This window comes from Pseudomonas sp. NPDC090752 (assembly GCF_055584805.1).
On record NZ_JBVJLI010000014.1, the window covers coordinates 57672 to 166556 of the forward strand.

Annotated in this window: 65 protein-coding genes (1 of these 65 cut by a window edge); 36 read left to right on the forward strand and 29 right to left on the reverse strand. The window is 62.2% G+C overall.

All coding sequences use genetic code 11. The features are described from left to right. From peaB to ACZ6YA_RS18765, 4 genes are all read left to right on the forward strand, one after another. A protein-coding gene (gene peaB / locus ACZ6YA_RS18750) for a quinohemoprotein amine dehydrogenase maturation protein (RefSeq protein ID WP_465898583.1) crosses the window boundary here: on the forward strand, nucleotides 1-181 show its end. The gene continues 1250 nt to the left of window position 1, outside the view; the window shows 181 of its 1431 coding nt (coding positions 1251-1431); its start codon lies off the left edge, out of view; it ends in the stop codon at nucleotides 179-181. Nucleotide 182: 1 nt separating this feature from the next. Next, on the forward strand, nucleotides 183-506 hold the full coding sequence (gene qhpC / locus ACZ6YA_RS18755) for a quinohemoprotein amine dehydrogenase subunit gamma (RefSeq protein WP_176517541.1): 324 nt from the start codon (nucleotides 183-185) through the stop codon (nucleotides 504-506). 32 nt (nucleotides 507-538) lie between these two features. Next, on the forward strand, nucleotides 539-1660 hold the full coding sequence (gene peaD, locus ACZ6YA_RS18760; RefSeq protein ID WP_465898584.1) for a quinohemoprotein amine dehydrogenase subunit beta: 1122 nt from the start codon (nucleotides 539-541) through the stop codon (nucleotides 1658-1660). A gap of 119 nt (nucleotides 1661-1779) precedes the next feature. Then, nucleotides 1780-3453: a fatty acid CoA ligase family protein gene (locus tag ACZ6YA_RS18765; protein ID WP_465898585.1), complete on the forward strand. Its 1674-nt coding sequence runs from the start codon at nucleotides 1780-1782 to the stop codon at nucleotides 3451-3453. A gap of 111 nt (nucleotides 3454-3564) precedes the next feature. Here ACZ6YA_RS18765 and mobA read toward each other — a convergent pair whose 3' ends face one another. The 3 genes from mobA to ACZ6YA_RS18780 all read right to left on the reverse strand — a co-directional run bounded on the left by mobA (nucleotide 3565) and on the right by ACZ6YA_RS18780 (nucleotide 8511). Then, nucleotides 3565-4140, reverse strand: a complete 576-nt coding sequence (mobA, locus tag ACZ6YA_RS18770) for a molybdenum cofactor guanylyltransferase MobA (RefSeq protein ID WP_465898586.1) — start codon at nucleotides 4138-4140, stop codon at nucleotides 3565-3567. Between the two features lie 61 nt (nucleotides 4141-4201). Continuing rightward, nucleotides 4202-7324: a multidrug efflux RND transporter permease subunit gene (locus ACZ6YA_RS18775; RefSeq protein ID WP_465898587.1), complete on the reverse strand. Its 3123-nt coding sequence runs from the start codon at nucleotides 7322-7324 to the stop codon at nucleotides 4202-4204. Nucleotides 7325-7335: 11 nt separating this feature from the next. Continuing rightward, nucleotides 7336-8511: an efflux RND transporter periplasmic adaptor subunit gene (locus ACZ6YA_RS18780; RefSeq protein ID WP_465898588.1), complete on the reverse strand. Its 1176-nt coding sequence runs from the start codon at nucleotides 8509-8511 to the stop codon at nucleotides 7336-7338. Nucleotides 8512-8668: 157 nt separating this feature from the next. On the opposite strand from ACZ6YA_RS18780, the gene ACZ6YA_RS18785 reads away from it, so the two are divergent. Both ACZ6YA_RS18785 and ACZ6YA_RS18790 read left to right on the forward strand, forming a co-directional pair. Beyond that, nucleotides 8669-9370 (forward strand): response regulator, encoded by a 702-nt coding sequence (locus ACZ6YA_RS18785; RefSeq protein WP_401081176.1) that lies wholly within the window; start codon nucleotides 8669-8671, stop codon nucleotides 9368-9370. Nucleotides 9371-9376: 6 nt separating this feature from the next. Further along, nucleotides 9377-10678, forward strand: coding sequence for an ATP-binding protein (locus ACZ6YA_RS18790; RefSeq protein ID WP_465898589.1), 1302 nt, complete (start codon nucleotides 9377-9379; stop codon nucleotides 10676-10678). 219 nt (nucleotides 10679-10897) lie between these two features. On the opposite strand, the gene ACZ6YA_RS18795 is transcribed toward ACZ6YA_RS18790, so the two are convergent. The 7 genes from ACZ6YA_RS18795 to wecB all read right to left on the reverse strand — a co-directional run bounded on the left by ACZ6YA_RS18795 (nucleotide 10898) and on the right by wecB (nucleotide 22005). After that, on the reverse strand, nucleotides 10898-11794 hold the full coding sequence (locus tag ACZ6YA_RS18795) for an HNH endonuclease (protein ID WP_465898590.1): 897 nt from the start codon (nucleotides 11792-11794) through the stop codon (nucleotides 10898-10900). Next, nucleotides 11791-13467 (reverse strand): AAA family ATPase, encoded by a 1677-nt coding sequence (locus tag ACZ6YA_RS18800; protein WP_465898591.1) that lies wholly within the window; start codon nucleotides 13465-13467, stop codon nucleotides 11791-11793. The genes ACZ6YA_RS18795 and ACZ6YA_RS18800 overlap by 4 nt, the downstream gene beginning before the upstream one ends. Nucleotides 13468-13628: 161 nt before the next feature. Beyond that, nucleotides 13629-14711, reverse strand: coding sequence for a GGDEF domain-containing protein (locus tag ACZ6YA_RS18805; protein ID WP_465898592.1), 1083 nt, complete (start codon nucleotides 14709-14711; stop codon nucleotides 13629-13631). 130 nt (nucleotides 14712-14841) lie between these two features. After that, on the reverse strand, nucleotides 14842-15681 hold the full coding sequence (locus ACZ6YA_RS18810; protein WP_465898593.1) for a DUF4434 family protein: 840 nt from the start codon (nucleotides 15679-15681) through the stop codon (nucleotides 14842-14844). Then, nucleotides 15681-18683 carry a phage receptor gene (locus ACZ6YA_RS18815; RefSeq protein ID WP_465898594.1) on the reverse strand — a complete coding sequence of 1001 codons (3003 nt, stop codon included), beginning with the start codon at nucleotides 18681-18683 and terminating at the stop codon, nucleotides 15681-15683. Before ACZ6YA_RS18815 ends, ACZ6YA_RS18810 begins: the two co-directional genes overlap by 1 nt. Continuing rightward, nucleotides 18680-20854 carry a cyclic di-3',5'-guanylate-activated glycosyltransferase NfrB gene (gene nfrB, locus ACZ6YA_RS18820; protein WP_465898595.1) on the reverse strand — a complete coding sequence of 725 codons (2175 nt, stop codon included), beginning with the start codon at nucleotides 20852-20854 and terminating at the stop codon, nucleotides 18680-18682. The genes ACZ6YA_RS18815 and nfrB overlap by 4 nt, the downstream gene beginning before the upstream one ends. After that, nucleotides 20851-22005 (reverse strand): non-hydrolyzing UDP-N-acetylglucosamine 2-epimerase, encoded by a 1155-nt coding sequence (gene wecB / locus ACZ6YA_RS18825; RefSeq protein ID WP_465898596.1) that lies wholly within the window; start codon nucleotides 22003-22005, stop codon nucleotides 20851-20853. The genes nfrB and wecB overlap by 4 nt, the downstream gene beginning before the upstream one ends. 145 nt (nucleotides 22006-22150) lie before the next feature. Here wecB and ACZ6YA_RS18830 point away from each other — a divergent pair, with 145 nt between their 5' ends. Together ACZ6YA_RS18830 and ilvA are read left to right on the forward strand one after the other, a co-directional pair. Further along, nucleotides 22151-22582, forward strand: a complete 432-nt coding sequence (locus ACZ6YA_RS18830; RefSeq protein WP_465898597.1) for a PACE efflux transporter — start codon at nucleotides 22151-22153, stop codon at nucleotides 22580-22582. Between the two features lie 184 nt (nucleotides 22583-22766). Beyond that, nucleotides 22767-24329, forward strand: a complete 1563-nt coding sequence (gene ilvA, locus ACZ6YA_RS18835) for a threonine ammonia-lyase, biosynthetic (protein ID WP_465898598.1) — start codon at nucleotides 22767-22769, stop codon at nucleotides 24327-24329. A 50-nt stretch (nucleotides 24330-24379) separates the two neighbouring features. Here ilvA and ACZ6YA_RS18840 read toward each other — a convergent pair whose 3' ends face one another. The 3 genes from ACZ6YA_RS18840 to ACZ6YA_RS18850 form a co-directional block, all read right to left on the reverse strand. After that, entirely contained in the window at nucleotides 24380-25567 is a 1188-nt protein-coding gene (locus ACZ6YA_RS18840) for a hypothetical protein (protein ID WP_465898599.1), read from the reverse strand. A 63-nt stretch (nucleotides 25568-25630) separates the two neighbouring features. Beyond that, nucleotides 25631-26098: a VOC family protein gene (locus ACZ6YA_RS18845; RefSeq protein ID WP_465898600.1), complete on the reverse strand. Its 468-nt coding sequence runs from the start codon at nucleotides 26096-26098 to the stop codon at nucleotides 25631-25633. A 107-nt stretch (nucleotides 26099-26205) separates the two neighbouring features. Further along, nucleotides 26206-27825: an NADP-dependent glyceraldehyde-3-phosphate dehydrogenase gene (locus ACZ6YA_RS18850; protein WP_465898601.1), complete on the reverse strand. Its 1620-nt coding sequence runs from the start codon at nucleotides 27823-27825 to the stop codon at nucleotides 26206-26208. Between the two features lie 138 nt (nucleotides 27826-27963). Between ACZ6YA_RS18850 and ACZ6YA_RS18855 the strand changes: the two genes are divergently transcribed. The 8 genes from ACZ6YA_RS18855 to ACZ6YA_RS18890 all read left to right on the forward strand — a co-directional run bounded on the left by ACZ6YA_RS18855 (nucleotide 27964) and on the right by ACZ6YA_RS18890 (nucleotide 37082). Then, a complete protein-coding gene (locus ACZ6YA_RS18855) occupies nucleotides 27964-29577 on the forward strand; it encodes a putative bifunctional diguanylate cyclase/phosphodiesterase (RefSeq protein ID WP_465898602.1) in 1614 nt (537 codons plus the stop codon). 253 nt (nucleotides 29578-29830) lie between these two features. Beyond that, nucleotides 29831-30982, forward strand: coding sequence for a hypothetical protein (locus ACZ6YA_RS18860; protein ID WP_465898603.1), 1152 nt, complete (start codon nucleotides 29831-29833; stop codon nucleotides 30980-30982). Nucleotides 30983-31033: 51 nt separating this feature from the next. Further along, nucleotides 31034-32152, forward strand: a complete 1119-nt coding sequence (locus ACZ6YA_RS18865) for a glycosyltransferase family 61 protein (protein WP_465898604.1) — start codon at nucleotides 31034-31036, stop codon at nucleotides 32150-32152. A 339-nt stretch (nucleotides 32153-32491) separates the two neighbouring features. Then, nucleotides 32492-32668, forward strand: coding sequence for an EPS-associated small membrane protein EppA (gene eppA, locus ACZ6YA_RS18870; RefSeq protein ID WP_167060926.1), 177 nt, complete (start codon nucleotides 32492-32494; stop codon nucleotides 32666-32668). A 307-nt stretch (nucleotides 32669-32975) separates the two neighbouring features. Beyond that, nucleotides 32976-33533, forward strand: coding sequence for a polysaccharide biosynthesis/export family protein (locus ACZ6YA_RS18875; protein ID WP_465898605.1), 558 nt, complete (start codon nucleotides 32976-32978; stop codon nucleotides 33531-33533). A gap of 70 nt (nucleotides 33534-33603) precedes the next feature. Further along, complete coding sequence (locus tag ACZ6YA_RS18880) at nucleotides 33604-34674, forward strand: hypothetical protein (protein ID WP_465898645.1); 1071 nt, start codon at nucleotides 33604-33606, stop codon at nucleotides 34672-34674. A gap of 20 nt (nucleotides 34675-34694) precedes the next feature. Further along, nucleotides 34695-36263 carry a GumC family protein gene (locus tag ACZ6YA_RS18885; RefSeq protein WP_465898606.1) on the forward strand — a complete coding sequence of 523 codons (1569 nt, stop codon included), beginning with the start codon at nucleotides 34695-34697 and terminating at the stop codon, nucleotides 36261-36263. A gap of 12 nt (nucleotides 36264-36275) precedes the next feature. After that, the gene (locus ACZ6YA_RS18890) at nucleotides 36276-37082 is read left to right on the forward strand and encodes a CpsD/CapB family tyrosine-protein kinase (RefSeq protein ID WP_465898607.1); all 807 of its coding nucleotides are present in this window, start codon (nucleotides 36276-36278) and stop codon (nucleotides 37080-37082) included. Between the two features lie 32 nt (nucleotides 37083-37114). Here the strand turns inward: ACZ6YA_RS18890 and ACZ6YA_RS18895 are convergent, their stop codons facing one another. From ACZ6YA_RS18895 to ACZ6YA_RS18915, 5 genes are all read right to left on the reverse strand, one after another. Next, nucleotides 37115-37882, reverse strand: a complete 768-nt coding sequence (locus ACZ6YA_RS18895; protein ID WP_465898608.1) for a DUF6708 domain-containing protein — start codon at nucleotides 37880-37882, stop codon at nucleotides 37115-37117. After that, nucleotides 37879-41067 carry a T6SS effector BTH_I2691 family protein gene (locus ACZ6YA_RS18900; protein ID WP_465898609.1) on the reverse strand — a complete coding sequence of 1063 codons (3189 nt, stop codon included), beginning with the start codon at nucleotides 41065-41067 and terminating at the stop codon, nucleotides 37879-37881. Before ACZ6YA_RS18900 ends, ACZ6YA_RS18895 begins: the two co-directional genes overlap by 4 nt. A 159-nt stretch (nucleotides 41068-41226) precedes the next feature. Then, nucleotides 41227-42222: a UDP-glucose 4-epimerase GalE gene (gene galE / locus ACZ6YA_RS18905; protein WP_465898610.1), complete on the reverse strand. Its 996-nt coding sequence runs from the start codon at nucleotides 42220-42222 to the stop codon at nucleotides 41227-41229. 75 nt (nucleotides 42223-42297) lie between these two features. Further along, nucleotides 42298-44898 carry a glycoside hydrolase 5 family protein gene (locus ACZ6YA_RS18910; RefSeq protein WP_465898611.1) on the reverse strand — a complete coding sequence of 867 codons (2601 nt, stop codon included), beginning with the start codon at nucleotides 44896-44898 and terminating at the stop codon, nucleotides 42298-42300. A gap of 4 nt (nucleotides 44899-44902) precedes the next feature. Next, nucleotides 44903-46429, reverse strand: coding sequence for an O-antigen ligase family protein (locus ACZ6YA_RS18915; RefSeq protein ID WP_465898612.1), 1527 nt, complete (start codon nucleotides 46427-46429; stop codon nucleotides 44903-44905). A 94-nt stretch (nucleotides 46430-46523) separates the two neighbouring features. Here ACZ6YA_RS18915 and ACZ6YA_RS18920 point away from each other — a divergent pair, with 94 nt between their 5' ends. The 12 genes from ACZ6YA_RS18920 to ACZ6YA_RS18975 all read left to right on the forward strand — a co-directional run bounded on the left by ACZ6YA_RS18920 (nucleotide 46524) and on the right by ACZ6YA_RS18975 (nucleotide 60364). Next, a complete protein-coding gene (locus tag ACZ6YA_RS18920) occupies nucleotides 46524-47900 on the forward strand; it encodes an oligosaccharide flippase family protein (protein ID WP_465898613.1) in 1377 nt (458 codons plus the stop codon). A 259-nt stretch (nucleotides 47901-48159) separates the two neighbouring features. Further along, the gene (locus ACZ6YA_RS18925) at nucleotides 48160-49626 is read left to right on the forward strand and encodes an FAD-dependent oxidoreductase (RefSeq protein ID WP_465898614.1); all 1467 of its coding nucleotides are present in this window, start codon (nucleotides 48160-48162) and stop codon (nucleotides 49624-49626) included. Between the two features lie 110 nt (nucleotides 49627-49736). After that, nucleotides 49737-50354, forward strand: coding sequence for an acyltransferase (locus ACZ6YA_RS18930; RefSeq protein ID WP_400800625.1), 618 nt, complete (start codon nucleotides 49737-49739; stop codon nucleotides 50352-50354). Then, nucleotides 50347-51303 carry a glycosyltransferase family 2 protein gene (locus ACZ6YA_RS18935; RefSeq protein WP_465898615.1) on the forward strand — a complete coding sequence of 319 codons (957 nt, stop codon included), beginning with the start codon at nucleotides 50347-50349 and terminating at the stop codon, nucleotides 51301-51303. The genes ACZ6YA_RS18930 and ACZ6YA_RS18935 overlap by 8 nt, the downstream gene beginning before the upstream one ends. A gap of 8 nt (nucleotides 51304-51311) precedes the next feature. After that, nucleotides 51312-51836 (forward strand): serine O-acetyltransferase, encoded by a 525-nt coding sequence (locus tag ACZ6YA_RS18940; protein ID WP_465898616.1) that lies wholly within the window; start codon nucleotides 51312-51314, stop codon nucleotides 51834-51836. A 61-nt stretch (nucleotides 51837-51897) separates the two neighbouring features. Further along, complete coding sequence (locus ACZ6YA_RS18945; RefSeq protein WP_465898617.1) at nucleotides 51898-52875, forward strand: glycosyltransferase family 2 protein; 978 nt, start codon at nucleotides 51898-51900, stop codon at nucleotides 52873-52875. 10 nt (nucleotides 52876-52885) lie between these two features. Continuing rightward, nucleotides 52886-53866, forward strand: coding sequence for a DUF535 family protein (locus ACZ6YA_RS18950; RefSeq protein WP_465898618.1), 981 nt, complete (start codon nucleotides 52886-52888; stop codon nucleotides 53864-53866). A 33-nt stretch (nucleotides 53867-53899) separates the two neighbouring features. Continuing rightward, nucleotides 53900-55102 (forward strand): glycosyltransferase, encoded by a 1203-nt coding sequence (locus ACZ6YA_RS18955; RefSeq protein ID WP_465898619.1) that lies wholly within the window; start codon nucleotides 53900-53902, stop codon nucleotides 55100-55102. Then, nucleotides 55099-56286 (forward strand): glycosyltransferase family 2 protein, encoded by a 1188-nt coding sequence (locus ACZ6YA_RS18960; RefSeq protein WP_465898620.1) that lies wholly within the window; start codon nucleotides 55099-55101, stop codon nucleotides 56284-56286. The genes ACZ6YA_RS18955 and ACZ6YA_RS18960 overlap by 4 nt, the downstream gene beginning before the upstream one ends. Further along, entirely contained in the window at nucleotides 56286-57056 is a 771-nt protein-coding gene (locus tag ACZ6YA_RS18965; RefSeq protein ID WP_465898621.1) for a WecB/TagA/CpsF family glycosyltransferase, read from the forward strand. Before ACZ6YA_RS18960 ends, ACZ6YA_RS18965 begins: the two co-directional genes overlap by 1 nt. A gap of 187 nt (nucleotides 57057-57243) precedes the next feature. Further along, complete coding sequence (locus ACZ6YA_RS18970) at nucleotides 57244-58659, forward strand: undecaprenyl-phosphate glucose phosphotransferase (protein WP_465898622.1); 1416 nt, start codon at nucleotides 57244-57246, stop codon at nucleotides 58657-58659. A 43-nt stretch (nucleotides 58660-58702) separates the two neighbouring features. Next, nucleotides 58703-60364: a phosphoethanolamine transferase gene (locus ACZ6YA_RS18975; protein ID WP_465898623.1), complete on the forward strand. Its 1662-nt coding sequence runs from the start codon at nucleotides 58703-58705 to the stop codon at nucleotides 60362-60364. Here the strand turns inward: ACZ6YA_RS18975 and ACZ6YA_RS18980 are convergent. Further along, on the reverse strand, nucleotides 60342-61313 hold the full coding sequence (locus ACZ6YA_RS18980) for a LysR substrate-binding domain-containing protein (protein ID WP_465898624.1): 972 nt from the start codon (nucleotides 61311-61313) through the stop codon (nucleotides 60342-60344). The two genes, ACZ6YA_RS18975 and ACZ6YA_RS18980, sit on opposite strands and share 23 nt — an antisense overlap. A 146-nt stretch (nucleotides 61314-61459) precedes the next feature. Between ACZ6YA_RS18980 and ACZ6YA_RS18985 the strand changes: the two genes are divergently transcribed. Continuing rightward, a complete protein-coding gene (locus ACZ6YA_RS18985; protein WP_465898625.1) occupies nucleotides 61460-62836 on the forward strand; it encodes an L-serine ammonia-lyase in 1377 nt (458 codons plus the stop codon). Nucleotides 62837-62878: 42 nt separating this feature from the next. Here the strand turns inward: ACZ6YA_RS18985 and ACZ6YA_RS18990 are convergent, their stop codons facing one another. The 5 genes from ACZ6YA_RS18990 to ACZ6YA_RS19010 all read right to left on the reverse strand — a co-directional run bounded on the left by ACZ6YA_RS18990 (nucleotide 62879) and on the right by ACZ6YA_RS19010 (nucleotide 68147). Then, a complete protein-coding gene (locus ACZ6YA_RS18990) occupies nucleotides 62879-63334 on the reverse strand; it encodes a DUF1842 domain-containing protein (protein ID WP_465898626.1) in 456 nt (151 codons plus the stop codon). A 19-nt stretch (nucleotides 63335-63353) separates the two neighbouring features. Then, nucleotides 63354-63947 carry a DUF1842 domain-containing protein gene (locus ACZ6YA_RS18995; protein ID WP_465898627.1) on the reverse strand — a complete coding sequence of 198 codons (594 nt, stop codon included), beginning with the start codon at nucleotides 63945-63947 and terminating at the stop codon, nucleotides 63354-63356. Nucleotides 63948-64322: 375 nt separating this feature from the next. After that, nucleotides 64323-65618, reverse strand: coding sequence for an NAD(P)/FAD-dependent oxidoreductase (locus ACZ6YA_RS19000; protein WP_465898628.1), 1296 nt, complete (start codon nucleotides 65616-65618; stop codon nucleotides 64323-64325). Between the two features lie 14 nt (nucleotides 65619-65632). Beyond that, nucleotides 65633-66721, reverse strand: coding sequence for a polyamine ABC transporter substrate-binding protein (locus ACZ6YA_RS19005; RefSeq protein ID WP_465898629.1), 1089 nt, complete (start codon nucleotides 66719-66721; stop codon nucleotides 65633-65635). A 67-nt stretch (nucleotides 66722-66788) separates the two neighbouring features. Continuing rightward, on the reverse strand, nucleotides 66789-68147 hold the full coding sequence (locus tag ACZ6YA_RS19010) for a glutamine synthetase family protein (protein WP_465898630.1): 1359 nt from the start codon (nucleotides 68145-68147) through the stop codon (nucleotides 66789-66791). A 182-nt stretch (nucleotides 68148-68329) separates the two neighbouring features. On the opposite strand from ACZ6YA_RS19010, the gene ACZ6YA_RS19015 reads away from it, so the two are divergent. After that, nucleotides 68330-69229 (forward strand): helix-turn-helix domain-containing protein, encoded by a 900-nt coding sequence (locus ACZ6YA_RS19015; RefSeq protein ID WP_465898631.1) that lies wholly within the window; start codon nucleotides 68330-68332, stop codon nucleotides 69227-69229. 40 nt (nucleotides 69230-69269) lie between these two features. Continuing rightward, complete coding sequence (locus ACZ6YA_RS19020; RefSeq protein WP_465898632.1) at nucleotides 69270-71177, forward strand: DEAD/DEAH box helicase; 1908 nt, start codon at nucleotides 69270-69272, stop codon at nucleotides 71175-71177. Between the two features lie 36 nt (nucleotides 71178-71213). On the opposite strand, the gene ACZ6YA_RS19025 is transcribed toward ACZ6YA_RS19020, so the two are convergent. Beyond that, the gene (locus tag ACZ6YA_RS19025) at nucleotides 71214-72599 is read right to left on the reverse strand and encodes an aldehyde dehydrogenase family protein (protein ID WP_465898633.1); all 1386 of its coding nucleotides are present in this window, start codon (nucleotides 72597-72599) and stop codon (nucleotides 71214-71216) included. Between the two features lie 105 nt (nucleotides 72600-72704). Here ACZ6YA_RS19025 and ptrR point away from each other — a divergent pair, with 105 nt between their 5' ends. From ptrR to ACZ6YA_RS19040, 3 genes are all read left to right on the forward strand, one after another. After that, a complete protein-coding gene (ptrR, locus tag ACZ6YA_RS19030; RefSeq protein ID WP_465898646.1) occupies nucleotides 72705-73571 on the forward strand; it encodes a putrescine utilization regulator PtrR in 867 nt (288 codons plus the stop codon). A 77-nt stretch (nucleotides 73572-73648) separates the two neighbouring features. Beyond that, entirely contained in the window at nucleotides 73649-74092 is a 444-nt protein-coding gene (locus ACZ6YA_RS19035; RefSeq protein WP_465898634.1) for a carboxypeptidase-like regulatory domain-containing protein, read from the forward strand. A gap of 259 nt (nucleotides 74093-74351) precedes the next feature. Continuing rightward, nucleotides 74352-74873, forward strand: a complete 522-nt coding sequence (locus ACZ6YA_RS19040; RefSeq protein ID WP_465898635.1) for an acyloxyacyl hydrolase — start codon at nucleotides 74352-74354, stop codon at nucleotides 74871-74873. Between the two features lie 31 nt (nucleotides 74874-74904). On the opposite strand, the gene ACZ6YA_RS19045 is transcribed toward ACZ6YA_RS19040, so the two are convergent. The 4 genes from ACZ6YA_RS19045 to ACZ6YA_RS19060 all read right to left on the reverse strand — a co-directional run bounded on the left by ACZ6YA_RS19045 (nucleotide 74905) and on the right by ACZ6YA_RS19060 (nucleotide 80438). Beyond that, nucleotides 74905-77040 carry a TonB-dependent siderophore receptor gene (locus ACZ6YA_RS19045; RefSeq protein WP_465898636.1) on the reverse strand — a complete coding sequence of 712 codons (2136 nt, stop codon included), beginning with the start codon at nucleotides 77038-77040 and terminating at the stop codon, nucleotides 74905-74907. Nucleotides 77041-77255: 215 nt separating this feature from the next. Next, a complete protein-coding gene (locus ACZ6YA_RS19050; protein ID WP_465898637.1) occupies nucleotides 77256-78146 on the reverse strand; it encodes a universal stress protein in 891 nt (296 codons plus the stop codon). A 91-nt stretch (nucleotides 78147-78237) separates the two neighbouring features. Continuing rightward, a complete protein-coding gene (locus ACZ6YA_RS19055; protein WP_465898638.1) occupies nucleotides 78238-79653 on the reverse strand; it encodes an efflux transporter outer membrane subunit in 1416 nt (471 codons plus the stop codon). Nucleotides 79654-79670: 17 nt separating this feature from the next. Further along, nucleotides 79671-80438 carry a helix-turn-helix transcriptional regulator gene (locus ACZ6YA_RS19060; protein WP_465898639.1) on the reverse strand — a complete coding sequence of 256 codons (768 nt, stop codon included), beginning with the start codon at nucleotides 80436-80438 and terminating at the stop codon, nucleotides 79671-79673. Between the two features lie 420 nt (nucleotides 80439-80858). Here ACZ6YA_RS19060 and ACZ6YA_RS19065 point away from each other — a divergent pair, with 420 nt between their 5' ends. Further along, complete coding sequence (locus ACZ6YA_RS19065; protein ID WP_465898640.1) at nucleotides 80859-87209, forward strand: amino acid adenylation domain-containing protein; 6351 nt, start codon at nucleotides 80859-80861, stop codon at nucleotides 87207-87209. 209 nt (nucleotides 87210-87418) lie between these two features. Continuing rightward, nucleotides 87419-108885 (forward strand): non-ribosomal peptide synthase/polyketide synthase (locus tag ACZ6YA_RS19070; protein ID WP_465898641.1); only part of this gene is annotated, 21467 nt, incomplete at its 3' end.

Sequence of the window (108885 nt, forward strand, 5' to 3'; positions counted from 1 at the left end):
GTGCTCCGGCGGCTGCTACCACGAGAGCTATGCGCGATACGGCGACCCCCAGCACCCGACCTACCACTACTGCGAGCTGATGCGTGACTGGGTCGACTTCGGCATCGAGGTCTACAGCCGCATCATGGCCGCCAACCCGGCCTTCATCGACCGCTACATCACCCCGCGGAAGGCGCATTGACATGAAGCACTTGAAGCCCCTGAACAACAAGGCGCGCATCCTTGAACAAGCCGCCGCCGAAGACCGTGTCGAGGAAGTCATGGCCATGAGCGCGGTGGCCGGCTGCACCGCCACCACCGACCCGGGTTGGGAAGTCGACGCCTTTGGCGGCGTCAGTTCGCTGTGCCAACCGATGGAAGCCGACCTGTACGGCTGCTCCGACCCTTGCTGGTGGCCGGCCCAGGTACCGGACATGATGAGCACCTACCAGGACTGGAACGCCCAGGCGACCAACTCCCAGGAAGACTGGCGCAACCTCGGCACCGTGTTCCCTAAAGACAAGTGACCGGCCCAACAAGAATGACAAGGGGAAACCGCATGAAACCTGGACTCTGCGCGCAACTCGCGCTCACCGTCGCCGCCACGGCATGCGCCTGGGCGGTACAGGCCGATGACACCGGGCCTGCGCTTACGGCCGGCAAGGAATACCTGATCGCCACCAACTACCCGAACAACCTGCACGTAGTGGATGTCGCCAGCGACACCCTGTACAAGAGCTGCCGCTTGCCCGACGCATTCGGCCCCGGCACTGCGATGATGGCGCCGGACAATCGCACGGCCTATGTGCTCAACAACCACTACGCCGATATCTACGGCATCGATCTGGACAGTTGCAAGACCACCTTCCACGCCAACCTGTCCAGCGTGCCGGGTGAGGTCGGCAAGTCGATGTACTCGTTCGCCATCAGCCCGGACGGCAAAGAGGTGTACGCCACGGTCAACCCCAGCCAACGCCTGAACGATCACTATGTGGTCAAGCCGCCGCGCCTGGAAGTGTTCCGCACGGCCGACGGTATCGATGCCAAGCCGGTACGCACCTTCCCGATGCCGCGTCAGGTCTACCTGATGCGCGCCGCTGATGACGGCAGCCTGTTCGTCGCAGGGCCGGATATCTACAAGATGGACGTCAACACCGGCAAGTACGCGGTGGCCTTGCCGCTGCGCAGTTGGAACCGCAAAGGCTACAGCGCGCCGGATGTGCTGTACTTCTGGCCGCACCAGAGCCCGCGCCATGAATTCTCGATGCTCTACACCATCGCCAAGTTCAAGGACGAGAAACAGGACCCCAACACCGCCGAGCTGCTGTACGGCTACCTGAGTGTCGACTTGAAAACCGGCAAGACCCATACCCAGGAGTTCGGCGACCTGACCGAGCTGTACTTCACCGGCCTGCGCTCGCCTAAAGACCCGAACCAGATCTACGGCGTGCTCAACCGTCTGGCCAAGTACGACATCAAGCAGCGTAAGCTGATCAAGGCGGCTAACCTTGAGCACACTTACTACTGCGTGACCTTCGACAAGAAGGGCGACAAGCTTTACCTGGGCGGCACCTTCAATGACCTGGCGGTGTTCGACCCGCAGACGCTGGAGAAGGTGAAGAACATCAAGTTGCCGGGTGGGGATATGTCGACCACTACGCCGCAGGTGTTTGTCAGGTAGTTCAGGGGTGGCCTTTTCGCGGGCAAGCCCGCTCCCACAGTGTCTTGCGCAAAGCCCTGTGGGAGCGGGCTTGCCCGCGAAAAGGCCGGTTCAATCGACACAAAAACAAGAGAACACCCATGCCCCAGCCAAGCTACTCCCAGGGCGACCAAGGCAAGCCCTTGCTCACCCACTGCATCGGCGACGCCTTCGACACCACCGTCGCCCGCTTCCCCGACCGTGAAGCGCTGGTCGTGCGCCACCAGGCACTGCGCTACACCTGGCGGCAACTGGCCGATGCCGTCGACCAGCACGCCCGCGCCCTCATGGCCCTCGGCGTGCAACCCGGCGATCGGCTGGGCATCTGGGCACCCAATTGCGCCGAGTGGTGCATCACCCAGTTCGCCAGCGCCAAGGTCGGCGCGATCCTGGTCAACATCAACCCCGCGTACCGCTCAAGCGAGCTGGATTACGCCCTGGGCCAGTCAGGCTGTCGCTGGGTCATCTGCGCCGACGCCTTCAAAACGTCGGATTACCACGCCATGCTGTTGAGCCTGATACCGGGCCTGGCGAAGGGCCAACCCGGCGCCTTGATCTGCGAGCGCTTCCCGGAGCTACGCGGGGTGGTGAGCCTTGCCGCAGCACCTCCCTCCGGTTTTTTGGCCTGGAACGATCTGCAAACCCGCGCCGCGGCGGTCAGCGTTGAAGCCTTGGCCGTGCGCCAGGCACAGTTGCAGCCCGGCGATCCGATCAACATCCAGTACACCTCCGGCACTACCGGTTTCCCCAAGGGCGCCACGCTCAGCCACAGCAATATCCTCAACAACGGCTACATGGTCGGCGAAAGCTTAGGCCTGACCGAGCACGACCGCCTGGTGGTACCGGTGCCGCTTTACCACTGTTTTGGTATGGTCATGGCCAACCTCGGGTGCATGACCCACGGCAGCACCCTGATCTACCCCAACGATGCCTTCGACCCGCTGGCCACCCTTCGCGCCGTGGCGCAGGAGAAAGCCACTGCGCTGTATGGCGTGCCCACCATGTTCATCGCCGAACTGGATCACCCGCAGCGCGGCGACTTCGACCTGTCGAGCCTGCGCACCGGGATCATGGCCGGTGCCACCTGCCCGATCGAAGTGATGCGCAGGGTGATCGACGAGATGCACATGGCCGAGGTACAGATCGCCTATGGCATGACCGAAACCAGCCCGGTGTCTTTGCAGACCGGGCCCGACGACGATCTGGAACGCCGGGTGACCAGCGTCGGTCGCACCCAGCCACGGCTGGAAAACAAAGTGATCGATGCCGACGGCAACACCCTGCCACGTGGCGAGATCGGCGAATTGTGCACCCGTGGCTACAGCGTCATGCTGGGCTACTGGAACAACCCCAAGGCCACTGCCGAAAGCATCGATGCCGAGGGCTGGATGCACACGGGTGACCTGGCGGTGATGGACGAGCAGGGGTATGTGCGCATCGTCGGGCGCAGCAAGGACATGATCATCCGCGGTGGTGAAAACATCTATCCAAGGGAGCTTGAGGAGTTCTTCTTCACCCACCCGGCCGTGGCCGATGTGCAGGTCATCGGCGTGCCGTGCAGCAAGTTCGGTGAGGAGATCGTCGCCTGGGTGCGGTTGCATCCGGGACATGTGGCCAGCGAGGAACAATTACGCGAGTGGGCGAGGGCGCGCATTGCGCACTTCAAGGTGCCCCGGTATTTCCGCTTCGTCGATGAATTCCCGATGACGGTGACCGGCAAGGTGCAGAAGTTCAGGATGCGCGAGATCAGTATCGAGGAACTGGCTATGGGTTAAGGTGATCAATGCGGGCCTCTTCGCGGGGCAAGCCCGCTCCCACATGGATCTGCGCCAGTATGGTGGGAGCGGGCTTGACCCGCGAAGAGGCCAGTGAACTCAACCACAAGCTCAGTGCTGCAGTAAATCCGGGCTATTGAAGTTGCTCAACCGAGGATCATCTTCGGCACATTCCAGCCCTTGCACCGGCTCCAGCAACAGCGCCTTCTGCAAACTCCGCTCACCCGCCGCCCAGGCCTGTTCCAGCACCGGCAGCAGCCTGCGCGGCAGCACGCTGAACATCGGTTGCCAATACCCGCACTGGCGCACCATGGCAGCACTGTCATGGCCCACCGCCAACCGCAGCAAATCGTCGATCAACCCCCGGTCGATCAGTGGCGCATCGCAGGCCAGCAGCACCACCCACTCGTGCCGCGCCGTCGCCAACCCGGCAATCACTCCAGCCAAAGGGCCTGGGAAGTCAGCTTCGTTGTCGGACACCAGCTGATCGGCAAATGGGCGGTAAAGGTCCTGGTTGCGATTGCAGGAAATCACCACATCGTCGCTGAGCGCCCGCACGGCCCGCTGCACATGCGCCACCAGCGGCTCACTCCGCCATTGCACCAGGCCTTTGTCACGCCCGCCCATGCGCTGGCCACGGCCACCGGCGAGGATGAGGATGGAGCAGGCGGGCAGGGGGGCAGTCATGAAAAAGGGTTCCGGGCAGTCGATGCCCGGAACCCTCTCATTCAACGCGATACTTGTCCAGTCAGGCTTCGCTGGCTTCGGTCTTATCGGTTCGAGCTTTCTTACGCGCTGCCAAACGCATCACCACCACAAAAAACACCGGCACAAACACCACCGCCAGCGTGGCGCTGAGCATCCCGCCAATCACCCCCGTGCCGATCGCCTGCTGGCTCGCCGAGCTGGCGCCGGTGGCGATGGCCAGCGGCACAACGCCAAGGATGAAGGCCAGCGAGGTCATGACGATCGGCCGCAAGCGCAGGCGCGCGGCCTGGATGGCAGCGTCGACGGCATCCACACCCTGGTCCACCAGGCTCTTGGCGAACTCGATGATGAGGATGGCATTCTTCGCTGACAGACCGATCAGGGTGATCAGGCCAACCTTGAAGAACACATCGTTGGGCATGCCGCGCAAGGTCACGGCCAGCACCGCGCCGAGCACACCGAGCGGCACCACCAGCAGCACGGCGGTGGGGATCGACCAACTTTCGTACAACGCCGCCAGGCACAGGAACACCACCAGCAGCGACAGCGCCATCAGCAGCGGTGCCTGGCTGCCGGACAGGCGCTCCTGCAGCGACAGACCGGTCCACTCCAGGCCGGCGCCTGCCGGCAATTTCGCGACCAGGCGCTCGACCTCGGCCATGGCTTCACCCGAGCTGTACCCTGCGGCCGGTTCGCCGGAGATCGACACCGCCGGGTAGCCGTTGTAGCGGGTCAGCTGCACCGGGCCGCTGACCCACTTGGCCTGGACGAAAGCACCCAGCGGGACCATCTTGCCGCTGCTGTTGCGTACGTGGATCTTCAACAGGTCTTCGACCTGGCTGCGCTGGTCGCCTTCGGCCTGCACCACCACCCGCTGCATGCGGCCCTGGTTGGGGAAGTCGTTGACGTAGTTGGAACCCACGGCGGTGTCCAGCACCGCGCCGATGTCAGCGAACGAGATACCCAGCGCGTTGGCCTGGCGACGGTCGATTTCCAGCTGCACCTGCGGGCTTTCGGCCAGCGACGCTTCGCGTACGTTGACCAGCACCTTGCTCGTATGGGCGCCGGCCAGCAGTTCGTCGCGGGCTGCCATCAGTGCCGCGTGGCCCATGCCGCCCCGGTCCTGCAAACGGAACTCGAAGCCCGTGGACTCGCCCAACCCGTCGATAGGTGGCGGCAGCACGGAGAACGCCACCGCATCCTTTATTTGCGAAAACGCCGCATTGGCCCGGTCGGCGATCGACTGGGCGCTGTCGTCGGCGCCGCGCTCGGACCAGTCCTTCAGGGTGGTAAAGGTCAGTGCCGCATTCTGCCCGCTGCCGGAGAAGCTGAACCCGAGAATCACCGTGGTGTTGCCCACGCCAGGTTCCTCGGCGTTGTGGGCCTCGATCTGCGCGGCGACCTGCTCGGTACGCATGCGGCTGGCACCCGGTGGCAGCTGGATGTCGGTGATCGTGTAGCCCTGGTCTTCGGTCGGCAAGAACGCCGTGGGCAGCTGACTGAAGCCGTAACCCAACACGGCCAGCAGCACGCCGTACACCAGCAGGTAGCGCCCGCTACGCTTCAGCGCCTGTACGACCCAGCGCTCATAGCCATTGCTCATGGATTCGAAACGGCGGTTGAACCAACCGAAGAAGCCCTTGCGTTCGTGATGCTCGCCTTTGGCTATCGGCTTGAGCAGGGTGGCGCACAGGGCCGGAGTCAGGCTCAGGGCGAGGAATGCCGAGAACAGGATCGATACGGCCATCGACAGCGAAAACTGCTGGTAGATGACGCCGACCGAACCTTTCATGAACGCCATCGGCAAGAACACCGCCACCAGTACCAGGGTAATGCCGATGATGGCCCCGCTGATCTGGCCCATGGCCTTGCGTGTGGCCGCCTTGGGTGGCAGGCCTTCCTCGGCCATGATCCGCTCGACGTTCTCCACCACGACGATGGCATCGTCGACCAGGATGCCGATGGCCAGCACCATGCCGAACAGGGTCAGCACGTTGACCGAGAAGCCCAGCGCCAGCATCACGGCGAAGGTGCCCATCAGCGCCACCGGCACCACCAGGGTCGGGATCAGCGTGTAGCGCAGGTTCTGCAGGAACAGGAACATCACCGCGAACACCAGCAGCATGGCCTCGAACAGGGTGCTGATGACCTGCTGGATCGAGACCTTGACGAATGGCGAGGTGTCATAGGGGATGTCGTATTTCACCCCCTCGGGGAAGTAGCCCGACAGCTCCTTCATCTTCGCCCGCACCAGGGTGGCGGTTTCCATGGCATTGGCGCCCGGCGCCAGCTGCACGCTGAAGGCGCTGGCGGGCTTGCCGTTCAAGCGTGTGCCGTACTGGTACTCCTGGGCACCGATCTCGACCCGGGCGACATCGCCGATGGTGACCGTCGAACCGTCCTGGTTCGCCCGCAGTACAATCGCGGTGAACTCTTCAGGAGTGCCCAGCTGACCTTTGACGACAACATTGGCGGTGATCTCCTGGGTACTGCGGGCGGGCAGGTCGCCGATGCTGCCGGGCGCTACCTGGGCGTTCTGCGCGGCGATGGCCTCGGCCACATCGTTGGGCGTGAGGTTGAAACCGATCAACTTGGCTGGGTCGATCCAGATCCGCATGGCCCGTTCGGAGCCGTACAGCTGAGCCTTGCCGACGCCCTTGAGGCGGCGGATTTCGTTCATCACGTTGCGCGCGAGTATGTCCGACAACGCGGTTTCATCCAGGCTGCCATCCTCTGACGTCAGGGTGCCGAGGAGCAGGAAACCGGTGGACACTTTTTCCACCTGTAGCCCCTGTTGGGTGACCGGGCGCGGCAGGCGCGACTCGACTACCTTCAAGCGGTTCTGCACATCGACCTGGGCCAGGTCCGGGTGGGTACCCGGCTCGAAGGTGGCGGTGATGGTGGCGCTGCCCAGGCTGCTCTGCGATTCGAAGTACAGCAGGTTGTCGGCGCCGTTGAGCTCCTGCTCGATCAGGCTGACCACGCTCTCGTCCATGGTCGCCGCCGAGGCGCCCGGGTACACGGCGTAGATCTCCACCTGCGGCGGCGCCACGTTGGGGTACTGGGCCACGGGCAACTGGGGGATGGCCAGGGCGCCTGCGAGCAGAATGAACAAGGCGACCACCCAGGCGAATACCGGGCGGTCGATGAAGAATTGCGGCATGGGTCAGGCCCTCATTGGCCGTTGTGCTGGGCGATGGGCTGAGTGTTCTGGCTGGTGTCGACTTGCACCTGGTCACCGGCCTTGACGTGCTGCAGGCCTTCGACCACCACGCGTTCGCCGGCCGCCAGGCCCTCGCTGACGATCCAGCGGTCACCCTGGGCGTTGCCGAGTACCACTTGGCGCTCGCTGATGCGCGCCTGGTCATCGACCACCAGCACCTTCGGCACCCCGGCGCTGTCGCGCAGGATGGCGCGCTGCGGCACGCTGATACCTTTGGGCTGCACGGCCTGCTCCAGGCGCACGCGCACGTAACTGCCAGGCAGCAGGTCGAGGTTCGGGTTGGGAAACTCGCTGCGCAGGGTGATCTGGTTGGTGCTCGGGTCGACGCTGATGTCGGAGAACAGCAGCTTGCCGGGCAACGGGTAGGCGCTGCCGTCGTCCTGGATCAGCGTGGCGCGCGCCTCACCGTTGTCTGCCTGCTGCAGCTCGCCGGCCCGCAACGCGCGGCGCAGGGCATTGAGCTCGCGGGTCGACTGGGTGACGTCGGCGTGGATCGGGTCCAGCTGCTGGATGGTGGCCAGTGGCGTGGTCTCGTTCTGCCCGACCAGCGCGCCCTCGGTGACCAGCGCGCGGCCGATGCGCCCGGAAATCGGTGCGGTGACGGTGGCATAGCCCAGGTTCAGGCGCGTGCGTTCCATCGCGGCCTTGGCCCCGGCAACCTCGGCATCGGCCTGCAGGTAAGTCGCTCGTGCGTTGTCGTACTCCTGGCGGCTGACCGCCTTGTCGTCCACCAGCTCGCGGTAGCGTTGTTCCTGCAGGCGCGCCTGGTACAGGTTGGCCTCGGCCTTGGCCAGGGTGGCGCGGGCGCTGTCGTGGTCGGCCTTGAACGGCGCCGGGTCGATCAGGAACAGCACGTCGCCTTGTTTGACATCGCTGCCTTCGCGGTAAACGCGCTTGAGCACCACGCCAGCTACCCGCGCACGCACTTCGGCGGTGCGCGGGGCGAGGATGCGCCCGCTCAGCTCGGTACTGATGGCCAGCGGCTGCAGCTGCAGGGTTTCTACCCGTACTTCGGGCGTGGGTGCCTGCTGGTCCAGCTCGGCGTTGTCGCCGCAACCGGCCAGGGACAGGCTCAGTAGTGCCAGAAGCGCCACAGGGCGCAGGCGAGGGGTGAAGATGTTAGGCATACGGATCTTCCGATGATGACCGTGCCTATGCTAAGGCAGTGGCTGCCTGAGCGCCTGTTAAGCTGTGTAGGGCGTGTGTGAAAAAGTGTGAAGAACGATCCTGCCTGCCGGCGGGATTCTATATCCTGCCGGTCTTTCCCCTAGTGTCCAAGCGCTTATGCCAAACCTTCTCCTGGTCGAAGACGACAGTGCACTGTCCGAGCTGATTGCCAGCTACCTGCAACGCAACGACTTCCATGTGCGGGTGATCGCCCGTGGCGACCATGTGCTGGAGGCGTTCCGCCAGGACAAGCCGGACCTGGTGATCCTCGACCTGATGCTGCCGGGCATCGATGGCCTGCAAGTCTGCCGCCTGCTGCGCCAGGAATCGCAGAGCCTGCCGATCCTGATGCTGACGGCACGTGACGACAGCCACGACCAGGTGCTGGGCCTTGAGATGGGCGCCGACGACTACGTGACCAAACCTTGCGAGCCACGGGTGTTGTTGGCCCGGGTACGCACCTTGCTGCGTCGCAGCAGCGTTCACGAGCCGCGCCTGGACAGCGAGCAGATTCTGGTCGGCGGCCTGCGCATCGACCTGGCCGAGCGCCTGGTCAGCTGGCGCGGTGAAGAGGTGGAGCTGTCCAGCGGCGAATACAACCTGCTGGTGGTCCTGGCGCGCAATGCTGGCGAAGTGCTCAGCCGCGACCGCATCCTCCAGCAATTGCGCGGCATCGAGTTCAATGGTACCGACCGTTCGGTGGACGTGGCCATTTCCAAGCTGCGCCGCAAGTTCGACGACAGCGCCGGCGAGGCGCGCAAGATCAAGACCGTGTGGGGCAAGGGTTACTTGTTCAGCCGTGTCGAGTGGGAGTGCTGACCGTTCATGCTCAAGATCCTGGTGCGCCTGTACCTGGTGATCATCGTCGCCTACGCCGGTGCGCTGCTGTTGATTCCCGACACCATCGTCGGCCTGTTCCATGAGCGCTTCATGGCCTACAACCTGGACCAGGCCAAAGGTGTGCAGTCGCTGATCGTCCGCCAGTTCCGCCAGGCGCCACGCGAGCAGTGGCCCGCGGTGGAGCAGGACCTGGCCAGGGCGTTCGCGCCGCTGGAAGTCAAGCTGCTGCGCAGCGACCAGGCCGGCCTGAGCCCGCAGGAGCAAGCCCGTCTGGAGCATGGCCTGTATGTGGTGCGCATCGGCGACTGGGGTTATTACCAGACGGCGCTGGCGCCGCTGGAAGAAGGTTGGTTAGTGAGCCTGCATGCGCCACCAGACCCGCTGGACATCAATGTGCTGTCCTGGGGTGTGACCGTACTGATCGGCGCCGCCATGCTCGGTTGCCTGCTGTTGTGGGTGTGGCCGCACTGGCGTGACCTGGAACGTCTCAAAGAGACCGCCCGGCGACTGGGCCAAGGGCAGATGGCCGAGCGAACGCATATCTCGCCGCACTCGAACATTGGTGAGCTGGCCGGAGTATTCGACACCATGGCCAGCGACCTGGAACGTCACGTCAACCAGCAACGCGAGCTGCTCAATGCCGTATCTCATGAGTTGCGCACGCCGCTCACCCGCCTGGATTTCGGCCTGGTGCTGCTGTTCGACGAAGTGCCGGCGAGCAGTCGCAAACGCTTGCTGGAGCTGGTCGGGCATGTGCGCGAGCTGGACGAGCTGGTGCTCGAACTGCTGTCCTACAGCCGGCTATACAACGCCGACCAGGCACGCGAGCGGGTCGAGGTGTCGTTGCTGGAGCTGGTCGACAGTGTGATTGGCGGCTTTGCCGAAGAGCTCGATACCCGGGGAATCACCTGGGAAGTCCGTGCCGAGGGCAACTTGCCGCGCTTCGTGCTCGACCCGCGGCTGACGGCGCGCGCCGTGCAGAACCTGGTGCGCAATGGCATGCGCTATTGCGATGAAAGCCTGTTGCTGCGCCTTCGCCTGGAAGAGGACGGCGCCTGCTTGCTGACCGTCGAGGACGACGGCATCGGCATCCCGGTCGAAGAACGCGAGCGGATCTTCCAGCCGTTCTACCGCCTGGACCGCAGCCGCGATCGCAATACCGGCGGGTTTGGCCTGGGGCTGGCGATCAGTCGGCGGGCCATCGAGGGGCAGGGCGGGACACTGACGGTGGCGCAGTCGGCGTTGGGTGGGGCGCAGTTCAGGATTCGTCTGCCCCAGATTTCGTGAAATACACAAAACTGAATCTCAGAAAGCCTGAGGGCAAAAAGGTTTTCGGTGTAGAGGCCCTTGTCCAAGGCTCTGTACGAAATCCCGAGAAACCGAATCGTTGCGTCTCCAGCGCTGAGATTATGCAGAGTCACGCGCCATCAACGGAAAGGAATTCTGTGATGGCAAAGCGTTACGAACTCACGGACGAGGCCTGGGATGCGGTCTCCGATCTCGATTCTAGTTTTCTAGTGGCTCTTTGATTTCATCCAGAATGTCCGGTTCTATTGGTAAGATCTGAGCAAAACCTCCACTGGTGAATTTTTCGCATAACGCTAACCCTCGCAATAAAGTCGGTCGCCAATGATTCAAATGAAATTCATTAGCTTCGTGTCTTGCTTGTAGCTTGAGAAACCGTTCTATCGCTCGCTTTCCGCCAGTCTCAAAGCCTGTGTGTAGTGCAACTGCATGTGCTGAAAGATACGTAATTATCTCGTCATCAAAGCGATCCTCGAGTTCGAGGGTTTCCATTTGGTAGCGCAGCCGATCCAGAAGATTATTTTCGAGTTTGTCGGTTTTGGTAAATGTGAACTTAACAGTCAAGCCGCCATCTTGAAGTCGAGGTGTGGCCACGAAAAATGGCTCGTTTGGAAGCGTATCGAAATAGGCATGGAAAAATCTGTTAGGGTCAGTGGAGTCATCATATTTGTCAAGTTTGGTGTTGTTGCAGGTGTGGCAAATAGGAATGAGATTTCGTTCATGGATTGAGAGTGGTTTAAATGCTGACTTTGGAAGATAGTGATCTAGTTCGCTGACGTTGTCTATGCCGCAACTTGGGCAAAGTTGGGTCGTCTTGAATAGCTCTTCGCGTATTGAGAATAGCATCCCGTTTTCGTAGGTTTTTTTATATGCCTTATGTATTTCGTTTGTTAGGGTCTTGGGGAGTGCGTCTCCTTTAAGGTCTGTATGCGCCACGCCTAATTGTTGGTCGTAGAGGTCATACAGCTTCAGTACTTGTGCTAGCTCCAGTGCCGTTAAAGCGTGGCCTTTGGTCTTTTTGTCGTGTTTATAGAGTCTAATCGCTTTGCTGAGGTTGCTGGCTGAATTAAGGCGAGAGGGCTTGTTGATTGTTTTCATGATGCTCTCTTCTTGTTCTTAGCTAGCTTGGATTGTACGTAAGCTCTCGCTTGCGCACTCAGCGCGGGATTAAAAAGATTCTCAATTTCTTCAATGCTCTCAAAGCCGTTTGCGAGCGTGTTTAAAGTATGGTGAAAGTCTGTGCTTGATGCCGTTAGGCCAAAGGTGCTATATGTCAGCGCGCCAATGCTTTCTCCAAAGGTTTCCATTTTGGGTTGCTCAATTATTGTGTTGTTGCCCACCCTGCGTACGTGCTTAACATGCTTGGATAGAGTTTCCTGAAGCAGTACTGGGGAGTGAGTGGCGGCTACGCAAAATGAATCGTATTCATTGAGTATCATCCGCGTAGCCTGCATGAGAGCGGCCATAAGTGGTGGATGGAGGTGTGCTTCTGGCTCATCGAAGAGTATCAAGGAGCGAGGCTGACAGTGCGCTATAAGTGATGTTACCGTGTGAAGGGCGATTTTATGGCCCGTGCTCCAGTTTAAAAAAAGACTCTTTGATTTTATAGGTTTTTCGCAAAGTACTTGTTTTTGTTCTTTCAAGTCTGCGAATGACGCCTCTGTCATTAGTATATCCAAAGCAGCCAATAACACGTCTGACCGCTGATTTTTGATGATCCGCCTAAGTGATCTCGAAAATTCCGTCGCGAGCTCAGTCAAAGGTTTTAGCTTTATTGATTGGCAACGATCGATGCTGTTAATTATAGGCGTGGACTCAGTAGGGTTCGATTCGAGCGCCTGTTCTACTTCTGATGCAATATCCCTCAATCCACAGAAAACGTAACGACCATCCCCTCGGCGTAGGTCGGTTGCTATTTGATCAGCGTCGAGGTTTTGTGTGGCAGGTAGAACGAAGTTATCAAATGCGCTGTAAGAAATGCTAACGACACGCATAAAACCGATGCCGGCTGGCTCTAGAGTTCCGAGCTTTTGCAGGGTGGGCGTCATTCGTTCTTCAGTAGAAGCAAAGGCGAGTCGTGAAAGAGAAGATAGAAGTGAGCTTTTACCCGCTCCGTTTCTTCCTATCAGCACAAATATTCTTTCAGGAAGTAATGTTGTTTTCTTGCTGGGTCCTAAAGTTCTGTAGTCGCCGCTAAAGCCTTTGGGGTTGGGTGAGCTAAAGTCAAAGGTGATTGTGGAGCTACTGCTCGCTGGTTTAAAAGAAAATATCTGTCTGGATTCGGCAAGCTCAGAATAATTGCCTGAATAAAGAGCTCCAGCATCCCGAAGGAAATCACTCCAATTGGTGTTTTCCCGAAAGATCGAGGTCTGCCATCCTTCTTCACTGCAAAATTTCTTTACGAGTTTTGGATAGGCAACTACGTCATTGAGGGCGCGAGTAATTCTAGTCCTGTCCCGTTGTGGAATTTCGTTTAACCTTTTATAAAAGTCGAGACTTATACCTGCTGAACAAAATTCACTGGAGAGCCTGTCAAAGTCGCTGGTGACTTGCAGTCCATCGCTCGATTTTTGCCCAGTCTTTAGGATTTTCACAGTTCCTATGTATGTTACGTCGCTTTCTTTTTTTCCGTGGTTGTAATAAAGATGATATTGTGTCTGAAAATTATGGTCGTTCCAGTTATCAAGCTGTAGCGCAAATTTGGAACTAATTTTTCTTAGTTTCTTTGGGGAGGCTTCGTGGATTTTTATCGTTCGCAAGCTACTGTCCATGTAGAGTGTCTCCTGTTTGTGCCTGTTCAATCATGGCAATTTCGATGTTGGGGTGACAGAGTAAGAAAAAGGAAGGATTCTCAAAGTTCAAAGGGTGTAGGCTGCAACTAATTGTGATGATGCCACTATGGCATCTTGCGCCTTAGTACTCAATAAGGTTGTTATGCGCCTTTATGACCCCATAGCACAAACCGGTCTTTGCCACGTTGCTTCGCCTCATACAAGGCCTGGTCAGCCTTGACCAGCGCCAAGGTTAGCGAATCCGAATCGTCTACTCGGGCCAAGCCAATGCTGATCGTAACAGGATGCTCCGACAAGTCTTCTCGCACACGCTTGCACAATGCTTCGACCAGGCCCTCTGCGGTTGGCTGATCCAGGCCCTGGAAGAAGATCGCGAACTCCTCGCCGCCGAGCCTTGCAAACTCGTAAGCCGCCATCGACTCCTTGATGTGCACGGCCACCCGCTTGAGCACTTCGTCGCCGATGTCGTGCCCGAAACGGTCGTTGACCTTCTTGAAGTTGTCGATATCGACCATCGCCAGGTATTGCCCCAGCGGGGCCTGGTGCAGTTGGCGCTCGGCCTTGGCCATGAACGAGCGGCGGTTGGGGATTTCGGTGAGCACGTCGACGTAGGCCTGTTCGAGCAGCAGCTTGGACATGTAGAAGTTGTGCAGCTTGGCCTGGCGGATGCGCAGGTAGCTGTAGATCACCAGGCCGCTGAGGAACACGGCATAACTCAGCAGCATGGCGGCTTCGAGGTCGTCGAGGTCGATGTTGGTGCCGTAGAACGGATTGAGCATGGTCCAGGTGATGGCCATGGCACAGAAGAACGACCAGCGCCGTACCGGTAGCACCGACACGCTGTACAGCACGGTGGAGGTGCCGAGCACCAGCCAGACCGGGCGCAGGGCTGTGGGGATGCCTTCGAGTACCAGACGCATGCCCAGGGTGATGACGGTGATGAACAGCAGGTTGAGCACGTCGAAATGGTGGGTCTTGCGGGTGAAGCCGAGCACCACCGTGAGGCTGCACATCAGCGCGATGAACAGGCCGGAAAGCCAGGTGAAACCCTGGCTGCCGAGGTAGCTGACAATCAGGTCGAAGACCAGCCAGACGGCGATGCTGATGCAGAAGATCAACTGGCAGAAGCGCCGCGCGTTTTCGAACTCATGCTGACGGAACTCGGCGCGCAGGGCGGCAGGGGCGACCTGCTGGCGGACGTATTCCTCGATGGTCTTGAACATGGGTGTATTCCTGCTGAGGAATGCATGGCTGTTCCGGCCTCTTCGCGGGCAAGCCCGCTCCCACAAGCTCTGCGGCGTTCGCAGAACCTGTGGGAGCGGGCTTGCCCGCGAAGAGGCCGGAGCAGACGACTCAATTCTGCGACAAAATCCCACGAGCCCAAGGCCGATAACGCAGGGCAAACACCGCTTCGGCATGGCATCCACCCGCCAGACTCGGCTCAATCGCCTCGGCCTGAAATGCCTGCCCTGGTGTACTCACCTGGCGAAACGCCTCACGCACCACACCCACCCGACACGGCAAGGCCTGCTCGTAACCCTGGCGCACCATCGCTGGCAACCGCCCAGTCCCGGCACCGTCCTGCCACCACACAGTCAAGCCCAGCCCCGCCAGTTGATCCAGCCACGCGGCATTGACCCGTGGCGCCAGCTTGCCGGCACTGAAGGCGCTGATGTGCAGCGGTTTGTCCAGGTGCCGGTTGAAGGCCTGCAACTGGGTGTACAACGCCTCACGGCGGGCAGTGTCACGAAAGTGCAGGTCGTCCAGCTCCATCGGCAAGTACCACCCCACCACCTCGATGCTCCACGCCTTGCGCAGCTGCTGGTATTGGCTCAGCGAGCGTCCCAGCTGGGCCTTCCAGTAACTGTTCAGGCCGTCGCCATCAAGTTCCTCGATGCGTTTGTAGTAGGCCGGGTCCATGTAAAGCCCGAGCACCAGCTCAAGCCCCTGGGCGCGCGCTTCGCGCAGGCTGTTGGCCAGCCAGCCCTGGGCGCCGCCGAAATCGCCGTCGCCATAGGCGCTCCATTGCACGATCAGGGTTCTGCCGCCCTGTGCCGCAGTGGCGCGCCACAGCTGCTGCCACTGAGCGGGGCTGATAGCGGCATCGCGGTTCAGCGGCTGATAGAACAGGCGTTGGTCTGCCAGCGCCGGCAGGCACAGGGCAAGCATGCAGATGGCCAGGAAGGTACGCATCAGAAGGTCATCTCCGCGCCAACCAGCACGCCGTTGGCGCGCTCATAAAGGTTGCCACCCAGCGACTGCTGGTACTCGGCCCGCACTTTCAGCGTGCCGCGGTAGGCGTTGTAGCGATCGTCGTCGAACCACCATTGCCAGCGCACACCGATACCTGCGCGGGCATCCTGACGCCAGTCGTTGCTTGGGTCCTGGCTGGAAAATTCGAGGAAACCGTAAGGCATCAGTGTCTGCGGTGAGTTGCCCGGGAGCTTCCAGGCATGGCCTTGCTGGTAACGCGAGAGCCAGGCATGGTCGCCGGCACGGGTCCACCAGGCGGCGTCGAGGTACAGGAAGCGCTCGTTCCAGTCGTCTTCGTCGACCCGCCAGTCATTGCGCCAGGCACCCTGGTCGAGGAACGAGGCGGTGGCGCGCAGCAGCAGATCATTGCTCGACTCGGCGTTGTTGCGCAGGTCGCCCCAGTTGCCGCCGACCTTGCCCGGGCTCAGCAATTCGCCCAGGCTCAGGCCGCTGTAGTGCTCGGTGTCGATCTGCCGTTGGTGGTACAGCTCGGCATACAAGTTGAGGTTGGCCTGGCCGAGCGGTTTGTAGCGCAGGCCGACACCGGTGCCCATGCTTTGCGCATAATCCGTGCGGCTCTGACCGCCGAACAGCACGCGCCCATACACCGACAGGGTACTGCTGTTGCGGCTGGGTTCCTCACCTAGCGCATGGTCCCACATGGCCAGTTGCACGTTCTGCGACTGCGCCCGGCGGGAACTGCCGCTGCGCTCGCCATTGTCGAGGAAGTTGTCGTTGGTCGAGGTGCCCGCAGGCGACCAGGTGCTGGCCAGGGTGATGCTATCGCGGCGTGACAAGGTTTCGTGGGCACGGCGCTGGCGGTACTTGCGCGCTTCGAGGCTACCGTATTCGTCGTCGGCGTCGACCAGGTTCTCTTCAACATCGAGGATCCGGCGCAGTTCGCGGCGGGCCGAGGCGCTGTCTTCGGCTTCGTCGTAACGCAGGGCGAGGGTTTCGCCGAGGCGATAGTCTTCAGGGAACTCTCGGCTAGCCTGCTCCAGGTAGGGAATCGACTGGCGTCGCTGGGCTTGGTCCGGCGAGCCGGCCAGGCGCATGCCGTAGTCGGCGCGGTAGCGTGGTTGGTTGGGGGCCAGGTGTACCGCTTCGGCCAGCCAGGCGGTGCTCTGGGCGCTATCGCCGGCCAGCTGCGCGGTGCTGGCAGCCGCGTAGTAGCGGTCGGCACGCGGTTTGTGCACCAACGCTTGGCGTTGAAAGCCCAAGGCCGCTTGCGGATCGCCCTGGCGTTGGGCAATCGCGGCGCCGAGCGCCCAGTCGTCGGCGCTGTTGTGCGCGGCAGTATCCCAGTATCGTCGAGCGGTTTGCGGCTCGCCTGCGTTCAATGCACCCGCGGCGGCGGTCAGGCGGGCGTTGTCGGTCCAGGCGCTGCCCGGCAAATTGCGCCAGATGGGCAGGGCCGTTACGGAATCACCGGCGGCTTCCAGGGCGTAGGCCAATGGCAGGCGATTGCCGCTGTCGCCAAGGCGTTCGGCGGCCTGGTAATAGACCACCGCTTCACCGGGTTGGTCAGGCATGGCGCAGCGGCCCAAGGCGCGGTACTGCCCGGCCTCGGTGGGGTTTGCTGGAATGGCCTGGCGCACGGCGTCGCACTGACCGGCCTCGGCCAGGCGGCCGAGCAATTGGGCGCGTGTGTTGGCATCGACCCTGGGGATCAGGCTGAGCATGCGCCGGCTTTCCAATGGGCCGTCGCTACGTGCATAGAGATTGCTTAGACGCTGCAGCAGCGAGGGCGTCAGGCGCCCCTGGCGGCGGTCATAGGCCTGCTCCAGCAGGGCTCGGGCGCGGTCGCTGTGGCCTTGCTGCAACAGCAGGAAGGTGGCTTGTTCGAGGGCCGCCAGATTACCGCTCTGACGGTATCGCTGTTCCCATTCGGCCGCGGTGCGCGGTTGTGGCGCTGGCGCGGGGTCGCCATACAGGCGCTGCTTGAGGATCGCATAGGCGCGGACGTCTGAGCTGGCCTGGCAGTCCTTGAGCTGCTCGCGGGCGACCTCCGGGTCGTGGCGTGACAGCCAGTCGACCGTGTCCAGGCACGGGCGCTGCAGGTCGTTGCTCAGGCGCCGGACCAAGGGCGCATCGTCGCCTTCACGGGCCAGTTCCCAAAGCTGCTGGCGCAGTGCTGGATCTTGCAGCTGTTCGGCTGGCAGGGTTTGCAGCCAGCGTTGGGCCTGCTCGTTATGGCCAACGGCGATGGCTCGGTTGGCCATGGCCAGCCGGGCCTGGTTGGCGATCTCGGGCGAGGGGGCGCTTCGCAAAAGCTTGGCCAAGCCTTTTTCATCGACATGCTGGATGTAGGCATTGGCCAGGCGTCGCCAGTCTTGCGTCGGCAACTGGCCTTTGTCGGCCAAGGGTTGCAGCTGTTCAATGGTTTCCTTCCAGTTGCGCAGTCGCTCGGCGAAGTTGGCCCGCGCCAGGCGCAGCACTTGGCCATCGTCACGCGGCGGCAGCTGGTTGAGCCACTCCAGGGCCTTGGCGGCCCCGCCGAACTTGGCCAGGCTCAAGCTATAGGCCTGCCACAGGCGTACCCGGTGCATGCTGTCGGCAGTGGCCATCCAACCCTCTACCTGGCTGGCGGGTGGTGGGTCTTGTTCGATCCAGGTCAGACGCAGTTCAAGCAGGGCATTGGCGTACTCTGGGCCGCCACCGAGTTTCTCGGCCAGGGCTTCGGCGTCCTTGTAGCGGCGCTGGTGGGCCAGCGCCTCGACCAGCAGTGCGCGCGCTTCGTCATTGTTTGGTACGCGTCCCAGTACATGGCGGGTCAGACGCTCGACCTCGGCCCAGTTGTCCTTTTTCGCTTCGCGGTAACTGCGCTCCATGAACGGATAGCTGGTGAAGCGCTGAAAGTCTGTCATGGGTGCGGCCAAGGCAGGCAGGGCGCTGGAGCACAGCAGCAGGCCGGTGAACGTGAGGGTAAAACGCGGCTTCATGCCACCTCCCTGATCAGGTCAAAGGCGGCCTGCTGTTCGCTGGCCTGTTCGGCGAGCGCCTGCTGCAGCACGTGCTCGGTGATGATGCCGCGTGCGATCAGGTGTTCGCCCAGGCTCTGCTGCTCCGGGTCGAAGTCGATCAGTGCCTGGTTGAACAGGGTCACCGGAACCATGCCGCGTACCTGCAGCAAGGCCCCGAGCATGACCTGATGGGTGCTGACCTGCTCGATCAGTTCGGCGTTGTCCTGGTGTTTTTCCAGCACCTCCAGCATCTGCCGGGTTTCCTCGTGCTGCCAGGGGCTGGGGTAGTGATGGCGCAGGCCCAGGGTGACCCGACCCTGTGGCGCCAGTCGGCATTTCACCGGTCGCTTGAGCTGGCGGCTGATCACCCCCAGCGAGACCTGGCTGACCGGGCTTTCGCTGGCCAGCACCAGGGTGTCGCCGTCTTCGGCCACTGGCAGTACGCCATAGTGCGTCGCCAAGCGGCGCGGCAGTTGCGCGATCAGGTGTGCGTCGAGCTTGAACGGGTTGAGTGGTGCCCAGGGCATGTCGAGCTGCTCGGCCAGGGTCTGCACCAGCTGTTCGCTGGTCAGCCAGCCGCGCAACAGCAGCTCGCGGCCCAGGCGCCGGCGCACCGGGCTGGTGATCGCCTGCTCCAGCTGTTCTTCGGTGATGTAGCCTTTTTCCACCAGCCGGTGGCCCAGCGGTGTGCGGGCAGGTGAGGCCAGGGCGGGGAACTCGTGGGTGGTCTTGTCCCAGGCCACACGGCGCGAATCACCCATCTCCATGACCTGGCGCAAGGCGCGCAGATTGGCGAAGAAGTTGACGAAGTTGCTCCACATCATCCGCGGCGCCGACAGCAACCCTTCGCCGATGCCGTAGTAGCGGGTCACAAACCAGCCGCGCTGGAACAGGCGATTGATCAGCATCAGGCCATTGAGCCAAAGCAGCGTGGTAAGCAACCCGCTGTCGCTGAGAATCGACATGAAGCGCCAGGACTCCGGCGCGACCACCGTCACCAGCCACATCGCCAGCAATACCAGGAACAACAGGTTGACCAGGAAACTGAGCAGGTAGGCGAACAAACCTCGCCGATCACGCCAGAGGAAGTAGTTGAGCGCGCCCGTGCGGCTCCAGCCAAGGTTGCTGGTGCCTTGGAACACGATGCCGACGATCCACCGCGACTTCTGCCGGATAGCATGCTGCCAGTCACGCGGGAAATGCTCGCGCACGCAAATGACCTGGGAGAATTCGCGGCTCATCCCAGGGCGCCATTCGTGCTTGAGCGCCAAGGCCGGGTCGGTGACGGAGTAGCGGGCGAAGATGCACTTCATGCCCTTCTGTTTGAGGCGAAAACCGATGTCATAGTCTTCGGTGAGACTCTGTACATCGAAGGCGATGCCGTCGCCGTCTTCGAGCAGGGCGCTGATGGCACGGCGGCTGAAGCAGGTGCCGACCCCCGCACTGGGCACCTGGCCGGTCAAGGCCTCGCGCACGATCACGTCCTTGCCGTGGTTTTCCGCAAATTCGTCCACGTAGTGCCCGGCGGTGAAACCCTTCCATTCCGGCGCATAGGGGTAGACCGGGATCTGGATCATGTCCTTGGCCGGCAACAGGTAGTTGAACAGGCGCAGCTCCATGGGCGAGATCACGTCTTCGGCGTCATGCAGGATGAAGCCGGCGAACTCGATGCGGGCATCGTCCTGGAAACGCAGGATGGCATCGATGATGTTGTTCAGGCAGTCGGCCTTGCTGGTCGGGCCGGGGCGGGCGCAAACCACCTTGTGTACGTTGGGGTAGTGCAGGCACACCGCGTCGACGTCGGCTTGGGTCTGCGGGTCGTTGGGGTAGGTGCCGACAAAGATCTGGTAGTATTCGTAGTCGATGGTCGAGGCTGCCAGGCGCGCCATTTCGCCGACCACGCCCACCTCGTTCCAGGCTGGGACCATGATCGCCAAGGGTTTTTCCGGTACTTCGAACAGGCGTTTCTCGTCGGCCCGCTCGTATTTGTCGTAGATGCGAAAGCGTCGAACCAGCTTGCGGCACCAGTAGCACAGGTCGATGAACAGGTCATCAAGGCCGAGCAGAAACATCAATGTGGCAAGGATTATGGCCAGGATCTTGAGGCCGAACAGCACATATGTCAGGAAATCGATGAAAGCCAGGCTCATGCGTCATCCCGTTGACTGGTGGTTTCCTCGAACCAGCGGCTCAGGCGTTCGGCGATGATCTCGCTGGCGTGGCCGTCACCGAATGGCGTAAAGACGCGGGCCATGCGCTGGTAGGCGGCCTCGTCGTCCAGCAGTTGGCTGGTTTCCTTGACGATGCGCTCGGCCTGGGTGCCGACCAGCTTGACCGTGCCGCCCTCCAGCACCGATGGGCGCTCGGTGACCTTGCGCAGCACCAGTACCGGCTTGCCTAGCGCCGGGGCTTCTTCCTGTACGCCACCGGAGTCGGTGAGGATGATGTGGGCGCGGTTCATCAGCCAGACGAAGTGCTGGTAGTCCTGCGGCGCCACCAGGTGGATGTTGTCGCGCCCGGACAGCAGGCCGTAGACCGCTTTTTGCACCTGGGGGTTGAGGTGCACGGGGTAGACGAACTGCACCTCGGGGTAACGCAGGGCCAGTTCGGCCAGCGCCAGGCAGATGCGCTCGAAACCGGCGCCGAAGTTTTCCCGGCGGTGGCCGGTGATCAGCACCATGCGTTGGTCATCGCGCAGGTTGTGCAGCGAGGAATCAGCGGCGGGGTGCCAGGCGGTGGTGCCGAGGTATTCGCGCATCCACAGCAAGGCGTCGATGACGGTGTTGCCCGTGACCTCGATGTGTTCCAGCGGCACGCCCTCGCGCAGCAAGTTGTCGCGGGACTTGGTAGTGGGGGCAAAATGCAGGTCGGCGATCACCCCGGTCAGGCGCCGGTTGGCTTCTTCGGGCCAGGGTTGCTGCAGGTTGCCGGTGCGCAGGCCGGCTTCGACGTGGCCGATGGGGATATGCCGATGGAACGCGGCAAGGGCGGCGATGAAGCTAGTGGTGGTGTCGCCATGGACCAGCACAATATCCGGTTTGACCTGTTCATAGGCTTTGTCGATCTTGTCCAGCAGGTCACGGGCCAGCCCGTTGAGGGTCTGGTTCTGAGTCATCACCTTGAGGTCCTGGTCGACGCTCAGGCCGAACGCGGTGAGCACCTGCCCGAGCATTTCGCGGTGCTGGCCAGTGGAGCAGATGTGCAGGTCGATGTCGGGCCACTCGCGCAGGACCCTGGCCAGAGGGGCCATCTTGATCGCTTCTGGGCGGGTACCGAATACCATCATGACGGTGTTGGCCATCTTGCTGTTCCTCGTACGATTCCCTGGGCGTAGGTGTACGACTGCGTGCTGCTAGCAATGGATAGATACAAGCAGTCAGCTGCGGGGTTGTCCAATGCACGGTAGGTCGCGTAATTTGGTAGGCCTTTTCGATCTGGAGCTGAACATGCAAGGCAAGGCACGCAAGATCGTCCAGGCCATTCTCTACGAAGCCATTGCCGTGGCCTGCGTGGCACCGGCACTGGAGCTGGCGTTTGGGGCCGGCATGGCGCAATCGACCGTGCTGTCGGTCCTGATGTCGGGCATTGCCATGAGCTGGAACATGGGCTTCAACTGGGTGTTCGAGCGCTGGGAAGCGCGCCAGCCCAAACGTGAGCGCACCTTCATGCGCCGGCTGTTGCACGCGCTCGGCTTCGAAGGTGGATTGGTGGTGATCTTGCTGCCGCTGGTGGCGTACTGGCTGGATGTCAGCCTGTGGGCGGCGCTGCTCACCAATTTGGCACTGTTCGTATTTTTCTTCGTGTATGCCTTCGTGTTCCAGTGGGGCTTCGACAAGGTCTTCGACGTGCCGCTCTCGGCGCAGCAGGCCAAGTGTTGACAGGCCTGCGCGCGGCGGGATAAGTTCCAACCCCATGAACACCTTCCCGCACGTGAACGCCATTATTATTACCGCCATTATCAGTTTGGCGGGCTAGCGCGTACGTGCACCTAACCCGCCCTGGAGGCGGGTTTTTACTCATCGACTCCTGGGCAACGTGAAAACAGCCAAGGAGTTGCATTCGATGACCAGTCTCAACGTTACCCCACGTACCCCGCTCAGCCCGCAGCAACTGCTGTCGGAGCAAGTGCGGCGCATCTTGTCCGCGCCGGTGTACGACCTGGCCATCGAGACGCCGCTGCAAGCGGCACCTGCACTGTCCGCCAGCCTGGGGAATCAGGTGCTGCTCAAGCGCGAAGACCTGCAGCCCACTTTCTCGTTCAAGATCCGCGGTGCTTACACTCGGCTGTCGCGCTTGACCACGGCCCAGCGCGAGCGTGGGGTGATCACTGCCTCAGCGGGCAACCACGCTCAGGGTGTCGCCCTGGCGGCTTCGCACCTCGGGTTGAAAGCAACCATCGTCATGCCGACCACCACGCCCTCGCTCAAGGTCGAAGGTGTGCGCTCGCGTGGCGGCCACGTGGTGCTGCATGGCGAAAGCTTCCCGCATGCCTTGGCCCATGCGCTCAAACTTGCTGACAGCGAGGGGGCAACGTTCGTGCCGCCCTACGATGACCAGGACGTGATCGCTGGGCAGGGCACCGTGGGTATGGAAATCCTCCGCCAGCAGCCGGGGGCGCTCGACGCGATCTTCGTGCCAGTCGGTGGCGGCGGACTGGTGGCGGGCATCGCCGCGTATGTGAAGTACCTACGCCCTGAGGTGAAGGTGATCGGTGTCGAACCGGAAGACTCCAATTGCCTGCAGGCCGCCATGGCCGCCGGTGAACGGGTGATCCTGCCGCAGGTGGGTACCTTCGCCGACGGCGTTGCGGTGGCCCAGGTTGGTGCCCATTGCTTTGAGCTGTGCCGGCACTTCGTCGATGAAGTGATAACTGTCAGCAGCGACGAACTGTGTGCGGCGATCAAGGACATCTACGACGATACCCGTTCGATCACCGAGCCTTCCGGCGCGCTGGCCGTGGCCGGGATCAAGAAATACGTAGCCCGTGAAGGCGTGCAGGGCCAGACCCTGGTGGCCATTGATTCCGGTGCCAACGTCAACTTCGACCGCCTGCGCCATGTAGCCGAGCGCGCCGAGCTGGGTGAGCAGCGCGAGGCGATCATCGCCGTGACCATCCCCGAGCAGCCCGGTAGCTTCCGCGCCTTCTGCCAGGCGCTGGGCAAGCGGCAGATCACCGAGTTCAACTACCGCTATTTCCCGGGCAAGGAGGCGCGGTTGTTTGTCGGTGTGCAGACGCATCCGCTGCATGATCCGCGCGAACAGCTATTGGCCAACCTCGCCGAGCAGGGGTACAGCGTCCTTGACCTGACCGACAACGAACTGGCCAAGCTGCATGTGCGCCACACGGTGGGCGGGCATGCGGCACCGGGGGCGGATGAGCGAGTGCTACGTTTCGAGTTCCCGGAGCGGCCCGGGGCGTTGCTGGGCTTCCTTGAGCGGTTGGGCAAGCGCTGGAACATCAGCCTGTTCCATTACCGCAACCACGGTGCGGCGGACGCACGGGTGTTTGCGGCGTTGGAGGTGCCGGGTGAGGAACAGGCAGGGTTGGGCCAGGCGCTGGATGAGATGGGGTATCGGTATTGGGATGAGACTGACAACCCGGCTTACAGGCTGTTTTTGGGGTGATCTGACCGGCCTCTTCGCGGGGCAGGCCCGCGAAGAAGGCAACACGGTGTTCAGCGCTCGCGCATGAAGAATCCTGCCACAAACTTGCGAAACGTCTCCAGGCTCTTGAAGTCGGCATATCGCTTGAAATTCTCGGCATCCGGCTCCGGACCCACCGGTTGTTCCAGCAACGACACCGACAGCACCCGGTCCTGGTCCGACGTCAGCACCAGCTCATCCATCACCTGGCCACCGATCACCGGCCTGCGCATCTGCACCTTAACGCCCTTGCTGGCCATCCAGTCGATCAACGAGACCAGTGCCTTGAGCGGCTCACGCTCTTCGTCGCGGTACACGGGGAACAGGTGCGAACGCGACAACACCGGCACGCTGGCCACATGGATCAGCTCATAGAAATGGCTGCCTGCCGTGGTTGGCGAGTACAGGACCAGTGCCAGCAACGGGCCGGACGCCCGGCTGCCGCCCCAGTACAGGTGATGCCCTTGGAAATCGAAGCCATCTTCGCTGCGGTTGTTGAACAGCTTGCGGCCCTTGATCTGGTCCACGCAGTCCAGCAGCAGGCCATGGCGGCGGTGGTTGCCGAACACCGTGGCCTCGCGCAGGCGGGCCTTGAGCATCATCATGTGCTTCATGTCGAGCCGGGTTTCCAGGTAGTTGCTGGCCGGCACACGCTCCAGCAGCGGGTAACGGCTGGCGACGCTGCGCAGCTCGGCGAACTGGCTGGTGAGGTCTTTTTTCAGGTGCGTGGCGTAGAGGTTCAGGCCACTGGTTTCGATCCAGGTCAGCAGCAGTGACAGCAAGCGTTGCTGATCGCGGCGGTCACTGCCATCACTGGCGCCGCTCTTGCCGTCGCTGCCCTTGCGAAAATCCCCGAGCAGGCGCAGTGCAGTGTCGGGCGCCAGCCAGGCGGCAGGTGGGGCAGGGTCTTCCTCACGTTCGGCGGCCTCGCGTTCGTCCTTGGTGAACGGGCAACCTGGCGCATGCTCGGCGGTGCCGGGATTATTCTTTAGAAACAGTGTGCCGGTGCTGCCGTTGAGGGTGACATTGAGCACTGGCAGGGCATCCTTGCGGCAGTCGCAGGCCAGCCACTGGTTGGCGCTGCGCACCTTCATCAGCAGCTGGTTGGCCTGCAGCAGGCGCGGGCCGACGAGGCTGCCGTTGGCGAATGCCTGCAGCAGTTCCTCTTCGGCCGGGGTCAGGCTGCGCACCTGCGCGGCGGTTTTGTCGATGATTCGCATTGAGCAGCTCCAAGCTACGAGCCCCAAGCTTCAAGCAAAGCCGCGTCGCTTTCAATGTGTCGCTCAGCTGCCACCGAACATTTTAGCGGCACGGGCGCGAATTTCTTCGGGGCTGAGGTCTTCCTTGTGGGTGGAGATAAACCACATATTGCCAAACGGATCTTTCAGCGTGCCACTGCGGTCGCCGTAGAACTGATCCTGCACTTCCCGCAACTGAATGGCACCGGCGGCAAGGGCGTGGGCATAGACTTTGTCGCAATCCTCGACGTAGAGGTGCAAACCGACCGCTGCGCCGTTGAGTTTCTGCGCAGCGGTCAGACCGCCTTCCATGTCGCAAGGGTCGGCAAGCATCAATGATGAATCGCCAATCTTCAGCTCGGCATGGCCGACTCGGCCGTCCGGACCTTCCAGGCGGAACATTTCGATAGCGCCGAAGGCCTGCTTGTAAAACTCGATAGCCTTGTCGGCATTCTGCATGGCCAGGTAGGGAGTGATGCTGTGCTGGCCTTCGGGGATGGGTTTGACCGCCATGTTCGAATCTCCTTTGACGAGGATGCAAAGGGGCTCGATTGGGCCCCTGTTGCATAGAGTCGTTTAGCAAAGGAGAAGATCGACACGCCTGCTAGATCGATTGGCGATCAGAAAATGTAATCGGTCGTCAGGAAACTCGATTGGCGATTGCGGATGATCTCGCTGATCAGTTCCTTGTTGGCTTCCTGGAACCGCGTCGCCACCAGGGTGCGTATGGAGAACACGCGCAGGGCGTCATGCACCGACAGCGTACCTTCGGCGCTGTTCTTGCGGCCATTGAACGGGTAGGTGTCCGGGCCGCGCTGGCACTGGGCGTTGAGATTGATGCGGCCGACCTGGTTGGCGAAGATGTCGACCAGGCTGCCGATGGTCTGCGGGTCGTTGCCGAACAGGCTCAGTTGCTGGCCATAGTCGGAGTCGAGCACGTAGTCGATTACGGTCTGCAGGTCACGGTAAGACACCACCGGCACCACGGGGCCGAACTGTTCCTCGTGGTACACGCGCATGTCGCTGCTGACGGGATAGAGCAGGGCGGGGTAGAAGAATGAGCCGCGGTTCTGGCCGCCACCTTCGTTGAGCACGCGCGCGCCCTTTGCCGTGGCATCGGCCACCAGGCCGCCGAGGTAGTCGACCTTGCCCTGTTCCGGCAGCGGCGTCAGGGCTACGCCCGGCTCCCACGGCATGCCCGGCTTCAGCGCAGCGAGCTTGCGCTTGAACTTGTCGAGGAATGGCTCGACCACGTCCTCATGGACGAAGAGGATCTTCAGCGCAGTGCAGCGCTGGCCGTTGAACGACAGTGCACCGGTCACCGCCTCTTCGACAGCGTTGTCCAGGTCGACCTGGGGTAGCACGATGCCAGGGTTCTTGGCGTCCAGCCCCAGCGCGGCACGCAGGCGGTGCGGGCGAGGGTGCAGTTTTTTCAGGTCGCTGGCGGCCTTGTGCGTGCCGATGAAGGCGAACACATCGACCTTGCCGCTGGCCATCAGGGCGCTGACCGTCTCACGGCCACGGCCATAGATGACGTTGATCACTCCCGCCGGGAAGCTGTCGCGGAACGCTTCGAGCAGCGGGCGGATCAGCAGCACGCCGAATTTGGCCGGCTTGAACACCACGGTGTTGCCCATGATCAGCGCCGGGATCAGCGTGGTGAAGGTTTCGTTGAGCGGGTAGTTGTACGGTCCCATGCACAGCGCCACGCCCAATGGCGCGCGACGGATCTGGCCCAGCGTGCCTTGCTCAAGCTCGAAGCGGCTGGAGCGGCGGTCGAGGTCCTTGAGCGCGTTGATGGTATCGACGATGTAGTCGCAGGTGCGGTCGAACTCCTTTTCCGAGTCCTTGAGGTTCTTGCCGATTTCCCACATCAGCAGCTTGACCACGGCCTGGCGCTGCTCGCGCATGCGCGCCAGGAAAGTTTCGACATGCTGGATGCGTTCGGCCACGCGCATGTTCGGCCACACGCCGCGGCCCTTGTCATAGGCCTGCACGGCGGCATCGAGAGCGGTCAAGGCGGTGTCGGCATCGAGCAGCGGGGCGCTGCCGAGAATGACCTGACGCTCGCTGCCGCCTTCCTTGAGCCACACCGGGCTGCGGACCGTGGCCAGAGGGCCGTCCCAGCGTCGCAGTTGACCATTCACCAGGTAATCGCGTTGCTCAAGGGGTTCACCCAGGCGCCAGGCCTCGGGGATGTTCTCAGCGGCAGGAAACAGCGAATCGAGCAAAGGGTCCATGGGTACTGCACCTCACATATTGGGCTAGGTGAAACGCTTCAGCTGCGAGCATGCACCGCCCTGAAGAAAAACACCAGTCTGGCTCAACATTGCCGAAGCTGCGCCGATACAGAAGCAATCGAGTGCGTCCGCAGGCTTATGATCCCGACCAATTCCCCGTATTCCGAAGAGCAGAAGCCGGCCACCGGCACCCTTCGCCAAACCCTCCAGCGCTTGCTACCGGTGGCTTTTGCCGTGGCCGGCATTGGCTTGTCGGTGGCGCTTGGGCAGTTGGACGTGCAGCGTCAGCAGGCGCATCAGGCGGCGGGGCTGTTCGCCTCGCCGTTGTTCTGGTTTGCGCTGATCTGCACCGGCCTGATCAGCCTGTTCGTGGCTCAGATCAACCGCAAACAGCGCCAGCTGGCGCAGCGCAATCGCGAGCTGCAGCGCTCGCAAGCGCAGCTCGAACGCCTGGCGCACTATGACACCATCACGGGGTTGCCAAACCGGGTGCTGTTTCAGCAGCAGTTGGCCGAGTCGACCAGCAAAGGGCACGGCCTGGCAGTGCTCATGCTGGATATCGACGGCTTCAAGCAGGTCAATGACAGCCTGGGGCACGCCATGGGTGACTTGCTGCTGCAGCAGGCTACCGCGCGCTTTCTGCAGGAGCTGGACGCTTCGGACCGGTTGTGTCGCCTGAGCGGTGACGAATTCGTCTTCATGCTGCAGGGCACCCAAGGCCAGATCAACCATCAGGTGCGCCACCTGCTGCGCTGCCTGCAGCGGCCTTTCGACCTCAACGGCAATGCTGCGCTGGTGACCGGCAGCATCGGCTTGGCCTGGTGCCCGCAACATGGCGAAGACGTTGGCAGCCTGCTGCGCCACGCCGACACCGCGATGTATGCGGCCAAGGAGGGTGGGCGCAACACATGGCGGCCCTACCACCCGGACATGACGGCACGCCTTCATCAGCGCCTGGAACTTGAGCGCAACCTGCGGCGAGCCCTGCAGAACAACGAGTTCGAGTTGTGGTACCAGCCCAAGATTGATTTGTTCAGTGGCCACCTGGAAGGGGTGGAGGCGTTGCTGCGTTGGCGTGATCCTGAGCATGGCCTGGTTTCGCCAGGCGAGTTCATTCCGCTGGCGGAGCGCACCGGGATGATCATCCCGTTGGGCGAGCGAGTGCTGGAACTGGCTTGCGCGCAACTGGCGGTCTGGCGTGCCGACAATTGCCTGCCGGGTCCGCTGGCCATCAATGTTGCAGCGTTGCAGATCGAGCGCAGCGACTATGTCTCGAGCCTGGCCGTGGCACTTGAGCGGCACGACCTGTCGCCGAGCCTGCTGGAAGTGGAAATCACCGAGAGCCTGCTGATGGAAAGCCAGCAACAGGCCTGCGCCGCGTTGGCACAGTTGCAGGCCATGGGGGTGGCGACGGCCGTAGACGACTTCGGTACGGGTTATTCGTCCCTGGCCTACCTGCGCGCCTTGCCGATCGATCACCTGAAGATCGACCGGGCGTTCATCAAGGACTTGCCGGATGACGACGACGCCGTGGCCATCGCCCGCGCGATCATCGACCTGGGCCATGCGCTGGGTTACCGGATTACGGCTGAAGGGATCGAAACCCAGGCGCAGTACGACTTCCTGCGCAATGCAGGCTGCGACCAGGGGCAGGGCTACCTGATGGGGCGGCCAATGCCGGCACCTGAACTGGCGCGCTGGCTGGCCAGCCAACCGGCCCGGGCCAAGGCTGGCGGCAACGTCGAGAGCTAGTCACTTCTCGATAGATGCCAGTCGTGCTGTTGCGTGGTAATTACACATTCTTTGGCGCCATGAAATAGAAGGGTGTGATATCAATTGGCCGCTTGCCAATTCGCGCCCTTGCATCTTAAATTGTTACTGAATATTTGAATGCCATAACAGTAAGATATTTATACATATCAATGCGTTAAGTGGGTTGTCTGCGCTTTACCGATACTCTTTCCGATCAAGCCAATGGGCAACATCCAAGGACGTCGAAGAAGACATGAAACAGCACCTGGCAGCGATAGCCCGAAAATTCATCTCCCCCTCCATGCGCTACGAGCTGCGAAACGTTTCAAACGTGTTACGCGATGGCCTGGGGCGCGCCTGTTTCTGGCGGTGGGAAGTCGCCAGGTTCAAGCTGCAGCAGGAAAGCCCCTACGAGATTCTGTACATTGGCAGAAAACAGCAGCGGGAAATGGCCAAGCTGCTGATTGGCGGCAAAGGGCAACAGCCAGGCACGGAATCTGAGGCCGAAGCAGGGCGCAGCACTGCGAACCGGGTAGTGGTCAGTGAACTGCCCACTCCGGGAACGCTGTCCGTCCCTCATTACCTGAGCGCGGTGGTGCCATTGGGGCGCTCGCTGGACGACATTACAGCACGCTACGACAGTGAACTGCGCCGCAGTATCCGCAAGAACCGTCCGCTGTACGAAATGCGTCAAACGCTGTCGGATGACGAAATCGCCATGGCTGACCGCGACCTGCTACGCCCCTACGCCACGGCCAGGCAGGGCATCCACGCGGCGCAATTTCCCACTGAAGACGTTTTCCGCCTGGCCAAGGGGGTAGGGCGACTGGATCTGATCACCCTCAACGGCGAGGTGGTCGCTTGTCACCTTGGCTGCGAAATCACCCGCGCGGGCAAACGCTATTGGAGCACGCTGCGTTTCGGCTACTGCGAAGCGGTGTTCTCCGACGCCAAGAAGTTGCGTGAAGTGAACTCGATCACCACCTTCATGGCGCTGGAGTGGGCATTGGCCAATGGCTACGACTATTACGACATTGGCTTGTGCCTGGCGCGCCCCGATGACGGGTTGCTGAAGTGGAAGCGGCGGCGTGGGGGCGACGTCGATTCGCTGGGTAACCACGCCTATATGTTCATTCGCTTGCCCAGGGCAGGGGTTGCGCAGTTTCTCTGGGACACGCCGCTTTTTGCGGTGGAAGGCAACAAGTTGACGCTGCACCTCGGTTTGCCGGAAGGCTCCAGTGATGAAGAACTTGCCACTCGTTATCACGAGATGGTTTTCGGCGGCCTGCACAAGATTTACCTGTATGGTGCCAAAAGTTCGGGTGAATTGTTTTTGGAAAACTTGCGCGAGCGTTATGCCAGCTTGAAATCCCCACCCACGATGGAACGGGTGTTGTCCAGTTAAGTAACAGTCATTTGCCATGTTATCGACAGTGTCTTTAATAGGGGCCTTCTGATGGGAAGCGATATCTCCAAGTTCAGCGCATCATTGATCGCCAACGAGCATACCTGGACGCTGGCCGCCTATAGAAACATGCTTAGAAAGCGGCTCATGCGTAAAGCCGATATCGATATAAAAAGCTTTGCGGTTAAAACCTGGGACATCGCCCCCGGTGAACAGACCCTTTCTCCGCCGGCCTTTTTCCTGCCCGGTCAACTGGAGCGGGTCACTGGCTGGGAGGCCAAGCGCTTCTATCCATACGTGCACCCTGCGCGGACCATGGAAGGCGGCATCAGCGCACAACAGGGCCCGACGCGCGGCTACCTGATCAAGGATGTGTGGATGATCGACGGGGCGCTCTACAAAGGCAATGCCAGCCATTGGCTGTCGTTGAAACCGAGCAGGTTTCCACGGGTAAAGGTGGAGTACGAAATCGAGCGAGGGGCTGCCTATTGCACGCAAAATGGCAACACCTGGTTCGGCACCTGGTTGATGGAGGATTGCCCGACTTATGCGTTGGCCTGCAACGAAGGTGTCCCGATAACGACTGCGCCATCCGCCCGGTATCCGCTGTTTACCCAGGGGCCGGCTTATGAAGATTGGTTAGGGATGCAACCTCTACGTGTGCGAAGTGCTTATTTCAAGGAACTGGTGTTGTTCGATGACGTGAGCAACAACCGCAGCCGGCACCAGCGCTACCGGGGCATGGGCGACAAGTTGCTGTCGCATGTGCAGCACAGCGAGCACCCAGGCGTATTCATCCTGCGTGGCGGTGATGGCGACCTGCGTCTGATGCGTAATGAGCTGGAGGTTGCCGAGCATCTGCGCAAGCAGCGTGGCTTTCGTGTCATCAATCCGCTCAAGTGCGACGTGCCGACCATCGTTGCGGCCTGCGCAGGCGCGAAGACGGTCATTGGCGTTGAAGGCAGTCAACTGGTCCATGGTGTCAATGTGCTTCGCTCAGGAGGCGCTGTGTTGGCCCTGCAGCCACCGAACCGCTTCGTCAGCTATTACAAATACCTGACCGATCGTGATCATCAGCATTTTGGCTTTCTCGTCGGCATGCCGGAGGGTGATGGCTTTACTATCGATATCGATGAAGTCGAACGCACCCTCGACCTTTTCCCGTCATAAGCGTGACGCTAAGCGCAATGATTCTCAGCTTTTCTCGCCGATGAAACACTTTCTTGCTGCCGTGAACCCTCGTTTGTATAAAAACGCAGGGTTGCACGGCGTTGAGTGAAAAACCTATTTCTCAGTAATATCAAGTGTTTGCAAGGTAATCTTAAGTGCTATATGACCCCGCATATTCTGCATGTCGAAATATTGACGAGAAAGGCACCGGTCGATTGATATTTATTATGGTGCCGGATCGTTGACGTAATGGCACCGTGCCCATAAGCTCCATTCAACAGCGATACATTCTTCTGCCCAAACACCTTTTTCACACTTTCCTCTTCGTAGGAGGGGACCATGCGCTCGACACTGTTCATCAAATCGATTTTCCTGTTGGTGCTGTTGAGTGGTGCGGCGCGTGCGGCTGATTCTTATATGAGTCAGACCAACATTGTTCCTTTGGCGACTGCCGGTTGGTTGTTTGCATTTGCAGTGATCGGTTTTGTCGCAGTGGCCAACAGAAAGAAAATCTAGTTTTCTGGCGGGGGCCAATAAAAGTTTGAACGTATTTACCGCTCTGCCAGTGATTTGACGCTTAATAAGGGATATTTGCGTCGAAGGGGGCGCAGTCGCTTGTCAATTTTCCAGCTATTGCTATATTCCAGTGGCTGGCGCCAAGGCTCAAATTGACCGTGACAGGCGAAGCGGCATCGCGGTAAAGGCCTCCAGGATGCTCGAGGCCAGCGCAGCAGGTGTAACAGCTGCGAAGCGGAGCGAGAGGTTTAGTGTTGTTCTCATTCAGTGCTCTTGAACCTGGGCCGCAAGGCCGGAGGGACCCCTCATGGCGCGTTTGCTGATTTCCATTCTCTGCGTACTCGTAGCGTGGTCCGGTGTTAGTGTCGCCGACCAATCCAATTCGTCGTACCTGCTCAGCCCCGGTGACAAGGTAATGGTCTCGGTCTGGCAGGAAGACACACTTCGCCAGGAAACCGTTGTCCTTCCTGACGGCAGTATCACTTTCCCTCTGGCTGGCCGTATCGAGGTGGCTGGTCTTAATGTTACGGACGTTGGCAAGAAGGTCACTGCCGGCCTCAAGCCCTATCTCGCCGAGCCCAATGTCAGCGTCGTCGTCACCAGCACGGCTGGTAACCAGGTGTATGTTCAGGGCAAGGTAGTCAAGCCGGGTCCAGTACCCATGACAGGCCCTACGGCGGTGCTTCAGGCGCTGAGCATGTCGGGCGGAATGGACAAATTCGCCGACGAAAGTGCCATCAAAGTGATCCGTGGAAGCGGCACATCACAAAAGGTCATGCCGGTGCGCTACAAGGATCTGGTTTCTGGGCGCGACATGTCCACTAACTTCCAACTCCAGGCTGGCGACACGCTGGTCGTACCTTGACCCATCCAATAAATAAGAATTCCTAGTGCCTATTTTTCGACCAACACATGTTGCGACGGCGATCATGATGATGCCGTTCGCGGGGGTGGTTCACGCCGCCATTTGGCAGTCTTCAGTCGTGGTGCCCACGTCTGTCGAGTACGACAGCAACCCATTGCTCCTGACGTCCGAGGAGAAAGGTGTGACGCGTACCATCATTGCGCCCGACTACACCCTCACCGGTCAGTTCGACCGCGACCAGTTGCGCTTCGGCGTGGGCATGAACCTGTTGCGCTCTTCCGACCGTTCGATCGTCGATGACCGTGAAGACCCCAAGGTAAGCCTGGGCTGGCAGCGTGAGACCGAGACCGGCGGCTTTGGCCTGCTGGCACGCTACGAAGAAAGCTCCACGCTGTCCGGGGCTGTGCAGGACACCGGTGTGGTCACCACTGACGGCACCCAGAAGATGACCACGCTTGAGGGCAACTGGACCAGCGCGGTCACCGAGCGCAGCACCTTGGCGAACGTTCTCACTTACTCGCATGCGCGCTATGACATCGATTCGCTGACCGGCTATGACGAGCTTTTCAACAAATCGACCTGGACCTACGCCTGGAACGAGCGCACCGACGTCATTACCGGTTTCAACGCCAGGCGCTACGAGCCGCAGGACGACACCACCGCTGTGGCCTCCAACAGCTACAGCCCGAACATTGGCGTGCGTTACCGGTTCTCCGAACGCTTCGAAGGCGAGGCGCACATTGGCGTCAACAAGACCACCGGCTCTGGCGGTGGGCGTCGCGGTGAAGGCGGCATGTCGCTGTTCTACCGTGGCGTGCGGGCCGATGCCAGCCTGAGCGCCGAGCGCAGTACCGTCGCCAGCGCCGAGGGTGGCTTTGCCGAACTCGACATGGTCCGCGGCAGCTGGAGCTACCTGGTCACCGAAGTCGACCGCGTCGGCGTCGACGCCTCCTGGCAGGACAGCAAAGGCGTGTCACCGAATACCTTGCAGACCTATGGCTTCTGGGCCAGCCGCGCATTCTCGCCGGCCTGGGACCTGCGCCTGTCTTTGATGTACAAGCAGCGTGAGCAAGATGGCTTGCCCGATGCTGAAGCGACCATTGCTGGATTGACACTGACCTACCGATACCCCGACATCTGACTCTCGCACGGGTGGCCACCATGAAATCCGAGTACGAGCTTTCCCTCAAAGATTACATCGCCATCATCAAGGACCGCGCCTTGTTGCTGGGGGTGAGCATCGTGGTCGTGATTGCTGCAACGGTGGGGGTCGCCGTTACGGTGCCGCCCTTGTATCAGTCGACCGGTACCATCTTGGTGGAGTCGCAGCAGATCTCCCCGGAGCTGGTGTCGGCCAACAACAACAGCTTTGCCGATGAGCGCATCGAGGTCATCCGCCAACGCGTGATGACCCGCGAGAACCTGCTGAAGATCATCGACAAGTACAACCTGTTCGCCGACAAGGGCCGGCAGTTCAGCGAAACCGACAAGATCGACCAGATGCGTAACGCGATCGTCGTGGCCACCCTCAGCACCTATGTGAAAGGGCGCGGCGAAGCGACGGTGGCGTTCACGGTTTCCTATGAAGACAAGCGCGCCGAAGTCGCCAAGGAAGTGGCCGACGAACTGGTGACGCTGTTCCTCAACGAAAACATGAAGCAGCGCACCGAGCGTGCGACCGAAACCACCGAATTTCTCACCCAGGAAGCGAACAAGCTGGGCGCTGAACTGGCCGATCTGGAAAACAAGCTGGCGGACTTCAAGCAGGCGCATGCCAATGCCTTGCCCGAGAACCAGCAACTGCGCATGAGCATGCTGTCGCGTTCGGAGCTGGAGTTCCGCGAGGTCGATCGCGATTACAAGTCTGCCCAGGAAGAGCTGCGCTACCTTGAACTCGAACTGTCGGCAGCCAATGCTGGAGTGTCCAGCCCGGCCGCTGGCGGCAAGCCTGCTTCGGTAGACCAGCCGCAAGACCTGGCCAGTCTCAAGGCCGAGTATGCCCGCCTATTGACCAAGTACACCCCGGCGCACCCCGATGTGGTGGCGGTCAAACGCAAGATCGACCTGCTCAAGGCGTCGGGCGAGAAGGGCATCGCTGCTGCAGCGGCCATGAACCTCGATGCCGCCCGGGTGCGCACCAAGATGGCGGCAGCCCAGTCGCGCATTGCCTCGCTGGCTGAACAGAAACGCCAGCTGACCACCAAGATGGAAGGCTACGAGGCCGACATCCTCGAAGCCCCGCAAGTCGAGCGCGGCCTGGTCACCCTGATGCGCGACCACGACAACGCCCGCAAGAAGTACGAAGAAATCCGCAACAAGGAAATGGGCGCCAAGATCACCGAAAGCCTGGAGCAGGAAAACAAGGCTGAGCGCTTCGTGCTGCTGGAGCCGCCGTTGATGCCGGAAAAACCCGTCAAACCCAACCGCAAGAAAATCGTCGCCCTGGGCCTGGTGCTGGCACCGGCCATTGGCGGAGGCCTGGTGATGTTGCTGGAAATGCTCAACCAGCGGGTACGCGGCGTGGGTGCGCTGGAAAGCGTGCTGGGCAAACGCGTGCTGGTGGCGGTGCCCTACATCACCACCCAGGCGGATGTCGCCAGGCGCCGCAAGTGGCGCAGCTGGCTGGTGATCGCCGGGTTGGTACTGGTTGCTATGCTGATGGTGGTCGTCCACGTGTTCTACATGCCACTGGACCTCCTGCTGTTTAAAGCTATGGCTCGGTTTGAATAGGGAAGCGCAGCGATGGACAGAATTACGCCGGCTATTGGAAAGAACATTCACCAGGTTTCTCCCACCCCTGCTGAAACGCCCAAGGCCCCGCTGGTGGCGGACAAGCCTGATGCGTTGGGGCAGTTCGATTACGTGCAGACCAAGGTCGTGCCGCTGAGCGCCGAGCACCTGGAACGCAACCGGATCGTTTCCTACAACAAGAACTCCAACATGAGCGGCGCCATCGACCTGCTGCGTACGCAAGTGCTGCAGACGATGGAAGAAAACGGCTGGCGTACGCTGGCGATCACCTCGCCGACACCCGAGGCGGGCAAGACGGTGCTGGCCGTGAACCTGGCCATGAGTATCGCCCACCACACCACCAAGACCGCCTTGCTGGTCGACTTCGACCTGCGCCGGCCGAGGGTGGGCAGCAGCCTAGGCTTGCCGATGGGCAAAGCCCTCAACGAACTGCTCAAGGGCGAAGCGTGGCTGGAAGAGGTGATGGTCAACCCGACCTTGCCGCGCTTTGTCGTGCTGCCGACGCGTGAGCCTGTGCCCATGTCCACCGAAGTGCTGTCATCGCCCAAGGTCAGCAGCCTGATCAGCGATTTGCGTGATCGGTATGACTCGCGTATCTGTATTTTCGACTTGCCGCCATTGTTGAGTTCCGACGATGCGCTGACGGTGTTGCCGAAGTTTGATTGTGTGCTGTTGGTGGTGGCAAATGGGATGAACAGCAAGAAGGATATTGAGGATTGCTTGCATCATTTGGCGACGGCGAATTTGATTGGGGCGGTGTTGAACAAGGCGGATGAGAAGCCGCGGGCTTATTACTGAGGCTCTCCGGGTTATGCACGCCATGAACGAGGTCATGGCGCTGTTGTGGATTCAAGATCCATCTCTGGAGGCCAGGTGACTTTGGGAGCCAGGCGTAAGGCAACCTCGCACCAGAGGACGTTGTTATGGTCTTTAGGTGGGCCAGGCGGGGGGAGTGCGGATGGGCCTTCCTGCATATAGGTGCACACGTAGGCCCAGATATGTTCGTCAGCGCACATTGTGCTGAGGCGGAAGCGGTCGATGACATTATTAGTGCCTGGCTCAATGATGGAGAGCATGACCCCCCATTTGAATATTACTCCGCCATTGAGTGCGCCGACTTGTGACCAGCGTTCGGCGCGTACTTGGGACCAGTCATAGCTTACAGGTACCACTTCCCATTTTTCGAAGGGGTTCCACCATCGATGTTTGAAGTTGTAGGCGTAGATTTTTTGGCGGGCACGGTTGAAACGGATAGGTTCATCTCTGGGTGGGGAAATGTCGACACGGAGAGCTAAAGCAATTCCCCATATGCAAAGGAATAGTATGATTGGGCCGCTGATCAGTGATGAAATATCATTGTCGTTATAACTATCTAAAATCGTTCCTGGTATAGGTAAGGTCAATAGGCCCATGGGTAATGAGAGAAATGACATAAGCCCTCTTACTGATGTAATGGGTCGCGATATTTCAAGATAAATAGTGTCTTGGTGGTTTGGCGTCTTATTGCCCAATGACGCTTCAATGGCTGGAACGTCATAAGGCGTGGGAAGGTCTTGTTTCCACCCAACACAAGGAGGATTAAGCAGTGGGCACGTCATGAAAGATTGTTCCTGGATGAATTAATTTTGTCTTCAATTACCACAAGCTTCGCGGCGGCTGAATGGTCATGCTTGTCGGGCCAATAGGTGACTGTGAATACAAGGGCGTTTATGTAGTGGTCGTCTTTCAAAGGATGCGAGTTGTAGATTTTGAGCGCACCATTTTTGGTGTCGTGACTTACTTCAGGGCTTTTTAGGTTGGGGGCCGCGAATGCTGAGGAAAACTCGCCTGTAGTGATAAGGTTCGCGGTTTGAGTGCTATCGCCAGAAAGGACTATTTGCTTACCACTTGAGCCTGGTTCGAAAAGGCTGAGGCTCCACTGGTAATGAGAGTTTTCGCTGCTAAAGCTGGGAAGGTATAGGTGGTAGTTGAGTACGAAGCGTGCGGGGATCGCAGTGCCGTCACTGATTATTATTCCGCCAGTTTCTGAAGTCGGAATGTGGTGTGAGTTGTCGAATTTTATGTCTATTGAGACGCTGGCGCTCACGCCGAGAACTGCTGCGTTGAGTGCACCGATCGCAGCATCCAGTTCGCTAGGCTCGCTCCATTGCCTGTAACTGTCCGGCAACCCCCACTTACAATGGCGTGCCCAGAGTTCCGTTGCAGTCGATTCGGCGCGCTTTGCATGAGTAGCATAAGCATAGGCAGCCAATCCTAATACGACAGCGATCCCTAGCGGCCCGAATAGCGTGCTCGTGAATGCAGCGGCGTAGAGTCCAGATAATGTTGAAAGCCCAGCGAGTGCGGTGGCATAACGATAGTTACTAGCAGAAACCGAATCCCCGCTGTCACCAACTCTGATCGCCGCATGCGCATACTGAAAAGTGTCCATCGTTCCCGAAAGCGCAGCGATCACTCCGCCAAATTTGGCAAGGGCGCTTCCCAGTGAAAGGGTGGAAGATATTCCAGCGAAGGTTTTCTCGGGCCTGAGCACCTGTACTGCAAGCCCCGATGCCTCCATACCTGCTCCTAACAACCCTAGCGTCGAAGACCAAATCGCGGCCAGCGCCTCAGGGTCATTGGGGGAGGTCTTTTGCAGCGCCCCGAAGTTCCTGCTCAAGCTATCCTGATGAAACCACATACTCCCCAATGCCAGCAGAAGCCCGGGGCTGCTGGGACTGTCTGCGGCCTCGCGCATTCCACGAAACGCATCTCTCGCCACGCTCCGCGCCGCCGTTGCACTCACCTTCAACCCCTCAACCGCCTGCGCGGCACCGCGTTGCATGGTTTGCCCTCCCACCGCAACACTGCGCACCAACTCACCCACGCCCCCAGCCGCCCCGTCGCGCATCTTCAGCAACCGCGCCTGCAGGCTCTCGGCACTCTCCAGCGTCCACACCATCACCTCGACCAGCTGACTACGATTACCCGCCGCCGCGATGTGAATCGCCCCGCTGAGCACCATCGCCCGCACCTTGCGTCCGGCGGGTTTGCGGAATTGTTTGTCGAGTTGGCCGAGAAACGCGTCGGTGCGCTCTTGCATGGCTTCGTTGAGCAGGCTGAGGTACTCACCCACGGTGAGCGACAGCCTGACCTGCGTCATGTGTTGCCCGGCATACAGCAGAAACGCGGCGCTGTGCACATGGCCGACCAGTGTGCGGGTCTGCGCGGAGGCCTGCTGGCCGAGGGCATTGCTGGCGCTGGCGGTCGCGGCGAGCAGTTGGCCGATGGCATCCTGCACCGGCTTGATCATCAACAGCTTGCCTTCCTCGCTGCCGCTGATGGCCTTGACGGCGTCGTAGACCTTGCCCAAGTCATCGCCGGACAGGGCCTTGGCCAGTTGCTGCAGCAGGCCCTGGTTTTTCGCCAGCAAGGCCTGATACAGCAGGCTCTGGCGGTCTTCGAGCAGCTGGTACCAGATGGATTGCGTTGCTCCGAGGGCTGTGTCGGTGGACGACAGCACCTCGGTTGGCCCGCCCGCCAGGCAGGCGGCCATCATGATGATGAAGTCTTCCACGGAAGCCGGGTTGGTGGCGCTGTAGTCGAAGTAAGCGACCCGCTGGAACGCCCGGCTGGCGTATTGGTCGGCGTAGAGCTCGGCGACCTCATCGATCTTCGCCTGAAAGTGCTGGACCTCCCGGTCATAGGCGGCCTGGAACGCGGCGCGGGCGTTTTCGTCGTAGCGTTCCTCCAGGCGCTCACGTGCCTCTTCCTGCTTGTGTTTAGTCGTACGCCTTGCCTGGGCTTCGATGTCCACCGCCGGCAAGTAGGCCTTGGCGGCGATGGGGCTGTCGTTCCACTGCTCGACCTGCCTGGCGTGCTGCTCGGTTTCTTCGGTCGCCTGGGCTTGGGCCTGGGCGTCGTGCAGTTCGCGGATGCCTAGCAGCGCCTGGGAGGTGAAATAGTCGAAGTGGCGCTGGGGTTCGGCGCGCCATTCCTGCAGGGCCTGGAACCAGGCCGTGCGTTGGGCATTGCACTCCATGACCAGGCCGGCCGGGTCCGGCAGGGTCAGGGCGAGTACGCCATTGGGCAACTGCTCCTGGGCGATGATGGCGCGCACATGCGTGTGGGTGACAAACAGGCGGCTGATGCGCGGATAGAAGCCGTGCACGCTGGAATACTTGCCGGGGTAATGGCTGGCATATTCGAGGACGTCGTCGAGGCCCAGTTCAGCATCGGTCATGGCAATGCCGACGCTGGCGGGATCGTGGCGGGCGACGTTCAGGTCCAGCTCGACGAAACGGCCGGTGCAGTCTGGTGTATTGCTGGCAATCCCGTCGCGGTAGAAGTCCAGCACCTGACGGGGCCAAGGGTCGTTGGCGAACGCGATCCAGGCCTTGCTGTAGAGCAGGGTGTTGATGTTGATGAAGGCGGCGATCACGTCGTGGCACTGCGTGGCGCAATGCTCGGGCAGCGATTTGCCCGGTGCCAGCGGCGGTTGCAGCGGCGAGAATTGGCGCAGTGCGCCTTCCGGCGTGACCTGGTAAGCGTGCCAGACCCGCTGGTCGAGCAGAACGTAGACATAGCCCTGTCGCAGGGTGCGCAACTGGTCGGTGCGCATGGGCAGGTGAGTGATTTCGCTGTCGGCGGCCAGGCGGTAGGACTGAGTCTTGCGCGGGTGCGGCGCGTAGGCGGTGCGCAACAGCAGAATGGGCAGGCCGGAGCGTCGGCAGGTGTTGCAGGTCAGCTGTGGATTGGGGATGGCCTGGCTCGTGGCGAGGTCGATGGCGCTGCTGATGCTCATGTGTGAGTATCCTCGCTACCCGCTGGCGCTTTCAGGCCAGCGAGTGGTTCTAGTTGTCAGATACACAGTCAGCTACTTGCTTCGGCTGTAGTCCTGAACACTAGCGAGGAACCAATTCTCAGGGGAGGTTGCAGCTTCCTAAAACAACGTGGGAATTTTCTACTGTCGTTCAATTTGAAGCGCTTTAACGATTTGAAGCCAGGGATACTTCAGCTCCCACTCCCAAGCATGCCGCACAATCTGCTCCAATGAATCAAACTGCGGCTGCCACCCCAACACCAACCTGGCTCTGGCAGCATCCGCCACCAACCTGGCCGGATCACCATCGCGTCGGGTTGCTTCGATTACTTCAATCTTCCGCCCCGTCACAACGCGCGCGGTATCGATCACTTCCTGCACCGAAAACCCCAGCCCATTACCCAGGTTGAACGCCGTGGTGGCGCCCCCCTTCATCAAATACTCCACCGCCAACTCATGCGCCGACGCCAGGTCGGCAACATGCACGTAGTCCCGAATACAACTGCCATCCGGCGTGTCGTAATCGTGGCCAAAGACAGTTATGGCTTCACGTCTCCCGGAAGCGGCCTGCAGGATCAACGGAATCAAGTGAGTTTCTGGCTCATGACATTCCCCCAACAAACCTTCAGGGTCGGCGCCCGCCGCATTGAAGTAACGCAGGCACACTGACTTCAACCCATACGCTCGGTCAAAGTCCTGAAGAATCTGTTCGACCATCCACTTGCTACGTCCATAGGGATTGATCGGCACCTTAGGATGCTGCTCATCGATAGGCACGTATTGCGGATCGCCATAAACGGCAGCGGTAGAGGAGAAGATCAGATGCCTGATCCCCGCCCGCACCATGGCGTTCAGCAGGGTCAGCGTAGCCGCGACGTTGTTCTGGTAGTACTTGCCAGGGTCGGTGACCGACTCAGCCACCTGAATGAAAGAGGCAAAATGAAAGACTGCATCGAAGTGGCATTCGCTGAACAACGTATCCAGCGCGTGGCCGTTGGCGATATCCAACTCGACCCATTCGATCTCCGGCCCAGCAGCCTCAGTATCCGCCACCACCACCTCATGCCCGGCGCGTATCAGGTGCTTGACCATGTGCGAACCGATATACCCTGAACCCCCGACCACCAAGTACTTCATCCAATCCTCCTGGAACAGACGCAGCGTCGAATGCCTGGAATTCAGGTCTGAATTGACTCTAGATGGCGATATGCCCTATTTCAAGAAAAGCCAGTTGGTCATGGTCTGGCCGTCGAATGTGATCTGGTAGCGGCCATCCTTGTAGCTCGAAGCCAGCGTCTTTTCCTGGCCTTCGCTGCTGCGGCTGTAGAGCTTCAACCCAGCAGGCGCCTTGATGCTCAACGTGCCTTCGAGCGGTTCGACGTGGAAGGGCGTCATGTCGTCGGGCCGTGGCACGGCGCGAGTGCCCAATGAGATCAGCAGGCTGCGCGACTGGTTGAGCGGCTTGGCATCAAGGCTTTGCACTGCGACGCTGGCATACGCGGTTTTCAGTTGCAGCTTCAAGTCACCCATCTCCAGTGACTGGCCTCCCAGCCAGCCGGTCGCGGCCTGGGTCAATGGCGTGTCGATGGTGTAAACGCCTTGTTGCCAGTTGCGGCGCAGTTCACCGGTATCGGTGGTCGATTCGCTGGCGTTGGCATCCAGCAATGATTGATCGGGGTCGTGCAGCACCTGTGCATCGGCAGGCATGGCGCTGGCTTGCAGCCAGGGCAGCTGCGGCGTCTGGGGGAGGGCAATCTGCAGCCTGCCTTTTTCCATGGCGGTGCGCAGCAACACCGAGGTGTTGGGTGTGATCTGTTTGTTGAACAAGGTGTCAGGCGTAGGCGCGAACACGTAGCGGGTTTTGGCCAGTTGCACATCTTCACGGCGGTAGAGCAAGGCGGCAGCGGGCATCGTGGCCATCAACCCGGGGTCGTTGTAGGCATTCCAGTTATCGGCACGGCGCCATTGGCTGAGGAACGCCTGCTGGCTGTAGGCGTATTGCATGATCGCGTCCCAGCCCTGGTGGCTGGCGGTGGCCGCCACATACAGCGGTAACGAGTGGCGATCGGGCAGGGGGAAGGGCTCGGCGTTCCACTCGGTGACGGTCATCGGCAAACCCAGCACCTGGGCAGCGCCCAGCCAGTTGATCATGCCGTCGCTGGTCAGCGGGTTCTTCTCCAGCTGGGCGATGCCGCCATAGCTATGGGCGTCGATTACGTCACCCGTGGTCAGCGACGGCAGTGAGGACAAGCCATTGCCCCCCCAGGTGCTGGTGGTGGCGATGGGCACCTTGACCCCGAGGTCGCGCAGGTCCTTGATCATGTCAACAAAGATGCGATGCTCCAGGTCGTTGAGAAACAGTTTCGAAGGGCCTTGCTCCCAGGCGCGCCAGGTCTTGTCCGCCGGCAGGTCCTGGCGGGCGGCAAACGCCTTGGCTTCGTCCATGTAGAGCTTGCTGTGTTTGGGCACGCCTTTGTCCGGCAACAAGGCATTACCGAAGTGGTGGGTGATATCGTTTTCGTTGGTGATCAGGATGGCCGCGATGGCCGGGTCGTCCTTGTAAGCCAGCCCGGTGTAGGTGTTGACGTGGCTCATGTACTGCTTGGCGAACCGCTTCATGGCCTGCTGCAGGGTGACGTTGACGTAGGCATAGCCCTTGAGGCCGGCGACATCATGTTCCTTGGGCAGCTCATCGAAGCCATAAATGTTGTCATTGGCGGTCAGTACCCGCGACACGTTCATGTCGAGCCACACATAGATGCCTTCGTCCTTGAGGCACTTGATCCACCAGTCGATCTTCTTCAGCGCTTCGGCGTCGAGCCGCTGGGTATCTTTCAACTGCGTCAGGTCGCCGAAGACATTAGGGCTCACCCAGGGCGAGTCATGGTGGTGCAGCCGGACCAGGTTGAAGCCCAGCGCGGAAAGCCGCTTGGCCTGCGCTCTGATGTCTTCGTCGGGGGTTTTGAACAGCGCGTAGGCCGACAGGTTGGTGCCCCAGAAGCGTGCTGGGGTGTTGTCGGCGAACACCAGCTGTTCACCGGCAGCCTTGACGAAGCCGCGTTTGCCCGCGGGCTTTTCCGCCGTATTGAGGAACGACAGGTCCACCGGCGACGTGCGCCAGTCGAGTTGGTCATCCGGCCATTGCATGGGGTCGGCCAGGCCGAAACGTTCGCTCGGGGTTGGACCTAGTGTGATGTCGCCGGTGACGTTCAGCACTGCCTTGATCTGTTGGCGACCAGGGCGAATCGGGTCGGTATAGAAGAACGTCCGGATCTGGCGGGTGTCGCCCCGTTCGAAATAGACCTTGGCCAACGGCGGATCGAAACGCATTTCCACGCGTGGCCCTTGCGCGTTCTTGCCCCAGGTCCAGCCGCGATTGTCTGGCAGCAGCACCGGGTCACCCATCTCCCCGGCGATCAACGCAGGGTCGAAGTCCCAGACGATGCCGCCACCCATCACATCGGCCTGCTTGCTGTGCGCTTGCAGGTCGAAGGTCCAGGTCAAGGTTTGCGCCTGCTCCTTGTTGATGTCTGCATTGAGATCGAAGTCCAGGTCCTTGTTCTGGCCTGTCAGGGTGTAGTTGTAAGGGCCTTGGACCTTGAGCGTCGGGTAAAAGCCGGTCCAGCTCCAGTTATCCCCCCAGAAGTTGAAACTGGAAGCCATCGCCTGGCCGCCGCCGCGGGTCAGGCCCGGCAGGCCATTCTGTTCGTTGACGCTGACTACCCATTCCGAGGCCCAACCAGCCAGCGGCAAGACCAGCAGGCCAACGAGCGCCGTTGCCCGGGTGAAGGGGCTGAGGACTTTACGGAGCATCGGATTACCTCGGTTGCAGGCTGGCGTTGGCGGGTTGTGTGGCATCGGCATGGGCGAGCCTGCGGACCATCTGTATGTAGGCAATGCCCAGCCCGCCGATCGACCAGTAGATCACCGGGATCACCGTGATGCTGCTGACCGTGAAGATGGTCACCAGGATGCCGATCAAGGTCGCTAGCAGTACCCGGCCCAGCTCGCGATAGGGGTCATCTCTATCGTTAAAGGTGCGCAGGGTCCTTCGAATACCCAGCACGACGCAGGCAAAGAACCCGACGAACAGCGACAGGCCGACCAGGCCGACCCGCAGCGCCAGGTTGATGTAGGTGTTGACGATATCGATGATGCCTTCACCCTGAATCATCGATTGCATTTCCGGGGTGTTGCGGAAGTCGAACGAACCGAATAGGGGGTAGCGTTGAATGACGATCCAGGAATTGTCCAGCAAGCGCTCGCGATAAGTGATGTTCTCGTTGTCGACGCTGCCGATGAATGGCAGCAAGTCGAGCACTTTTTCGCCACCGGGCATGATGCTCAGCAACGGAATGCTCAGCAACCCGGCCAGGCCCAGCAAGGCCAGCCGGCTGACCGCGCGCCTGCCCATGGCGATGTACACGACGATCAGCACCACCGCGCCCACCCAGGGGCCACGGGACAGCGGCGCGAACAGCCCGGCGGCCAGCAGCAGGGCGCCGAGATAGCGCTGCATCTTGTTGCGCACGAAGCCCTGGACGAACAGGAACAGCCCGATGGCCACTGTGATGACATAGCCCAGGGCAATGGCCTGGCCGGTGGTGACACTGGCGCGCAGCGCGCCGCCGCGGCTCAGGTAGCTTTTCATGCTCCATTCCACGCCCAGGGCATCGAGCAGAGCGTTGTACAACAGCCAATGCCGCACATACTCGGCCACCGCCAGCAGCGACAGGACGAACGCGGCGATGACAAACGCCAGCATGACATCCTTGAAATCGCTGATTTCCCGTATTCCCCGGCTGGCGACGTAATACGGCAGGAACACGTCGACATACAGATAAACCCCCTGGCGCAGGGTGTCAGTGACGGTGGTTTCGCGCAGATACAGCAAGGCCATCAATACCAGGCTGGCGGCCAGCAGCTTGTCGGCCAGGAGGCGGCCGAAACGCAACGTGTCGGCTTGCTTGCTCAGCACCAGCGCTGCGGGCAGCAGCACGCACAGGGCCAGAATGCGCTGATGATTCAATTCGATCAGGTAATTGACCACACCAAACCCGGGCACTTCGATCGATGCCGGCGGGATGACGAACAACAGCATGAAGAACAAGGCCATGGGATTGCGCTCGCGGCGCCTGGCCGTGAGCAGGATGACGGCGGCGACTGCGGTGTAGATCCAGTAACTGTGGGCAAAGAACGCTACGAGGGTCAGGGCGAACCACAAATTGCGCCGGCGCTTGTAGTCACCCTCGGGAATCAAGTCGGTTGCCGGGCTGCGGACCATGAAAAAGACCACGCAGGCCACAAACAGAATGACGATCAGCGCACGAATATGTTCTGGCATCTAAGAGGTCACCTGTCCCTGTGTGGGTGGGCACTAGCATCATGGCTAATTGAAACTATAGTGACTTCTAGCCAATCAGTCAGAGATTGAAGTCATGCCGTCGATTGATGTGCAAGCCTCTTCCAGTCTGCGCAAGCGCGCCTTGGGCGCCGGGGCATGGAACCTGGTCTCGCTGGTCGCCTCGCAGGTGCTGCGCCTTGGCGGCAACCTGATCATGGCCCGATTACTACTGCCGGAAATGTTCGGGGTGATGGTCATTGCCACCACCGTTTCGGTCCTGCTGCACCTGCTGTCCGATGTCGGCTTGCGCCAGAACATCATCCAGAGCCACCGTGGCGACGATCCGCTGTTTCTCAATACCGCCTGGACTGTGCAGATCGTGCGCGGTTTCACGCTGTTCGCCTTGACGCTGTTGTTGGCCTTTGGCGCCTGGGTCGCGCAAGTGGCTGATCTGTGGCCCGCGCATTCCACTTACGCAGCGCCCGAGCTGCCGCTGGTGCTGGCGGTGACCGGCTTGTCGGCAATTATCTGGGGCTTCCAATCGACCAAGATAGACGTCGCGGTACGAACTTTCCAACAGAAGCGCGTGGTTTTGGTGGACATTGCCTCGCAGGTCGTCGGTTTGATCACGATGTTGCTGATCGGCTATTTCACCCGGTCCATCTGGTCACTGGTGATCGCCGGGCTGACCTCGGCCCTGGCCGGTACGCTGCTGGGTCACCTGGCGTTGCAAGGGCCGCGCAACCGCCTGCAATGGGACCGCGAGGCGCTGACCGAACTGATCGTCTTTGGCCGCTGGATCCTGCTGTCTTCGATGGTCGGTGTGTTGGCCATGTACGGCGACCGTATCTGGTTCGGCGGCACCATGACGGTGGCACAACTGGGCGTGTATTCGATAGCTGTGCTGATTCTGAGCTCGCTGCAGACCGGCCTGCTGAAACTGTTCGGCTCGGTGGCGCTGCCGGCGTTCAGTGAAGCGGCGAGGAGTGGTGACAAGGCGCGCCTGCAAAGGCTTTACTTTCACTTCAAGCTGATTGTGGACCTGGTGATGCTGTTCCTGTGTGGCGGATTCCTCACCGGCAGCCCGCTGTTGATCGGCTGGTTGTACGACGCGCGTTATGCCGACGCGGGCCCAATGTTGGCTATCCTGTCGTTATCGTTCTTCACCCTGCGCTACACCCTGTCGCACCAGCTGTGGATCGCTTTGGGCCATACCAAGTACCAGGCGATGGACAACATTATCCGGCTCATCTCGCTGTGGAGCCTGATCCCACTGCTGCTGGCCATAGGCGGGGTGAAGTATGCGATCTGGGGCGCGGCACTGCATACGTTCCCAACGCTGATCCTGATCATTTACGTCAATTGCAAGCTAGACATATTCAGTGTGAAACGTGAACTTGTGGTCCTGCCGATGATGGCGGTCGGCGCGCTGTGCGGGTATTTGCTCACGCGTTTGTTCGACTGGCTTTGAAGCCCGCTCGGTAGGTGGCACATAACAATAACGGGCTCAATGAAATCAATGGCATAGGTCTTGTGATCATGGGGAAGCTGCAGTTTCTTGTTCGGCAGTCAGGTCGTAGGGGCTTTCTTCGCAATTGTGTCTTGTTGGGTGCTGGCGTTGCCGTATTCCGGGGGGCTCCTACGCTAGCGCGCAACGTTGCGCCGAGCGGCGAATTCGTCGTGATCAATGGTTGGGTATTGCCTTCCGAGTACTTCAGGGACGGGCGAGCATGATCAAGGACTATGAGTCTGAGAAATCGCTACGAAAGGCTTACGACGTCTGCATCGTAGGCGCTGGCCCGGCCGGGATCACCCTGGCCTTGCGCCTGGCCGAGGCGGGCTGGAGCGTGGCGTTGCTCGAAGCCGGCGGTCATGAATATACGCCACGCTCTCAAGCACTCTACAAATGCACCTCGACCGGTCTTGAGTTGTATGCCGAAGAAACGCGGCTTCGATACCTGGGGGGCACTTCCAATCACTGGGCGGGTCGCTGCCGCCCATTCACGGCATCCGATTTCTCGGTTGCGCCACCTGTGGACTTGCCCGGCTGGCCCATTCCCTATGCCGAAGTCGAGCATTACCTGCCGGCGGCCATGGAAATCGTCGATTTGCCGCAGGGCGCCGACTTCAGGGCAATGAACACAGGGCTCGGCGGTGGCGATTTCGATGCTGACTGTTTTCTGCTTAGCCCGCCTACGCGCTTTGCGCAGAAGTATGCAGCCGCGCTCAAGGACACGGCCGGGCTTGAGGTCTTTATCAACTGCAACTGTGTCGACTTGGAGTTCGATCAGGCTTCTGGTCAGTTGAAGGGCGTGGTGGTGTCCGACTACGAACACCACCGTGATCGCGTCAAGGCCAAACAGTACATATTGGCAACCGGCGCCATCGAGAATGCCCGGCAGTTGCTCAACAGCACCTCACTGGTAGCGGCGGGGGTGGTGAAGAAGGATGGCCTGACCGGGCGTTGCCTGATGGAACACCTGAATATCGACATGGGCACGTTCATCCTGAAAGATGGGCAAGGTATCGAACCACGCCAGTACTACACCACCGATGCCTTCGTCGCCGATTACCGAGCCGGCAAAGGCAATGTCTCTGCGACCGTGCTTTCCGATGTCCAGACTTACGGCAGGACGGCCGAGGTCAAGCACTTTCTGGAAAACCTCGCCTGCGACATGGGATGGGCCAGCAAGATTGATTTCGTAGCCAAATTCAGTTGCCCGGGAGATGGCGTCATCAGCACGATGATCGAGCAGTTTCCCAATGCACAAAGCCGCATTTCATTGATCGATGAAAAGGATGAGCTCGGCGTTGCCAAAGTCAACGTCAATTGGGCGCTGACGGCCACTGACCGGCATACCATCAAGTGCATCGGTGCTGAACTGGCGAAGCAGTTTGCCGAGTCGGGGCTTGGTTTCGTCAAATTGAACGATTACGTCTACGACAGCGAACTGCCCTTGAAGATGTCGCCTCATGCGCATCATATGGGCACCACGCGGATGGCGGCGTCAGCCGAGTTCGGTGTGGTCGATGTCGATTGCAAGGTTTTTGGCACGGACAACTTGTTCGTCGCCGGCAGCAGCATCTTTGCCACAGGAGGCGCCTCGAATCCAACGATGCCGCTGTTGCAGTTCGCGCTCCGGCTGGCCGACCACCTCGACACAAAGTTGAAGGCGGCCAGTGGTGCGCGGGTTTGAAGGAATGAACCAACGAATAAAGGGTTGAGAGCGTTGCGGTCAGCACATAGAAGAACGAGACCGGTTCGCCTCAGGGACAGTCCAGGAGTTTGACGTGCGAGGCTAGCAGTATGAAGGGATGGATACGGAACGCCATGACGCAGTACTTTCACTCGACGGGGCGAGGCAGCTCGGCCTACAAGAAATTTTGCAATCCAACGCCTTTGGAGTGGGGCACCTACCTGGCGCGGTGGGGCAAGTTTCATTCGGTGGGTAGCAATGTCTACATCAATTGTGGCTGCAATGTGACCGACCCGACCTTGGTGCGCATCGGCAGCAACGTAGGCCTGTCTGACTGCACACTGATTGGCCACGATGGTGTGGTGGCGCTGATCGAGATCTGTTACGGAAAGCACCTGGATTCGGTCGGCTACATTGATATCAAGGACAACAGCTTTGTCGGGCATGGCGCGATCGTCATGCCGCGGGTGACCATCGGGCCGGATTCGATCGTCGCTGCCGGCGCTGTGGTTACCAAGGATGTGCCACCCGGCACAGTGGTCGGCGGCAACCCGGCCAAATTCATCTGCACCACCGAAGATTTGATCAAACGGGTCGAGGAGCGCTGCAACGCCTATCCTTGGATCGAGACGGTGAAAAACCGCAAGGGCGCTTACGACCCAACGGTTGAGCCGGCGCTGGCGCGTCAGCGCAGCGAGTACTTTTTCGGGGACGGTAGCCATGGATAGAAAACCCGTCGATGTGATGGTCGTCAATTTCAATACCGCATCGCTATTGCAGCCGATGTTCGATGCGCTGCGCCAGGCCGGAAGTGAGCGGCTGGCCAGCTACCTGGTAGTGGATAACGCCTCCGTCGACGATTCGGTGCAGCGGATGGCCGAGGTCTGCCCCGAAGCGGTGTTGCTCAGCAACAAGCTCAACGTCGGCTTTGGCCGTGCCAACAACCAGCTGCTGGCGCATCTGCAGGGCAAATATGCACTGCTGCTCAATACCGACGCCTTCGTCGCCGAGGACAGCCTGCAGAAAACCGTCGAATACATGGACGCGCACCCGGAATGCGGCATTCTCGGCGTGCGCCTGGTGGGGCGCGATGGGGACCTGCAACCCAGTTGCCGGTACTTTCCGACACCCTTGAACGTATTTGTCGCACGTACCGGGCTTGGGCGCTTTTTCCCTGGGTTGAAAATGGTCGACGAAATGGAATGGGACCACGGCTCTGTGCGTGAATGCGACTGGTTACCCGGCTGCTTCTACCTGGTGCGCCGGGAAGTGCTCGACCAGGTGGGGCTGTTCGATCCGCGCTACTTCCTTTATTACGAGGAGGTCGACCATTGCAAACGGGTCAAGGAGGCCGGCTGGAAAGTGGTGTTCTACCCACACACCACGGTGGTGCACATCGGGGGTGAAAGCTCCAAGTCGGTCGCCGAACTGGAAGCAGCGAGCCGGCAGATCTCCAGCTACCAGATCGAAAGCGAACTACTGTACTTTCGCAAGCATCACGGTGTGCCGGGGTTGATCCTGCATATGCTGCTGGTGAGCCTGGGTGATCTGGTGCTGGCACTCAAGGCGCTGCTCAAGGGGCGCGGCTGGGATGCGATCAAGGCCTGCTGGCGGCACACCCAGGCCACCTGGTCGCTGCTGTTCAATACCCAGTTCGCAAGCCAACCCACACGTTAGGTGAAGCCATGTTCGATAACATTCGCGCGGACTTGCGTGCACACGGCGATGATTGGGGCGCCCAGGGTTTCTGGGTACTGGTGGTGTACCGCTTTGGCCGTTGGCGCTATGGCGTGCGGCCGGCGTTTTTGCGCAAGATCCTGTCTTTTGTCTACAAAGTGCTCTTCAAGTTCGTGCAGATCATTACCGGGGTCGAGTTGCCCTGCGAAGTGGTGATCGGTCGCAACTTCGTCATCGATCATTTCGGTGGGATCGTCATCAGCGGCTATGCTCGATTCGGCGATGATTGCCGTATTCGCAACGGCGTGGTGGTTGGCTTGAAGAACGTCGACGAGCCAATTGCGCCGGTGTTTGGCAACAACGTTGATATTGGCGCGGGCGCCAAAGTGCTGGGCAACATCCGCATTGGCAACAATGTCGCCATTGGCTCCAACGCCGTGGTATTGATCGATGTGCCGGACAATTCACTTGCCGTCGGCGTGCCTGCGACCATCAAAGCCAGAAAGCACAGCGAAGCGATGGAGTGCACGTGATCTAGCCAATGAGTGGCCGCGGATAAAAGAGGTTCCGTTCAGCGCTGTCGAGTGAGGCCCCATGGTGACAGGCATTGGAGTGGTGGTTATCGGCCGTAATGAGGGCCATCGCCTTGAGCGTTGCCTGGCGTCGTTGGCCGGGCGTGCGGACAAGGTGGTCTACGTCGATTCGGGCTCCACCGACGGTTCGCTGGCGCGTGCCGCAGCGCTTGGTGTCGAAGTGCTGGCCCTGGATATGACCATTCCGTTCACGGCAGCGCGCGCCCGCAACGAAGGGTTTGCTTGCCTGCAGAAACACCTGCCATCGATCCGTCACGTGCAGTTCGTCGATGGCGACTGTGAGGTGGATGCCGACTGGCTGGCCAAGGCGCAAGTGTTTCTCGATGCGCACCCGCAGGTGGCGGTGGTCTGCGGTCGACGCCGCGAGCGTTTCCCCGGGCACTCGGTCTACAACTTGCTGTGTGACCTGGAATGGGACACGCCGCTGGGCGAAGCCAAGGCCTGTGGCGGGGATGCGCTGATGCGGGTCGACGCCTTCGTGGCGGTGGCGGGTTATCGCCCTGAACTCATTGCCGGCGAGGAGCCTGAACTGTGTGTTCGGCTGCGGGCGGCTGGCTGGAAAATTTGGCGCCTGGGCGCTGAAATGACCCTGCACGATGCCGCCATGACGCGCTTTGGCCAGTGGTGGCGGCGTAGCCTGCGCGCAGGCTATGCCTATGCCGAGGGCGCGTCCTTGCACGGGGCTCCACCGGAACGGCATTGGCTGCGCGAGTCGCGGCGTGCCTGGTTATGGGGCCTGGGCATACCGCTGTCAATCGCGCTGACGAGCGTGGTGCTGGGCCCATGGTGGCTGCTGTTGCTGTTGCTCTATCCGCTGCAGGCCGTGCGTCTGGCGCGGCGCGGCGGCAGGTCGGCGCGCGAGAACCGGTTGCAGGCGGTATTTCTGGTGCTTGGCAAATTCCCTGAAATGCTCGGCCAGGTGAAATTCCTGCTGAACAAATTCGTGGCCGGCAAGCCGGTGCTGATCGAGTACAAATGAGATGCCTACGATGTTCGGATCATTAGCGAGAAGTGTGCTCATCCTGCAACCCGGCTACTCGTTGCGCGCACTGAACAACAAGCGCAAGTTGGCGGTTGCGATGTACACGCAGTGGCCGGACTTGCGCGCGTTCATGCAGCGCATGTCGGGTGCCTTGGGCGAGGAACGCTTTGCCAGACTGGGGGTGGACTGCATCGGCATGGTGCAGTGGCCCTACCTCAGCAAAGGCTGGGATACCCGTGAGCGGTTCGAGGTGGTGGCGTCGCACTACGAAGTGGTCGCCAGGGATTACCCCGCGCTGTTGCTGTTGGGGCGCGACGAAAGCCGAGTGGTGTGTGACCTGTCCACGTATTCCAAAGGATGCACCCTGGTGCTGGATCGGCCTATCTGGTTCAAGCGCGAAGGGGAGTTGGTGCTCAACCTGTTCCAGGGCGACCTGCGCGTGGCCTCCATTGCATTCACGCTGGGTCGCAGCAACGGCGCGCTGGAGCTGTTCATCGGGGCGGTGCAGGGCATCCATAAAGGCATCGACAGCGAGACGTCGTTGAACATCTATCGCGAGCTGACCAAGGATTTCGAAGGGCTACGCCCAAGAAGCTTGCTGGTCGAGGCACTCAAATGCCTTGCCAGAGCGATCGGCGCAGCACGGATCTATGCTGTCAGTGACACGTGTCGGCACCACCGCCACCCGTATTTTGGCGTCGACAAGGCCCAGGACCTGGCCGCCAACTATGATGTGATATGGCAGGAGAATGGCGCCGAAGCCTCGCCGCGCGAAGATTTCTTCTCGCTTGGGCTGACGCCAGCGAAGCGGGCCCTGGAGGAGGTCGCGCCGAAGAAGCGTGCCATGTACCGCAGGCGTAATGAGCTGCTGGACGCTGTGTTTGCCCGTATAGAAGCAGCATTGCCTGGTACCACTGGGCAACAAGAGCTGCCGCCGCAGCCAGTGACGAACAGCATGAAGGGTCAGGGCATCGCGGAGTCGACTTGACCATTGAGTAAACGGACTTCGATTTGGGGGCGTATGCGCATTGCTTATTTCATCAATCAGTATCCCAAGGTCAGTCACAGCTTCATACGGCGTGAAATCCTTGCGCTGGAACGCCAGGGCATCGAGGTTCAGCGCATCGCCCTGCGCGGTTGGGATGCCGAGCTGCAGGATGGCGACGATCTGACAGAACGGGATAGAACGCGATATGTGCTGCAAGACGGGGTGAAGGGGCTGCTCAAGCCGATGTTGCAAGTACTGCGCGCCCAGCCGAGAAGGTTTTTCTCCGCGCTGAGCCTGGCGCTGCGCATGGGCCTGCGGGCCGATCGCGCCTGGCCTTATCACCTGGTCTATCTGGCCGAGGCGTGCCGTGTCGTGCAGTGGCTGGAAGCCTTTGCTGCCGAACACGTCCACGCACATTTCGGCACCAACTCCACCGAGGTGGTGATGCTGGCCAACGCGCTCGGCGGGCCGAGCTACAGCTTCACCGTTCATGGGCCGGAAGAGTTCGACAAACCACAGTTCCTGCACATGGGGGAAAAGGTCCGCCGCGCCGCGTTCGTCGCGGCGGTCAGCTCGTACGGGCGAAGCCAGTTGTTTCGCTGGGTGGCGCATGAACATTGGATGAAGGTCAAGGTGGTGCACTGTGGCTTGGAGCGCAGTTTCCACGAGGGTGCAGCCGTTGCGCCGCCGACTGCGCCGCGTTTGGTTTGCGTGGGTCGCCTGTGTGAACAGAAGGGGCAGCTGTTATTGCTTGAAGCGGCACGGATCCTGGTGGCCCAAGGCGTGGCGTTCGAAATGGTGCTGGCCGGCGACGGGGAGATGCGCGAGCAGATCGACGCGCTGATCGCCCGACACGGCTTGCAAGCGCAGGTACGCGTCACTGGCTGGATCAGCAGTGCCCAGGTGCGCGAAGAAATCCTGGCCGCCCGCGCACTGGTCTTGCCGAGCTTCGCCGAAGGATTGCCGGTGGTGATCATGGAGGCGATGGCCCTGCGCCGTCCGGTGCTGACCACCTATGTCGCCGGTATCCCCGAGCTGGTTCGCCAGGGTGAAAACGGCTGGCTGTTCCCGGCAGGCGCGGTAGAGGAGCTGGCGGCGGCAATGGCCGACTGCCTGGCGCAACCTGCCGATGCCCTGCAGCGAATGGGCGATGCCGCTTATGAACGCGTGCTGCAGCGCCATGATATCGACACCGAAGCGGCCAGGCTGGTCGGCTATTTCAAGGCAATTGCATGATGACATTACTGAGTTGGCTACTGGGCACCTTGGCACTGCTGGTGCTGTTACCGGTATTGGTGCTGTTGATCCAGGTGCTGCTGGCGTGCTTGCCGGCGCGGCCCACGCCGGTGCTCAACGGCGCGAGGCCCCGAGTGGCGGTGTTGGTACCCGCGCATAACGAGGCGTCGGTGATTGCCTCGGCGCTTGCCACCATCCGGCCGCAGTTGGTCGAGGGCGATCGGCTGTTGGTGGTGGCGGACAATTGCAGCGACGACACCGCTGTATTGGCGCGTGCCGCCGGTGCAGAGGTGATCGAGCGGCAAGATGCGCGCCTGCGCGGCAAGGGCTATGCGCTGGATTATGGCGTAAGGCATCTGGCCGAAGACCCGCCCCAGGTGGTGCTGATCATCGACGCGGATTGCCAGGTGGCAGCGGGCGCGGTCGAACGCCTGGCGCATTGCTGTATCGAGTCTGGGCGGCCTGTACAGTCGCTTTATCTGATGCACGCGCCGGCAGGTGCGGGGCTGAAGGTACAGGTCGCCGAATTTGCCTGGCGCGTGAAGAATCTGGTCCGTCCACGCGGCTGGGCGAGGGCAGGGCTGCCATGCCAGTTGATGGGTGCGGGCATGGCCTTCAGTTGGCAGGATGTGACCGCCGCCAACTTGGCGACTGGCCACCTGGTCGAAGACATCAAGCTTGGCCTGGAGCTCTGCCGCGACGGCAAGCCGCCGTTGTTCTGCCCGGCAGCGCAGGTCACCAGCCAGTTTCCGACCAGCCAGGAAGGCCTGAGCAGCCAGCGTAAACGTTGGGAGCACGGGCATCTGGGCTTGGTGCTGGCAGAAGGACCAGGCTTGATCGGCCGTTCGCTGAAACAGGGAAACTGGCCCTTGCTGGCCATGACCATCGACCTGCTGGTGCCCCCCCTGGCGTTGTTGTCGTTGGCCATGATGGTGGTCTTCACCCTGGCTTGGTTGGCATTTCTGGTTCTCGGCGCTCTCACGCCCGCGTTGATCGCTACAGCCAACCTGGCCCTGTTGGGCACTGCAGTGCTGCTGGCCTGGTGGCGCTTTTCGCGCGAGCTGATCCCGTTTTCCGTATTGCTTTATGCCCCATTCTACGCGGCGAAGAAGATTCCCCTGTACCTCGGTTTTCTGCTCAAGCGCCAAGTGGAATGGGTGCGTTCGAAACGGGATGACAACTAATGGACGACTGGGCTTGGCTGAAACGCTGGAAGAGGATCATCGGCAAACTGCGTGTGGTCAGTGACCCTGCTGACGAGCACAAAGTGCTACAGGCACTCTGCGCACCGCAAGCGGCAACCGTGCTGGGTTTCGTCAATGCCCATGCCATGAACCTGGTGGCTGCCAACGCTCGATACTGCGAGGCGCTGGCCGCCGCTGACGTCTTGCTGCGTGATGGTTCGGGTATCGCGATACTGTACCGCCGCCTCGGGCTGGCACCTGGTCTGAACATGAATGGCACCGACTTCATTCCCGAACTGCTAGCTGCCTTCAGCGGCAGGCGGGTGGCATTCTGGGGCACCCAGGAGCCGTTTCTGAGCCAGGCAGCGCAGCGCAGCGAAGCCCTTTACGGGGTGCAGGTCGTGTCGGTGCACGATGGTTTTGCTGATGTCGACACCTACATCGAGCTTGCTCGGCAATTGCAGCCAGAACTGATCGTACTCGGCATGGGCATGCCCAAGCAGGAAAGCGTCGCGGCAAGATTGGCCGAGATTGGCAGGCCCTGTCTGATCGTCTGCGGTGGGGCGATTCTGGACTTCATGGGCGGCAAGGTCACCCGCGCGCCGAACTGGTTACGTCGGCTGGGGGGGGAGTGGGTATATCGACTGCTGAGGGAACCCAAGCGGTTGTTCGTGCGCTATGTGGTGGGCAACCCACTGTTCCTGCTGCGCGCCATGCTGTGCACGAAAGCGACACTTGCGCCGGCTTCGAGCAAGCGGCCGGCAGGGTAGAACCGCCAGAACGAACGGCAGGACGGAATCGCTCCCGCACTGCTGGCCGGGTGCTGCTACAGTAAAAGCTAACGGCGTGGGGTGCCGGGGTCGAAATTTAATGATTTTGTATTAAATCTAAGGTTGGTTTTATCGCGTTGGTGTAATGGACATGCGTTTGTCGCGCACTTATAAATGAGGCCTCATAATGGTATTCGAGCCTAGAAGCAGCCGTTCCTTGCTCCAGCGCAGAAGTAGCGTGAGTAACGCCATTCAAGCAGGGCTGGACGGGGTGGCTGTCACCGGTGTTGCGTGGTACCTGATTTACGACCGGTTTGGTTATATTACCTCAGACTATGTAATCATGCTGTTGTTGCTGATTGGTGCATTGGCTGTCATTTACGATCATTATGCAATCTATCGAAGTAACGTTGGGCTTTCCGTAAAGGCTTTCAGGTTATTCAAGGCGTGGTCGGCGACGTTCTGTTTTCTCGTGGTCATCGCCTTTGTGACCAAGCAAAGTGAAACTTACTCGCGCTTGCTGGTCGGGCAGTTATTTGTCATTGGCTATATTGTTCAGTTAACGCTGCACATCGTCGTGCGTGAACTGCAAAAGCGTTTTACCGCCCGCGCTCGATTGGACAATGCCTTGATTATTGGTGGGGGCGACCTGGCCAATTTCCTTTATCAGAAGATAAGCAGCAACCCCTGGTTCGGTGAACGGGTGGTGGGGTGCGTGCTCATCGACGAAGCGGAGGGCCCGGATGCGGCAGGGGCGAAACTTCGCCTGCCTGTTCTGGGACGTATTGGCGACCTTGATGAGATCATCGCCAAGCAGGCTATCCGCACGGTATACATCGTGACGCCACTCGGTGGCTCGGAACTGATCAACGATGTCTACCTGAGGCTGCTGGACAAATGTATCGCGGTCAACTGGGTGCCGGACATCTTCTCCCTGCGTCTGATCAACCACAGCGTTCGTGAAATTGCCGGTATTCCGGTCCTGACCTTATCCGAAACACCGCTGACGGGCATGAGCCTGTTCCTGAAAAACCTCGAGGACCGCGTGCTGGCAGCGTTCATCCTGCTGTGCGCCTCTCCGGTATTGCTGGTGGTTGCTGCAGTCATCAAGTTCGACAGCCCAGGGCCGGTGTTCTTCCGTCAGGAACGCACGGGCTGGACCGGTGAGTCGTTCCGCATCTGGAAGTTTCGCAGCATGCGCGTGCACCAGCCTGAAAGTGGCGTCGTGCAACAAGCGCAGAAGAATGACCCAAGGCTGACCCGGGTCGGCGCTTTCATTCGCCGCACCAGCCTTGATGAATTGCCGCAGCTGTTCAATGTGCTGACGGGCGAGATGTCCTTGGTGGGCCCGCGCCCGCACGCACTGCAGCACGACACGCTGTATTCCCAGGACATTGTCGATTACTTCGCTCGCCATAATATCAAGCCAGGCATGACCGGCTTGGCACAAGTGCGCGGACACCGCGGTGAAACCAAGGACATCGAACAGATGATTCAGCGGGTGAACTCGGACATCGAGTACATCAACAACTGGTCACTCTGGCTCGACTTCGTGATCCTGGTGCGGACCCTCAATGCCTTCACCGGCAAGCAGGCCTACTAGCGGATCGCGTTCAACCTGGCACTCCGAAGAGAGACATCGAACAATGAGAACCCTGTCCTGGCTGGGTGAAGGTGCGTCCAAAGTGGCAAAAGCAGAGTGGCCGACCCTGCTGTTGTGGTCATTTCTGTTGTCGCCGTTGTTGCTCAGGCTGTTCGCCGACTGCAGGTGTTCGAAAACGGACTTGCTGGTTTTTTATACACTCGCCATCTCACTGCTATGGCTGCTGGCAATACGGTTCGTGTCCACCAATCAGTTCAAGGTTCATGTGTTTTTGTTACCCTTTTATCTGGCGGCCAGCGTTGATCTGTTTCTGGTCTTTAATTTCGGCTCACGGCTGACGGCGGCCTATCTTTTTATTGGTTTGACCAACTACAAAGAAGCCGGTGATTTTCTGGTGACCTACTGGCATTCAATCGGAATGGTGCTGTTGGTGTTTGCGGTGTGTTATGGCGTCGGCTTGGCCGGCCTTTACCGGCGCAGGCTGTACACCAACAAAGCGGTGCTCTGTTTTGCCGTGGCGGCCTTGCTGTTGGGGTATGGGGCGTACTTCTACAAGACCGTCAAACTTAATTCGTTTGGCAAGAGCGCGGTGCTCGATCTTGTGGCCAAAGATCAAAGCACGCCGATGGGTTATCTGTCACAACTCGGCCTGACGGTGAGCTTGTACACAGAATCGAAAACTTACATAAAGCAGCGCCTGGAATCGGAAGTCAAGATAACCGCAATATCGAAAGATGCCGATGTAGAAACCCTGGTGTTCGTGATTGGTGAGTCATCGCGCCCGCATAATTGGTCGCTGTTCGGTTACCACAACGCAACCACGCCTAATCTTGACAAGACGTCCGGTGTGTTCAAATTCAACAGCATGTGCACGACTGCGCCTTATACGTCGGTTGCGGTGCCCTCACTGCTCAGCCTCGAGCCCATCAGGAATTGGGACCTGATCGCCTCGACCAAGTCACTGGTGGGGATTTATCGCGCTGCCGGCTACAAGACTTACTGGTTGTCATCACAGGAGGTGGACAGCTTTGGCGGGATCATTCCGCAAATTGCTGCGGAGGCGCAAAACCGCCAGTACTTCGAGCGCAGCTACGACGGCGCGCTGATTTCGGAGTACGAAAACATCATCCAGCAAGGCGGTGCACAGAAACAGGCGATCTTCATCCATATCAAAGGCAGCCATTTTGACTATGCCCGCCGCTACCCGCGTGAGTTCGCCAAGTTCAAGCCACCAACACATAGCGCGAAGGACAGGATTACCGCCGATTACGATAACTCTGTGCTGTACACCGACTGGCTGCTGGGGATTCTCATCGATCAGCTGAAGGCGAGCCAGCGCAAGTCGCTGCTGGTGTATTCATCAGATCATGGAGAGAACTTGCTGGACGACAGCCGCAACCTGCTGGGCCATGGTATGGGCAACGAGTATGACCTTTCGGTCGCAGCGTTTATCTGGGCGTCCGATAACTGGTCCGAGCCACAGTCACAAAAGCTGCAGAAGCTGAAGGACAGGGAAGGGCAGCGCGCCAGTATCTCTTCGTTACCGCATACGCTGCTGAATATCACCGGCATTTCGATGCCGGGATATGACAGTACCCAAGACCTGTTGAGCAACGATTTCGTCTCGTCGAAGTGCCCGCACCAGCTCGCCACCGGCTATGTGCCATCGTTCGATTTCGATGTCAAACGGGTTGTGGCGCAGTGATCACGGCAGTGCTGGTTTGAAGGGGATGCTGCATAAGGAAACTCCTCGCTTCTTCCACCAGCCAGTCATGCACCGCTCGCGCCCCCGGTTGGTTCAGCCCGCCCGGAGGGTAATGCACCACATAGCGCTTGTGGTTGGCGATAGGTACCCCGAACGGCACGATCAACGCGCCGCGCTCCAGCTCATCGTTGAGCAAGGTGCGCCGGGCAATCGCCACGCCGACGCCGGCAATCGCCGCCTCGATGGTCAGGTGGTTGCGGTTGAACGTGTGTCCGCGCCGCACATCCAGCCCTGATGCGCCAATGCCTTCCAGATAGAACTCCCATTCGGCAAAGTCGGAACTGCCGCGCCAGGCGGTGATGTCATGCAGCAACGGATAGTACGCCAGGTCCGCCGGGCCGTGCAGCGGCGGCCGGCCACGCAGCAGGGCAGGCGAGCAGACCGGGAAGATCTGTTCGTCCAGTAACGGTGTGGAGAGCATGCCCGGGTAGCTGCCATCGTTCAGGTCGATAGCCAGGTCGAAGTCACCGGGGTGCAGCGCGTGGGCGCTGTCTTCGGCCACCAGGCGCAACTCGATATCCGGGTAACGCTGCTGAAACCGTGGCAACCGAGGCGTCAACCACTTGGCCAGGAAGGATGGAATCGAGCGTAGACGCAGAGTGCCGCGTATTTCGCCAGCATCCAGGCGCAGCAGCTCGGCTTCGATGCTGCCATAGGCTTCGGCCACCGTCTGCGCCAGACGCTGGCCTTCGGCGCTCAACTCCACGCCGCGGGCCCGGCGTTGGAACAGGCGATAGCCAAGGCGCTCTTCGAGTTGGCGCATCTGCTGGCTGACCGCACCGGGGGTGATGTGCAGCTCCTCGGCGCAGCGGGTGAACGACAAGTGCCGGGCCGCACAGGAGAAAACATGCAGCCAGACGAACATCTGGCCATTGAGTTGTCGTCGCATCGTTTAGTACCACTAAAGCCTTGCTTAGGAATTTTCGTTGGTCATCAACGCTTGAGCAGCGCAGTATCGCGCCAATCCGCAGTTGCGTTCAATTTCTTCCGATAACCGCGTGTCGGCATTTGAGCCGAGCGTGGTCAGGCATTAGCATGGCTATCAGTGTTTTCGACCTTTTCAAAATAGGCATTGGCCCCTCCAGCTCCCACACGGTAGGCCCGATGCGGGCAGCGGCGACCTTTGCCCAGGCTTTGCATACCCAGGGTTTGCTGGGGCAGGTGAGCCGAGTCGAGGTGCGGCTGTATGGTTCGCTATCGGCCACTGGCGTGGGCCATGCCACCGACCGCGCCTGCTTGCTTGGCCTGATGGGGCAGTGGCCGGACCGTATCGACCCGGCTACCATCGAGTCGCGTATCGGCCAGGTGATGCAGGAGCAGTGTTTGATGCTCGATGGCAGCCAACCGCTGAACTTCGTCTACAGCCGCGACATGCTGCTGCTGGACGAGAACCTGCCCTATCACCCGAACGCCATGAGCCTGGAAGCCTTTGATGGGCAGGGCAGCCTGTTTAACCAGACCTACTATTCCGTCGGCGGCGGTTTTATCGTCGAGCAAGGTGAAATCGATGCGCCTGCGAGCGAGGCGAATGCGGTCACTTTGCCTTATGAGTTCTCCAGCGGCGCTCAGTTGCTGGCCCTGTGCAAGGCTCACCAGCTGAGCGTGGCCCAGTTGATGATGGCCAACGAATGCGCCTGGCGCCCTGAAACCGAAGTGCGTGAAGGTTTGCTGCGCATCTGGGCGGCGATGCGCGAGTGCGTGGTCAACGGCTTGCGCAATGAAGGCATCCTCCCAGGCGGGCTGGGCGTCAAGCGCCGCGCCGCGCGCCTGCACCGCAGCCTGCAGGAGCTGGGCAAGCCGAACGTGATCGGCTCGACCTTGAGCGCCATGGAGTGGGTCAACCTGTTCGCCCTGGCGGTCAACGAAGAGAACGCCGCCGGCGGGCGCATGGTGACCGCGCCTACCAACGGCGCGGCGGGCATCATCCCCGCAGTGCTGCACTACTACATGAAGTTCAACCCAGAGACGTGCGACGACGACGTGGTGGCATTTATGCTAGCGGCCGCCGCTGTCGGCATCCTGTGCAAGAAAAACGCCTCTATCTCCGGTGCCGAAGTGGGCTGCCAAGGCGAGGTGGGCTCCGCCTGCTCGATGGCCGCTGCCGGCCTCGCGCAAGTACTGGGCGCGACGCCTCCGCAGCTGGAAAATGCTGCCGAAATTGCCCTGGAACACAACCTGGGCCTGACCTGCGACCCGGTCGGAGGGCTGGTTCAGGTGCCGTGCATCGAGCGCAACGCGATTGCCGCAGTCAAGGCTATCAATGCCGTGCAGATGGCGCTGCGAGGGGATGGCGAACACTTCATATCGCTGGATCGAGTGATCCGTACCATGCGCGATACCGGTGCGGACATGCATGCCAATTACAAGGAAACTTCGCGCGGCGGCCTGGCTGTCGCGTTCGTCGAGTGCTGATCAGATGTTCGCCGGCAAGGTAGCTTGCCGGCGAACATTAGGTTATGCGCCCTGCAGCTGGCTGATCGCTGCCTTCAAGCGCTGCGCCAATTGCGGCCGGTCCTGGTGGGTGATATCCGGCGCCTTGCGTACCCGACCGTGCTGGTCGATCCAGTGGCCGTTGCTCAGGTAACGGTAACTGGCCGAACCTGTGTTCCACTCGGCATCCAGCAGGCCGTGCAGGTGGAACGTCTGCGCAATCTGGCTGAGCGGGCCACTGGGGCTGCCGTCCAGGCTCAGCACGATCGAAGGCGCGCCGGCCGGGGCAAACTGCAGCTCGCTGTAGTCACCCCAGACATTTGCCTGGAACACCTGTGGCGGGTAGGTGGTCTGGGAGGCCCGCGCCTTGCCGGTGACTTTCTTGGTCACGGTGTTCACCAGCAGGTCAAGGGTCAAGACCGGCGCCCCAAGCAGACCGTTGCTGACGTTCAAGCGGGTGTGAAACAGTCCGATAGCCATGTTGTCGCTCCTTGCCTGCTCAGGCTTTCTTGGCGGCCTTGGTGGCCGGGCTGGTGGTCGATTCAATCGCCTGGTGCAGGGCCTTGCCGACGGCGCTGCCGGCCAGTCCTTTCAGCTGCGCACCATCACCGGTGGCGATGACTGCCTCCAGCGTTGCGTTGTGCAACTCGGTTTGCAGGTCGACGTTGGCCAACTGCTTGATACGCTGACCTTCCAGCACCACCGGCACATTGTCCACGTTCACCCAGCGCTGGCCATTGAAGTACTGATAGTTGGCCACGCCGCGCTGCCAGTCATGTTCGAGCAGCACCTGCAGCTTGAGCAACAGCGGTGAATTGGCATGCGCGCCACCGTGGTTGCCTTGGACCGTGAGCAGGATCTTGCCTTCGCTTGGTGGCTGCACGGTCAGGTAGCTGTAGCTACCCCAGGTGTCCAGCTGCAGGTCCAGTGGCGGGTTGGTGGTCTGGGTGACTTGCGCGTGGCCGTTCAAGCTGCGGTCCGGGGTGTAGACCAGCAAGTCCAGCTGCAGGCGCTGGGCGCCGGGCGCGTTGTTACCGATCTGGTAGGAGACCGGGAACAGTCCGGCCGAAGGTGCGAGCAGTGATTCAGACATGATTGCCTCCATTGCATTCGATGAATGACAGACTCATACATGACTGCGCAGGCGGGCGATAAGGCGAGGAAAGAGGAAGGTGGGCGCGGGTGACTAACGGCCCGGTGCGAGCGGCTGTTATCAGCCGTCTTGTGCAGCCATCCCTGCTGTACGGTGCCGCCTGCCTGGCAGCCCGCTTGAGTAAAGCAGGGCGGCCAAACCGTGATGGCCTTTTTGCACTATCTCCGACAAGTGGTCTGACGTAATGCTTTGAGTACTTAATGTTGTTTCGAGATTAGCTCTAAATCCTCCTAGTTATCAATTGATTGCATTTTTAAGTTCAGGCGTTTTATCTGGTGCCAAGGGCTCGACTCGCGCCCCTGGCGACTGGCAGGATCAGCTCAGCACCTCCCGCAACCGATACCACAACATCCCCAGCGCTAGCAGCGGTGAGCGCAGCGCCTTGCCGCCCGGGAAGGTCAGGTGCGGCACGGCACTGAATACATCCAACCCCTGGCTATGCCCGGCTGCAATTCCTTCGGCCAGCAGTTTCGCCGTCCAGTGCGTGACGTTCAGGCCGTGCCCGGAATAGCCCTGGGCGTAATATACGTTGGGATACTGGCTCAGCCGTCCGACCTGGGGAAAGCGGTTGGCGGTGATGCCGATCATGCCGCCCCACTGGTAGTCGATGCGCACCTCGGCCAGTTGCGGGAATACCTTGAGTACCTTGGGCCGCATGTACGCGGCGATGTCCTTGGGGTCGCGTCCTGAATAGTGGCAGGCGCCGCCGAACAGCAAGCGACGGTCGGCGGTCAGTCGGTAGTAGTCCAGCCCGACTTTCTGGTCGCACATGGCCATGTTCAGCGGAATGAGTGCCTTGGCCACGGCCTCGGGCAGGGGCTCAGTGGCGACCACATAACTGCCCGCTGGCAGCACTTTGCCACTCAGGCGTGGTTCCAGCTCATCAAGGTGGGCGTTGCAGCCGAGGACAAGGCTCTGTGCCCTGACCTTGCCGCGTGAGGTATGCAGGGTCACTGTGGGACCATGCTCAATGCGCACTACCGGGCTTTGCTCAAAGATGCACACGCCCAGGCTGTGGGCAGCGCGCGCTTCGCCCTGAACCAGGTCGAGCGGGTGCAGGTGGCCTGATCCTGTGTCCACCAGGCCACCGGCGTACTGGTCGCTGGCGACGATTTCGTGCAGGCGATCAGGGCCGACCAGTCGCGTTTCGTGGCGATAGCCGAGCTCGGCCAACTCCGCCTGTTCGTCTTCGAAGGCGGCGAACTGGGCCGGCGTATTGGCCAGCTCGCAGAAGCCCCAGCGCAGGTCGCAAGCAATGTCGTATTGCTCGATGCGTTTTGCCACCAGCGCTACTGAGTCGATGCCGGCCTGTTTGAGGTAGCGCACGCCGTCCTGGCCGACGTAGCGGGCAAAACCGCTGACGTCATGGCCAATGCCGCGGATCAGCTGGCCACCGTTGCGCCCGCTGGCGCCCCAGCCGATGCGCCGGCCTTCCAGCAGAATCACCGACAAGCCGCGCTCGGCCAGCTCCAGCGCGGTGTTGACGCCAGTGAGGCCACCGCCGACCACGCACACGTCGGCAGTCAGTTCGCCGTCGAGGCTGGGGTAGGGCGCGGTATCACGCGCGGTGGCGGCGTAGTACGACGCAGTGTGTTGGATATCGAAAGGCATGGCGCGTTCTCGGCTCAGCGGTTGGACTTGATCTTGCTCCAGGAGCGGGTCATGACGCGCATGATCTTCGGGCTCGGGGTACTGGAGATGTACAGCTTGTCCAGCACTGCCTGGGGTGGGTAGATCTCGGGATTGTCGACCAGCGATGTATCCATGAAGGCCTTGGCGTCGGGGTTGGCGTTGGCGTAGCCGACCGTGGCGCTGACCTTGGCGATCACTTGGGGCTCGAGCAGGTAGTTAATGAATGCCAGGGCTTGTTCGGGGTTGTTGGCGTCTTTTGGGATAGCCAGCAAATCGAACCACAGGTTGCTGCCCTCTTTGGGAATGCTGTAGGCGATCTTCACGCCGTTTTTCGCCTCGACCGCACGGTTGGCGGCCTGAAACACGTCGCCGGAGTAGCCGAACGCCACGCAGATGTCGCCGTTGGCCAGGTCCGAAACGTATTTGGAGGAGTGGAAGTAGGTAATGTAGGGACGCAGCTCCAGCAGGCGCGCTTCAGCCTTGGCATAGTCACCAGGCTTTTCGCTGCGCGGGTCCATGCCCAGGTAATTGAGCATGGCCGGGAACAGCTCGTCAGGCGAGTCCATGAAGGCGACCCCGCATTGCTTGAGCTTTTTCAGATTCTGGGGCTCGAACAGCACCGCCCAGGAATCGATGCGCTCGATGCCCAGCACCGCCTTGACCTTCTCGACGTTGTAGCCGATGCCGTTGGTGCCCCACAGGTACGGCACCGCGTACTGGTTGCCGGGGTCGTTCTGTTCAAGCTGCTTGAGCAGCTTCGGGTCCAGGTGTTTCCAATTCGGTAGCTTGCTGCGGTCCAGTGGCAAAAAGGCGCCGGCCTGGGCCTGGCGGGCGAGGAAATGGTTCGACGGCACGACCACGTCGTAGCCGGTGCGGCCGGCGAGCAGCTTGCCTTCCAGGGTTTCGTTGGAGTCGAACACGTCATACACGACCTTGATCCCGCTGCCGGCCTGGAAGTCGGCCAGCGTCGTGTCGCCGATATAATCGGTCCAGTTGTATACGCTGACGCTAGGCTGGGCCTGGGCGGCTGAACCGAACAGCAGGCTGAATGCTGCGGGAATCAGGGCTTGCAGATGACGCATGTCGACACCTCTTTGGTCTTGTTCTTCGAGTTCGGTGTAGGAGGGGGCGCAAATGCGCCCCAGGCGATCAGACGCTGAGCAGCAGGAATTCACGCTCCCACGAGCTGATCACACGCTTGAAGTTTTCATGCTCGGCACGCTTGACCGCCACGTAGCCCTGGACGAACTGTTTGCCCAGGTACTGCTGCACGGTCTCGCAGTCTTCCATGTGCTGCAGGGCGTCCTCGATGGTGATCGGCAGGCGCAAGTTGCGCCGTTCGTAGGCGCGGCCCTGCACCGGCGCACTCGGGTCGATCTTCTCGACCATGCCCAGGTAGCCACACAGCAGGCTCGCGGCGATCGCAAGGTAAGGATTGGCGTCGGCGCCCGGTAGGCGGTTTTCCACACGCATCGCCTCGGGACTGGAGGTCGGTACCCGCAAGCCGGCGGTGCGGTTTTCCTCACCCCACTCGACGTTGACCGGCGCCGAGGTGTCCGGCAGGAAGCGGCGGAACGAGTTGACGTTGGGCGCGAACATCGGCAGCAGCTTGGGGATGTACTTCTGCAGGCCACCGATATGGTGCAGGAACAGCTCACTCATGCTGCCATCGTCGTTGGCGAACACCGGCTTGCCGGTGGCGATGTCGACCACGCTCTGGTGCAGGTGCATGGCGCTGCCCGGCTCATCGGTAATCGGCTTGGCCATGAAGGTGGCGGTAACGTTGTGCTTGAGCGCTGCCTCACGCATCGTGCGCTTGAACACCGTGATCTGGTCGGCCAGGTCCAACGCGTCGCCATGGCGGAAGTTGATCTCCATCTGCGCCGGGCCGTCTTCATGGATCAGGGTGTCGAGGTCCAGGCCTTGCAGTTCGCACCAGTCGTAGACGTCTTCGAACAGCGGGTCGAATTCGTTGGCAGCGTCGATCGAAAACGACTGACGCCCGCTTTCAGCCCGGCCCGAGCGGCCCAGCGGCACTTGCAGGGGCAAGTCCGGGTCTTCGCAGCGCTTGGTCAGGTAAAACTCCATCTCCGGCGCGACGATCGGCTGCCAGCCCTTGTCGGCATACAGCTTGAGCACTTTCTTCAGCACGTTGCGCGGCGACAGTTCGATCGGGTTGCCCTGCTTGTCGAAGGTGTCGTGGATCACGATCGCGGTGGGTTCGATGGCCCAGGGGATTTGATACACCGCCGTCGGGTCGGGGCGGCAGACCATGTCGATGTCGGCGGCATCGAGCAGGCTGTAGTAGATATCGTCGTCGACGTAGTCGCCGGTAACGGTCTGCAGCAGCACGCTTTCAGGCAGGCGCATGCCACGCTCGTGGAGGAACTTGGCAGTCGGCGCGATCTTGCCGCGGGCGATGCCGGTCAGGTCGCTGATCACGCATTCGACTTCGGTGATCCGGTGTTCTTTCAGCCAGGTGGAGAGCTGATCGAAGGGGGCGTTCATACAGACCTCTTGGTTGGGTTTTATTGTGGGAGCGGGCTTGCCCGCGAAGGCCGTTACTGGCTTTCGAATAGTCAGCCCTTCCCAGGTGAAGCACTGACGACTATCTTGGTCGCAGCCCCCGTGGCGATCTATCCACTTTCTCCGGTAATCAATGCACCAAAAGAGTGCAACTAGGACAACGCGTGACAACGCCCAATGCCCTGCAGGTTCAGGCCTTCCACACCACTGATGTGACCGAGCAAGTGCGTGCCACGCCCGGTTGGCAGCAGCAGTACCGGCAGATGTCGCCAGGGCATTTCAGTGGCGAGCTGCGTTGTTTGGGGCTGGATGGCGTGGACGTATACGAAGAGCGCCTGAACACTCGGGTCGAGCAGTTCTTTCGTGCTCCGAGCGGTTCGCTGGCCTTCTGCTTCGACCGCAGCGAGAACAGCTTGTACCTGCTCAACGAGCAGAGCCGGAATATCTGGATCACACCGGAGCATTACCAGGAAGTCGCGGTGGTATTCGACCAGGCGTTCCTGGCGCGGCATGGGCTTGACCCGCAGCGCCTCGAGGGCTTGTTCATGGTGCCGCTGGGCAGTGGGCAGAACGCGTTGTTCGGCAGTTGGCTCAGTGCCACACTCACCCGTCTTGGCGAAGCGGATTGTCCGCTTGAAGGGCAGGCGCTGGCCGAGCAGTTGCTGGAAGATTGCCTGTTTATCCTCGACAACGCTTGCCAACGGCTGCAAGGTGGCGCGCTGGGGCGTCGCGGTGAGGAGCGGGCGATCATGCAGCGCGTCAGCGACTGGGCTGCTGACTGCCCGGAAGAAACCTTGAATTTGATGGAGTTGGCTGATGTTGCGGGCGTTTCGTTGCGTCAACTGCAGCAGGCTTTCAAGGCCTTTACCGGTATGCCGCCGGCGCAGTGGTTGCGATTACGCCGGCTCAATGGCGCCAGACGTGACCTGCTGCGCGGCGGCGAGATGACTGTGGCGGAGATCGCCATGCGTTGGTCGTTCTGGCATTTAGGCAGGTTTTCAGAGAGTTACAGGCAATTATTCAAGGAGTTTCCGAGCGAGACGCTGCGGCGCAGGCGGGCCTGAAACCTGCTATCGTGCCAGGCAGTTTCCACCCGAGGTTCCGATGTTCTACCTGCCATTGCCCAGCGACCAGGCCGACCGCCTGGCCAGCGAGCCTACTGACTTCTTTCACACCGCCAGCCTGGTCGAGGCTGCCGCCGTACTGTTCGTGCAGAACCTGCCACGCCAACCTGCCAACCTCTGCGCCGATGCCCAAGAGCGGCGTTTTGCAGAAATCGTGCGCATTGCCAATGAAGTGGAAGCGGCTGCCCCAGGGCGTTTCCAAGGCCAGGTGGCACAGCATTTCGACCGCGAAGCATTCGCCATGGGGCTCGGCATGCTGGGTGAGAATGGCATAGCGCTGGTCTCGGCAGAGGTTCAATACACGCCAGATGAATTTCAGGATGCCGAAGGCCAATGGAACTTCCAGTTCGCCGACAGCTACCGCCAGCGGGTAACGCCCTTGCACCCGGTGTACCTGCCGTCACTCGCCAGCGACCTGCTGCTCAGTGATCAGCAGAATCGCCTGTTGCGCGAGTTCCTATCTGGCGTGGACGATTCGGTGGCGGTGCAGGGCTTTGCCGGCACCGGCAAGACATTCCTGATCCACCAGTTCGCACGCCTGCTCGACCCGCAACGCACGTTGCTCCTGGCCCTTACCGAAGGCCAGCTGCGCGCCTTGCAGGCACGGGTCAAGGATGCCGCGGCCTACAAGGCGATGACCTTCGGCCAATTGGCCGACGAGATCCTCAACCGCGACCTCACCAGCAACGGCTGGCGCCTGCGCGACCCTTACCGCACCAAGCTGTCGTGGCGCCCGCAGGAAGCACAGGTGGTGAAATGGCTGGCCATCCCCGATATCGGCCCACTGGCCGCGCGCGATGTGGTGGCCCTGTGCATCAAGGCGGTACGCAGCTTCTGCCGCAGCGGCGACAGCCAATTGCAGTTGCACCACCTGCCCTGGGCCGGCCCCGGTACCTCGCCGCTGGATCAGGAAGTTCTGCTGGAGAAGGCCCGTCTGTATTGGCAGGAGCTGATCCGCCCTTCATCGCGTGAGGTCCAGCTGCCCGTGCGCGATTACCATCGGGTCAAGCTGCTGTCGCTGACGGCCGAACTGATCGACAGCCGCTTTACCCACGTGATTGTCGACGAGGCCCATGAGCTGTCTGCGCCGATGCTCAGTGTGCTCGACCGCAGCCCGCAGTCGGTCATCGCCCTGGGTGACGAACTGCAAAACCTCAACGGCCTGAGCCCACACCATGGGGGGTTCATCCGCCAGCGCTACATCGACCATTCGCTGCGTGCCGGGCCGGCCATGGATAACGTGCTGAACCCCTTGATCCAGGCACACCCGGCGGCTATCCAGGCCGCATTCAGCGGCAGTGCCGAGCATTACACGCGGGTCAGCTTCTTCGACACCGTGACCGTGCCTGCGCACCCCACCGCGTTGATCGTCGATGATGAATGGGGCCTGTTCGGTTGGTTCCAGCGCCTGACCCACCAGGGCGTGCCGTTCGTACTGCTGAAAAGCGCGCGCAAGGACTTCGAGCTGTTCGTCGAGGATTGCATCGAGTTGTACCGCCACGGCACGCGACCACGCCACCCGATGCTGTTCCGTTACCCCAGTTGGCAGGCACTGGAGCAGGACAAGGGCGACGACAAGGCCTTTGTTGCCGTGGCCAACATGCTGCGCAAGGGCTACACCCCGGAGCACTTTGCCAAGGCCAAGAGCCGTTACCGCTGGGACAAGGCCCCCAAGCTGTTCCTGGGGCGCGTACGGGATGTGAAGAACATGGAGTTCGCGCGGGTGATGGTGTCGCCGGAGCTGATGGTCGCACCGGTAGTGGCGGGTAATCGCAATGAGCGCGCGCGGATGCTGGCGGGGTTGTACACCGCGTGTTCGCGGGCGCGGCATGAGTTGATCGTGCCGGGTGGGATGCTGGACTGGGTCAAGGACCAGATCCGCGATTGAAATTGACGGGGGCCGCGAGGCGGCCCCGTCATCGGATCAGTTACGATCCAGCCAAACCGTCTGCGCATTGGTGAACTCACGCACCCCAAAATGCGACAGTTCGCGCCCAAAGCCACTCTTCTTCACCCCACCGAATGCCACGCGGGGGTCGGAGGCGCAGTAACCGTTGATGAACACGCCACCAGTATCCAGCGCTGCGGTCATGCGCTCAGCCAGGGCGTAGTCCGCGGTGTAGATGGTCGACGCCAGGCCGAATTCACTGTCGTTGGCCAGTTCCACGGCATGTTCGGCATCGCGGGCGGTGATGATTGCCGCTACCGGGCCGAACAGCTCCTGCTTGAATGCGGTCATGTCCGGAGTGACGTTGGCAAACACGGTCGGTGCGTAGAAGTTGCCCACGCCCTCGATCTTGTTGCCGCCCAGCAGCAGCGTGGCACCTTCGGCCAAGGTCGCCTGGACCTGGCCATCGAGCTCGTCGCGCAGGTCGTAACGTGCCATCGGACCGATGTAGGTGTCATCTTCCAGCGGGTTGCCGACTTTCAGCTGGCGCGTCGCTTCGACGAATTTACGGGTGAATTCCTCGGCGATGCCTTCTTCGACAATCAACCGTTTGGCCGCGGCGCAGACCTGCCCGGTATTCTGGTAGCGCCCAATAACGGCAGCCTTGACCGCTGCATCCAGGTCGGCGTCGGCCAGCACGATGAATGGGTCGGAGCCACCGAGTTCGAGCACGCACTTCTTCAGCGCTGCGCCGGCCTGGGCACCGATGGCCATGCCGGCGCGCACGCTGCCGGTGAGGGTCACAGCGGCGATACGTGGATCGTTGATGGCACGGGTGACGCCTTCCGGAGTGACGTTGAGTACCTCGAACACACCTTCTGGCAGCCCGGCATCCTTGAACAGTTCGCCCAGCAGGTAGGCGCTGCCCATCACGTTTGGCGCGTGCTTGAGCACATAGGTGTTGCCGGCGAGGATCGCCGGCACGGCGCCGCGCAGCACTTGCCAGATTGGGAAGTTCCACGGCATCACCGCCAGGATCGGGCCCAGCGGGCGGTATTCGATACGGGCCTTTTCCACCTGAGTCGGCTCGGCGGCGAGCATCGCCGGGCCGTGCTCTGCATACCACTGGCACAGGCCGACACACTTGGCCACTTCGCCACGGGCCTGGCTGATCGGCTTGCCGATCTCGCGGCTGATCATCTGCGCGAAGGCTTCGGCTTTAGCCTGCAGGGTATCGGCCAGGGCCAGCAGGTATTCGCTGCGCTGACCCAGCGACACCTGGCGCCACTGACGATAGCCAGCCTTGGCACGATACAGCGCCGCTTCCAGTGCGGCGTCGGTGTCGAACGGGTAGCTGCCGATCTGCTCGCCGCTATGCGGATCGAGGGAGATGGCGTGGGTCAGGCTGCTGATCTGGCTCATGGCTGGACACTCGTTGTTGTTAATCAGTTAGGCCAGACTAGAGGGCTAGGGGTTTAATGAAAACTGAATAATAATGAGCGAAACATTCACGTTTGGAGAATGACTGTGGATCTGGTGCAACTGGAGATCTTCAAGGCCGTGGCCGAACAGGGCAGCATCAGCGCCGCCGCCCAGCATATTCATCGGGTGCCGTCGAACCTGACCACACGTATCAAGCAACTGGAAGAAGACCTCGGCGTCGAGCTGTTCATCCGCGAGAAAAGCCGCCTGCGCCTGTCGCCTGCCGGTTGGAACTTCCTCGAGTACACCCGGCGCATTCTCGACCTGGTGCACGAGGCGCGGCTGACCGTGGCCGGCGAAGACCCGCAGGGCACCTTCGCCCTGGGATCGCTGGAGAGCACGGCGGCAGTGCGCATCCCGGCATTGCTGGCGGCCTACAACCAGCGTTACCCCAAAGTCGATCTCGACCTGTCCACCGGGCCGTCCGGGACCATGCTCGAAGGCGTGTTGTCCGGGCGCCTGGTAGCGGCGTTCGTCGACGGTCCGCTGTTGCACCCCACGCTCGAAGGCATGCCGGTGTTCGAAGAAGAGATGGTAATCATCTCGCCGCTCAACCACGCGCCGGTGACCCGCGCCCAGGACGTCAATGGTGCGAGCATCTACGCCTTCCGTGCCAACTGCTCGTACCGCCACCATTTCGAGAACTGGTTCGTCCAGGACCAGGCGGTACCCGGCAAGATCCACGAGATGGAGTCGTACCACGGCATGCTCGCCTGCGTCAGTGCCGGCGCCGGCCTGGCCATGTTGCCGCGCAGCATGCTCGACAACATGCCCGGTTGCAGCACGGTCAGCGCCTGGCCGATGTCGGAGGACTTCCGTTACCTCAAAACCTGGCTGGTGTGGCGCCGCGGGACGGTGTCGCGCAGCCTGAGCATGTTCGTGAAACTGCTTGAGGAGCGGCGCGCGGCCTGACCACGCATCAGGGCGAACGCCAGGCGCGACAGGGCATCAGATAATAGGTAAGCCATCCCCACAAGGAGGGGCGAACCATGCGCAACCATCACTATGCCTTGGGCGCGACGCTGCTGCTCGCGCTGGTGCTTCCCTGGATGCTCGCCGCTGCCGCCGACCTGAATGCCCCCATCGACATGCAGGCCGTGCAGCTGCAACCCCAAGAGCAGAATGGCGTTCGTTACCTGCAGGGCGGTATTGGCCAGGATGAAGCCAATGCCCTGCGCAAGACCACGGGCTATGACCTGCACGTCGAACTCTCGACCGGGCCGGAAGGCAAGTTTCAGAGCGGTGCCTCGGTGGAGATCCAGAATGCACAGGGCAATACGTTGCTCAGCGTGCAGGATGTCGGACCCTTGTTCTATGTACAGCTACCGCCAGGCCAGTACACCGTCATCGGTCAGGCAGAGGGCAGTACCGTCAGGCAACAGGTGACCGTGAATGGCAAGGCTCCAGTCACGGTGAACCTCAACTGGCGTTGAGGTGCACGCCTTGATGTTCAAGCGCTCTCAAGATCGAGCGCCGCGCGGGCGGCGCTCGATCTTGAGAGCGCCAAAGACCTCAAGCCAGGCGAATCAGCCTTTAGTGGCAATTAACTTTCAACTTTCAACTTTCTGATTATCTGGGCAATAATCAGAAAAGTATTACCTCGTGTGACCGGTTGGATGCATCGGCCACCGTTAAAAATCGAGGGGCGAAAAGCCTCCGCTTGCCCGTGTCGACCATCAGGAGAAGTCATCGATGAAAACCCGTCTCGCCACTACAGTGGCGGCTGCCGTATTGGCTTTGGCCGGGGCCAACCTGGCCCAGGCCGCGCAGGTTTCGGGCGCCGTGGGCGCTACTGGTCAAGGCGATATGACCTACCGTATCGGCTTGTCCTTCGATTGGGACAAGAAATGGCTGGAAAGCAGCACCGGTTACGTGAGTGGCTACTGGGATGCGGCCTACACCTATTGGGAAGGGGGTGACGCCAGCGGCGCCCATTCCCTGTCGTTCACCCCGGTATTCACCTACGAGTTCAGCGGCTTCACCTACACCCCCTACATCGAGGCCGGTATCGGCCTGGCGGCGTTCTCCAAGACTGACGTCGGAAATCAACGCATGGGTTCGGCCGTCAACTTCGAAGACCGCATCGGCTTTGGCCTGAAGTTACCAGGCGAGCAGAAAGTCGGCATTCGCGCCATGCACTACTCGAACGCCGGCATCAAGCAACCGAACGACGGTATCGAGTCGTACTCGCTGTTCTACAGCAAAGGTTTCTGAAGCCAAGGGGCCGCAGGGCGGCCCCAGCCGCTTAGAACGTGTAGGAAACCCCGGCCTGCACTGTGCGCGGTGCGCCCGGGTAGATGTAGGTATTGAACGCACCCTCGTCATAGCCCTTGTTGAACACGTTCTTCACATCCAGGTTCAGCCGCACATGCTCGTTGACCTTGTAGAAGCTGAGCAGGTCGACGACGCTGTAACGCTCCATGGTGTAAGTGGTCGCTGCGGTCTGGCCGGCACGGTCATCGATGTACTTCACCCCAACGCCCAGGCCCAACCCCTTGGCCACGCCATCCTGGAACTCGTAGGTGTTCAGCAGGCTGAAGCTGTTGCGAGGAATGTTCGCCAAGCGGGTACCGGTGGGCACGGTGTTGTCCTTGGTGACCTCGGCGTCGACATAGGCATAGCCACCGATCACTCGCCATTCGGGGGTCAGGTTGCCGGCAATGTTGATGTCCAGGCCCCGGCTACGTACCTCACCGGCCGCGATGCTGTAGGTGCCGCTCGGATCGTTAGGATCACGGGTCAGCACGTTCTCCTTGACGATGTGGTAGATCGCGGCATCGACACTCAGCTGACGATCCAGCGCTTCCCATTTCACCCCCAGCTCGTATGACTTGCCTTTCTCCGGGTCGAAACCAGTGCCTTGCAGGCTGACGCCCGTGTTGGGTTTGAACGAGCGTGCGGTGTTGGCATACACGGCCAGCGTATCGGTGAGGTCATAGAGCAGGCCGAAGCGTGGCGTCACGCCGTTTTCGCCTTTGCTGAAATCGCCGGCATTGTTCAGCTTGTTGTCGTAGTCATGCTCGTAACGCTCGAAGCGCACACCTGCAAGGGCCTTCAAACGGTCGGTGAGGGCAACCTGATCCTGCACGAAGGCTGCCCAGGTCTTGAGGTTTTCCCGGTCATGGGTGGTGGTGCGGGTCAGGGCAGGGCGGGGCTGGCCCAGCACCGGGTCGAAGATATCGATCGGGTAGGCACCGCTGCCGGCGGCCGAGCGCTGGATGATCGAGTTGTAGTCGTAGTCCTCGTACTCGATACCGGTCAGCAACGTGTGGGCGAAGCCGCCCGTGTCGAAATGGCCGGTGAGGTTCAGCTGATAGTCACGGTCGGTCCACTCCAGCTTGCGGTAGTTGAAGTTGCGCCCCAGGGTGCGGCCGTCCGCCTGCAGGCCGTTGGCTTCGACGGCGTTGCCCTTGAGCGAACCGTCCAGCCACTGCAAGCCGCCGGCGAGGGTCCAGTCGTCATTGAGCGCATGCTCGAAACGCAACTGCGCCATGTCGTTGTCGTTGTGCAGCAGGTTGTCGCTGCCTTTTTCCCAGATGTTGGTGTCGCGCGAAGCGGTACCGCGTTGGCCGGGCAGACGGGTCAGGCCGCGGTCCAGCGGGTGATTGTTGCGCATGAAATCGCCTTCGAAGACGATCTTGGTAGCGTCGTTGACCTGCCAGCTGAGCACGGGCGCAACGTCGTAGCGTTCACTCTCGACGTCGTCGCGGAAGCTGTCGCCGCCTTCACCCAGCACGTTCAGGCGGTAGGCAAGCGAGCCGTCCTGGTTGAGCGGGCCGGTGGCATCCAGGGTGGCCCGGTGCATGCCCTGGTCGTCGAACTGGCTGCCGAGGGTCACCTTGGGTTCGCGCAGCGGCTGCTTGCTGACCACGTTGAAGGTCCCGCCGGGGTCGCCACGGCCATACAGGCTGGTGGCCGGGCCGCGAATGACCTCCAGGCGCTCGACGCTGTTGGCATCGGGGGCATTGGGGTAGCCGCGATTGATCGGGAAGCCGTTGCGGTAGAACTCACCCGTGGTGAAACCGCGCACGGTGAAAGTAGTCAGACCCTGGCCACCGAAGTTATTGGCACGACCAACGCCCCCAGCGTAGTCCAGACCATCCTGCAGGCGCGTGGCGCCGGTGTCTTCGAGCACGTCCTTGGGCACCACGCTGATCGACTGCGGCGTTTCGTGCAAGGCGGTGTCGGTGCGCGTGGCGCTGGCCGAGCGGTTGGCCTTGTAGCCGTCGACCGGGCCGTCGGCGCGCTCGCTGTCGGCGCTGCCGATGATGCTCAAGGCCTGGAGTTCGACATGGGCAGGGTCGCTGAGCGTTTCGGGCTCGGCGAAGGCCAGCGGGGAGACAGCATGAAGCACACAAAGCGAAACGAACGTGCGACGCATCGACGGTACGATCCTGAAGTAGGGCGCTAGGGAAGGGTGACAAGCGCCGCGAAACTACTACGAATCATTATCAAATGCATTCTTTTTAAATAGTACTGGTGTGCCAGATACCATCGAGGTTCCTGGGTCCGCAAAATGATTAGCAAGACCAATCCCTTTGGTAACCTACTGCTAGAGCAGTTCTGGTATACCAGCGGGAAAACCTGACTTTAAACTCAATTCATTCCTTTGATTGCCAGCACGTTGCACAGCGGATGCTCGACGACATGCGCCGTGGTCCCGCCAAGGAAGGTCTGCATGGCATCATGCCGGTGGCTGCCCATCACGATCACATCCACCCGGCTGTGGCTGACGAACTGGGCAATCGCCCGAATGGCGGCGCCTTCAAGGAAATGTCGGCGCTCCAGGGGAATTTGATGATGATCGCCCAGGCGATTGAACGCAGCTCGTTGCGCAGTGCGAACGCTGCTTTCGAAACCGGGCATGGTCACCGTGCCGGCGCCAAAGTCGGCAATGTGGGTCTTGGCCGCATCGCATACATGCACCAGGTGCAGCTCGGCGTTACATTGCAGGGCCAGGGCATGGGCGCAGTGAATCACCTGCTCGTCGAGGTGTTCGCCAGCACCCACGCTGTTGAGGTCGACCGCCACAGCGATCTGCCGTGGCAGCGGCAGGCGGATGTCGCTGACCAGGTGCACGGCCACCGGGCTGTCCTTGAGCAGTTGCCAGTCCAGTGGCGTGACCAGCAGGCGCTTGAGCACCGGCTCGTGCTGCACATCCTTGACCAGCAGGTCGCAGCCCTGTTGCTCGATGCGTTCGATCACGCTGCCCAGCGGATCGCGCGTCAGCAGCAGTTCGGTGGACACATCCAGGCCGGCATTACGCAAGTGCTCGCTGGCGTCGGCCAGCCATTGGCGGTTGTCGGCAAGCAGCCGCTCGCGTTCGCGGCCGTCGCTCATCAGGCCGAACGTGTCGACATCGTCGACGAACACATTGATATCCAGCAGTGCGCCGCTGGATTCAGCCAATGCCGCCGCGCGCTGCAGCGCCGGCGAGTAGCGCATCTGCGGGCCGAGCATCACGAACAAACGCTTGAACTGGCTCATCGCACACCTCCACGTGTGGGCAGCCCCCCGGTTCATGCCTGTTGATCTTGTCAGTTCAGTCTAGACCCGTAACGGCTGGCACTGCGGTCCATCACATTGGCGTGCTGGATATTTCGGCCGCCTGCCACCCGCCACCCAACGCCGCATACAGGTTCACCTCCGCCACCAACTGCGCCAAGCGGTCACCGATCAACCCCTGCTGCGCGCTGAACAGCGAGCGCTGCGCATCGAGGAACGTCAGGCTGCTGTCCACGCCAATGCGGTAGCGGTGCTCGGCCAGGTTGTAGTAACGCTGGTTCGACGCCACCAGATCGCGCTGGGCCTGCAGTTGCCGTTGGTAGGTAGCGCGTGCCGCCAGCCCGTCGGCAACTTCCTGAAACGCGCTCTGGATGGCTTTTTCGTACTGGGCCACCTGGAGGTCTTTCTGCAACTGCGCGTAGTCCAGGCTGGCGCGCAAGCTGCCGGCGGTGAAGATCGGCAGGCTGATCTGGGGTTGGAACAGCCAGGTACCGGTGCCCGCGTCGAACAGGCCATCGAGCTGCGGGCTGGTACTGCCAGCGTTGGCGGTCAGGCTGATACTGGGGAAGAACGCCGCCCGCGCTGCGCCGATGTTGGCATTGGCCGCCTGCAGCTGGTACTCGGCCTGGAGAATGTCCGGACGGCGGCGCAGCAAGTCAGAAGGCAGGCCTGCGGGCAGGCCGGCGATCTGTTCATCGGCCAGCGGCAGGGCGGCCAGGCTGTCGTTTACCGGTGCGCCGACCAGCAAGGTCAACTGGTTGAGATCCTCCGCCACCTGACGTTTGTAGCGCGCCACGGCGGCGCGGGTGCTGTCGACACTGGTGCGTGCCTGAATCTGGTCCAGCGCCGACACCGTGCCAGCGCGGCGTTGGTTGACGGTCATGCGCAGGCTGCGTTCGTCGGCGGCCAGGGTGTCCAGCGAGAGCGTGAGCAGCTCCTGGTCGGCGCGCCAGGTCAGGTAGACGCTGGCCACGCTCGCCACCAGGCTCAATTGCGTGCTGCGCCGGGCCTGATCGCTGGCCAGGTAGGTGAGCAGCGCCTGGTCGCTGAGGCTGCGCAGCCGGCCGAACAGGTCCAACTCGTAGGCGCTGACGCCCAGGGTCGCCGCATAGGTCGACGAGATCATACCCTGGTTGGTGCCGGTCATGCTGCGCGGCAGATACTGGCGCTGGCCCTGTGCATCGGCGCTGATCTTGGGCAGCAGGTCGGCGCGCTGGATACGGTACTGTGCGCGGTAGGCCTCGACGTTCAACGCCGCCGCGCGCAGGTCACGATTGTTGGCCAGGGCGTCGTCAATCAGCCCGCGCAGCACAGGGTCTTGAAACACCTGTCGCCAGTCCTGCGCCGGCCTGCGAGCCTGCAGGTCGCCCTGGTAGGCCGGCCCGTGCGGGAACTGCTCGGCGACCGGCGCTGCCGGGCGCTGGTAGTCGGGGACCAGGGAACATCCGCACAGCAGTGCGGTACAGAGGATGATGGCATGTCGGGGCATTACCAGTGCTCGCACAGTCAGGCGCCCGCCATCCATTTCGCCAGGCCGTGGCGGCCACTGACCCCCAGTTTCGCGGTGGCGCGTTTGAGGTAGGTTTCGATCGAGCTGTTCTTGACATTCAATCGTTGCGCCATCTCCGGCACGGTGCCGCCCGTCAGCAGCCCCAGACAGACTTCCTGTTCGCGGGTAGAGAGTTTTACCGCCTCCTGGGCCAGACGTTCGGCAAAGGATTGGCGCAGCGAGCCGGTGTCCATTTCCGAAGCGGGCGAGCCGTTGCGCGGGATACCCGGGCCCAGCCGTTGCCCATGGTGTTCGACCAGCGGCAGCAAGGTGTCGGAAAGCGCCTTGAGCTGCGACAGTTCAGTCAAAGTAAACGCCCGTTGGGTGGGCAAGCGATGGAAGCAGATGACCCAGCGGCGGTCACCACTGCGGGAAACCAGGTGACATTGGTGGGCGCTGTGGTGCGCGTCCGCTGGCGCCTTGAACTCGATCAGCAGGGGGTCTTTCATCTGCATGATGCTTTGCAGCAACGGATGGCGCAGCGTGTCTGCACTCGGCGACGGCTCCGCGCCGGCGCTGCCCAGCAGCTTGATGTGGTTAATGCTGGCCTGACGAGGGTCAAGGGTCCATTCGCTGAGGTCGAGCCTGTGAACCGGCACCTGGGCATCGACCAGGTGAAACATCTGCTCGGCGAAGCCATCGGCACCGCTGCTGGCGATCAGTTCGCCCAGTTGCAGATACAGCTGAGGGTCGGGGCGGTGTTCGAGGCTGGCGGTCAGCTTCATATCCTTGTCGTCCTTGATCTAAAACATTACGGCGGGTGGTCTCGCGGTCGAGTTCTCCGGGTGGCTGGGGCGCGGGCTTGGCGCTATTCAATCTCGACTGGGGGAGCTGAGTCTGTAATGGAAAACCGGGACAGAAAATGCCACTAATCGCTGCGGGGCAGAGCGGTACGCGCACAGCAGCGAAATGGCCTTTTCGACAGATAGCCGGCGAATTGACGTCATAAGCCTGTCAGTTCGCGACGGATCTCGAACGAACGACGCGGACGTAGGCCATCTTGGGCTGCTGCCAATGGCAAATCTCCTACATGCTTTTCAGCCAGCGAGGATGGGCCTAATGATTGTCCGGGTTTCAGGGGCCATACAGGGTGGGGTGGCAGTGCTTGAATCCGCGGATGATCAACCAGAAGGACCTGCCCGCTCATGCCTGCCGCCGAAACCTTTGCCTTGACCGTTGCCCAGCGCGATATCTGGCTCGACCAGATCAGCCACGGGGCCTCGCCGCTGTACAACATAGGCGCTTATGTCGAGCTGCAAGGGGCGGTGGATGTGGCGCGGCTGCGTGTGGCGCTGACGCACCTGGTGGCGTTGCATGACGGCCTGCGCACGGTGCTCGTGGATGGGCAGGGGGTGCCACGCCAGCGTTTTGCCGAGGACCTGACAATTGCGTTGACCGAGCACGACGTCCGTGGCGCCGCCGATCCCTTCGACGCCGCCCAGGGCCTGATCAAGGCCCAGATGCAAAAGGTATTTACCTTGGAGAGCGGCGCCCTGTGGGGCACGCAGCTGATACGGCTGGAAGATCAACGCTGTTTACTTGCCCTGCAGGCGCACCACCTGATTCTCGACGGCTGGGGCGTGGACCTCTGGTTCAAACAGCTCGCCGACACCTATCAGCTGCTTGGGCAGGGCCTGCCGTTACCTGCCACGGCGCCGTCCTATCGTGAGTTCATCGACGACGATGTCCAGTATCAGGTCTCGCTTCGCCACAGCCGTGACCGCGAGTATTGGTTGGCTAAATACCAGCAACTGCCCGATGCGCTGCTGGTGCCACGCGAGCGAGGCGCGGCGCTGACTGGCGAGCCGAGTGGCGTCATCGAACAACCTTTCGATGTCGACTTGCTTGAGCGGATGCGGCAATTGGGCGCGGACCTGCAAGCCTCGGCCTTTCACGTGTTGCTGGCCGCGATGCACGTATGCTGCGTGCGCACTTGGCAGCGCGACGAGTGGGTGGTCGGCCTGCCGGTGCGCAACCGTGGCAATGCCCGTTTGAAGTCGACCCTGGGGCTGTTCACCCAGGTCAGCGCCTTGCGAATGGATTTTGGCCGCAGCGGCACGTTCGCTGAGCTGGTGCAGGGCATCCGTGATGCCTTGAAGCAGGATTTTCGCCATCAGCGTTTCGCCCTCAGCGAGTTGAACCGAGCGCTCGGCGCGCTGCGTGAAGAACGCCCACAGCTGTTCGAGCTGATGGTGTCGTACGAGGAAGACGACAACGCGCTGCGCTTCGGCGACACCTGCGGGCACACCGTGATGGTCTGCAACAGCCACGAACCCACACCGCTGAGCGTCCACCTGCGCAGCAACAGCCACAGCGGCAAGGCTCGCCTGCACCTGGTGTACAGCCGAGCCTGGTTCGGCGCCGACGAGGTCGATGCACTGGCCGCACGGCTGTTGCATGTACTTGAGCAAGGGTTGCAGCAGCCCGGCTTGAGAATTGGCACTATCGACCTGCCGACGGCCAGCGAACACGCACAACTGCAGCAGTGGAACAGTGCTGCCATGACCCCGCTGCAGGGAGAAATGCTGATCCACCGCCGCATCGAGGCCCACGCCAAGGCCAGGCCTGAGGCGCTCGCCGCTCAGTATGAAGGCCAAAGCCTGAGCTACGGCGAATTGAACCGGCGGGCCAATGGCCTGGCGCGACACTTGATCACGTTGGGCGTCGGGCCAGACCTGCGTGTTGCAGTGGTCGCCCAGCGTGGCCTGGATACCCTGGTCGGGTTGCTGGCGGTACTCAAGGCAGGGGCCGCGTACGTTCCGATCGACCCGGCTCACCCGCTAGAGCGCCTGGCCTATCTGCTTGAAGACAGCGCGCCACAGGTGGTGCTGACCCAGTCGCGGTTGATTGGGCGGCTGCCTGTCCACGGCCTGCCGCAGATCGAGCTGGACCGACTGGCCTGGGATGAGGCGATAGACGATGCGCCTGAAGTCGCCAAGCTTGCGCCGCACAACCTGGTCTACGTCATCTATACCTCGGGCTCCACCGGCCTGCCCAAGGGGGTAATGGTTGAACATCGGATGCTGGCCAATCTGGTCGACTGGCACTGCAAACGTTTCGACCTCGGCCCAGGCCGTCATCAGTCGAGCCTGGCCGGTTTCGGTTTCGACGCCATGGCCTGGGAGGTCTGGCCTACCTTGTGCAGTGGCGCGACCCTGCACCTGGCACCGGTGCGCGACGGCGCCGAAGATATCGATGCCTTGCTGCGCTGGTGGCGGGCGCAGCCGCTGGATGTGAGTTTCTTGCCCACCCCAGTGGCCGAGCATGCGTTCGCCCAGGGCGAACTGCACCCGACCTTGCACACCCTGCTGATCGGCGGTGACCGCCTGCGCCGTCTGGCGCGCGAGCGCCGCTACCGAGTGGTCAACAACTACGGCCCCACGGAGACCACGGTGGTGGCCACCTCGGGCGGGGTCGAGGCGGGCCGGCCGCTGCATATCGGTGGGCCGGTCGCCAATACCCGCCTGTATGTGCTCGACGAACAACGCCGGCTGTTGCCGATCGGTGCAGCCGGTGAGCTGTACATCGGCGGCAGCGGCGTCGCGCGTGGCTACCTGAACCGGCCCGAGCTGACCGCCGAACGTTTTCTCGACGACCCTTACAGCCCGGCACCTGAAGCCCGCATGTACCGCAGTGGCGACCTGGTGCGCTGGCTGCCTGACGGCACACTTGAGTACCTCGGCCGCAACGACGACCAGGTGAAAATTCGCGGTGTAAGGATCGAGCTGGCCGAGATCGAGGCCGCCCTGGCCAGCCACCCGGCGCTGCGCGAATGCGTGGTGCTACTGCGTGACGGACAACTGCAGGCGTGGGTCATCGCCCAGACGCCAGTGACGCCCCGCGAGCTGCACGCGCATGTGCGGGAGCGGCTGCCCGCCACGCTGCTGCCCACAGCCTATGTCAGCCTGGCCAAATGGCCGCTCACCGCCAACGGCAAGCTTGACCGCCGTGCCCTGCCAGCTGCCGAGGAAGCAGCCAAGGTGCGCCGCGAGCACGAAGCGCCCGTCGGTGACATCGAGCAACGCCTGGCGCTGTTGTGGGCTGAGTTGCTGCAGGTCGAACGGGTAGGGCGCCAGGACCATTTCTTCGAGCTGGGCGGCCATTCGCTGTTGGCGGTGCAGTTGATCGAGCGTATGCGCCAGCTTGGCCTGCAAGCCAATGTGCAGGTGTTGTTCGGCCAGTCGACCCTCGCCAGTCTGGCGGCTGCCGTGGTGGCAAGCGAAGCTGCAACGGTGCCCGCCAATGGCGTGCCGCCAGGGTGCCTGCAGATTACCCCAGCGATGCTCAGGCTCACCGAGCTGGACCCGGCTGCCATCGGGCGTATCGTCGCAACGGTGCCGGGCGGTGCAGGCAATGTGCAGGAAATCTACCCGCTGGCACCTTTGCAGCAAGGCCTGCTGTACCACCATGTCACAGATGCCCAGGACCCCTATCAGCAGCAGGCGCTGTTCGCCTTTTCCGACCGCACGCAGCTGCAAGCCTTCGCCGATGCTTTGCAGCAGGTAATCGAGCGGCATGACATCCTGCGCACCAGCCTGCACTGGGAGGGGTTGGACGCGCCGCAACAAGTCGTCTGGCGCCAGGCGCGCCTGCCGATCGAGCGCTGGGTGGCAGCGCGGCCAGGGGCTGACATGGCGGCGCAGCTGCGCGCGGCCTACGATCCTCAACAGCGGCCGCTGGACCTGCGTCAGGCGCCGATGATGGCCTTGGTCACTGCCGAGGATGCGGGCCAGGGGCGCTGGTTGGGGCTGTTGCGCTTCCACCATCTGGTCAACGATGCCGTTTCTCTGCAGGTGCTGCTCGGCGAGCTCGATGCCTTCATGCACGGGCAGGCCGAGCCATTGCCGCCGCCGGTGCCGTACCGCGACTATGTGGCGCTCAGCGGCGCTGCCGAGCGCCAGGTCCGCCATGAAACCTTCTTCCGCGAGCAGCTTGCCGGGGTCGAATCCCCTGCGCCCTTGATCGGCCTGGGCGGTGTGACGGTGGATGAGCACGACCTGCAAACGCATGCCGTGACACTCGAAGACGGGCTGACTGACCGTCTGCGCGCTCAGGCGCGGCTCAACGGGGTGAGTCTCGCCAGCCTGCTGCACCTGGCCTGGGCTCAGGTACTGGGCAGCCTGACTGGCCGTGATGAGGTGGTGATCGGCACGGTTTTGCTGGGCCGGGCCATGGCCGGCAAGGGCGCCGACCGGGCCTTGGGCATGTTCATCAACAGTTTGCCGTTACGCGTCAACCTGGCTGGCCATTCGCTGAGCCAAGCCTTGGCGCAGACCCATGCACGCCTGGCCGAGCTGCTCGGCCACGAGGATGCCCCCTTGTTGTTGGCCCAGCGCTGCAGTGGCCTGCCCGCCGCCACCCCGCTGTTCAACAGCCTGATCAACTTCCGCCAGGGTGCATTGCCACAGGGGCTGGTGCTGCCTGGGGTGGAACTGGTCGCGGCCAGTGAAGTCGTGAGCCACGGCCTGGTGCTGACCGTGGATGACGCCGGCGCGACGCTGCAGTTAGCCCTGCGCGCCCCACATGCTGTCGGCGCACCACGGGTGCTGGGTTATTTGCTGGCGACCTTGCGTCAATTCGCAGAGACCGAAGCTCAAAGCCAGTCGCTGCAGACCCTGTGCAGCGTGCCCGCCGATGAACTGCAACGTCTGCTACACACATTCAACCAGACCGAAGACCGACAAAGCCCGCTGGGCACCACGCTGCCCGCGCTATTCGAAGCTCAGGTGCGACGTACGCCCCTGGCCATCGCGCTGCAGGCCGATGATGCCAGCCTCGATTACCAGGCGCTCAATACCCAGGCCAACTGCCTGGCCCATCGCCTGATCGCCCTAGGCGTGCGCCCCGACCTGCGTGTGGCCATTTGCGTGGAGCGCGGCGTGTCGATGCTGGTTGCACTGCTCGGCGTGCTCAAGGCCGGTGGCGCCTACGTGCCACTGGACCCAGGCTATCCCGCCGAGCGACTGCGTTTCATGCTTGAGGACAGTGCCCCAACCGTGTTGCTCGTGCATGGCGCCACCCGAGGCCTGTTCGACGCAACATCGCCACCGATCCTTGAACTGGACCGTGACGATTGGCAGGCCTGCAGCGCTGAAAACCCGACAGTGCCGGGCCTGGGCCCGGCGCAACTGGCCTACGTGATGTACACCTCCGGCTCCACCGGCACGCCCAAGGGCGTGATGATCGAACACCGTGGCCTGTGCAACCTGATGCACTGGGGCTCGCAGATCTGCCCGCCGCAGCCGGGGGATGCCCTGTTGCAGCGGGCGCCGTTCAGTTTCGACGGCTCGGTCTGGGAGCTGTTCTGGCCACTGTGCGCGGGCTTGCGCCTGGTTCTGGCGCGGCCCGACGGCCACCGTGATCCCGCCTATTTGCTGGCGTTGATCCAGGCACAGCAGGTCACTACGATGAAATTCGTGCCAGCGTTATTGCACCAGTTCCTCGACCAACCCGGTGTTGATCGCTGCACCAGCCTGACCGATATCTTCTGCGGCGGCGGCGAGCTGACCCTGGCACTGCTGCGCAGCGTGCGCGAGCGCCTGCCCAAGGTGCGCGTGCACAACGTCTACGGCCCCACCGAGGCGACAGTGGACAGCACCGCCTGGACCCTGCATGCGCATGAACCGCTGCCAGCGTTGGCACCGCCGATTGGTCGGCCCATCGCCAACACCCGCCTTTACCTGCTCGACGCGCACGATCGCCCGGTGCCGTTGGGCGCGGTGGGCCAGTTGCACATTGGTGGCGTCGGCGTTGCCCGTGGTTACCTGGGGTTGCCGGCGCTGCAGGCCGAGCGCTTCATACCCAGCCCATTCGTCGAGGGCGATCGCCTGTACCGCACCGGCGACCTGGCACGCTATCGCCAGGACGGCGAGCTGGACTTCGTCGGCCGTAACGACTTTCAGGTCAAACTGCGCGGGTTGCGGGTCGAGCTGGGCGAGATCGAAGCGGCGCTGCTAGCCCTCCCGGCCATCGGTCAAAGCGTGGTACTGATGCGTGAAGAGCGCCTGGTGGCCTATTTCACCTGCCGCCCTGCCAGCGTTGCACCTGCGCTTGAGGTGCTGCGCAGCCACCTGCTGGCGCGCATGCCCGAGTACATGGTGCCGCAGGCGTTCGTCGCGCTGGCGCAGTTGCCGTTGAGCCCCAATGGCAAGGTCGACCGCCGGGCGCTGCCGGCACCGGGACTGGACGCGGTGATCAGCCGTGATTACCAGGCGCCGCAGGGTGAGCTGGAGGCGGCCCTGGCGGGCATCTGGACCGAGGTGCTGAAAATCGAGCAGGTCGGGCGCGAAGACAACTTCTTCGAGCTGGGTGGCCATTCGCTGTTGGCGGTAAGCCTGGTGGCGCGCATGCGTCAGGCAGGGTTGTACGTCGATGCTCGCACCCTGTTCAGTCAGCCGACCCTGGCGGGATTGGCGGCCAGCACCCGGCGCGAGCAGGTTGAAGTGGTGATACCGCAGACCACCATTCCAAGCCTGGGCAAACGCAGGCGTATTTGAGGGCGTTCGCTTAGGGCGTGAGGTGGTGCGGAAATCGAGCGCCGCCCGCGCGGCGCATCGGGGATGAATCCGCTCCTACATTTGTTTCGGGCCAATTATGTCTGTGACCAAGGCGAGCCCCTGTCCCCACTTCCCATGTCAGACCACCCGGTCACGATCCATTAGCGTGTCCCCGATCCCCATTTCCAGGCAAAGCAGGATGCTTACCGATGCTCTTCAGCGAACTGATGGCTGCTCTTTCCACCCGTGCGATCCGACTCCAGCGTGAAGACCAGGACCTGATCGTCCTGGGTGACGACGAAACCTTGGACGATACCCTGTGGGAGGCGCTGTCCCGGCACAAGCCGGCCTTGCTGGAGATGCTTGCGTCATGCGATGACGACTGGCTCAGCCCGGCGTTTCAGATCACTCCCGACATGCTGGGGCTGGTGACCCTCGACCAGCCGGCCATCGACCGCATCGTCGCCAGCGTGCCGGGTGGTGCGGCCAACGTGCAGGACATCTACCCGTTGGCGCCGCTGCAGCAAGGCATGCTGTACCAGCACCTGGCGGCCAGCGACGGCGACCCGTATCTGGCCCAGGTGCAACTGCGCTTCGCCAGCAAGGCGCACCTGGAAGCTTTCGCCGAGGCCCTGCAGTGGGTGATCCAGCGCCACGACATCCTGCGCACGGCGCTGCACTGGGAGTACCTGGACGAGCCGGTGCAAGTGGTGTGGCGGGAGGCGACGCTGGTCCGCGAGGCCATCGCGGTCGACGGCGGCGAAGCGCTGGCCCGCCTGTGCGAGCGCTTCGACCCTCGGCACTATCGCCTCGACCTGCGCCAGGCGCCCTTGATGCAGTTGATGCACGCTCGTGGCGAAGGCCAGGAGTGGGTCGCCTTGCTGATGTTCCACCACGTGGTCATGGACCATACCGCCCTGGACATCGTGCGCCGCGAGATCCAGGCCCACCTGGCCGGTGAGTCAGCGCAATTGCCGGCGCCGATGCCGTTTCGCAATGTGCTGGCCGCCGCGCGCGTGGCGCTGGACGAGCAGGCACATGAGCGCTTCTTCCGCGAGATGCTTGAAGGCATCGACGAGCCGACATTGGCCTTCGGCCTGCAGGACAAAGGTGAGCACGCTCTGGAGCAAGCGCGCCTGACCTTGCCGGCGGCCCTCAGCCAACGCCTGCGCAGCCAGGCGCGGCTGCTCGGGGTGAGTCCGGCGAGTGTGCTGCACCTGGGTTTCGCGCGCCTGGTCGGGCAACTGTCTGGGCGTCAGGCGGTAGTGTTCGGCAGTGTCTTGCTGGGCCGCATGACCACTGGGGATGGCAGCGAGCAAGCCCTGGGCATGTTCATCAACACCCTGCCGCTGCGCATCGACCTTGGCCAGCACGGCGTGCGCGAAGGCTTGCTGGCCACCCACCGGCGCCTCACGGCCTTGCTCAGCCATGAGCAAGCGTCACTGGCCCTGGCCCAGCGCTGCAGCGGTGTGGCTGCGCCAGCGCCGCTGTTCAACAGCATGCTCAACTATCGCCACAGTGCTGCAGGCGATGCCGCCGACGTCATCCCGGTGGCGCCGGGCATCGATATCGTCGGCGCCGAAGAACGCACCGACTACCCGCTGACCGTCAGCGTCGATGACCTGGGCGACGACCTGCGCCTGACCGTGCAGAGCCTGCCGCAGTGGGGCGCGGCGCGCGTGTGCGGGCAGTTCGAACAGGTGCTCGACAGCCTGGTCGACGCGCTGGAACACGACCCTGCAGCGCCATTGCAAGGGCTGGCCGTGCTGCCGCCGGTGCAGCGTGAGCAGGTGCTGCGGCTGTTCAACCAGACCGCACAGGTGTATCCGCAAGCCCAGACCGTGCACGCTTTGGTGCAAGCCCAGGCCGACCGTTCGCCACAGGCTGCGGCCTTGATTCAAGCAGATACCGTGTTGAGTTACGGCGAACTGAACCGGCGCGCCAACCAGCTGGCTCATCAGTTGATCGGGCAGGGCGTGAAGGTCGGCGACCGCGTTGCCCTGTGCTTGCCGCGTACCGCCGAGCGCCTGGTCGGCCTGCTGGCCGTACTGAAGGCGGGTGCCGCCTACGTGCCCGTGGACCCGACGTACCCGGCCGAGCGCATCGCATACCTGTTGGCTGACAGTGCGCCAACCTTGGTGCTGGCGACGACGGCAATCGGAAACCTGCCGAACGTACCCCGACTGGATCTGGACCGACCCGGCGCATTCGCGGCGGATGACAGCAATCCTGTGGTGTCCGCTGTCGACGCGCAGCAATTGGCCTACCTGGTCTACACCTCCGGCTCCACTGGGCAGCCCAAGGGTGTGATGATCGAACACCAGGCACTGGCCAACCTGGTGCATTGGCACTGCCAGGCCTTCGAACTGGTTGCTGGGTCGCACAGCTCCAGCGTGGCGGGCTTCGGTTTCGACGCCATGGCCTGGGAAGTCTGGCCAACCCTGTGTGCCGGCGCCACCCTGCACCTGCCGCCAGCGCACATCGGCAACGAGCATGTCGACGAATTGCTCGACTGGTGGCTGCAACAGCCGCTGCAAGTCAGTTTCCTGCCGACACCGGTGGCCGAACAGGCCCTGCGCCGCGATCGCCAGCACCCGACCCTGCGCACGCTGCTGATCGGTGGCGACCGCCTGCGCCAGTTCGATCGCGATCCCGGGTTTGCTCTGGTCAACAACTACGGACCGACCGAAACCACCGTGGTCGCTACCGCCGGGCAGCTCAGCCCAGGCGGCAGCCTGCATATTGGCCGGCCAATCGCCAATACCCGGGTGTATGTGCTCGATGAAGGCCTGCAGCCGGTGCCGGTGGGCGTTTCTGGCGAGCTCTACATCGGTGGTGCACAGGTCGCACGCGGCTATTTCAACCGCCCCGAGCTCACCGAAGAACGCTTCCTGGCTGATCCTTTCAGCGAGCTGGCGCACGCCCGCATGTACCGCAGCGGCGATGTGGTGCGCTGGAACGCCGACGGCACGCTCGACTACCTGGGCCGCAACGACGACCAGGTAAAAGTCCGAGGTGTGCGGGTGGAACTGGGCGAGATCGAAGCCGCCCTGGCCCTGCAACCCGGCATCGCCGATGCTGTCGTTATGGTGCGCGAAGGGCGTCTGTTGGCCTGGTTTACCGAGACGGCGCCGGTCGACCTCGATCAGTTGCGCCTGGCCCTGCAGGCCCGCTTGCCGGGGCAACTGGTACCGCTGGCGTTTATCCGCCTGGAACAATGGCCGCTGACCAGCCACGGCAAGCTCGACCGCCGCGCGTTGCCCGAGCCAGATAGCAGCCTGTTGATCAGTCAGGCCTATGCAGCACCGCAAAACGACACTGAAGCGACCATGGCCGCGATCTGGGCCGAAGTGCTGGGTGTCGAGCGGGTAGGGCGTTTCGATAATTTCTTCGAGCTGGGCGGCCATTCGTTGCTGGCCGTGACCCTAGTCGAGCGCCTGCGCAAAGCCGACCTGGTGATCGATGTGCGCGTGCTGTTCGCCCAACCGACCGTGGCCGCCCTCGCCAGTGCGGCGGGGCTTACTCACGCGGCAAGCGTTCCGGGCAATCGTGTACCGCCAGGCGCCGAGCACATTGACCCTGGCATGCTCAGCCTGATCTCGCTTGACCAGCCCACGATCGACGCAGTCGTCGCCACGGTGCCCGGCGGCGCTGCCAACGTGCAGGAAATCTACCCGCTGGCGCCCTTGCAGGAAGGCATTCTCTACCATCACCTGAGTGCCGAGCAGGGTGACCCGTACCTGCTGCAGACTCGCCTGGCTTTCGACAGCGTCGAGCGCCTGCTGGCCTGGGCCGGGGCCCTGCAGCAAGTCATCGACCGTCACGATATCCTGCGCACCTCGGTGCTCTGGCAGGGCCTGGCGCAGCCGCTGCAAGTGGTCTGGCGCAAGGCAGCGCTGGTGGTCCGCGAAATCGATGACCTGGTCGATGAGCCGGGTGTCGCCCGCATTGAGCAACTGCACGCCCGCTTCGATGCCCGTCACCACCGCCTGGACCTGGCTCAGGCTCCGCTGACCCGCCTGTATTACAGCCTCGACGCGGCCAACCAGCAGGTGGTGGCAATCCTGCTGTTCCACCACCTGACCCTGGACCACACCGCCATGGACGTGGTCGCCCGTGAGATGCGCGCGTTGCTGTTCGGTCAGGCCCAGACCCTGCCGGCAGCGGTGCCGTACCGCAACTACGTGGCCCAGGCGCGCTTGGCGGATCAGTCCGGCCATGAGGCGTTCTTCCGCGAGATGCTGGCGGATGTCGACGAGCCGACCTTGCCGCTGGGCTTCGCCGATGTGCAAGGCGATGGTCGCGCCATCGAATCGGCCTTCCAGGCGCTGGATGCCGACCTCAGCCAACGCCTGCGCGGCCAGGCCCGCCAGCTTGGCGTCAGCGCCGCGAGCCTGATGCACCTGGCCTGGGCACGGGTGCTGGGGGTGCTCGCCAACCGCCACGACGTGGTCTTCGGCACGGTGCTGATGGGCCGCTTGCAAGGGGGCGAGGGGGCCGACCGGGCGCTGGGCATGTTCATCAATACCTTGCCCCTGCGGGTCGATACCCGTGCCTCGGTGCAAGCAGCCGTGCGCGCCACCCACCGCAGCCTGTCGGCACTGCTTGGTCACGAACACGCGCCGCTGGCGCTGGCCCAGCGCTGCAGTGGCGTAGCGGCCTCGGTGCCCCTGTTCAGCGCCTTGCTCAACTACCGCCACAGCGCCGCTGACGCCCCGCGCGAAGGCGAGGGTATCTGGGAAGGCGTGCGCCTGCTTGGCGGCGAAGAGCGCAGCAACTACCCGCTGACCTTGAGCGTCAACGATCTGGGCGATGCTTTCAGTTTCAGCGTGTTGGCGGTCGAAGGCCTCGGCGCGGCCCGGGTGGTCGAGTGGATGGCGGCAGCGGTGGGCCAGCTGCTGCAGGCGCTGGAACAAGAGTCGGACACCCCGGTTGATAGTGTGTCAATCCTCAGCGACGCGGCCCGTCAACAACTGCTCGGCGGCTTCAACGACACTGCCCAGGCGTTCCCACAAGGCCAAACCGTGCACGCCTTGGTTGAAGCCCAGGCCGCCCGTACACCCGATGCCTCGGCACTGAGCCAGGCAGGGCTGGCCCTGAGCTACGCCGAACTGAACCTGCGCGCCAACCGCCTGGCGCACCGCCTGATCGAGCATGGCGTACAGCGTGGCGACCGAGTTGCCCTGTGCCTGCCGCGCAGCATCGAGCGGGTAATCGGCCTGTTGGCCGTGCTCAAGGCCGGTGCTGCCTACGTCCCGGTAGACCCCGGCTACCCGGCTGAACGCATCGCGTATCTGCTCAGCGACAGCGCGCCAACATTATTGTTGGCCGAGTCGAAGCTGACCGGTTTGCCGGATGGGGTGCCCCGCCTGGACCTCGACCAGCCCGCTGCCTGGCACACGCTCGACAGCAACCCGCAAGTGGCCGGGCTGGACGCCCATCATCTGGCCTACGTGGTCTACACCTCCGGATCCACCGGCCAGCCCAAGGGCGTGATGATCGAACACCAGACCCTGGCCAACCTGGTGCACTGGCACTGCCAGGCTTTCGCCCTGGCTGCCGGCGAGCGCACATCGAGCGTCGCCGGTTTCGGTTTCGACGCCATGGCCTGGGAGGTCTGGCCGGCCTTGTGTGCCGGTGCCACCCTGCACCTGCCGCCGGCACACATCGGCAACGAGCACGTCGATGAGCTGCTCGACTGGTGGCTGGAGCAGCCGCTCGCGGTCAGCTTCCTGCCTACCCCGGTGGCCGAGCAGGCGCTGCGCCGCGCCCACCAGCATCCAACCTTGCGCACCTTGCTGATTGGCGGCGACCGCCTGCGGCAGTTCGACCACGACCCCGGCTTCGAACTGGTCAACAACTATGGCCCGACCGAAACCACTGTCGTCGCCACCTCTGGCAAGGTAGTGCCTGGCGCAGCCCTGCATATTGGCCAGCCCATTGCCAACACGCGCGTCTATGTGCTCGACGAGCAACGCCAACCGGTGCCGATCGGAGTAACCGGTGAGCTTTACATCGGCGGTGCTCAGGTTGCCCGGGGCTACTTCAATCGGCCCGAATTGACCGCTGAGCGCTTCCTCGAAGACCCGTTCAGCCGCCTGGCCGGTGCACGCATGTATCGCAGCGGCGATCTGGTGCGTTGGAACGCCGACGGCACCCTGGACTACCTCGGCCGTAACGACGACCAGGTGAAGATTCGTGGCATTCGTGTGGAACTGGGCGAAATAGAGGCGGCCCTGCAAGCATATCCGGGCATCGAGGATGCCGTTGTGCTGGTGCGTGGCGAGCGGCTGCTGGCCTGGTTCACCGAGGCCGAACCCGTGCAACTCGACCAATTGCGTCAGGCCCTGCAGTCGTGCCTGCCGGCGCATATGCTGCCGCAAGCCTTGATTCGCCTTCAGCAGCTGCCGCTGACCAGCCATGGCAAGCTCGACCGCCGTGCATTGCCAGAGCCCGAAACCGCTGACCTGATCAGCCAAGGCTATGAAGCACCGCAGGGCGAGACTGAAACGCTCATGGCCGCGACCTGGGCCGATGTCCTGGGCGTCGAGCGAGTAGGGCGCTTTGATAACTTCTTCGAACTGGGCGGCCATTCGCTGCTGGCTGTGACCCTGATCGAGCGCCTGCGCCAGCAGGGGCTGCAGACCGACGTGCGGGTGCTGTTCGGCCAGCCGACGGTGGCCGCGCTGGCGGCGGCGTTGGGTAATGGCCGCCAGGTGACCGTGCCACACAACCGCATCCCGGTAGACTGCACGCAAATCACACCGGACATGCTGCCACTGATCGAGCTGGACCCGGCCAGCATCGAGCGGATCGTCGCCACGGTGCCGGGCGGCGCCGCCAATGTGCAGGACATCTACCCGCTGGCCCCGCTGCAGGAAGGCATTCTCTACCATCACCTCAGCGCTGCCGGTGCAGACCCGTACCTGCTGCAGTGGCGCATCGCCTTCGATAGCCCCGCGCGCCTGCAAAGCTTCGCCAGCGCCCTGGACAAGGTCATCGCCCGCCATGACGTGCTGCGCACCGCCGTGCTCTGGGACGGCCTGCGCCAGCCCGTGCAAGTGGTCTGGCGCCAAGCGCCCGCAGCTATTCTTGAGACCGCCGCACAACCTGTGGGAGCGGGTCTTGCCCGCGAAGCATCCAACGCGATACTCGATCTGACCTCTGCTCCCCTGATCCGACTGCTGCACAACCGCACCCCTGGCACGCACCGCATCGAAGCCACGCTGCAATTCCACCACATCGTCCTTGACCACACCGCCATGAAAGTGGTCCTCGAAGAAATCCGCGACCACCTGCACGGCCAAGCCCCGACCCAGCCCCCGGTGCCTTACCGCAACTACGTGGCCCAGGCGCGCCTGGCCATCAGCGAAGCCGAGCACGAAGCCTTCTTCCGAGCCGAACTGGCCGACATCACCGAACCGACCCTGCCGTACGGCCTGACCGATCTTCAGGCCCAGGCCAGCGATTTCGAACTGGCCACCGTGCAACTGCAAACCGCCGACTACCAACGCCTGCGCCAGCAGGCCCAGCAACTGGGCGTCAGTGCCGCGAGCCTGCTGCACCTGGCCTGGGCACGCCTGGTATCGGCCACCAGTGGCAAGGACAGCGTGTTGTTCGGCACCGTGTTGCTGGGTCGCCTGCAAGGTGGCGCAGGTGCCGACCGTGGCCTGGGCATGTTCATCAACACCCTGCCGCTGCGCCTGGACCTCGATGGCCTTGGTGTGCGTGACGGCGTGCGCCTGGCGCACCAGCGCTTGGGTGCGCTGCTGGTCCATGAACACGCCTCGCTCGCGTTGGCTCAGCGCTGCAGTGGCGTCGCCGCGCCATTGCCCTTGTTCAGTGCGATGCTCAACTACCGGCATGGTACGAGTGCATCCGAACAGCAGGTGCACCGCGATGCCCTCGAGGGCATCGAAGCGTTGCCCAGCGGCGGGCACGGTCACTATCCGTTAAGTGTCAATGTCGATGACCTGGGCGATGGCCTGCGCCTGACCGCGCAGGTCACGGCGCAGGTGGGGGCGCGGCGGATCTGTGATCAATTGGTACAGGTCGTTGTTGGCTTGCTCGATGGGCTGGAGCAGCAGCCGCACTTGCCCGTGCAGCAACTGCCGATTATGCCAGCGCAGGAAAGCCAACGACTGCTGGTCGAAGCCAACGCCACCGGGCGCGGGCATGACCTGCAGCAGCCACTGCATCGCCTGTTCGAAGCGCAAGTGCATCATGCGCCCGAAGCTGTGGCCCTGGTGGCTGACGAGGGCGAGCTGAGCTATCGCCAGCTCGACGAACAGGCCAATCGCCTGGCGCATCACCTGATCGGCCTTGGGGTCAAACCCGATGATCGCGTGGCGATCTGCGTCGAGCGCGGGCTGTCGCTGGTTGTAGGCCTGCTGGCGATACTGAAGGCGGGCGGGGCCTACGTGCCGATCGACCCGAGCTACCCGACAGAACGTATTCTGCACATGCTGGAGGACAGCGCGCCGCTGGCAGTGCTGGTGCACGGTGCTACCCGCGCGGTAGTGCAGTCGTCGCCAGCGTTGCTGATCGATCTGGATGATTCGACTTGGCATGCCCAGCCGATCAGCAACCCACGGGTGCCTGGCCTGGCGCCACATCACCTGGCCTACGTGATCTATACCTCCGGCTCCACAGGCCTGCCCAAGGGCGTCATGGTCGAGCACCGCAACGTGGTCAATCTGGTGCACTGGAGCCAACGCCTTTGCGCCGGCAGCGTGCTGCACAAGACCCCGATCAGCTTCGATGCTTCGGTGTGGGAGTTGTTCTGGCCGCTGTGCAGTGGCTTGCGCCTGGTGCTGGCACGCCCGGACGGTCAGCGTGATCCTCACTACCTGGCGCAGTTGATCCAGGCGCAGCAAGTGAACGTGGTGCAGTTCGTACCCGCTCTGCTGCAGCAGTTCCTCGAAGAGCCGCAAAGCGCCACGTGCAGCAGCCTCAGCGACATCGTCTGCGGTGGCGGCGAGCTGACCTCGGCCATGGCCGCCCTGGTACGCCAGCGCCTGCCGGGAGTGCGGCTGCACAACGTCTATGGCCCCACCGAGACGACCGTCGACTGCAGCGTCTGGACCCTGGAACCCGACGCGGCGCTGCCGCAGACGCCACTGCCCATCGGCCGCCCGATCGACAATACCCAGCTCTATGTATTGGACAGCCGCGATCAGCCTGTCCCATGGGGCGTAGCTGGTCACCTGCACATTGGCGGGGCTGGTGTCACCCGCGGCTACCTGGGCCTGCCGCAACAGCAGGCCGAACGCTTCATTGCCAGCCCGTTCGTGGCTGACGAACGCCTGTACCGCAGCGGGGACCTGGTACGCCAGCGTGCCGACGGCAACCTGGAATTCCTCGGCCGCAACGACCACCAGGTGAAGATCCGTGGCCTGCGTATCGAACCCGGTGAAATCGAGGCGTGCCTGACCCGCGTAGCTGATGTACGCGAAGCCGTGGTGCTGGCCATCGATGAACGCCTGGTGGCGTATTACACCGGCGCAGAACAACCGGCGGGCAGCCTGCGCCAGGCGCTGCTGGCCCAGCTGCCTGAGTATATGGTGCCGGGGTTGTACGTTCACCTCGCCTACCTGCCGCTGACAGCCAATGGCAAACTCGACCGCAAGGCACTGCCGACCCCGGATGCCGCATCACAACAACGCCCATTCGAAGCGCCACAAGGCAGCACTGAACTGCTGCTGGCGGGTTTGTGGGCCGAACTGCTTGGCGTCCCGCAGGTTGGCCGCCACGACAACTTCTTCGAACTGGGGGGCCACTCGCTACTGGCCGTGAGCCTTACCGCGCGCCTGCGCCTGGAAGGTTTGCAAGTCGATGTGCGAGCCTTGTTCGGCCAACCGACCATTGCCGCGTTGGCCGCGACCCTGGGTCAGAACCAACAAGTAACGGTGCCGGCGAACCGAATCCCGGACGGCTGCACACACATCACCCCGGACTTGCTCAGCCTGATCGAGCTCGACCAGGCGGCCCTCGACCTGATCGTCGCCAGCGTGCCTGGCGGCGCCTCGAACGTGCAGGACATCTACCCGCTGGCACCGTTACAGGAAGGTATCCTCTATCATCACCTGAGCGCCGCCGAGCACGACCCGTACGTGCTGTACTCGCGCTTGCGCTTCGACACCTTCGAGCGACTACAAGCTTTCGCCAATGCGCTGGAGCAGGTGATCGCCCGCCACGACGTCTTGCGCACCGCCGTCCTTTGGGACGGCCTGCCGCAACCCCTTCAAGTGGTCTGGCGCAGCGCGCCGCTCGCTGTAATCGAGCATGCCGCGGACCCAGTGGGAGCGGGTCTTGCCCGCGAAGAAGCCAGCGCAAAGCTTGACTTGAGCACCGCGCCACTCATTCGCCTGCTCTACACCCAAGCCACTGACTTCATCGAGGCCACCCTGCAATTTCACCACATCGTCCTCGACCACACCGCCCTCGAAGTCATTGGCGAAGAACTGGTCGCCTTCCTTCAAGGCAAACCGACCGCCGGGCCTGCGCCTGCGCCTTACCGCAACTACGTCGCCCAGGCCCGGCTGGGCATCAGCCAGGCCGAGCACGAGGCGTTCTTCCGCACGCAACTGGCCGATATCGATGAGCCGACCCTGCCATTCGGCCTGAGCGATGTGCAGGGCGATGGTCGCGCCATGCAGGAAGCCAAGCTGCCGTTGTCCGCCGAACTCGCCGCCGGCCTGCGTCGCCAGGCACGTGAACTGGGCATCAGTGTCGCCAGCCTGTTCCACCTGGCCTGGGCGCGCCTGTTGGCTGCCGCCAGTGGCAGGGACAGCGTGGTGTTCGGCACCGTGTTGCTCGGCCGCCTGCAAGGCGGCGAGGGCGCAGAGCGGGCGCTGGGCATGTTCATCAACACCTTGCCGCTGCGGGTCGACCTGGGTAGCGTCAGCCTGCGTGATGCGGCTCATGTGACCCACCAGCGCCTCAGCGCGCTGCTCGCCCACGAACACGCATCCTTGGCCCTGGCCCAGCGTTGCAGTGGAGTAGCGGCGCCATTGCCCTTGTTCAGCGCGATGCTCAACTATCGCCATGGCGCCGTGAGCACTGCCGAGCAGCGCCAGGCCTGGCAGGGCATCGAGGTGCTGGAGGGGCAAGAGCGAACCAATTACCCGTTGAGCCTTAATGTGGATGATCTGGGTGATGACTTCCGGCTGGTTGCGATGACGTCGGCGGACATCGGCGCAGCGCGGATCTGCGGGCAGATGAAGCAGGTGCTGGAAGCCATGGTCACGGCGCTGGAGCATACGCCTGAGCTGGCGTTGCAGCGGCTGCCAGTGCTGCAACCCGAAGAGCGCCAGCGTGTGCTGGTGGATTTCAACGACACGGCGGCGGGTTACGACCTTGAGCAAACGCTGCATGGGCTGATCGAAGCACAGGTCGAACGCACGCCGAATGCCGTGGCGGTGCGGGCTGAAGGGGGCGAGCTGAGCTACTTGGAACTCAACGCTCAAGCCAACCGCCTGGCGCATCACCTGATCGGATTGGGCGTCAAACCGGATGATCGGGTGGCGATCTGCGTCGAACGTGGGCTGTCGATGGTGGTCGGGCTGTTGGCGATCCTGAAAGCTGGCGGTGCTTATGTGCCGGTCGATCCGGACTATCCGGCCGAGCGCGTGCGCCACATGCTGAGCGACAGTGCGCCGGTAGCGGTGCTGGTGCATGCCGCGACGCGTCATGTACCGGAAAGTGCCACAGCCATCGATCTGGATCAGCCTATCTGGAATGCCCAGCCGGCCAGCAATCCGGTCGTGGCAGCGTTGACGCCTCGTCATCTGGCTTACGTGATCTACACCTCCGGTTCGACCGGTTTGCCCAAAGGCGTGATGAACGAGCACGCCGGGGTGGTCAATCGTCTGCTGTGGATGCAGGACGCCTATGGCCTCGGTGTTGAGGATGTGGTGCTGCAGAAAACGCCATTCAGCTTCGACGTGTCGGTGTGGGAGTTCCTCTGGCCCCTGCAAACCGGTGCGCGCCTGGTTATGGCGCGCCCTGGCGGGCATCGTGACCCCGAGTACCTGCGCGATGTTATCCGCCGCGAAGGTGTTACCACCTTGCACTTCGTGCCGTCGATGCTGGATGTGTTCCTCGCCCATGGTGACGCTTCGGCTGACCGCATCAAGCGCGTGCTGTGCAGCGGTGAAGCCTTGCCGGGCAGCTTGGTGCGGCGCTTCCACACCCAACTGCCAACCGTCGAGCTGCATAACCTCTACGGCCCGACCGAAGCGGCGGTGGATGTCAGTGCCTGGCATTGCGTGACCGCACCGGACAACACGCCGATCGGCAAACCCATTGCCAACACCACGCTGTACGTGCTCGATGGCCAAGGCCAGCCGGTGCCGCAGGGCGTGGCCGGTGAGCTGTTTATCGGCGGTGTGCAGGTCGCTCGAGGCTACCTGAATCGCGCCGAACTGACCGCCGAACGCTTCATTGAAGACCCGTTCAGCACCAAAGCGGCTGCCAGGTTGTACCGCACCGGTGACCTGGCCCGCCATCTGGCCGACGGCAACATCGAATACCTTGGACGCAATGACGACCAGGTGAAAATCCGTGGCTTGCGTATCGAGCTGGGCGAGATTCAAGCCGGCCTGACCGCCATTGATGGTGTCCAGGAAGCCGTGGTTGTGGCGCGCGAGCAACGCCTGATCGCGTACTACACCGGCGAGCCGCAAAGCACCGAAACCCTGCGCTCGTCGCTGCTCGCACACCTGCCCGAGTTCATGGTGCCGGCGCAGCTCATGCACCTCGAAGCGCTGCCTCTGAGCCCAAACGGCAAGCTTGACCGCAAGGCGCTGCCTGAACCCGACGCTCTCCAAAACCGTCCGTTCGAGGCCCCGGAAGGCGAAACCGAAACGCTGCTGGCCGCACTCTGGGCCGAGTTGCTGAGCGTCGACAGGGTAAGCCGCCACGACAACTTCTTCGAGTTGGGCGGCCATTCGCTGCTGGCAGTCAGCCTGACTTCGCGCCTGCGTCAACAAGGCTTGCATGCCGACATCCGCGTGTTGTTCGGCCAGCCGACCCTGGCCGCACTCGCGGCTGCCGTCGGCGGCGATACCCGCGTCAAGGTGCCGAAAAACCATATCCCGGCTGATTGCACGCACATCACCCCGGACATGCTGCCCCTGGCCGAGCTGTCGCAAGCATCGATCGACACGCTGATCACGCAGATTCCCGGCGGTGCCGGCAATATTCAGGATATCTACGGCCTGGCGCCGCTGCAGCAAGGCATCCTCTACCACCACCTGGCCAGCGAAGGCGCCGATCCCTACGTCCTCCAGGCACGCTTCGCCTTCCCGGACCAGTCCACGCTCGACGCCTTCGCCGCTGCCCTGGACCAGGTCATCACCCGCCATGACATTCTGCGCACCAGCATCCACTGGCAGCACCTCGAGGAACCTGTGCAGGTGGTCTGGCACAAGGTCTCCTCTGTTGCGGCGATCAGGTTTGGCGCAGAAACTACAGGTCTGCCCCTGAACACCGCCCCCTTGATCCGCCTGTTACCGACTCAGATCAACGGCCGCGTCGAAGCGACCCTGCTTATCCATCACATCATCCTCGACCACGCCGCTGTCGAGCACCTGGTCGCAGAAGTCACCGCCGCACTGCACAACCAACCCCTGCCACACGCCAGCGTCCCTTACCGAAACTACGTGGCCCAGGCCCGGCTGGGCGGCGACAGCCAGGCTGAAGAAACGCTGTTCCGTGACTTGCTGGGTGATATCGACGAACCGACTGAAGTGTTCGGCCTGCGCACTGCACACTGCGACGGCAGCCGCGTGCGCGACAGCCGCCAAGCGCTCGATGGCAGCCTGGCCAGGCGCCTGCGCGAGCAGGCCCGCCAGCTCGGTATCAGTGTCGCCAGCCTGGTCCATCAGGCCTGGGGCCAAGTACTGGCGCAGTTGTCTGGACGCGAGGAGGTGGTATTCGGCACCGTGCTGCTGGGTCGCCTGCAGGGTGGCGAGGGCGCGGAGCGCGCGCTGGGCATGTTCATCAACACCTTGCCGTTGCGTGTCAGCGTGGGTGCTTCGGGTGTCGCCGAGGGCGTGCGCCTGACCCATCAACGCCTGGCCCGGCTGCTCGCCCACGAACAAGCCTCGCTGGCCGTGGCACAACGCTGCAGCGGCGTACCGGCTACCCAGCCCTTGTTCACCAGCCTGCTCAACTTCCGCCACAGCGCACCCTCCAAGGCCGCGTTGCGCGACGCCTGGCAGGGCATAGAACAACTGGCGGCGCATGAGCGCAGCAACTACCCGCTGGTCGTCAACGTCGACGATCTGGGCGATGCCTTCGTCCTTACGGTGCAGGCCGTGGCAGACGTGGACGGGGCGCAGGTTTGCCGCTTGCTGGGCACAGCCCTTGAACGGTTGACGCAAGCCCTGGAACAGTCACCGGAGCTCGCCCTGCAGCAGATCAGTTGCCTGGCCAACGCCGAGCGCGAATTAGTGTTGCACGGCTTCAACGCCACGCGCCGCGACTACCCGCGTGAGCATGCCGTGCACACGCTGTTCGGTGCTTTCGCTGCGCTCAGCCCGGACGCTGTCGCCGTGATCCACGGCGAACGACAGTTCAGCTACCAGCAACTCGACCAGCGCGCCAATCAGCTGGCGCATCACCTGCAGGCCCTGGGCGTTCGCCCGGGTGATCGTGTGGCCTTGTTGCTGTCGCGCAGCGTCGACCTGCTGGCGGCGCAACTGGCGGCAAGCAAGTGCGCAGCGGTGTACGTGCCGCTGGACCGCAACGCCCCGGTCGAACGTCAGGCATTCATGGTCGCCGACAGCCAAGCGAAGGTGCTGCTGACGCACAGCGGCGAGCCGCACGTGGGCCAGGCCCAGCGCGTCGAACTGGACCAGCTTGACCTTACGGGCTATCCGATCCAGTCGCCGGGCCTGGCGGTGTGCGCCGGCAGTGCGGCCTACATCATGTACACCTCCGGCTCAACCGGCACGCCCAAAGGCGTCCAGGTCCCGCACCGCGCCATCGTGCGATTGGTGATCAACAACGGTTTCGCCGACTTCAACCGCCAGGACCGGGTCGCCTTCGCCTCCAACCCGGCGTTCGACGCCAGCACCCTGGAAGTCTGGGCGCCGTTGCTCAACGGCGGCACGGTGGTGGTCATCGACCAGCATCAGGTGCTGTCGCGCGAAACCTTGCGCGGTGTGCTGCTGGAGCAGGGTGTCAGTGTGTTGTGGCTGACCGCCGGGCTGTTCCATCAGTTCGCCGACGACCTGCTGCCTGCCTTGGCCAAGCTGCGCTACCTGATGGTGGGCGGCGATGTGCTGGACCCGGCGGTGATCGCCCGGGTGCTACGTGAAGGGGCCCCGGCTCATCTTCTGAACGGCTACGGGCCAACGGAAGCCACCACATTCAGCACCACCCACGAGATCAACGACGTGGGTGAGGGCAGCATTCCGATCGGCAAACCGATCGCTAACGGTCGCTGTTATGTCCTCGACGCGCGCCAGCAACCACTGCCGGTCGGTGCGGTTGGCGAGCTGTACATCGGGGGTGACGGCGTTGCCCTGGGCTATCAGGGCCAGCCGGCGCTGAGCGCCGAGCGCTTCCTGGACGACCCGTTCAGCCGTGAGCCCGACGCGCGCATGTACCGCAGCGGTGATCGGGTGTGTTGGCAGGCCGACGGCACCCTGCGTTACCTGGGCCGCGCCGACCAGCAGATCAAGCTGCGGGGCTTTCGTATTGAACTTGGCGAAATCGAAGCGCGCCTGGGCCAGTGCTTCGGTATTCGTGACACAGCAGTGGTGCTGCGTGAGGACACTCCGGGTGACAAGCGCCTGGTCGCGTACTTCACGGCAAGCGACCCGGCGACCGTCATCGGCGAACTTCATGCTCAACTGCAAGGGCAACTACCCGACTACATGCTGCCGGCAGCCTACGTACGCCTGGAGGCGTTGCCGTTGACCGCCAACGGCAAGCTGGACCGCCGCGCACTACCGCAGCCGGAACACGACGCCTTACTCAGCCGCGCCTTCGAGGCGCCGCTGGGCGAGGTGGAATGCAGCCTGGCGCAAATCTGGGCCGAGGTACTCAAGGTCGAGCAAGTCGGCCGCCACGATCACTTCTTCGAACTGGGCGGGCATTCGCTGCTGGCCGTGACCGTGGTCGAGCGCATGCGCAAGGCCGGCTTGAGTGCCGATGTGCGCGTGCTGTTCGCCCAGCCGACCCTCGCGGCCCTGGCTGCAGCGGTGGGCAGCGGGCGCGAAGTGCAGGTGCCGGCCAACCGCGTACCCCACGGGGTCCGTCAGATCACGCCGGCCATGCTCAGCCTGATCGACCTCGACCAGGCCAGCATCGACCGCATTGTCGCCAGCGTGCCGGGCGGGGCCGCCAATGTGCAAGAGATCTACCCATTGGCACCGCTGCAGGAGGGCATTCTCTATCATCACCTGAGCGCCGAGCAGGGCGACCCGTACCTGCTGCAGTCACGCCTGGCGTTCGACAGCCTCGCTCGCCTGCAGGCCTGGGCTGGGGCGTTGCAGCAAGTTATCGATCGCCACGACATCCTGCGGACCTCGGTGCTGAGCGAGGGACTGGAGCAGCCGGTGCAGGTGGTCTGGCGAGAAGCACGGATGGACGTGACGGCGGTTACTGATTTGAGCAGTGCATCGCCCATCGATGCCTTGCAGGCGCGTTTCGATGCCCGCCACCAGCGCCTTGACCTCTCCCATGCGCCGCTGATGCGCCTGTTGTATGCCGACGATCCTGCCAACCAGCGCGTGGTGGCGATCCTGCAGTTCCACCACCTGGCCCTGGACCACACGGCCATGGAGGTGATCGCCGGCGAGATGCGGGCGTTGCTGGCCGGTAACGCTGGGCAATTGGCCGCGCCGGTGCCTTACCGCACGTATGTCGCCCAGGCTCGCCTGGGGGCTGATGACGCCGCTCACGAGGCATTCTTCCGCGAGATGCTCGGCGACCTCGACGAGCCGACCCTGCCGTTCGGCCTGGCCGATGTGCAGGGCGATGGGCGCGCCATCGAAGAAGCGCGCCTGCCCGTCGAGCCTGGCCTGGCCCGCCAGCTGCGTGAGCAGGCCCGGCGCCTGGGCGTTAGCGCCGCGAGCCTGGCGCACCTGGCCTGGGCACAGGTGCTCGGGGTGCTGGCCAACCGCAATGACGTGGTCTTCGGTACCGTGCTGATGGGCCGCCTGCAAGGCGGTGAAGGCGCGGACCGCGCGCTGGGTGTGTTCATCAACACCTTGCCGCTGCGCATCGACCTCGACGCGCCTGTGCAGCAGGCGGTGCGGGTTACCCATCAGCGGCTCTGCGCGTTGCTCGGGCACGAACATGCCTCCCTCGCGTTGGCCCAGCGCTGCAGCGGCGTGGCAGCGGGGCAGCCGTTGTTCAGCGCGTTGTTCAACTACCGCCACAGCAGCGCCGGCACGCCTGCCGAGGACGATGCCAGCGTGCAGGGCGTGCGTTTGCTGGGCGGTGAAGAGCGCAGCAACTACCCGCTGACCCTCAGCGTCGATGACTTGGGCGAAGGCTTCGCCTTGAATGTGCTGGCCCAGGACGGTATTGGCGCCGAACGCGTCGCACAGTGGATGAACCAGGCTCTGACGCAGCTGAACCAAGCCTTGGAGCAGGCCGCAGGCACCCGCGTAAGCGCGCTGTCGATCCTCGATGCAGCCGCTCGCCAGCAGGTGCTGGACACCTTCAATGCCACCGTCCGGCCTTACCCGCAGGGCCAGACCGTGCCTGCCCTGGTCGAAGCCCAGGCCGCCCGCGCCCCCCAAGCGGCGGCGCTGGTGCAGGATGGCCAAGTGCTGAGCTATGGCGAGTTGAACCGCAGCGCCAACCGCCTGGCCCACTACCTGATCCACCGTGGCGTGCAGCTGGGCGACCGGGTTGCCCTGTGCCTGCCGCGCAGCCTCGAGCGCCTGGTTGGCTTGCTGGCGGTGCTCAAGGCAGGTGCGGCTTATGTGCCGGTGGACCCAGGCTATCCAGCCGAGCGCATTGCCTACCTGTTGCACGACAGCGCGCCCGCACTGGTGCTGGCAGACGCAAGCACGCGAGGCATGCTCGGCGATATTGCCCGAGTCGAACTGGACCGTGATGACTGGCAAGCCGAAGCGGACAGCAACCCGCAGGTCACGGGCCTGGACGAACGTCAGCTGGCCTACGTGATCTACACCTCCGGGTCCACCGGCCAACCCAAAGGGGTGATGGTCGAGCACGGCACCCTGGCCAACCTGGTGCACTGGCACTGCGAGGCCTTCGACCTGGGGGCCGGCAGCCATACCAGTACGCTGGCCGGTTTCGGCTTCGACGCAGTGGCCTGGGAGGTGTGGCCGGCGCTGAGCTGCGGGGCGGTGTTGCACCTGCCGCCTGCGCGCATCGCTGGCGAACACGTCGACGAACTGCTCGACTGGTGGCTGGAGCAACCGTTTCAGGTCAGCTTCCTGCCCACACCGGTGGCCGAACAGGCGCTGCGCCGCGAGCGCCAGCATCCGACACTGCGTACCTTGCTGATTGGCGGCGACCGGCTGCGCCAGTTCGACCGGGATCCGGGCTTCACCCTGGTCAACAACTATGGCCCAACCGAGACCACCGTGGTCGCGACCTCCGGACGGCTGCAAGCGGGTGGCACCCTGCATATCGGCCAGCCGATCGCCAATACTCGCGTCTATGTCCTCGACGCCCATGCCCAGCCGGTGCCGGTCGGCGCTGTCGGCGAGCTGTACATCGGCGGGGCAGGTGTCGCCCGTGGTTACCTCAACCGTCCTGAATTGACCGAAGAGCGCTTTCTGCCCGACCCCTTCAGCGATCGTCCACGTGCACGGATGTACCGCAGTGGCGACCTTGTACGTTGGAATGCCGACGGCACCCTCGACTACCTGGGCCGCAACGACGACCAGGTGAAGATCCGCGGCGTGCGCGTGGAACTGGGCGAGATCGAGGCTGTACTGGCGGCGCAGCCGGGTATCCGCGATGCGGTGGTGCTGGTGCGTGATGAGCGCTTGCTGGCCTGGTTCAGCGGGGACGTACCGATGGAGGCATTGCGCGGCGCGTTGCAGGCGCGCCTGCCAGCGCACCTGGTGCCACTGGCATTCATTCAGCTGGATGCCTTGCCGCTGACCCGCCACGGCAAGCTTGACCGCAAGGCCTTGCCTGCCCCGGATCCAGAGCAGTTCGCCAGCCAGGCCTATGCTGCCCCGCAAGGCCCAGTGGAAACCGCGCTGGCACAGGTCTGGGCCGACATGCTGGGCGTGGCGCAGGTTGGCCGGCATGACAATTTCTTCGAACTGGGCGGCCACTCGCTGCTGGCCGTGAACCTCACGGCGCGCTTGCGTCGAGAGGGCCTTCAGGTCGATGTGCGAACCCTGTTCGGCCAGCCGACCATTGCCGCGCTGGCGGCGACACTGGGCAAGGCACGGCAGGTGGAGGTGCCGGACAACCTGATCCCTGCCGGCTGCACGCACATCACTGCGGCCATGTTGCCGCTGGTGGCGCTGGAGCAACACTACATTGAACGAATTGTCGCCGAGGTCCCGGGTGGTGCTGCCAACGTGCAGGACATCTATCCGCTGGCACCGCTGCAGGAAGGCATTCTGTACCATCACCTGAGCGCTGTGGAGCATGATCCCTACGTGCTGCAATCGCGTTTCGCCTTCGCCAGCCGCGAGCACCTGGACAACTTCGCTGCCGCACTGGACAAAGTCATCGCCCGCCACGATGTGCTGCGTACCGCCGTACTCTGGGAAGGCTTGCCGCAACCGGTGCAGGTGGTCTGGCGAAGGGCGCCGCTGGCTGTCTTTGAAGGGCAAGCCAGTCACCGCCTCGACCTGAGCCAAGCCCCGCTGATCCGGCTGTTCTACTGCCAGACCGAAGCGGGCATCGAAGCTACCCTGCAATTCCACCACATCGTCCTCGACCACACTGCCATGGAAGTCGTCGGCGAAGAACTGATCGGTTTCCTGCAGAACAACACGGAACCGGCACACGCCCCCGTGCCTTACCGCAACTACGTGACCCAGGCCCGGCTGGGCGTCAGCCAGGCTGAGCACGAGGCGTTCTTCCGTTCGCAGCTGGCCGATATCGATGAGCCGACCCTGCCGTTCGGTCTGAGCGATGTGCAGGGCGATGGCCGCGACATCGAAGAAGCCCAACTGTGGCTGCGCGATGATCTGGCCCAGCGCCTGCGTCAGCAAGGGCGGCAACTGGGCATCAGCGTCGCCAGCCTGTTCCACCTGGCCTGGGCGCGCCTGTTGGCAGCCGCCAGTAGCAGGGACAGCGTGGTGTTCGGCACCGTGTTGCTCGGCCGCCTACAAGGCGGCGAGGGCGCAGAGCGGGCGCTGGGCATGTTCATCAACACCTTGCCGCTGCGCATCGACCTGGCTGGCATCGGCGTGCGTGACGGGGCGCAGGCGGCCCACCAGCGGCTGAGCGCGCTGCTCGCTCACGAACACGCGTCCTTGGCCCTGGCCCAGCGTTGCAGTGGCGTGGCGGCGCCATTGCCGTTGTTCAGCGCGATGCTCAACTACCGCCACAGCACCCCGGTCAGTAGCAGCCAGCGCACAGCCAGCGAGGGAATCGACATCCTCGAAAGCCAGGAACGCAGCAATTACCCGCTGGGGCTAAACGTCGACGACCTGGGAGAGGGCTTCCGTCTGGTGGCCATGACCCCGGCAGACATCGGCGCGGCGCGGATCTGTGGGCAGATGAAGCAGGTGCTGGAGACCATGGTCGCGGCGCTGGAGCAGACACCTGAGCTGCCGCTGCAGCAGCTGCCAGTGCTGGAGCGAGGAGAGCGCCAGCGTGTGTTGGTGGATTTCAACGACACCGCGGTGGGTTATGACCTTGAGCAGACCCTGCATGGGCTGATCGAAGCACAGGTCGAGCGTACGCCGGATGCCGTGGCGGTGCGGGCTGAAGGGGGCGAGCTGAGCTACTTGGAACTCAACGCTCAAGCCAACCGCCTGGCGCATCATCTGATCGGATTGGGCGTCAAACCGGATGATCGGGTGGCGATCTGCGTCGAACGTGGGCTGTCGATGGTGGTCGGGCTGCTGGCCATCCTGAAAGCGGGCGGGGCCTATGTGCCGGTCGACCCGGAGTATCCATCCGAGCGCGTGCGGCACATGCTGAGCGACAGCGCACCGGTTGCGGTGCTGGTGCATGCCGCGACCCGTCATGTGCCGGAAGGCGGGCGAATCATCGACCTGGACCAGCCCACCTGGGGCGAGCAACCCGCGGCTAACCCTGTAGTTGTGGACCTAACAACGCGTAATTTGGCCTACGTGATCTACACCTCCGGCTCGACCGGCCTGCCCAAGGGCGTGATGAACGAACACGCCGGGGTGGTCAACCGCCTGCTGTGGATGCAGGACGCCTACGGCCTCGACGCCGACGATGTGGTGCTGCAGAAAACCCCGTTCAGCTTCGACGTGTCGGTGTGGGAATTCCTCTGGCCCCTGCAAACTGGTGCGCGGCTGGTCATGGCGCGCCCTGGCGGGCATCGTGATCCCGAGTATTTGCGCGAGGTGATCCGCCGCGAAGGCGTTACCACCTTGCACTTCGTGCCGTCGATGCTGGATGTGTTCCTGGCGCATGGTGACGCTTCGGCTGACCGCCTCAAGCGCGTGCTGTGCAGTGGCGAGGCCCTACCGGGCAGCCTGGTGCGGCGGTTCCACGCGCAATTGCCAACGGT

Bases quoted from the DNA above. Each gene is read 5' to 3' on its own strand.
- qhpC (WP_176517541.1), top strand. From the start codon at position 183: ATGAAGCACTTGAAGCCCCTGAACAACAAGGCGCGCATCCTTGAACAA.
- peaD (WP_465898584.1), top strand. From the start codon at position 539: ATGAAACCTGGACTCTGCGCGCAACTCGCGCTCACCGTCGCCGCCACG.
- ACZ6YA_RS18765 (WP_465898585.1), top strand. From the start codon at position 1,780: ATGCCCCAGCCAAGCTACTCCCAGGGCGACCAAGGCAAGCCCTTGCTC.
- mobA (WP_465898586.1), bottom strand. From the start codon at position 4,140: ATGACTGCCCCCCTGCCCGCCTGCTCCATCCTCATCCTCGCCGGTGGC.
- ACZ6YA_RS18775 (WP_465898587.1), bottom strand. From the start codon at position 7,324: ATGCCGCAATTCTTCATCGACCGCCCGGTATTCGCCTGGGTGGTCGCC.
- ACZ6YA_RS18780 (WP_465898588.1), bottom strand. From the start codon at position 8,511: ATGCCTAACATCTTCACCCCTCGCCTGCGCCCTGTGGCGCTTCTGGCA.
- ACZ6YA_RS18785 (WP_401081176.1), top strand. From the start codon at position 8,669: ATGCCAAACCTTCTCCTGGTCGAAGACGACAGTGCACTGTCCGAGCTG.
- ACZ6YA_RS18790 (WP_465898589.1), top strand. From the start codon at position 9,377: ATGCTCAAGATCCTGGTGCGCCTGTACCTGGTGATCATCGTCGCCTAC.
- ACZ6YA_RS18795 (WP_465898590.1), bottom strand. From the start codon at position 11,794: ATGAAAACAATCAACAAGCCCTCTCGCCTTAATTCAGCCAGCAACCTC.
- ACZ6YA_RS18800 (WP_465898591.1), bottom strand. From the start codon at position 13,467: ATGGACAGTAGCTTGCGAACGATAAAAATCCACGAAGCCTCCCCAAAG.
- ACZ6YA_RS18805 (WP_465898592.1), bottom strand. From the start codon at position 14,711: ATGTTCAAGACCATCGAGGAATACGTCCGCCAGCAGGTCGCCCCTGCC.
- ACZ6YA_RS18810 (WP_465898593.1), bottom strand. From the start codon at position 15,681: ATGCGTACCTTCCTGGCCATCTGCATGCTTGCCCTGTGCCTGCCGGCG.
- ACZ6YA_RS18815 (WP_465898594.1), bottom strand. From the start codon at position 18,683: ATGAAGCCGCGTTTTACCCTCACGTTCACCGGCCTGCTGCTGTGCTCC.
- nfrB (WP_465898595.1), bottom strand. From the start codon at position 20,854: ATGAGCCTGGCTTTCATCGATTTCCTGACATATGTGCTGTTCGGCCTC.
- wecB (WP_465898596.1), bottom strand. From the start codon at position 22,005: ATGGCCAACACCGTCATGATGGTATTCGGTACCCGCCCAGAAGCGATC.
- ACZ6YA_RS18830 (WP_465898597.1), top strand. From the start codon at position 22,151: ATGCAAGGCAAGGCACGCAAGATCGTCCAGGCCATTCTCTACGAAGCC.
- ilvA (WP_465898598.1), top strand. From the start codon at position 22,767: ATGACCAGTCTCAACGTTACCCCACGTACCCCGCTCAGCCCGCAGCAA.
- ACZ6YA_RS18840 (WP_465898599.1), bottom strand. From the start codon at position 25,567: ATGCGAATCATCGACAAAACCGCCGCGCAGGTGCGCAGCCTGACCCCG.
- ACZ6YA_RS18845 (WP_465898600.1), bottom strand. From the start codon at position 26,098: ATGGCGGTCAAACCCATCCCCGAAGGCCAGCACAGCATCACTCCCTAC.
- ACZ6YA_RS18850 (WP_465898601.1), bottom strand. From the start codon at position 27,825: ATGGACCCTTTGCTCGATTCGCTGTTTCCTGCCGCTGAGAACATCCCC.
- ACZ6YA_RS18855 (WP_465898602.1), top strand. From the start codon at position 27,964: ATGATCCCGACCAATTCCCCGTATTCCGAAGAGCAGAAGCCGGCCACC.
- ACZ6YA_RS18860 (WP_465898603.1), top strand. From the start codon at position 29,831: ATGAAACAGCACCTGGCAGCGATAGCCCGAAAATTCATCTCCCCCTCC.
- ACZ6YA_RS18865 (WP_465898604.1), top strand. From the start codon at position 31,034: ATGGGAAGCGATATCTCCAAGTTCAGCGCATCATTGATCGCCAACGAG.
- eppA (WP_167060926.1), top strand. From the start codon at position 32,492: ATGCGCTCGACACTGTTCATCAAATCGATTTTCCTGTTGGTGCTGTTG.
- ACZ6YA_RS18875 (WP_465898605.1), top strand. From the start codon at position 32,976: ATGGCGCGTTTGCTGATTTCCATTCTCTGCGTACTCGTAGCGTGGTCC.
- ACZ6YA_RS18880 (WP_465898645.1), top strand. From the start codon at position 33,604: ATGCCGTTCGCGGGGGTGGTTCACGCCGCCATTTGGCAGTCTTCAGTC.
- ACZ6YA_RS18885 (WP_465898606.1), top strand. From the start codon at position 34,695: ATGAAATCCGAGTACGAGCTTTCCCTCAAAGATTACATCGCCATCATC.
- ACZ6YA_RS18890 (WP_465898607.1), top strand. From the start codon at position 36,276: ATGGACAGAATTACGCCGGCTATTGGAAAGAACATTCACCAGGTTTCT.
- ACZ6YA_RS18895 (WP_465898608.1), bottom strand. From the start codon at position 37,882: ATGACGTGCCCACTGCTTAATCCTCCTTGTGTTGGGTGGAAACAAGAC.
- ACZ6YA_RS18900 (WP_465898609.1), bottom strand. From the start codon at position 41,067: ATGAGCATCAGCAGCGCCATCGACCTCGCCACGAGCCAGGCCATCCCC.
- galE (WP_465898610.1), bottom strand. From the start codon at position 42,222: ATGAAGTACTTGGTGGTCGGGGGTTCAGGGTATATCGGTTCGCACATG.
- ACZ6YA_RS18910 (WP_465898611.1), bottom strand. From the start codon at position 44,898: ATGCTCCGTAAAGTCCTCAGCCCCTTCACCCGGGCAACGGCGCTCGTT.
- ACZ6YA_RS18915 (WP_465898612.1), bottom strand. From the start codon at position 46,429: ATGCCAGAACATATTCGTGCGCTGATCGTCATTCTGTTTGTGGCCTGC.
- ACZ6YA_RS18920 (WP_465898613.1), top strand. From the start codon at position 46,524: ATGCCGTCGATTGATGTGCAAGCCTCTTCCAGTCTGCGCAAGCGCGCC.
- ACZ6YA_RS18925 (WP_465898614.1), top strand. From the start codon at position 48,160: ATGATCAAGGACTATGAGTCTGAGAAATCGCTACGAAAGGCTTACGAC.
- ACZ6YA_RS18930 (WP_400800625.1), top strand. From the start codon at position 49,737: ATGAAGGGATGGATACGGAACGCCATGACGCAGTACTTTCACTCGACG.
- ACZ6YA_RS18935 (WP_465898615.1), top strand. From the start codon at position 50,347: ATGGATAGAAAACCCGTCGATGTGATGGTCGTCAATTTCAATACCGCA.
- ACZ6YA_RS18940 (WP_465898616.1), top strand. From the start codon at position 51,312: ATGTTCGATAACATTCGCGCGGACTTGCGTGCACACGGCGATGATTGG.
- ACZ6YA_RS18945 (WP_465898617.1), top strand. From the start codon at position 51,898: ATGGTGACAGGCATTGGAGTGGTGGTTATCGGCCGTAATGAGGGCCAT.
- ACZ6YA_RS18950 (WP_465898618.1), top strand. From the start codon at position 52,886: ATGTTCGGATCATTAGCGAGAAGTGTGCTCATCCTGCAACCCGGCTAC.
- ACZ6YA_RS18955 (WP_465898619.1), top strand. From the start codon at position 53,900: ATGCGCATTGCTTATTTCATCAATCAGTATCCCAAGGTCAGTCACAGC.
- ACZ6YA_RS18960 (WP_465898620.1), top strand. From the start codon at position 55,099: ATGATGACATTACTGAGTTGGCTACTGGGCACCTTGGCACTGCTGGTG.
- ACZ6YA_RS18965 (WP_465898621.1), top strand. From the start codon at position 56,286: ATGGACGACTGGGCTTGGCTGAAACGCTGGAAGAGGATCATCGGCAAA.
- ACZ6YA_RS18970 (WP_465898622.1), top strand. From the start codon at position 57,244: ATGGTATTCGAGCCTAGAAGCAGCCGTTCCTTGCTCCAGCGCAGAAGT.
- ACZ6YA_RS18975 (WP_465898623.1), top strand. From the start codon at position 58,703: ATGAGAACCCTGTCCTGGCTGGGTGAAGGTGCGTCCAAAGTGGCAAAA.
- ACZ6YA_RS18980 (WP_465898624.1), bottom strand. From the start codon at position 61,313: ATGCGACGACAACTCAATGGCCAGATGTTCGTCTGGCTGCATGTTTTC.
- ACZ6YA_RS18985 (WP_465898625.1), top strand. From the start codon at position 61,460: ATGGCTATCAGTGTTTTCGACCTTTTCAAAATAGGCATTGGCCCCTCC.
- ACZ6YA_RS18990 (WP_465898626.1), bottom strand. From the start codon at position 63,334: ATGGCTATCGGACTGTTTCACACCCGCTTGAACGTCAGCAACGGTCTG.
- ACZ6YA_RS18995 (WP_465898627.1), bottom strand. From the start codon at position 63,947: ATGTCTGAATCACTGCTCGCACCTTCGGCCGGACTGTTCCCGGTCTCC.
- ACZ6YA_RS19000 (WP_465898628.1), bottom strand. From the start codon at position 65,618: ATGCCTTTCGATATCCAACACACTGCGTCGTACTACGCCGCCACCGCG.
- ACZ6YA_RS19005 (WP_465898629.1), bottom strand. From the start codon at position 66,721: ATGCGTCATCTGCAAGCCCTGATTCCCGCAGCATTCAGCCTGCTGTTC.
- ACZ6YA_RS19010 (WP_465898630.1), bottom strand. From the start codon at position 68,147: ATGAACGCCCCCTTCGATCAGCTCTCCACCTGGCTGAAAGAACACCGG.
- ACZ6YA_RS19020 (WP_465898632.1), top strand. From the start codon at position 69,270: ATGTTCTACCTGCCATTGCCCAGCGACCAGGCCGACCGCCTGGCCAGC.
- ACZ6YA_RS19025 (WP_465898633.1), bottom strand. From the start codon at position 72,599: ATGAGCCAGATCAGCAGCCTGACCCACGCCATCTCCCTCGATCCGCAT.
- ACZ6YA_RS19035 (WP_465898634.1), top strand. From the start codon at position 73,649: ATGCGCAACCATCACTATGCCTTGGGCGCGACGCTGCTGCTCGCGCTG.
- ACZ6YA_RS19040 (WP_465898635.1), top strand. From the start codon at position 74,352: ATGAAAACCCGTCTCGCCACTACAGTGGCGGCTGCCGTATTGGCTTTG.
- ACZ6YA_RS19045 (WP_465898636.1), bottom strand. From the start codon at position 77,040: ATGCGTCGCACGTTCGTTTCGCTTTGTGTGCTTCATGCTGTCTCCCCG.
- ACZ6YA_RS19050 (WP_465898637.1), bottom strand. From the start codon at position 78,146: ATGAGCCAGTTCAAGCGTTTGTTCGTGATGCTCGGCCCGCAGATGCGC.
- ACZ6YA_RS19055 (WP_465898638.1), bottom strand. From the start codon at position 79,653: ATGCCCCGACATGCCATCATCCTCTGTACCGCACTGCTGTGCGGATGT.
- ACZ6YA_RS19060 (WP_465898639.1), bottom strand. From the start codon at position 80,438: ATGAAGCTGACCGCCAGCCTCGAACACCGCCCCGACCCTCAGCTGTAT.
- ACZ6YA_RS19065 (WP_465898640.1), top strand. From the start codon at position 80,859: ATGCCTGCCGCCGAAACCTTTGCCTTGACCGTTGCCCAGCGCGATATC.